Annotated in this window: 84 protein-coding genes and 3 tRNA genes (1 of these 87 running past the window's edge); 53 read left to right on the top strand and 34 right to left on the bottom strand. The window is 44.2% G+C overall.

All coding sequences use genetic code 11. The features are described from left to right. From SJY28_RS00435 to SJY28_RS00425, 3 genes are all read left to right on the top strand, one after another. A protein-coding gene (locus tag SJY28_RS00435) for an energy transducer TonB (protein ID WP_379543042.1) crosses the window boundary here: on the top strand, positions 1-857 show its 3' portion. The gene continues 103 nt to the left of window position 1, outside the view; the window shows 857 of its 960 coding nt (coding positions 104-960); its start codon lies beyond the left edge, outside the window; its stop codon occupies positions 855-857. Positions 858-965: 108 nt separating this feature from the next. Continuing rightward, positions 966-1,655, top strand: coding sequence for a MotA/TolQ/ExbB proton channel family protein (locus SJY28_RS00430; protein ID WP_379543041.1), 690 nt, complete (start codon positions 966-968; stop codon positions 1,653-1,655). A 201-nt stretch (positions 1,656-1,856) separates the two neighbouring features. Beyond that, the gene (locus SJY28_RS00425) at positions 1,857-2,258 is read left to right on the top strand and encodes a biopolymer transporter ExbD (protein WP_025651314.1); all 402 of its coding nucleotides are present in this window, start codon (positions 1,857-1,859) and stop codon (positions 2,256-2,258) included. Positions 2,259-2,483: 225 nt separating this feature from the next. On the opposite strand, the gene SJY28_RS00420 is transcribed toward SJY28_RS00425, so the two are convergent. Then, positions 2,484-3,023, bottom strand: coding sequence for a DUF2799 domain-containing protein (locus tag SJY28_RS00420; RefSeq protein WP_379543040.1), 540 nt, complete (start codon positions 3,021-3,023; stop codon positions 2,484-2,486). Positions 3,024-3,380: 357 nt separating this feature from the next. Between SJY28_RS00420 and SJY28_RS00415 the strand changes: the two genes are divergently transcribed. Together SJY28_RS00415 and topA are read left to right on the top strand one after the other, a co-directional pair. Next, entirely contained in the window at positions 3,381-3,977 is a 597-nt protein-coding gene (locus tag SJY28_RS00415) for a hypothetical protein (protein WP_179797808.1), read from the top strand. A 283-nt stretch (positions 3,978-4,260) separates the two neighbouring features. Next, the gene (gene topA / locus SJY28_RS00410; RefSeq protein ID WP_379543038.1) at positions 4,261-6,927 is read left to right on the top strand and encodes a type I DNA topoisomerase; all 2,667 of its coding nucleotides are present in this window, start codon (positions 4,261-4,263) and stop codon (positions 6,925-6,927) included. A gap of 236 nt (positions 6,928-7,163) precedes the next feature. Here topA and SJY28_RS00405 read toward each other — a convergent pair whose 3' ends face one another. After that, positions 7,164-7,721, bottom strand: coding sequence for a superoxide dismutase family protein (locus SJY28_RS00405; protein WP_379543037.1), 558 nt, complete (start codon positions 7,719-7,721; stop codon positions 7,164-7,166). A gap of 361 nt (positions 7,722-8,082) precedes the next feature. Next, positions 8,083-10,686 (bottom strand): endopeptidase La, encoded by a 2,604-nt coding sequence (gene lon, locus SJY28_RS00400; RefSeq protein ID WP_379543036.1) that lies wholly within the window; start codon positions 10,684-10,686, stop codon positions 8,083-8,085. Positions 10,687-11,120: 434 nt separating this feature from the next. Between lon and SJY28_RS00395 the strand changes: the two genes are divergently transcribed. Continuing rightward, positions 11,121-12,482 carry a Na+/H+ antiporter family protein gene (locus tag SJY28_RS00395; protein ID WP_101205176.1) on the top strand — a complete coding sequence of 454 codons (1,362 nt, stop codon included), beginning with the start codon at positions 11,121-11,123 and terminating at the stop codon, positions 12,480-12,482. Positions 12,483-12,580: 98 nt separating this feature from the next. Here SJY28_RS00395 and SJY28_RS00390 read toward each other — a convergent pair whose 3' ends face one another. After that, positions 12,581-12,835 carry a hypothetical protein gene (locus tag SJY28_RS00390; RefSeq protein ID WP_379543034.1) on the bottom strand — a complete coding sequence of 85 codons (255 nt, stop codon included), beginning with the start codon at positions 12,833-12,835 and terminating at the stop codon, positions 12,581-12,583. Continuing rightward, positions 12,835-13,560 (bottom strand): 5-formyltetrahydrofolate cyclo-ligase, encoded by a 726-nt coding sequence (locus tag SJY28_RS00385; RefSeq protein WP_379543033.1) that lies wholly within the window; start codon positions 13,558-13,560, stop codon positions 12,835-12,837. Before SJY28_RS00385 ends, SJY28_RS00390 begins: the two co-directional genes overlap by 1 nt. Positions 13,561-13,772: 212 nt before the next feature. Between SJY28_RS00385 and fumC the strand changes: the two genes are divergently transcribed. Further along, complete coding sequence (fumC, locus tag SJY28_RS00380) at positions 13,773-15,176, top strand: class II fumarate hydratase (protein WP_201615842.1); 1,404 nt, start codon at positions 13,773-13,775, stop codon at positions 15,174-15,176. Positions 15,177-15,533: 357 nt separating this feature from the next. On the opposite strand, the gene SJY28_RS00375 is transcribed toward fumC, so the two are convergent. From SJY28_RS00375 to SJY28_RS00355, 5 genes are all read right to left on the bottom strand, one after another. Then, the gene (locus SJY28_RS00375) at positions 15,534-16,751 is read right to left on the bottom strand and encodes a hypothetical protein (RefSeq protein ID WP_379543032.1); all 1,218 of its coding nucleotides are present in this window, start codon (positions 16,749-16,751) and stop codon (positions 15,534-15,536) included. Positions 16,752-16,942: 191 nt separating this feature from the next. Next, positions 16,943-17,755 carry a MipA/OmpV family protein gene (locus SJY28_RS00370; RefSeq protein WP_379543031.1) on the bottom strand — a complete coding sequence of 271 codons (813 nt, stop codon included), beginning with the start codon at positions 17,753-17,755 and terminating at the stop codon, positions 16,943-16,945. A 147-nt stretch (positions 17,756-17,902) separates the two neighbouring features. Then, complete coding sequence (locus tag SJY28_RS00365; RefSeq protein ID WP_379543030.1) at positions 17,903-18,988, bottom strand: rhomboid family intramembrane serine protease; 1,086 nt, start codon at positions 18,986-18,988, stop codon at positions 17,903-17,905. Between the two features lie 184 nt (positions 18,989-19,172). Then, on the bottom strand, positions 19,173-20,372 hold the full coding sequence (locus SJY28_RS00360) for an L-lactate dehydrogenase (protein WP_379543029.1): 1,200 nt from the start codon (positions 20,370-20,372) through the stop codon (positions 19,173-19,175). Between the two features lie 56 nt (positions 20,373-20,428). Then, entirely contained in the window at positions 20,429-20,737 is a 309-nt protein-coding gene (locus SJY28_RS00355) for a glutaredoxin family protein (RefSeq protein WP_379543028.1), read from the bottom strand. Positions 20,738-21,034: 297 nt separating this feature from the next. Here SJY28_RS00355 and mtgA point away from each other — a divergent pair, with 297 nt between their 5' ends. The 6 genes from mtgA to SJY28_RS00325 all read left to right on the top strand — a co-directional run bounded on the left by mtgA (position 21,035) and on the right by SJY28_RS00325 (position 25,729). Continuing rightward, positions 21,035-21,724 (top strand): monofunctional biosynthetic peptidoglycan transglycosylase, encoded by a 690-nt coding sequence (gene mtgA, locus SJY28_RS00350; protein ID WP_201548202.1) that lies wholly within the window; start codon positions 21,035-21,037, stop codon positions 21,722-21,724. A 321-nt stretch (positions 21,725-22,045) separates the two neighbouring features. Further along, positions 22,046-24,280 (top strand): polyphosphate kinase 1, encoded by a 2,235-nt coding sequence (gene ppk1 / locus SJY28_RS00345; protein ID WP_379544877.1) that lies wholly within the window; start codon positions 22,046-22,048, stop codon positions 24,278-24,280. 291 nt (positions 24,281-24,571) lie between these two features. Beyond that, on the top strand, positions 24,572-24,742 hold the full coding sequence (locus SJY28_RS00340; RefSeq protein WP_185156594.1) for a hypothetical protein: 171 nt from the start codon (positions 24,572-24,574) through the stop codon (positions 24,740-24,742). Positions 24,743-24,805: 63 nt separating this feature from the next. Then, the gene (locus tag SJY28_RS00335; RefSeq protein WP_379543027.1) at positions 24,806-25,063 is read left to right on the top strand and encodes a hypothetical protein; all 258 of its coding nucleotides are present in this window, start codon (positions 24,806-24,808) and stop codon (positions 25,061-25,063) included. A gap of 66 nt (positions 25,064-25,129) precedes the next feature. Continuing rightward, positions 25,130-25,456 carry a hypothetical protein gene (locus SJY28_RS00330; protein ID WP_101205163.1) on the top strand — a complete coding sequence of 109 codons (327 nt, stop codon included), beginning with the start codon at positions 25,130-25,132 and terminating at the stop codon, positions 25,454-25,456. 72 nt (positions 25,457-25,528) lie between these two features. Beyond that, complete coding sequence (locus tag SJY28_RS00325) at positions 25,529-25,729, top strand: hypothetical protein (RefSeq protein WP_290190142.1); 201 nt, start codon at positions 25,529-25,531, stop codon at positions 25,727-25,729. A gap of 179 nt (positions 25,730-25,908) precedes the next feature. Here SJY28_RS00325 and SJY28_RS00320 read toward each other — a convergent pair whose 3' ends face one another. Then, positions 25,909-26,535, bottom strand: coding sequence for a tRNA-(ms[2]io[6]A)-hydroxylase (locus tag SJY28_RS00320; protein ID WP_379544875.1), 627 nt, complete (start codon positions 26,533-26,535; stop codon positions 25,909-25,911). Between the two features lie 722 nt (positions 26,536-27,257). Here SJY28_RS00320 and SJY28_RS00315 point away from each other — a divergent pair. The 11 genes from SJY28_RS00315 to SJY28_RS00265 all read left to right on the top strand — a co-directional run bounded on the left by SJY28_RS00315 (position 27,258) and on the right by SJY28_RS00265 (position 41,425). Next, positions 27,258-29,456: a malate synthase G gene (locus SJY28_RS00315; protein ID WP_379543026.1), complete on the top strand. Its 2,199-nt coding sequence runs from the start codon at positions 27,258-27,260 to the stop codon at positions 29,454-29,456. 609 nt (positions 29,457-30,065) lie between these two features. Continuing rightward, on the top strand, positions 30,066-31,094 hold the full coding sequence (locus SJY28_RS00310; protein ID WP_379543025.1) for a porin: 1,029 nt from the start codon (positions 30,066-30,068) through the stop codon (positions 31,092-31,094). Between the two features lie 192 nt (positions 31,095-31,286). Beyond that, positions 31,287-32,921 (top strand): CTP synthase, encoded by a 1,635-nt coding sequence (locus tag SJY28_RS00305; protein ID WP_379543024.1) that lies wholly within the window; start codon positions 31,287-31,289, stop codon positions 32,919-32,921. A 215-nt stretch (positions 32,922-33,136) separates the two neighbouring features. Continuing rightward, the gene (kdsA, locus tag SJY28_RS00300) at positions 33,137-34,012 is read left to right on the top strand and encodes a 3-deoxy-8-phosphooctulonate synthase (protein ID WP_379543023.1); all 876 of its coding nucleotides are present in this window, start codon (positions 33,137-33,139) and stop codon (positions 34,010-34,012) included. A 27-nt stretch (positions 34,013-34,039) separates the two neighbouring features. Beyond that, complete coding sequence (locus SJY28_RS00295) at positions 34,040-34,297, top strand: heavy-metal-associated domain-containing protein (RefSeq protein WP_341610138.1); 258 nt, start codon at positions 34,040-34,042, stop codon at positions 34,295-34,297. Between the two features lie 254 nt (positions 34,298-34,551). Next, on the top strand, positions 34,552-34,776 hold the full coding sequence (locus tag SJY28_RS00290) for a heavy-metal-associated domain-containing protein (RefSeq protein WP_057761178.1): 225 nt from the start codon (positions 34,552-34,554) through the stop codon (positions 34,774-34,776). Between the two features lie 236 nt (positions 34,777-35,012). Continuing rightward, on the top strand, positions 35,013-37,373 hold the full coding sequence (locus tag SJY28_RS00285; protein WP_379543022.1) for a heavy metal translocating P-type ATPase: 2,361 nt from the start codon (positions 35,013-35,015) through the stop codon (positions 37,371-37,373). Positions 37,374-37,696: 323 nt separating this feature from the next. Continuing rightward, positions 37,697-39,013 carry a phosphopyruvate hydratase gene (eno, locus tag SJY28_RS00280; RefSeq protein WP_057761174.1) on the top strand — a complete coding sequence of 439 codons (1,317 nt, stop codon included), beginning with the start codon at positions 37,697-37,699 and terminating at the stop codon, positions 39,011-39,013. Between the two features lie 166 nt (positions 39,014-39,179). Next, entirely contained in the window at positions 39,180-39,488 is a 309-nt protein-coding gene (locus SJY28_RS00275) for a septum formation initiator family protein (RefSeq protein WP_057761172.1), read from the top strand. 168 nt (positions 39,489-39,656) lie between these two features. Further along, entirely contained in the window at positions 39,657-40,385 is a 729-nt protein-coding gene (gene ispD / locus SJY28_RS00270) for a 2-C-methyl-D-erythritol 4-phosphate cytidylyltransferase (protein ID WP_379543021.1), read from the top strand. Positions 40,386-40,816: 431 nt separating this feature from the next. Then, entirely contained in the window at positions 40,817-41,425 is a 609-nt protein-coding gene (locus tag SJY28_RS00265; RefSeq protein ID WP_201608401.1) for a BLUF domain-containing protein, read from the top strand. Positions 41,426-41,663: 238 nt separating this feature from the next. Here SJY28_RS00265 and SJY28_RS00260 read toward each other — a convergent pair. The 4 genes from SJY28_RS00260 to pyrC all read right to left on the bottom strand — a co-directional run bounded on the left by SJY28_RS00260 (position 41,664) and on the right by pyrC (position 44,291). Further along, positions 41,664-41,739, bottom strand: a tRNA-Glu gene (locus tag SJY28_RS00260). Positions 41,740-41,791: 52 nt separating this feature from the next. Beyond that, positions 41,792-41,989: a hypothetical protein gene (locus tag SJY28_RS00255; protein ID WP_134292217.1), complete on the bottom strand. Its 198-nt coding sequence runs from the start codon at positions 41,987-41,989 to the stop codon at positions 41,792-41,794. Between the two features lie 280 nt (positions 41,990-42,269). After that, positions 42,270-42,929, bottom strand: coding sequence for a ribonuclease T (gene rnt / locus SJY28_RS00250; protein WP_379544874.1), 660 nt, complete (start codon positions 42,927-42,929; stop codon positions 42,270-42,272). A gap of 291 nt (positions 42,930-43,220) precedes the next feature. Next, complete coding sequence (gene pyrC / locus SJY28_RS00245) at positions 43,221-44,291, bottom strand: dihydroorotase (RefSeq protein ID WP_101206305.1); 1,071 nt, start codon at positions 44,289-44,291, stop codon at positions 43,221-43,223. Between the two features lie 335 nt (positions 44,292-44,626). Between pyrC and SJY28_RS00240 the strand changes: the two genes are divergently transcribed. Beyond that, positions 44,627-45,865 (top strand): argininosuccinate synthase, encoded by a 1,239-nt coding sequence (locus SJY28_RS00240; protein WP_057761167.1) that lies wholly within the window; start codon positions 44,627-44,629, stop codon positions 45,863-45,865. A 145-nt stretch (positions 45,866-46,010) separates the two neighbouring features. Here the strand turns inward: SJY28_RS00240 and SJY28_RS00235 are convergent, their stop codons facing one another. Then, complete coding sequence (locus tag SJY28_RS00235; RefSeq protein ID WP_379543020.1) at positions 46,011-47,279, bottom strand: hypothetical protein; 1,269 nt, start codon at positions 47,277-47,279, stop codon at positions 46,011-46,013. A gap of 140 nt (positions 47,280-47,419) precedes the next feature. Between SJY28_RS00235 and SJY28_RS00230 the strand changes: the two genes are divergently transcribed. Beyond that, positions 47,420-47,935, top strand: coding sequence for a L,D-transpeptidase family protein (locus tag SJY28_RS00230; protein ID WP_379543019.1), 516 nt, complete (start codon positions 47,420-47,422; stop codon positions 47,933-47,935). A 147-nt stretch (positions 47,936-48,082) separates the two neighbouring features. Here the strand turns inward: SJY28_RS00230 and SJY28_RS00225 are convergent, their stop codons facing one another. Continuing rightward, positions 48,083-49,687, bottom strand: coding sequence for a CYTH and CHAD domain-containing protein (locus SJY28_RS00225; RefSeq protein WP_339343454.1), 1,605 nt, complete (start codon positions 49,685-49,687; stop codon positions 48,083-48,085). A gap of 153 nt (positions 49,688-49,840) precedes the next feature. Then, positions 49,841-51,427 (bottom strand): isocitrate lyase, encoded by a 1,587-nt coding sequence (locus SJY28_RS00220; protein ID WP_101206309.1) that lies wholly within the window; start codon positions 51,425-51,427, stop codon positions 49,841-49,843. A 698-nt stretch (positions 51,428-52,125) separates the two neighbouring features. Here SJY28_RS00220 and SJY28_RS00215 point away from each other — a divergent pair. Further along, positions 52,126-53,115 (top strand): LysR family transcriptional regulator, encoded by a 990-nt coding sequence (locus SJY28_RS00215; RefSeq protein WP_379544873.1) that lies wholly within the window; start codon positions 52,126-52,128, stop codon positions 53,113-53,115. Positions 53,116-53,517: 402 nt separating this feature from the next. Beyond that, a complete protein-coding gene (locus SJY28_RS00210; protein ID WP_165598107.1) occupies positions 53,518-54,891 on the top strand; it encodes an NAD-dependent succinate-semialdehyde dehydrogenase in 1,374 nt (457 codons plus the stop codon). Between the two features lie 171 nt (positions 54,892-55,062). Here the strand turns inward: SJY28_RS00210 and purN are convergent, their stop codons facing one another. Together purN and purM are read right to left on the bottom strand one after the other, a co-directional pair. Further along, on the bottom strand, positions 55,063-55,755 hold the full coding sequence (gene purN / locus SJY28_RS00205) for a phosphoribosylglycinamide formyltransferase (protein ID WP_379543018.1): 693 nt from the start codon (positions 55,753-55,755) through the stop codon (positions 55,063-55,065). Next, positions 55,755-56,816, bottom strand: a complete 1,062-nt coding sequence (gene purM / locus SJY28_RS00200) for a phosphoribosylformylglycinamidine cyclo-ligase (protein WP_379543017.1) — start codon at positions 56,814-56,816, stop codon at positions 55,755-55,757. The genes purN and purM overlap by 1 nt, the downstream gene beginning before the upstream one ends. Positions 56,817-57,318: 502 nt before the next feature. Here purM and SJY28_RS00195 point away from each other — a divergent pair. The 3 genes from SJY28_RS00195 (at position 57,319) to SJY28_RS00185 (ending at position 60,364) form a co-directional block, all read left to right on the top strand. After that, on the top strand, positions 57,319-58,425 hold the full coding sequence (locus tag SJY28_RS00195) for an AI-2E family transporter (RefSeq protein WP_160022555.1): 1,107 nt from the start codon (positions 57,319-57,321) through the stop codon (positions 58,423-58,425). A gap of 328 nt (positions 58,426-58,753) precedes the next feature. Then, the gene (gene hda / locus SJY28_RS00190; protein WP_298809424.1) at positions 58,754-59,557 is read left to right on the top strand and encodes a DnaA regulatory inactivator Hda; all 804 of its coding nucleotides are present in this window, start codon (positions 58,754-58,756) and stop codon (positions 59,555-59,557) included. Between the two features lie 102 nt (positions 59,558-59,659). Then, on the top strand, positions 59,660-60,364 hold the full coding sequence (locus tag SJY28_RS00185) for a DUF2057 family protein (RefSeq protein WP_379543016.1): 705 nt from the start codon (positions 59,660-59,662) through the stop codon (positions 60,362-60,364). Positions 60,365-60,482: 118 nt separating this feature from the next. Here SJY28_RS00185 and SJY28_RS00180 read toward each other — a convergent pair whose 3' ends face one another. Both SJY28_RS00180 and SJY28_RS00175 read right to left on the bottom strand, forming a co-directional pair. Further along, positions 60,483-60,968: a Dps family protein gene (locus tag SJY28_RS00180; protein WP_379543015.1), complete on the bottom strand. Its 486-nt coding sequence runs from the start codon at positions 60,966-60,968 to the stop codon at positions 60,483-60,485. A 266-nt stretch (positions 60,969-61,234) separates the two neighbouring features. Beyond that, positions 61,235-61,894, bottom strand: coding sequence for a YcxB family protein (locus tag SJY28_RS00175; protein WP_101206317.1), 660 nt, complete (start codon positions 61,892-61,894; stop codon positions 61,235-61,237). A 498-nt stretch (positions 61,895-62,392) separates the two neighbouring features. On the opposite strand from SJY28_RS00175, the gene serS reads away from it, so the two are divergent. The 4 genes from serS to SJY28_RS00155 all read left to right on the top strand — a co-directional run bounded on the left by serS (position 62,393) and on the right by SJY28_RS00155 (position 67,893). Further along, positions 62,393-63,679 carry a serine--tRNA ligase gene (serS, locus tag SJY28_RS00170; protein ID WP_379543014.1) on the top strand — a complete coding sequence of 429 codons (1,287 nt, stop codon included), beginning with the start codon at positions 62,393-62,395 and terminating at the stop codon, positions 63,677-63,679. A gap of 295 nt (positions 63,680-63,974) precedes the next feature. Continuing rightward, the gene (gene tkt / locus SJY28_RS00165; RefSeq protein WP_379543013.1) at positions 63,975-65,972 is read left to right on the top strand and encodes a transketolase; all 1,998 of its coding nucleotides are present in this window, start codon (positions 63,975-63,977) and stop codon (positions 65,970-65,972) included. A 271-nt stretch (positions 65,973-66,243) separates the two neighbouring features. Beyond that, positions 66,244-66,786: a hypothetical protein gene (locus tag SJY28_RS00160; RefSeq protein WP_379543012.1), complete on the top strand. Its 543-nt coding sequence runs from the start codon at positions 66,244-66,246 to the stop codon at positions 66,784-66,786. Between the two features lie 60 nt (positions 66,787-66,846). Next, the gene (locus tag SJY28_RS00155; protein ID WP_379543011.1) at positions 66,847-67,893 is read left to right on the top strand and encodes an NERD domain-containing protein; all 1,047 of its coding nucleotides are present in this window, start codon (positions 66,847-66,849) and stop codon (positions 67,891-67,893) included. Between the two features lie 12 nt (positions 67,894-67,905). Here SJY28_RS00155 and SJY28_RS00150 read toward each other — a convergent pair whose 3' ends face one another. The 9 genes from SJY28_RS00150 to SJY28_RS00110 all read right to left on the bottom strand — a co-directional run bounded on the left by SJY28_RS00150 (position 67,906) and on the right by SJY28_RS00110 (position 79,273). After that, positions 67,906-68,877, bottom strand: coding sequence for a peptide ABC transporter ATP-binding protein (locus SJY28_RS00150; RefSeq protein WP_379543010.1), 972 nt, complete (start codon positions 68,875-68,877; stop codon positions 67,906-67,908). Then, a complete protein-coding gene (locus SJY28_RS00145; RefSeq protein WP_379543009.1) occupies positions 68,874-69,941 on the bottom strand; it encodes an ABC transporter ATP-binding protein in 1,068 nt (355 codons plus the stop codon). Before SJY28_RS00145 ends, SJY28_RS00150 begins: the two co-directional genes overlap by 4 nt. Before the next feature lies 1 nt (position 69,942). Continuing rightward, positions 69,943-70,857 carry an ABC transporter permease gene (locus tag SJY28_RS00140; protein ID WP_057761128.1) on the bottom strand — a complete coding sequence of 305 codons (915 nt, stop codon included), beginning with the start codon at positions 70,855-70,857 and terminating at the stop codon, positions 69,943-69,945. Between the two features lie 141 nt (positions 70,858-70,998). Further along, positions 70,999-72,015 carry an ABC transporter permease gene (locus SJY28_RS00135; protein WP_057761126.1) on the bottom strand — a complete coding sequence of 339 codons (1,017 nt, stop codon included), beginning with the start codon at positions 72,013-72,015 and terminating at the stop codon, positions 70,999-71,001. 186 nt (positions 72,016-72,201) lie between these two features. Then, entirely contained in the window at positions 72,202-73,842 is a 1,641-nt protein-coding gene (locus SJY28_RS00130; protein WP_379543008.1) for an ABC transporter substrate-binding protein, read from the bottom strand. A 459-nt stretch (positions 73,843-74,301) separates the two neighbouring features. Beyond that, positions 74,302-75,930: a GMC family oxidoreductase gene (locus SJY28_RS00125; protein WP_379543007.1), complete on the bottom strand. Its 1,629-nt coding sequence runs from the start codon at positions 75,928-75,930 to the stop codon at positions 74,302-74,304. 190 nt (positions 75,931-76,120) lie between these two features. Further along, positions 76,121-76,447, bottom strand: coding sequence for a DUF779 domain-containing protein (locus SJY28_RS00120; RefSeq protein ID WP_379543006.1), 327 nt, complete (start codon positions 76,445-76,447; stop codon positions 76,121-76,123). Positions 76,448-76,627: 180 nt separating this feature from the next. Then, the gene (gene adhP / locus SJY28_RS00115) at positions 76,628-77,656 is read right to left on the bottom strand and encodes an alcohol dehydrogenase AdhP (protein WP_379543005.1); all 1,029 of its coding nucleotides are present in this window, start codon (positions 77,654-77,656) and stop codon (positions 76,628-76,630) included. A 90-nt stretch (positions 77,657-77,746) separates the two neighbouring features. Next, positions 77,747-79,273 (bottom strand): aldehyde dehydrogenase family protein, encoded by a 1,527-nt coding sequence (locus SJY28_RS00110; protein WP_379543004.1) that lies wholly within the window; start codon positions 79,271-79,273, stop codon positions 77,747-77,749. Between the two features lie 325 nt (positions 79,274-79,598). On the opposite strand from SJY28_RS00110, the gene SJY28_RS00105 reads away from it, so the two are divergent. The 3 genes from SJY28_RS00105 (at position 79,599) to SJY28_RS00095 (ending at position 83,030) form a co-directional block, all read left to right on the top strand. Beyond that, on the top strand, positions 79,599-81,539 hold the full coding sequence (locus SJY28_RS00105) for an AAA family ATPase (protein WP_379543003.1): 1,941 nt from the start codon (positions 79,599-79,601) through the stop codon (positions 81,537-81,539). A 159-nt stretch (positions 81,540-81,698) separates the two neighbouring features. Beyond that, a complete protein-coding gene (locus tag SJY28_RS00100; RefSeq protein ID WP_379544872.1) occupies positions 81,699-82,847 on the top strand; it encodes a type I glyceraldehyde-3-phosphate dehydrogenase in 1,149 nt (382 codons plus the stop codon). Between the two features lie 92 nt (positions 82,848-82,939). Continuing rightward, positions 82,940-83,030 (top strand) — tRNA-Ser (locus SJY28_RS00095). 111 nt (positions 83,031-83,141) lie between these two features. Here SJY28_RS00095 and SJY28_RS00090 read toward each other — a convergent pair. The 3 genes from SJY28_RS00090 to SJY28_RS00080 all read right to left on the bottom strand — a co-directional run bounded on the left by SJY28_RS00090 (position 83,142) and on the right by SJY28_RS00080 (position 84,791). Beyond that, positions 83,142-83,873: a hypothetical protein gene (locus tag SJY28_RS00090; protein ID WP_379543002.1), complete on the bottom strand. Its 732-nt coding sequence runs from the start codon at positions 83,871-83,873 to the stop codon at positions 83,142-83,144. A gap of 322 nt (positions 83,874-84,195) precedes the next feature. Then, the gene (locus SJY28_RS00085) at positions 84,196-84,525 is read right to left on the bottom strand and encodes a hypothetical protein (protein ID WP_057761113.1); all 330 of its coding nucleotides are present in this window, start codon (positions 84,523-84,525) and stop codon (positions 84,196-84,198) included. Between the two features lie 190 nt (positions 84,526-84,715). Beyond that, positions 84,716-84,791: transfer RNA gene (locus SJY28_RS00080), tRNA-Asn, on the bottom strand. Positions 84,792-85,277: 486 nt separating this feature from the next. On the opposite strand from SJY28_RS00080, the gene SJY28_RS00075 reads away from it, so the two are divergent. The 15 genes from SJY28_RS00075 to SJY28_RS00005 form a co-directional block, all read left to right on the top strand. After that, entirely contained in the window at positions 85,278-85,622 is a 345-nt protein-coding gene (locus tag SJY28_RS00075) for a multidrug efflux SMR transporter (protein ID WP_057761111.1), read from the top strand. Between the two features lies 1 nt (position 85,623). Next, positions 85,624-86,193, top strand: coding sequence for a TetR/AcrR family transcriptional regulator (locus tag SJY28_RS00070; RefSeq protein ID WP_379543001.1), 570 nt, complete (start codon positions 85,624-85,626; stop codon positions 86,191-86,193). Positions 86,194-86,356: 163 nt separating this feature from the next. Continuing rightward, positions 86,357-87,859 carry a betaine-aldehyde dehydrogenase gene (betB, locus tag SJY28_RS00065; protein ID WP_379542999.1) on the top strand — a complete coding sequence of 501 codons (1,503 nt, stop codon included), beginning with the start codon at positions 86,357-86,359 and terminating at the stop codon, positions 87,857-87,859. 118 nt (positions 87,860-87,977) lie between these two features. Then, complete coding sequence (gene betA / locus SJY28_RS00060; RefSeq protein ID WP_379542998.1) at positions 87,978-89,678, top strand: choline dehydrogenase; 1,701 nt, start codon at positions 87,978-87,980, stop codon at positions 89,676-89,678. A 292-nt stretch (positions 89,679-89,970) separates the two neighbouring features. After that, on the top strand, positions 89,971-92,016 hold the full coding sequence (gene betT / locus SJY28_RS00055; RefSeq protein WP_114700453.1) for a choline BCCT transporter BetT: 2,046 nt from the start codon (positions 89,971-89,973) through the stop codon (positions 92,014-92,016). A 223-nt stretch (positions 92,017-92,239) separates the two neighbouring features. Beyond that, on the top strand, positions 92,240-92,728 hold the full coding sequence (locus SJY28_RS00050) for a M48 family metallopeptidase (protein ID WP_379542997.1): 489 nt from the start codon (positions 92,240-92,242) through the stop codon (positions 92,726-92,728). Positions 92,729-93,052: 324 nt separating this feature from the next. Continuing rightward, positions 93,053-93,475: a tetratricopeptide repeat protein gene (locus tag SJY28_RS00045; protein WP_238051768.1), complete on the top strand. Its 423-nt coding sequence runs from the start codon at positions 93,053-93,055 to the stop codon at positions 93,473-93,475. Between the two features lie 131 nt (positions 93,476-93,606). Continuing rightward, positions 93,607-94,749 (top strand): flavin monoamine oxidase family protein, encoded by a 1,143-nt coding sequence (locus SJY28_RS00040; protein ID WP_379542996.1) that lies wholly within the window; start codon positions 93,607-93,609, stop codon positions 94,747-94,749. 78 nt (positions 94,750-94,827) lie between these two features. Further along, positions 94,828-95,775 (top strand): DMT family transporter, encoded by a 948-nt coding sequence (locus SJY28_RS00035; RefSeq protein WP_379542995.1) that lies wholly within the window; start codon positions 94,828-94,830, stop codon positions 95,773-95,775. A gap of 194 nt (positions 95,776-95,969) precedes the next feature. Next, positions 95,970-97,730: a TrkH family potassium uptake protein gene (locus SJY28_RS00030; protein WP_379542994.1), complete on the top strand. Its 1,761-nt coding sequence runs from the start codon at positions 95,970-95,972 to the stop codon at positions 97,728-97,730. A 65-nt stretch (positions 97,731-97,795) separates the two neighbouring features. Beyond that, on the top strand, positions 97,796-98,497 hold the full coding sequence (locus SJY28_RS00025) for an NAD-binding protein (protein ID WP_379542993.1): 702 nt from the start codon (positions 97,796-97,798) through the stop codon (positions 98,495-98,497). A 44-nt stretch (positions 98,498-98,541) separates the two neighbouring features. Next, positions 98,542-99,084 carry a DUF3124 domain-containing protein gene (locus SJY28_RS00020; RefSeq protein ID WP_160022207.1) on the top strand — a complete coding sequence of 181 codons (543 nt, stop codon included), beginning with the start codon at positions 98,542-98,544 and terminating at the stop codon, positions 99,082-99,084. A gap of 148 nt (positions 99,085-99,232) precedes the next feature. Next, positions 99,233-99,646, top strand: coding sequence for a PaaI family thioesterase (locus tag SJY28_RS00015; RefSeq protein WP_379542992.1), 414 nt, complete (start codon positions 99,233-99,235; stop codon positions 99,644-99,646). 774 nt (positions 99,647-100,420) lie between these two features. Then, positions 100,421-100,600: a hypothetical protein gene (locus tag SJY28_RS00010; protein WP_379542991.1), complete on the top strand. Its 180-nt coding sequence runs from the start codon at positions 100,421-100,423 to the stop codon at positions 100,598-100,600. A gap of 148 nt (positions 100,601-100,748) precedes the next feature. Next, the coding region (locus SJY28_RS00005; protein ID WP_379542990.1) for a Calx-beta domain-containing protein at positions 100,749-115,343 on the top strand (14,595 nt) is incomplete at its 3' end.

Here is a 115,343-nt window from a genome sequence, read left to right as displayed (position 1 = left end):
TAAAAACGCCTGAACTCAAACCTGAGCCAAAAAAAGAGATGTCACCACTTGAGATAAAGTTTGTGTCATTACCGGCAAAAACGGTCTCAACTGAAGTAGAAAAACAAACAGTCACAGCCAAAAAAGAAGTACAGCCTGAGGTGCAAGTTCAGCCAGCGCCGCAACCTGAACCAAAGCCTAAAGAGCCGGTTAAACAACCAACAGAGACACCAGTAAAACCAAAAGAGCCTGTTGTAAAAAATATAGAGCCGAAAGTGACGCCTGTGATAGCGTCAGAAAAGCCTCGTCCTGATACCAGTCAAAAAGTAGCTCCAAAAGAGCCACTACCGAAACCAAAGGTTGATAACTCAGCAGCTGAAGCACAGCGCAAAGCAGCTGCCCAAGCTGAATCAGAGCGACAAGCCAGAAAAGCTGAGCAAGAGGCGCAAGCTAGGGCAGAGCAAGAAGCCAAAAGAGTCGCTGATGCCAAAGCTGCCGCTCAAGCGAAGGCTGCCGCAGAGACCGCCGCTGCACAAGCAAGAGCTGAGGCGGAAGCAGCTGCTGCTTTAGCACAGAGTAATGAGCCTGTTAGCTTTACTGCTAGCTCAGCCAACTGGGCATCTGCGCCAAACTTTAGTTTCCCTGAGCGCGCCGCACGTAGGGCCCGTTCTGGTGATACGCTCAACGTTGTCTTGGTATTACGAGTCAACAAGCAAGGCGGTATTGATAACGTGCGCGTTGCTCAATCATCAGGTAATCCGCTAGTAGATAAAGAAGCCAGACGTCAAGTACGGTCTGGTAAGTTCAAACCCTTTACTAAGAATGGCGTACCCGTGGTGGGTGATGTAACCCTACCGATCAGTTACGCGGTTCCTTGATAGTTCATACTTTATAACAACGTATTTATTGATCATCTTTCATTATAAAACTAAACATGATATTTACCTCAGTATCATGTAATGGCATTACACATTAAGGAGTCTGACATGGACTTTATGCAATACTGGCAGATCAGCGACATGGTGACAAAAACGTTGTTCTTTTTGTTGCTTGCGTTATCTATTCTCTCTTGGGTGACAGGTATCGTCCGCGTATTGCAAAGCCGTAAACTGGCGACCAATGTAGCAGATGATTTGAGTCAGCAATTACAAGCCAGGCAGTCTGATTTGGCTGGTACTGATGCTGCCACTCGCCGTTTGGTAACTGAGCAGACTTTGCTCAAGCATATCGGTCGCTATCGTTTTGCTAGTGAGCGAGGTCTGCCGATTCTTGGTACGACGGCAGCGATTGCACCGTTCATCGGCTTGTTTGGTACGGTATGGGGTATTTTCCATGCACTACACAATATCGGTATGAGTGGTCAGGCTGGATTGGGGCAGGTTGCAGGGCCAGTCGGTGAAGCACTGATTATGACAGGTCTTGGTATTGCAGTAGCGATTCCAGCCGTGGTGTTTTATAACCTTGCAGTACGTATCAATCGCCGCATAATGTATCAAGCCAACGACAGAGCCCATGATTTATTGGCGCAATCAACGGGTCTTGTGGATACTACCAAGGTAACTGCGAGCCATGCTGCTAGCGCCTCTCAAGTGCACGCTGCACCAAGCATTCGTTCAACGACGAGCGAGTCTCAGCATACCAATAACTACAGTAATTCTGTACCAAAGCAACTATAGATAGTATTAATTCTACAGATACAGATACAGATACAGATACAGATACAGATACAGATACAGATACAGATACAGATACAGATACTGATTCTGTAGATGCTAGGTCTGTAAGCGATAGGTCTATAAAGGCTTAAACGACAAGTCGACAAACCGTCAAAAAACGGCTTGGCTGTGTGAAAATAACCAAAAGTATTGAGAGTAACTATGGCATTTCAATTGGGTGATGATGACGTACGAAGCATGGATGAGATGAACCTCATTCCGCTTATCGATATCATGCTGGTATTGATGATTATATTTTTATTGACAGCGACCGTGCTAAATCCGACAGTGCCTTTAGATTTGCCAGAGACTAGTGCCGCGCTCAATGAAACGCCGCCAGAAGCGATTCAAGTCAGTATTGATAAAGATGCAGGAATATTCTGGGATAGTGATCCAATCAGTATGGAAGAGTTAGAGACACGCTTGCAGCAACAAGGCGCGACTGGTAAGAATCCAGCGGTACAGTTACGTGCAGATAAAGAAGGCAAGTACGATACGGTCGCTCAAGTCTTGGCAGCGGCAAGTAATGCTGGACTGACTAAAATCGCATTTGTGAATGAGTAGTTTAGTAGCTAAATCTTTAAGAACTTAAGCATTGAATAGTTCAAGCACTGTGAGTTAGTCCTAGTAGCTCTGACTTTATATTAGAAAACTGGCTAGATAAACCAATAGCCCAACTAGCAAGACAATCAGCACCGCTATAATAAAAACAATTAAAATAATAAAATTTTCTCCAACCTCATTAACTACTTAAACCTCAAATTAAGTCGTTAGTGAGGTTTTCTTTTTTTACCAGCCATAGCCAAACGGACGATAGCCGTAACCGAAGCCTGCATGTCTGTAGCCAAATGGGTAAGGTGAGCGTAAGTAGTCGAGATCGCGCTGACGGATATAGTAGTAGCGCCCTTGGGAGTAGGCTTCTTCTAACTTCTCAATACCTTCTAACGGACAGACAGGCTGCCAGTCATAGCCTTCGCGACCGAGCTTATAAGCATTCAGCTCGGTACAGTAGCTTTTGAGACCTTGTTGACGGCCTTGTTCCCATTGGATACGGTTAGGGCTAACATTGCCGACACTGGCGCAGCTATTGGTATAGTGACCGAAGTAGGCACCTGAACGCCCTTGCGAGCCATCAGCGTAGCCCACTTCTTGCCAGTTGCTGTTTTGACATTGCTGCGGCGTTAGGCTCTGAGTCGTGGCACAGCCCGATAATGTTAGTACGACCGCGCCAAGTAGCGATAGACTCATGCCTGCTTTGCTAATAACTTTACTCATTAGCTTACGAGCGTGATAAGCGCCCGATGAGTTTGACTCAATAAGATAATTCATAATAAACCTGCGCGCGTTTAAAATTATGGTTTATCATAGCACTTTTTTGAGCTAACCACTTTTCGTATCTGGTTTTTATAGCGTACTGTGATCGGTAAGTTTGTATACGCTAAATAGTTGATTTTATAGTATAACTAGCTAAATTATCATATGCTTTAAAAGCACCTGTTGCACCGCGATTGGATGACAACGCTTGATTTTTAATGGTTCGTGCTCATTATAAGCCCTTATATATCGTTGTTTGTTATCGTGCTAACCGCAAGTCTATATGTACTATTTATAAATAACGGTTCATTAGCGATATTTACCGCTATATCTCTTAGTATCTTTTTCATTTAGTCAAAAGGTCAGACCATCATGGGAACATTGATTGGCGTTATCATTGTACTATTCGTATTAGGGAGTATGATGGCGCTCAAACCGAACGGTATCGATCAGCGTTTGGATAAGCTACGTATGACCGCGCGTCGTTTACAGCTCAACCCAAAACTCGTTTCGTGCCCTGATTGGATCAAAGGCCGTGACAATGAGTATGGCCGCGGTATGCTTGGACAGTACTGCTTAATATTTGAAGACACTAAACTGCCGCATACCCGTTATCAAGTGATCGATGGACAGTGGCGACCAGACAGCAGTTTTGTCGATACCAGTACAGACGATAAGACGCTTACTATTCCCAGTGCGATTCGATCTAGTCAAATCAGCAATAATCCGACGGTCAAAAAGACCGATTTTAGCTTGGATCAAGTGCCGTTAGAGCTGCCAGTAAGTATCGAGCCGTTTGTTAAAGGTCTATTGACCAAGGCAAATAGCATCATTATATATTGGGAAGATATTGCTTATGTACGTCCAGCATCTAACCCAACGTATCATCAAAAACGGATCGAAGCGGACTTATTAGTACTCAAAGAAAACCTTGAGAAATGGGCGCTACAGATGCAAAAACAAGCATAAACCTAGTAAAGCGTTTTTTCGTCTCCATTAAAGGGCAATATGCAAGCGGTTTGTCATATTCAAATTATTTAAAGTTGACAGTTTAACGCTTAGCAGTGTAACGTCTTTATAACTATATCTTTATTTTATGGTTATTATTTGTTTTATAACCTTTTTTATCAGCAGCGATTATTACTATAAATAGCTGAACCATGGCCAAACCATGAGTATCCGCTTCCATAAATTGCCGTGCTGCTGAATTTAACCTTACTTTTAATTTACTTATATTATGGTGTCGTCAAACATGGCAAAAACCACAACCAAAAAAAGTCCAGCACCAGCTGCTGACAGCCCAAAGGGTAAGTCTTTGGTGATTGTAGAATCACCAGCCAAGGCAAAAACGATTAATAAATACCTTGGTGATGACTTTATTGTACGCTCAAGTATCGGTCACGTCCGTGATTTGCCCGTCAGTGCGAGTAAAAGCGCAAAGAAAGCAACGACCGCTAAAAAAGATGACAGTCTGACCAAAGAAGAAAAAGCGCAGCAAGCGCTGGTACGCCGCATGGGTGTAGATCCAGAGCATGATTGGGCGGCAGTCTATGAAGTACTGCCAAACAAAACCAAAGTCATCAAAGAGCTTAAAGCATTAGCCAAAGACGCTGACAAAATCTATCTGGCAACGGATATGGATAGAGAAGGGGAAGCGATTGCTTGGCATTTAAAAGAAGTCATCGGTGGCCCTGATAGCAAGTATCAACGTGTGGTCTTCAACGAGATTACCAAGTCAGCTATCCAAAGTGCGTTTAAACAGCCTTCAAAATTAGACATTGACCGCGTGAACGCGCAGCAAGCGCGTCGGTTCTTAGACCGTGTTGTTGGCTTTATGGTATCGCCACTATTATGGCAAAAGATTGCCCGTGGATTATCTGCAGGTCGTGTACAGTCAGTTGCCATGCGCTTGGTCGTTGAGCGTGAGCATGAAATTCGCGCGTTCATTCCAGAAGAGTACTGGCAAATCCATGCGGACACGCACATTGCCAATGGTAAAGCCAAAAAAACCTCAGACGCTGAGCAAATCGGTATACGCTTAGAGGCGACCAAACAAGGTGGAAAAACCCTAAAGCTTGGTAATAAAGAGCAAACCGATAAAGTTTTAGAGGTGCTCAAAGCAAGCGACTTTATCGTTAAAGAGCGTGAAGAGAAACCAACGCAATCACGTCCAAGCGCGCCATTTATTACTTCGACCTTGCAGCAGGCTGCTAGCACGCGCTTAGGATTCTCTGTTAAGAAAACTATGATCTTAGCGCAGCGTCTATACGAGGCGGGTCATATTACTTATATGCGTACCGATTCGACATTTTTATCAGGCGACGCACTTGCTGCTGTCCGTGGTCATATCGAAGACAGCTATGGTGCAAAATACGTACCAGAAAAACCAAATTTCTATGGTAACAAGCAGGGCGCACAAGAAGCGCATGAAGCGATTCGTCCTTCTAATGTCAATATGAAATCAACACAGCTCAAAGGTGTTGAGCGTGATGCAATACGTCTATACGAGCTAATCTGGCGTCAGTTTGTGGCGTGTCAGATGTTACCTGCCAAATATCTATCAGTGAACCTGTTCGTAGGCGCAGATGATATCGAGCTAAAAGCCCGTGGCCGTACCATGGTGTTTGATGGCTACACAAGAGTCATGCCACCGGCCAAGACTGACGACACTTTACTGCCTGATGTCAAAAAAGGCGATAAGTTAAATCTAGATAAGCTAGATCCAAGTCAGCACTTCACTAAGCCTGCGCCTCGCTATACTGAAGCCAGTCTAGTAAAAGAGCTTGAGAAGAAAGGCATTGGTCGTCCATCGACTTATGCTTCAATTATCTCGACTATTCAAGATCGTGGTTATGTGAAGCTTGAAAATAAGCGTCTGTTTGCCGAAAAAATGGGTGATATCGTTACTGATAGATTGACGGCTAGCTTCCCAGATTTAATGGATTATACCTTTACCGCTGCGCTTGAAGATAAGCTCGATCATGTGGCAGAAGGTGATCAAGATTGGAAAGATGTGCTTGATAATTTCTATGGTGAGTTCAAAACCACTCTAGAGCGTGCCAAAGAAAAAGACGGTATGCGTCCAAACGATCCAACTGACGTGCCAGATGTCCATTGCGATATTTGTGATCGTCCGATGCAGTTGCGTACAGGGTCAACAGGTGTGTTTTTAGGTTGTACTGGTTATAACTTACCGCCAAAAGAGCGCTGTAAAGGCACCAAAAATCTAATGCCAGTCGAAGCATTCGCCAATCTAGATGATGCGGAAGGTGATGACGAAGCGGCAGAAGTTAAAGATTTGATGGAGAAAAAACGCTGTCCGAAATGTGGCACGGCGATGAATGGTTATATCGTAGATGGTGGCCTCAAACTACACATTTGCGGTAACAACCCTGATTGCGATGGTTATATCCTAGAAGAAGGTAAGTTTGAAGTTCCTGGCTCAGATGCACCAACCATTGACTGTAACAAGTGCGATGGGCAGATGGAGCTTAAAACAGGACGCTTTGGCCCGTACTTTGCTTGTCAAAACTGTGATAACACGCGTAAAGTACTAAAAACAGGTGAAGCTGCGCCGCCACGTATGGACCCAATCCATCTTCCAGAGCTAAAGTCGACCAAGCACGATGATTACTTCATCTTGCGTGAAGGCGCAGCTGGTATGTTCTTAGCAGCGTCTAAGTTCCCGAAAGTGCGCGAGACACGTCCGCCAAAGCTGGCTGAGCTACGAGAAATTAAAGATAAGATGGAAGATAAGTTCCAGTATCTGTTTGCAGGGCCAGATGAAGATCCTGAAGGTAACCCAACCATCTTGCGCTGGTCACGTAAGAAAAAAGAGCAGTATATCGGCTCTGAGAAAAACGGCAAGGCCACACGTTGGGGTGTTTACTGGCGTAAAGGTGAATGGGTAGAGGAGTAACTATTGTTAAATCCAATATAGGGCTTTTATAGCGCCAGACTCATTTAATGTGCTACAGGTACAATTTGCATTGGTCTTTCTTGTATTAGCTTTATATTGGCTTAAACAGACCTAAAAGTTACTTCCAATAAAAAACCCTCTTATAATTTAAGAGGGTTTTTTTTGTGCTTATAATATTTCTTTTAAGCTATTTCTACATTTGCAAACCTAGCTTAAGTTCATAGGTTTGGACAGCATTAGTTTTTTACGATGATACCGCAACCAATACGATCGCCTGCATTACCTGAAGGCTGACTGGTATAGTCGTCAACGCCAGCATGTACGATAAAGGCCAAACGATTTACGCTATATTTACCTGCTTCAGTCGCTGCGATTTTCTTGTTCACATAGTTAATAGTAGCAACACCATCTTCATTAGCAGTTAAGTTTGGCAAGTCACCAGCATGGCCATTCATATCATCTGGATTAGAGTGTGGCTTGTTGTCTGGGTTGAAGTGACCGCCTGCTGCTTTACCCATGACGTCACAGCTACCTGTCTCGTGGATATGTAATGAGACAGTTCTACCTGGCTGTAGGTTAGTGAGTTTACCGTAAACTTGGACGCCGCCATCGACTGGACGTAAGAAAACTTGACCAACTTCTTTCTTCTCACCATCTACTGTTTGTATGGTTGATTTTAGCGTTGGCTGTGCTAAAGGATTGCCTGTTTGCATTTGGCTTTCTACCGTTTGACAACCAGTCATTGCTAACGCTGAACCGCATAATAGGGTGCTTGCAAGTATTGTCTTATTCATTGTTATCTCCAATTGTTTGAGTTGTTATTTTTAATCTTCATTAAAGCCACGAATATCTATCGTTATTGTTCTATAAAAATCGGCGTCAATATTCGTTAACATCGGAGTCAGTATAGCCAAGCTAACTCTATAGTTATTCATCAAATGCGCAACAATCAGTTAATAAATGTAAGTAACGTATGGGTTTGAAAAACGAACTAAGATAAAGGATTTTCGAAATTAAATGGCTTTAAATGCGTGAGAGAACTACTAAGAAAGCTATGAACTGCAAGCAAATGAATAACAAACAGGTATAAAAAAGCCACCCATCATAGTGATGAGCGGCTTCTTAATCTATAGAACTGGATTAATAAAGGTTCAATTAATTGTGCAGTGCTTTGCCAGAAGTTTTATCAACGGTCACTTTGGCAGGCTTAATTGGTGTTGGCATACTCACCAAAGCAACCTTTAAGATTTCCTCAATCGTGGCAACTGGCTGGATGGTTAGGCCTTCTTTCACGTTATCAGGGATATCAGCCAGATCACGCTCATTAGTCGCTGGGATCAAGACGTGCTTGATGCCGCCGCGATGTGCCGCAAGTAGTTTTTCTTTGAGACCACCGATACGTAGGATCTTACCGCGTAAGGTAATCTCACCTGTCATCGCAATATCTGGACGGATAGCGATACCTGTCAACGCAGAGACTAGCGCTGTCGTCAGTGCACCACCAGCAGATGGGCCGTCTTTTGGCGTGGCTCCTTCTGGCATATGGACATGGACGTCTGTTGTTTTAAACGTCTCGTAGTCGATACCTAAGCTATCACCGCGAGCACGAACCACGCTCATAGCTGCGCGAATTGACTCTTTCATCACATCGCCTAGTGAACCGGTAAAGCTAAGCTCGCCTTTACCTTTCATACCGACCGCTTCGATAGTCAATAGTTCACCACCGACTTGAGTCCATGCAAGACCAGTAATACGACCAATCTCAGGCTCTTCTTCAGCCAGACCGTAGTCATACTGATACACACCTAAATAGTCATCGATGTTTTTGTCATCGACTGTCACTAGCTGACGTTCCGCTTTTTTCGGAGCGCGAGCACCATGAGTTTCAACCGAACCGCGAACCACTTTACGGCAGATTTTATTCACTTCACGCTCAAGGTTACGCACACCTGCTTCACGCGTATAGCTACGTACGATACTGTGCAATGCTGCTTCAACAATCTCAATTTCACCTTCTTTGAGACCGTTCTGCTTAATTGCTTTTGGCACTAGGTATTTCTGTGCGATATTAACTTTTTCTTCTTCGGTGTAACCCGGCAAGCGAATAACTTCCATACGGTCAAGCAGCGCAGGCGGAATATCCATGCTGTTGGCAGTACAGATAAACATCACTTGCGACAGATCTAAGTCCATATCTAAATAATGGTCGTTAAAGGTGTCGTTCTGTGATGGATCCAATACTTCAAGCAACGCTGATGCTGGATCACCGCGGAAGTCTTGCGCCATCTTATCGATTTCATCCAATAAGAACAGCGGGTTTTTGACTTCTACTTTTGCCAATGACTGAACAATTTTACCCGGCATCGCACCGATATAGGTACGGCGATGACCACGAATCTCTGCTTCATCACGTACGCCGCCGAGTGCCATACGCACAAACTTACGGCCAGTAGCACGGGCAATCGACTCACCCAGTGAAGTTTTACCGACACCCGGAGGACCGACAAGACATAGAATCGGACCACGAAGTTTCTTCACGCGTGATTGTACGGCGAGATATTCTAAGATGCGGTCTTTTACATCTTGTAGACCATAATGATCCTCGTCTAATACCGTTTTAGCTTTGTCTAGATTAATAGATACCTTGGTCGTCGCATTCCACGGCGTGTCCAAAATCCATTCAATATAGTTGCGTACCACTGATGACTCACTTGACGCAGGTGGCATCATTTTGAGCTTTTTGAACTCTTGCTCAGCTTTTTTACGCACGTCTTCTGGCAGGTCAGCATCTTCTAAACGCTGCTCTAACTCAGCCACATCATCTTCACCATCGAACGCGCCGTCATTCATATCTGACAGCTCATTTTTAATGGCTTTCATCTTCTCGTTCAAGAAGTATTCGCGCTGATTGTCTTCCATTTGCTGACGGACAGCATCTTGGATATCTTGTTCGATATTTTGCTCAGCACTTTGCTTGACTAGATATTCAGTCAAGGTATTGATATGCGTTTTGATATCGTCTTCTTCTAGGAAAGACTGTTTGATATCAAGGTCCATCGACACACGAGTTGAGATGAAATAAACCAACTCAAGCAAGTCGTCAATACGTTTGGCCACACGAGTCAGCTCACGTGCATTGCGAAGTCGCGCATCTGCATAGCTTTCAAATAATGTAGTTAATGCTTGAATCGTATTTTTCTGTTGACTCTCATCCATGCTGACATCAAGGTCGGCACGCTCAAATCTCGCCATCAATAAATCGTCATGGCCTTCTATGTTATCGACACGAGCGCGGTATTGACCTTCGATCAATACTTTAATGCAGTTCTCATCGCTATCGTGTGGCATAGTGCTGACGATGCGGCACACCGTACCGTACTGATACAAGTTGTCTTGATCAATATCTTCGGTCAGTGAGTCTTTTTGCGCGACTACCAATACTTTATTGCCATACTCAGCCTGTGCCAGCTCAACCGCTTTCACCGATGGCGCACGTCCCACAAACAATGCAATCTGCATATGTGGATAGACGACGACGTCACGTAACGCCAACAGTGGCAGATAGCTTTCATCTTCATTATCTTTGACAACGTTGGATGAGGCATTTAACGCATCCGTAGATGAGCTTTCTGTCTCATTGTTCGCATCAGCACTGATGTTAGCGTCAGTGTCAGTATTTGCATCAGACGTCGTGTCAGTGTTCAGGGCAGATGATACATCGATGTCGATGTTGTCTTTATCAATATTATGTTCACTCATATGTTTTTCCTCGTTCCCCAGACTTGTAAAGTCAAGTTCGTGGTTCATGTTTAGATAAATGGTGCTCACGAAAAAAATTGCAAGGCTGAATGGTGAAGTCGTCTGCTTATCTTTGTTAAATAGTTATCTGAGCGCCCAGTTATTAATGCAATTAATGTGGGTAACGATGTGTTGTCATTAGTGTGACTGGTCTGTGAAGGATAAAGACAGTCAGAAGTTATAGAAGAGGGTTTAGATGTATAGGTGGTATTTGGTTGACTGTATTGATACCTAATCGGTTCTATGCGTAGGCTTTATACCCAAAATAAGGTAAACTGGCGCGCGTCTAAAACAGGCTCTCATATTGAGACATTTTAGACAACAGGGCGATATTCATTAGTTTCAATATTCATAGGTCTCAATACGACCAAAGTATAAAGAACAAGGGGCAACACATGGCCATCAATGCGGTATTGCTAGCAGTTATTATCATGCTAGGACTGTCACTTTCGCGAGTGCACGTGGTGCTCAGTTTATTAATCGGCGCGCTGGCAGGTGGACTGCTGGCAGGGCTTGGTATTACTGATACGCTTAATGCTTTTCAAGAAGGCATCCGTAATGGCGCAGAGATTGCGCTGTCGTATGCACTCCTTGGAGCGTTTGCGGTAGCGATTGCTCATTCGGGCTTGCCGCAATCGTTGGCAGGCGCGGTCATCAAGCGTATTGATGCTGCGGGTACGAGTGGCATGATTAAGTATATGCTGTTTGCAGGCCTTATTACCATGAGCTGCTTTAGTCAAAACTTAATCCCTATTCATATTGCCTTTATTCCATTACTGGTACCGCCACTATTATTAGCATTCAATCGCATGCAGATTGATAGACGCCTGATTGCTTGTCTGATTACTTTCGGACTGGTCACCACCTATATGTTTATTCCTTATGGTTTTGGTGATATTTATCTGAATCAGATTATGCTAAAAAACGTGGGTGAAGCGGGCATTGATGTTGCCAATATTTCTGTGGTGCAAGCCATGGCGATTCCTGCATTGGGTATGCTAATTGGTTTACTGGTTGCTGTATTTATCAGCTACCGTAAGCCACGCGCATATCAGCAGATTGCGATAGATCAGCAAGCGCATGATGCCGTCGTAGAAGGTGATGCATTAAGCAAAACTGCTGCTGGTGCACAGTCGCAAAGCAAGTTGAAAACACTGGTTGCACTGGCTGCTATCGTGACTGCTTTTGTGGTGCAGCTATATACTGATTCGCTACTACTTGGCTCAATGTTTGGTTTTGGTGTGTTTATGGCGACCGGCGTGGTGAAGTGGCGTGATGCTGATGGCGTCTTTAATGACGGTATCAAGCTGATGGCGATGATTGGCTTTATTATGATTACCGCGCAAGGCTTTGCTGAAGTAATGAAAGCGACTGAGCAGATTCAGCCATTGGTCGATGGGGCAGCGTCACTGTTCGCTGGTAACAAAGCGATGGCGGCATTTATTATGCTACTAATCGGTTTGATTGTGACTATGGGCATTGGTTCTTCATTTTCGACCATTCCTATTTTGGCTGCGATTTATGTGCCGCTGTGTATCTCTTTAGGGTTCTCGCCGTTGGCTACTGTGGCGATTATCGGTACGGCTGGCGCACTTGGAGATGCAGGTTCGCCTGCGTCAGATTCGACATTAGGGCCAACCTCTGGTCTAAACATCGATGGACAGCATGACCATATCAAAGACAGTGTGATACCGACATTCTTGCATTACAACATTCCACTACTGGCATTTGGTTGGATAGCGGCGATGGTGCTTTAATAAAGCTTGAACAGTTAGGTTTGGTATAAAAGGCGAGTATAGCTATAAGCTATGCTTGCCTTTTTTAGTTTTTATCGATTACTGAATCGATGCAAGACTTAATAATCTTCATCAAAATCTTTTATCTCACCATTCAAACTACTCAAAAACGCATTGCTTTGCGCCAGTAGTTCGTTGAAGCGTTCTTCATTGACGAGCCGTGTCATCTCATCAGCGCTAAACGGTTGCTCTTGACTATAGTAGCGTTGCTCTCTAGCGTCCTCATTGCCTAATGTCTGCAAATATTCATCCACACTATCTGCACTGGAATCAGCAGCGCTAGAGTCTTTTTCAAATTGTTTATCGTCTTTCATCAAAACCACCTTATGCCGCTTGGCGTAATTAAACCATCTAACGGTACATCCCACGGTTGACGCGCTAATTGTTCAACCACTTGAAAATCATAGCACCAACCTATCTTTAACGGCCTTGAAGTCCCTGAGCAATAGCTTTTACCAAGCGTCGTATCATAGAACCCGCCACCCATGCCCATACGATTACCATTTAGATCAACCGCCACAAGTGGACAGATAATCACATTCAATTCCGACGCCCATAGCAGAGCGCGGCTGTGGTTCTGTTTCATGCCTAATTGATGAATGCGAGTGGGGATATTCACCAGTTTTGAATGATAAACAGGTACAAAGCGCAATCGTTTATCATCATTACCATTGCTAGTACGACCAAGCGAGCCAACAACTGGTAAATAAGGTAAATAGCCTAAGCGTTGACACCAGTCTAATATTAGCTGAGTAGGTAGCTCACCAAATCCATCATAGTATAGGCCAATACGCGCACGCTTTGGCAAACACTTCTGCAGCTTAGATAGATGCAAGCTTGCAGACTGAGCAAATTGTCTACGTGCGCCATCACTTAACTGACGACGCTGGCGAGTAAAGTGTCGTCTAGGCGGATTGCTGATGACAGGTTCGGATGTTTCAGTGTTGTTTGAATCCGAATTATTTAAATCAAGGTTGTTTTGCTCAGGTCGTATTGGTTTAGGATGCATAGTTTCAGAGTGCATAATTTTAGAGTGCATAGATATCTTATCCAATGAAGTATCAGATTGGTGGTGACAGACGTTTTTAGACATTCGTTCTTAGGCATCGCTCAAGGCTATTTGTGAATATTCAACACGCCTTAGTCATGCTATCATAACGCCACTTTACATCGTATTTCCGTTTATGTGCAGCAGCTGTTGCACTTTTTATCGTTCAGTTATTTAACAACAAACCAGTAAAGAGGGTAGTTATGTCGACACAGAATCAGGCAACTCGTACCGAAAAAGACACCATGGGCAACGTAGAAGTCCCAGCTGATGCTTATTGGGGCGCGCAAACACAGCGTAGTCGCGAAAACTTCAAAATCGGTGGCGAGACGTTGCCGCGTCCAATGATTGAAGCAATGGCACTGGTCAAAAAAGCCGCTGCGATTACCAATGCAAGCCTAGAGCGTATCGAAGGCGACAAGCGTGACCTTATCGTACAAGCTGCTGACGAAATCATCAATGGTGGTCTGGTCGATCAGTTCCCATTGGTTGTATGGCAGACAGGTTCTGGCACCCAGTCAAACATGAACATGAACGAAGTATTGGCTAATCGTGCCAACGAAATCGCTGGTTCTGAGCGTGGCAGCTACACGCCCATTCACCCAAATGACCATGTAAACCATGCACAGTCTACCAACGATAGCTTCCCAACGGCGATTCGTGTGGCTGCTGCGCGTCAAATCAACAGCTTGTTGATTCCAGCGGTAAAAGCACTACGCGATACACTAGCGGCAAAAGCCAAAGAATTCGATAGCATCGTAAAAATCGGTCGTACGCATTTACAAGACGCGACGCCTTTGACCTTAGGCCAAGAGTTCAGCGGCTATGTGAGCCAACTTGACCATTCATTGACTCGTATCGACAACGCGCTACAAGGCTTATATGAATTGCCACTAGGCGGTACTGCGGTTGGTACTGGTCTAAACGCCCACCCTGATTATGCGGTAAAATCAGCTGAGCAACTAGCGACTTTGACTGGCTTGCCATTCGTCACGTCACCGAACAAATTCGAAGCACTAGCCGCTCGTGATGCAGAAGTATTTGCCTCAGGCGCACTAAAAACACTAGCAGCCAGCTTAAACAAAATCGCTAACGACGTACGTTGGTTGGCATCTGGCCCTCGTTGTGGTCTGGGCGAGTTGACGATTCCTGAAAATGAGCCAGGCTCTTCTATCATGCCAGGCAAAGTAAACCCGACTCAGTCAGAAGCAATGACCATGGTTGTCGCTCAGGTCATGGGTAACGACACGACTATCAGCATGGCTGGTGCGTCAGGTAACTTTGAGCTAAACGTGTATAAGCCAGTTATCGCGTTTAACTTGTTACAATCTATCAAACTGCTTGGCGATGCTTGCAACAGCTTCAACGAAAACTGTGCAGTGGGTATCGAGCCAGTAAAAGACAAAATTGATGACTTCTTGCATAACTCATTGATGCTAGTGACGTCATTGAACCGTCATGTTGGTTATGAAAATGCAGCAAAAATCGCTAAGACGGCTTATAAAGAAAACAAAACCTTGAAGCAAGTGGCGGTTGAGCTAGAGTTACTAACTGAAGCGCAGTTTGATGAGTGGGTAATTCCTGCTGATATGGTACATCCTAAGTAAGCAGTAGACCAAATAATGAGCTGCTACGGCGTCAGACTCGCTTAATGTACGATAAGTACAATTTGCACTCGTCTTTCTGGTAGCAGCATCATATTTGTTCCACTGAGAATTTAGAAATAAAAAGACCTTGTCACTTCTTATATGAGAACGTGGCAAGGTCTTTTTTTTGTTTTAAAAATTATTAATGGAGCTAATCCTGCTTTTCGCTATTATCTTGTCTGTTCATCAGAGCTGTGACTGCAGGTTAATAGCGTTCCTGTTACCTTAGTAGTGCTTTTAGCCAAGTCATCGCAACACGGTGGTCATCCAAGGATATCCACTTCAATCAAAGCTAAAAGCCTTGTTATGGTTTGTTGCTTATGATTTTTTGATTTTCGAGATAGCTTCTATTACTTTTTCAAAATTTTCTGTTGATAAGCCTTTAAGATCTTTTGCATCTGAATGTTCAAGATTATTATGATTTCCAAAATATTTTTCTACGAGTTCACCTTTAATTTTTTGCTTAGTTTCAACCTCTAAGTCCTCAATAAATGGATTTATTGAAGCCAACTCCAGCTCCGCATTCCGATTTATTGTCTCTAGTTTTCGATGTTTAGATGATTCACGAGCTGCATAAGTTGCTGGATACGATAATGATATAGCTGCAACAATCCTTACTAGAGCTTGTTGCCAAGCTAAATTATCTACATTTAAATTCCATATAGTTATAAGTAAGATAATCGAAAATGCAGCCATAAAACCAACTGCAACCCATCTCCATAGATTTGCATCTTTCTTATGGCTATTGGCTATGTTTTGATAGTTGCCTGTTATTCCTACATTTCCTATTAAGTTGACAAGTTTTTTAGCTTCATTATGCTTAGTCTCTAATTCAATTACTAAATTCGAAGTGCCCGTATCAATATCATTTTTGAGTTCATCTATTTCCTTGCGAAATTGTTCTTTTGATTTCTCGATATCAGAACTATAAGATTTAAGAGCAGTACTAAATTGTTGGTCATGTTGCAGTTTGATATTATCAAAAGTGGTTTGAAAAGATGTATTTAAATTCTTAATCTCCGCTTCCTTACCATCAATAAGGCTAATCAACTTTTGAATTTCAGATTCTTTCGTAGATAGCTCATTAGTAATTTTATCAATATCATTTTTGAGATCATCTTTTTCTTGTTCTAATGACTTATATTTACTAGTTACTATCTTTTCAAAATTAGCAATTTTATGTGAAAAGTCAAAGTCATTTTCAAAAACTGAGATAGGAAGGTTCTTAGTTCTGCTTATGGCAGTATTGAAATGATTGACAGCATTATTCAAATGACCATCGTTATTATTTCCAATAAAAGCATTAATTTGAGATACCGCTGCATTCAACTCTTTACTTATGATGTCCATTTCTGCTGGTTGAACTAAATCAGGAATAGTTAGTTTCATGCGTCGAGTTATGAAGGAAAGAACTGTATCGAAAAATGAAAGCTTTTGAAGATCTATTTTTTCTTTAATTTCATCATTAGATAGGGTTTCCTTGAGTGCGTTTAACCTATCAAATACATTGTGATTTTCAAAATTATCTGGATTCATTTTATTAATTCTATTGAGTTTCCAGTATTATGCACGATGTTACCAACAAATGTAATAACTTACTATCTAGTGAGTAGAGTAAGTTTTATAAGAGTAGCTCACTGAAAATTAGACTACATATTCGATTGAATTAACCATAAAAAAAGCCAAGCAAAATGCTCGGCTTTTTTATATCAAACTTCTAAGCTCAACTAGAATTTATAAAGCAAACCAAGCGTCGTCGCCGCTTCAGTACGTGAGTCGACCATTGGACTATCGTATTGCTCATTTGGTACATAGCTCACGCTTTGATTGGCAAATCCTGCCCAGCGCTCATTGAAATCATAGTTGGCGCTGATATTGATATACGGATTCAAGCTAGAGTTAGATTTATAAGTGTCAATGCCCGTTTTAGCAGCTTCTTTTTCACTGACGCCATAGTAGTACTCATTGTAGTCAGCGTCATGATATTCAAAGCCAATACTTGGATAGACCGTTAGCTTGCCTTTAGTGATTCTAGAAAGATAGGTCAAGCGAGCTGTGTTACCACCACTACGATCTAGTACATCAGCACCTATCTGCGCGCGGATGCCGCCAATAGCGGTACGACGCTGATAGCTAAGACCTGCTTCTGCTGATGATTTACGCTCATCCAAACCTTGAAGTGCGCCAGTAGCGTCATCAGGTTCAAACTCAGAACCCGCAAGCTTGGCATAGGCAGATAACTGATTGACACCATCATTGATCAGATAGGCACCAGCTTGCGCACCGCGTACATAGACTTTATTGTTGTCATAAAATGCACCTGGTAGCACGCGCACTTCAGTACTGTCTTCGAGATCGTAGGCTGATTTGACGGCCATGACATTGACCCCAACGCTGAGCTCAGCATCTTTGTCAGTCGGCAAGTTGTCATTAAAAAGTGCGGCGTTAGACATGCTAGCCACACCAAATAGTGCAGTAGCGGTGAACGCGCTAAACATAGTACGTGTGGAGATATTAGGTAGCGCTGCAAGTTTTAACATAATTGGATCTCGTAAGTGAGTATAAATAACTGAGTGGTGCGATTAAGCAAAACGTGTTTAAAAGGGCAAGCTATAAAATGAATCAGTAATATAGGTCAGTATGCTGTTTTTGGAGTCTATATAGCAATGATAGATAAGTATGAGCATTTACTCAATGGCTTTTAGTACTTGCAGTAATTGCTGATGAATATCTTGCCACCACCAGACGAAGCCAATGCTAATAAGTAACATCGCAAGCCATGGTAATAGTTGCCAAATAATGGAAGGTTTTTTAAGTGCTTCGGGTTTAATACTATTATGAACAGCTTCATTACTTAACGGTGAATTGTTAGCAGTAATGCTGTCGGCACTATTGTTAGTATATATGTCTGCCGTATTCGTTTCATTGTTGGCAAACGCAGCATCTTGCTCGGTTGAATTAGCATCAATGTGAGGCGATTGTTCGATAGAAGTGGCATTATACGGACTTTGATTATCGTGTTGTTCACGATATTGGCCACTATACTGACTGTTATATGATGGGTTGTCGTGAGCACTATATGAATAGTTGGTTTGATAAGCGTTTAGCGTGCGCTGCTGCTGAATCGCCGCGTTTTGTATAGCGACAGCCAGACGCTGACGGTAGCCAATCGCAAAAGCCAATGCAATCACTAGACCCGTGATTGCGCCACCGATATGACCAGCATTATCAATTCCCGGTACGGCAAACCCATAGACGAGGTTGATGCCCATAATGAATATCAGGCTTTTTAGATTGAGCACCATGCCATTGACCGATATTTTAAACAGTGCAGCGATTAATAATGCCGCGCCAATACCCATGATACCGCCAGAGGCACCAGCTGATAGTCCAGGCTGTCCTGTGCCATCCAAAATACTTTGCCACGTCACATAGCTGTTGAGTAAGTTACCACCGATTGCCGTCAACAAAAATAACGCCAAAAATTTGGCTGATCCAAACATCGGCTCGGCAATCTGCCCAAAGAAATACATGGCAAACCCATTAAATAATAAATGCATCAAACCAATGTGCAAAAACGCACTGCTGACCAGTCGCCAAGGATCGTCACCCATGGTAAAAGGTAATGCATTGGCACCCCATTTAAGCAGTGCTTCAGTGGAAGGGTTATTGGCATCGACGCCCGTCAGTACCTGCATAATAAATAGCCCGATAAAGCTGGCTAGTAGCAGGGTAGTGACGGGCGCAGTTTTTAATAGTTGTTGAATGGTCATAAAAGCGAGATATCATCAAAATGTTGTATATATAGTATAAAGGGTATAGTCAGATAATGTTATTTATCCGCAGGACATCATGATACAAGTTTTCATAATCTTTATGACTGATAGCTTTTAAAACTAGCAAGCTCTTAGAAATCGAAAGTTCTTAGAAGTCGAAAGCTCTTAAAAATTGATAGCTCTAAAAGTGACCAACTTTAAGATTCTCATAAGTACCTTTTACCAAGATATCGTCCGTAACTTTATTGATATCGGTATGACCGCAGAACGCCATTGAGATATCACACTCTTTATAGATGATTTCAAGCGCGCGGCGTACGCCATCTTCACCATAAGCGCCCAATCCATAGAGAAAAGCGCGCCCAATCATCGTGCCTTTCGCACCCAGTGATATCGCTTTTAGCACATCTTGACCAGAGCGAATGCCACTATCTAACCATACCTCGATATCGCTATCCTCAGCATGGACAGCTTGTACGATGTCAGACAGTGCAGAAATAGAAGACAGTGCGCCATCTAACTGACGGCCACCATGGTTTGAGACGACCAGTGCATCGGCACCGCTACGGGCAGCCATGATGGCATCTTCAGGCTCCATAATGCCTTTGATAATCAGCTTACCGCCCCACATATCTTTGATACGCGCTACATCATCCCAGCTCAAACGTGGATCAAACTGCTCTTCTGTCCATGAGCTCAATGAGGACAAGTCTTCAACGCCTTTGGCATGACCGACGATATTGCCAAAGCTACGACGTTTGGTGCCTAGCATATTCATACACCACTGCGGCTTGGTCATGAGGTTTATGATGTTGGTAAGGGTCGGTTTAGGCGGTGCAGACAAGCCGTTTTTGATGTCTTTATGACGCTGACCCATGACCTGCAAGTCGGCAGTTAATATCAGTGCTGAGCAATTGGCATCTTTGGCTCGTTGAATCAAATTGGCCATATAGTCTTGATCGCGCATGACATATAACTGAAACCAAAAAGGCTTGCTGGTATGAGTGGCGATATCTTCGATAGAGCAGATGCTCATGGTCGAGAGCGAGAACGGAACGCCAAATTTTTCAGCGGCACGCGCGGCGTGAATTTCGCCATCTGCCCACATCATGCCAGTGAACCCAGTTGGGGCGATGGCGACGGGCATATTGACGGACTCGCCAATCATTTGTGTCGCTAGACTGCGATTGTCCATATCGACCAATACTCGTTGGCGTAGCTTAATACGGTCAAAGTCAGTTTCATTACTACGATACGTGGTCTCAGTCCATGAGCCTGAATCGACATAGTCATAAAACATACGCGGCACTTTACGCTCGGCGACACGGCGTAGGTCTTCAATCTCTGTTACTTTCTTTAAGACAGGTTTTAAATCTTTCATGATTTCTCACTACTTTATCATCGTAATAGGGCGTCTTTATTATAGGTATAATGCTATTAAGCGAGCAGCTGCTGCAAATCCATCACCGAAAACGGATAATTTAATCGTTTGGATGGCGTCAAAATCACAGGAATAGTGGTGGCGAACTCCATCATTAGCGCCTCATCAAAGTCTGCAATATCGACATGTTGGTAGCTAATCGGTTGTACGGCCTGAAACTGAGTGATTATTTGCTCAGCGATATCACATAAATGGCAGCCCGAAGTGCCTAGTAGCCACCATTGATTGCTATTTTCATCAATGCCGAGGCTTGGGTTTGCTGCAATAACACGCGCTCGTAATACTTCTATATTATCATCGTGCATGGGTAGTCTCTTATCTTCATACTGATTGTAAAGCGCTGATGCTCAGCACGCGCTTATTTAAAACATAAAATACTTTAACGGTCATTACATCATAAAGAAGTGGGGTAAATAATGACAGCGATTGTGAGATTAGGTAAGATGACCTGCTATTGATCGTTATTAATGACTAATGCTCAATGGTTAATGATTGGCTATAAATAGCCCGTTTACAATCATTGATTCTTAGTTGATGTCTCATAGTCATTAATAGAGTATCTATCTTATCTTATTACTTTTTTAACCACTCGGATATCGCGCATGGCAAGTTTTGGCACATTTATCAAACGTCTGTTATTGGCAATTATGCTATTGGTTGTCGCATTCCATATATTGGTCGTTGGGCTACTATTAATTTGGAAAACACAGCCAATTAATAACAGCATGTTTATGTTGACGCATCGCCTAACGGGCGGCACGGTCACTCAGACATGGGCTGAATATGATGCGATTGCCAAATCTGCCAAACAAGCGGCGATTGTGAGTGAGGACTCAACGTTTAGTCAGCACAGCGGTTTTGACTTTAAAGGTATCAAAGCCGCGCAAAAGAAAAATGAAGAGACAGGCAAAATGTCTGCTGGCGGCTCAACGATTACTCAACAATTGGCAAAGAACTTGTTCCTAACCTCGCATCGCTCCTATGTGCGTAAAGCTGAAGAGGCTGTCATCACTGTGATGATTGAGACGCTATGGGACAAGCAGCGCATCATGACCGCTTACCTAAATGTGGCGGAGTTTGGTAATGGTATCTATGGTATCGATGCAGCAGCGCATCATTATTTTGATAAGTCTGCGGCCAATCTAAACCGAGATGAGTCAGCACTTCTGATTGCGATGCTTACCAATCCAAAGTACTACGAAGACAATCAAGGCGATAAGCGTTTACGTAACAAGCAACGTATTATCAAAAAACGCATGAAAAATGCCGTATTACCGCAAGCCTCTTCATAAACATAAAGCATTAAGGTTGGGTTAGATTGTAGGATCGAATGTTGTAGGCTCGGCTATTTCGAATAAAACTAGGGCGTGTCCTCAATTCAATCGACAGTCATCTAAATGAGTTAAAAATGGCTAAATCTTGCCAGACAGCGTCAAATAGCTGACTAATATCTCGATATTATCTGCGCTATTTTCCTTGTTTGACGGCAATTTATCTCATTTTCATCACCATTTTTAAAATGAGGACACGCCCTAGGATATACCCTAATAAAGACAGAACGATAAAAGATGATGGCGTATCGATAACGCAAAAGGAGTAGTGACGTGGTAGAGATGACTAGTAATCAGGGCAGTGGTGATATTAACGATATGATTGACGTTAATAACGTCAGCGACGGCGATAACGACAATATTAATAAAGACATCAATATAGATAATAGCCAAAATAACTTGGCAGAAATCGAATGGCAACGCTCAGCAGATGGCAGCTATTCACCGAGCAGTTATATCAATCGTGATTTGTCTTTATTACAGTTTCATCTGCGAGTATTAGCGCAGGCATCTAGTTCACGTCACCCACTGCTTGAACGCTTATTTTTCTTGATTATTTTTTCATCCAATCTTGATGAATTTTTTGAGATTCGGGTCGCTGGTATCATGCAAAAGCTCAATATCGGTGATGTATCGACCAGTGCTCATGGCATGCGCCCTAGCGAAGTGCTAAACGAGATATCTATTATCACTCATGCCGCAATCAGTGAGCAGTATCGTATTCTCAATGAGGATATCCTGCCAGCACTTGCGCTCGAAGATATTCGTTACTTGAAACGTGATGAGCTAAACGCTGAGCAGTCTGCATGGATGAAGCGTTATTTTACGGAGCAAGTCGTACCCGTATTGACGCCGATTAGCATTGATCCGGCGCATCCATTTCCGCGTCTGGTAAATAAAAGCTTAAACTTTATCGCTACATTAGAAGGCAAAGACGCCTTTGGACGTGATATCAACTTGGCGATTGTGCCTGCGCCGCGCAGTCTACCGCGTGTGATTCGTCTGCCAGATGAGCTAACTGGTGGTAAAGAGCATCATGTGATGCTATCCGCTATTATTCATGAGCATATCGGTGAGCTATTCCCTGGGATGAGTGTGACAGGCTGTCATCAATTTAGGCTGACACGTAATGCCGATTTAGACTTGGCTGATGATGTTGAAGACATTGCCAAAGCACTAGAAGGCGAGCTTGAAAACCGTCGCTTTGGTGATAAGGTGCGCCTTGAGGTCACAACCGATTGCCCAACACATATCAGTGAGTATCTGCTTAATGAGTTTGAGCTGCATGACAATCAGCTATACCGTGTCAATGGCCCAGTCAACCTAACGCGTTTGTTGTTTGATTTTAATATTCCTGCGCTGCGCTATCAGCCATTTACTCATGTCGTGCCAAAGGCATTTCGCCGAGAAATGGATAAGTCAGATAAATCGACCAGTATGTTCGCTGCCATGCGTAAAAGTGATGTGTTGGTTCATCATCCTTTTCATGCGTTCTCACCAATTATTAATTTGCTTTGGCAAGCAGCCAGCGATCCCAAAGTATTGGCGATTAAACAAACGCTATATCGCTCAGGCACCAATTCAGAAATTGTCAAAGCACTTGCCGCCGCTGCTCGTAATGGCAAAGAAGTTACGGCTGTTATCGAGCTGCGTGCGCGTTTTGATGAAGCGTCTAATATCGCAGTTGCCAACTATCTACAAGAGGCAGGCGCGGTCGTGGTCTACGGTATCGTCGGTTACAAGACCCATGCCAAGCTCATGCTAATCGTACGCCGCGAGGACGATCGAATCCGTCGTTATGTCCATTTAGGCACTGGTAACTATCATGCAGCCAATGCTAAGGTTTACACAGATTATGGCCTGTTTAGCGCTGATCCTGATATCTCAGAAGATGTTCACAAAATATTCCAAGAGCTAACCGGCATGGGTAAGCCAGCCAACCTCAAAAAACTATTACATGCACCCTTTACTTTGCATGAAAAACTGATGAACTTTATCGATGATGAAATCGCTCATGCCAAAGCGGGCAAACGTACCCATATTATCATCAAAGCCAATGCGCTCACTGAGCGCCGCCTCATTGATAAATTATATGATGCCTCGCAGGCAGGCGTTAAGATTGAATTAATTCTGCGTTCTATGTGTTGTTTACGTCCACAAGTAAAAGGACTCTCTGAAAATATTACAGTACGTTCTGTTATCGGACGGTTTTTGGAGCATACGCGCGTTTATTATTTCTATAACAATGGTGATGAGCGTCTATACTGCGGTAGTGCAGACTGGATGGATCGTAACCTGTTTCACCGTGTAGAAGTGGCATTCCCTATTGAGAACAAGAAACTGTTTAAGCAGATTTATCAGGATGGCTTAATTAATTACTTACAGGATAATACGCAAGCATGGACACTTGATGGCACTGGCGTTTGGCAGCAGCTACAGCCAGCAGTAGGCGAGGAGCCACACGTCGCACAAGAGCATTTATTAAAAACGATTAATCGTGTCGAGGAATCTAGCTAATCTGCAAAAGTACTTTTAGCTGATAATCAACTATTCAACTATCTATCTAGCCAAGCACTGGTAAATACTGGTGCTTGGTTTTTTTGTGCTTACCAATCGCAAAAGTTACAAACTGACTTGTAACCTCACAATTATTCACATATTGATACGGCAGTACACTGGTGCATTACCCAAGGTCATACCTATAATTAATATCAATTCTGACGCTACTTTATAAGTATTGGTTACTCATTTGAGCGTTGGTACAAGTTCAAAACAATTTAATAAAATCATAAGAATAGGAAATAAACCATGAGTACTACTAACGATGACAATTCAGATATAAAACAAGCTGCAGAACAGGTAAATGGTCAGGAAGTTGAGAAGAACTTAGCAGAGAACAAAAAAGTCGACGCCCCTGAGTCGTTAAGTGAAGAAGAGCAAACGCCTTTTATCGACGATGATTTACGTACTGATAAGTAATCTATAACATCGAACATCGACCTAGTGATTAATAATAACCAATAATAAAGCGAGGGATACGCCATGACTATGCAAGAACCAGTAGCAACAGACATAGAAGAAAAAGTAAACGTGGATGACCCTGCTGCTAATGAACTAGAAAACCTTAAAGATAGCTACGCAGGGCGCAAGCACAAGCCTGAAATTGATGGCCCTGAGCAAGACTCACAAGAGACTGACGAAGTTTATGCTGATCCACGTAAAGAAGAAGACCTTCCAGCTGGTGGAAAGAACGCAGCAGAACTAAGTGCCTACGACTTGAGCCAAAAAGGTAATGAGTAAAGGAATATAGGTAACAGTGGGCTAACCAAATCGACAAAATTATAAATATAAAAAGAGGATATGATAATGCAAGCCAAAGACTCAGCAATAGACAAGACAAAGGTACTAGGATCTGATGATCATAGTGCAATTGAAAAAAATACTACCGAGAACAAAGGAACTGATACTTTTGATGAGTCTGTTGTCGACTCAGAACACGTAAATGATAATGACAATCCAGCGCGCCAACCAGATCGTCGTGATCAAGAAGGTAGTACCGCATTCGATGACAATATCAATGAAGATACTGTCGGTAGTGCAGCACCCAAGAGTGAGGGTATTAATGATTTAAATCGTTATGCCAACATTGATAACGCACAAACCCGTATCTTAAATCCTGATGAAAAAGATTAGATAGGTTTAAATTTCGACAGATCTATAGCGTTTCTTGGGTTAGACGAGTAATTATCATAGTAGGGAGTATTAATGAATAACTCACATAACGAAAGCGTCAATAACGATCATAGCTTAAAAGATGCAGATGATAATAATGGTATTGTTCCTGATGATGCATTACAAAAGGCAAATCCAGCTGCAGCAGAAAAGGCTACGGAAGATCATGATCCGCATAATGTCGCTAAGAGTAACAAACAGTATGACAGTCCATTGATGGAAGATGATAAGTAAGATTTTAGTACATCAATAGCTATTAGTATTCGTACATAAATATGCATTTGTACATAGATAAAAAGGCACTGTGTTTGATACGAGTTATATACTCTTACCAAACACAGTGCCTTTTTTTGTTTCCTACATTTTTACTTTCTACATTATATAGGTAGACATGTTTAGGTAAGGCATGGGCTTTAAGCAGGTGTACCACTGTGAAAACGTAGCTCAGCATCTGGGCTACTGATTAATTCAGCTTCTACTTCTTTAAAGAACGCGACTCGCTCGTCTATATTCTCATCTGATAATGATTGAGCGAGTGCAAGATAATCTTCGAAATGACGGCTCTCTGACTTGAGCAGATAACGATAATACTTCGCTAAGCGTTCATCATCAATGACTTCGGCCAACGCTGCAAAACGCTCACAAGAGCGCGCCTCAATAAATGCCCCAATTATTAATACATCAACCATCGCTGCTGGCTCGTAAGTGCGTTTGTGCTTCAACATACCTTTGGCGTAGCGTCCAGCACCTAGATATTTCCACTCTTGACCGCGCTCATTCATGATACCCAGTACTTGCTCGTAGTGCAGCATCTCTTCTCGTATCAGCTGTGCGAGTTTACGTTGCAAGTCATACGAGAACTCATAACGAAATATCAAATTCATCGCAGTACCAGCGGCCTTTTTTTCGCAGTTAGCATGATCTTGAATGATCATAGGTAGGTTTTCAATCGCAGCATTTACCCAAGCTTGCGTGGTTCGAGCACCTAAAAAGTTATAAACAGGAGATAAGTCTACCTTTATAGGAGTACGCAAATGCATAATATCGACGCTATCTTCTTCAGGCAGCTTTTCTTCGATTAGATCTGTTTCGGCACTATTATTTACAGTTTGAGAGATATTTTCTTCGACAGAATTTTTCTCAATGCCCTTGTCATCTATAGTATTTGCTGTTGATTGTAATGTCGTGAGGTCTTGTTGATTGATAGTCATAGTCTAAGGAAGCTTTATTTGTGAATGGTGATATGAGTAATTATATCGTTAGTCTGACCTAGATACGATGCTAAATAACTGACAGTCATCAATAGGTGTTTATTAATAGATAACGGTTAAGCACAATTAAAGGTATTAATGATTACTTACTGTTTATATTAATTTTGCTGCATATCGTTCCTAGATGATGATTATAGCTCCTAGAGTAGGCCACTTATACATTATCATTATTAAACAGCCTAAGTATTTACTTAGTGAATGGTGTTTCCTTGTTAATTTTATTATTTGATAGTAGGATGAGATTTTGCTATTTAAGCATCTCGTCTTACTTTTATGATTCACTCTTAGTAAAGAGTAAACCTTATATCAATAGATTGCGTTTTACTAGAACATCAAATTTGTAGATATATCCTCGTAGAACAATTAGAGAATCAAAGATTCCACAACGAATGAGATATGAACGTTTAAAACCTCACAAGTTTAAAAAATCTTAAACAGTTACTGTCACAACTCAGTATTAGTACCCCTCACGAACAGATAAGGATAACAATATGAGCCAGTCTTCTAACACCAATCGTATTCAAGAAGGCAGTCTTGCCATCGATCAGCAGTTATATGACTTTATTGAAAACGAAGTACTACCAAAAGTCGGTGTGGATTCAGACGATTATTGGTCAGGTTTCGAAAAGGTTATTAAAGAATTTACCCCGCGCAATAAAGCGTTGCTTGCGACTCGTGACAAGATTCAAGCGCAGATTGACCAGTGGCACTTAGATAATCCTGCGAAAGATGGTGAAATTGACTATCCAGCTTATAAGACATTCCTACAAGAGATTGGTTATTTGCTACCTGAAGGCGAAGCGTTTACGGTTGATACCAAAAACGTCGATGACGAAATCGCACACATCGCAGGGCCGCAGCTAGTCGTACCAGTTCGTAACGCTCGTTATGCGCTTAATGCGACCAACGCACGATGGGGTAGTTTATACGATGCGTTGTATGGCACCGATGTTATCAGTAGTGACAATGGCCAAGAAGCGGGTGGTAGCTATAATCCTACTCGCGGCGCCGCTGTTGTCGCTTACGCTAAAGCGTTTTTAGATGAGCACTTCACACTAGCATCAGGTTCTTACAATGATGTGACTGGCTTTAAAGTAGTCGATGGCAAGCTTGAAGTCGTACAAGGTGATAGCAGTACCGAGCTAAAAGATACGGCTAAGTTTGTCGGCTTTGTCGGTGACGCTGAAGCTCCTACAGGTGTACTGTTGAAGAACAACGGCTTGCATGCTGAGATTCAAATCGATAGTAGTCATCCAGTTGGTAAAGACGATCCAGCAAATATCAAGGATGTACTGCTTGAGTCGGCCATGACAGCTATTCAGGATTGTGAAGACTCAGTCGCTGCGGTAGATGCAGAAGAAAAAGTCGAAGTCTATCGTAATTGGCTTGGCTTAATGAACAGCGACCTACAAGAAACCTTTGAAAAAGGCGGCAAAACGCGTACACGTAAGCAAAACCCAGATCGTGAATATAACACGCCAGATGGTGGCAAGCTGATCTTACCAGGTCGTTCGCTATTATTGATTCGTAACGTCGGTCACTTGATGCAGAACCCTGCCATCTTAGTCGATTTGGGCGAGGGCCAAGAGCAGATATTTGAAGGCTTAATGGATGGCTTAATCACGCCACTATTATCACTTAATGATATTAAAGGCAAAAACGAGCTATCAAACTCACGTCAAGGTTCAATGTATATCGTGAAACCAAAAATGCATGGCCCTGAAGAAGTTAAAATGGCCAATGACTTATTTAATGCGTCAGAAGACCTGTTAGGTCTAGAGCGCAATACGCTCAAAATCGGCATCATGGATGAAGAGCGCCGTATGACGGTCAACTTAAAAGAAGCAATCCGCCAAGCCAAAGAGCGCGTTATATTCATTAATACGGGTTTCTTAGACCGTACTGGTGATGAGATGCATACCAGCATGAATGCAGGTCCATTTGTACCAAAAGGCGAGATGAAGTCGCAAGCATGGCAGCCTGCTTACGAGCAGTGGAACGTTGATATCGGTCTAGAGACAGGCCTACAAGGTCGTGCGCAAATCGGTAAGGGTATGTGGGCCAAGCCTGATGAAATGAAAGAGATGATGGATACTAAAGCCGCTCATCCTAAGTCTGGTGCTAGCACTGCGTGGGTACCATCACCAACGGGCGCTACCTTGCATAGCATACACTATCATCAAGTAAGCGTAGCTGATGTACAAGACACGCTAAAATCACGCGAGCGTGCTAGCTTGGATGACATCTTGACCATTCCATTAGCAAAAAATACCGACTGGACTGATGAAGAGAAGCAGCAAGAGCTTGAAAACAATGCTCAAGGTATCTTGGGTTATGTCGTACGCTGGGTAAATCAAGGCGTGGGTTGCTCCAAGGTACCTGATATCAATGATGTCGGTCTCATGGAAGATCGTGCTACTTTGCGTATCTCAAGCCAACATATTGCTAACTGGTTGCATCATGGCGTGGTGAGTGAGCAGCAAGTGATGGATACGATGAAACGCATGGCCAAGGTCGTCGATGAGCAGAATGCAGGCGATGATGACTATCAATCAATGGCAGATAACTTGGATAGCTCTTATGCATTTAAAGCGGCTTGCGATTTAGTCTTCAAAGGACGCGCACAGCCTAGTGGTTATACTGAACCATTGTTGCATCAAGCACGTTTGGATCTTAAAGCAAACGCTTAGAACAATAGACTAAATATGACAGGTATTTGAGCATACTTGATGAGCAAGTATGCCAGTCAGTCTTGCTCATTTGTAACTGATAAATTTGCTCAAATAGATTATTAACTTCTTAATTAGCGCTATTTATTTTTAGTAAATAGCGCTTTATTTTGGACTATTTTTCGATGTTTATTATAAAAATTTAAGAATATTAGTAATCATATTAACCAATATTATTCGTATCTAATTGAGTAAGCGGAAGTTTTTTAACAATCGTTCAAATAAAATGAAGGGTCTGTTATTTGATAATAGATGTATCGAAAAGGCAAAAAAATATGTTGCAAATTATGTCAAAGTTGTTATGCTTGTACTCGAAGTATGAGTTTGGTAACGGATGTTACGCAATGGAAGGATAAAAACTAAAGATTACATGGCAGTTACTTTTTTAATCCCAGTTATGTAAATCATGGTTTTTTTCATCTTACTGTAATAGAACTTCGCCACACTTGTTTCTGACTAATCTCGGTAGCCAGTTACACATTATATCTTTGAGGATTTGTGACGATACCATTATGGGCGCCAGCTAATAATAGCTTGCTCATTACTACAATTGTAAAGTGGAGATACCCCATGAAAAAACTACTTTTAGCTACAGCAATCGCAGCCCTATCTGTATCTGCAGCCAATGCAGCACCAACTCTATACGGGAAAGCTTTCTTAGCGGCTGACTATGAAAATGCTGAATTTGATGGCCCTGCTGGCAACATGTATGACGAAGATACAGTACAGATTAACTCTCATGCTTCACGTATCGGCCTTAAAGGTTCTGAAGCCATGACTGCTAATACTGATGTTATCTATCGTTTAGAGTACGGTACAAGCATCGATGGTGATAACGCTACTTTCAGTAACCGTGATACGTATCTTGGTGTTGTAAACAAGCAGTTCGGTGAGTTCCGTGTTGGTAAAAACCAATCAAGCCTAGCTCGTATTGACAACGTTGTTGTTAACCAAGGTTACTGGGATAACCTAGGCCAAACTCAAAATGAAAGTGAAGTTGTTAGTGCTTTGAACATGGCGGATAGTAACCGTATCAACAGTTCAGTTATTTGGACTGCACCAAAATACAATGGCCTACCATTACAACTGTCTGCAATGTATAGCTCTGATGATGCAAACGGTAATGACAATGCAGGCTTCGGTGTAGCAATGTTGTTTGACCAAGGTACTGGTTTTACTGCTGGTATTGCTTACGATAAAGACCAAAACATCGATGGTGATATCATCCGTGGTACAGCAACTGTTGATCTAGGTAAATACATGGCCGCTCCTGTCACTCTAGGTGCGCTATACCAAGTAGGTGATTATGATTACGGTACTAAAGATGAAAAAGGTCTAGTTGTTAGCGCTCAGATGGGTCTAAATAACTTTGCTTATCCAGCAGCTGTATATGCACAGTACAACAAAACTGACAACTTAGATGGTCTTGATAATGCTGATTCAGACCAAATCGTTGTTGGTGGTAAATACATGTATAAGGATAACATCATTGCTCATGCCTATGCTGGCGTAAACAATGCTGATAACGTTCCATACATGAGTACTAGAGGTGATGCAGACGTAGTCGTAGTTGGTACTGGTCTAGAATACTTATTCTAGTAACAACTAGAATTTGTTTTTAAAAAAACTCATCCTTCGGGGTGAGTTTTTTGTTGTGCAGCGTTTTAATAATAGAAAAATGTTTGCTACCAACACGAAAATATAAGAGTTTCAGACAGTTTGCATTTTTGCCCTATATTTTATGGCGTATTTTTAGTAAAATCCTTCTTTACCAATTACCGACAGAGTACTATGACCAAGTTTATATTCGTGACCGGTGGGGTAGTGTCCTCACTAGGAAAAGGTATCACCGCAGCTTCTCTTGCAGCGGTCTTAGAAGCACGTGGCGTGACTGTCACGATGACCAAAATGGATCCGTATATTAACGTCGATCCAGGTACAATGAGCCCGTTTCAGCATGGTGAAGTATTCGTCACTGAAGATGGCGCAGAGACCGATTTAGATTTGGGTTATTACGAGCGCTTCTTGCGTCACTCAAAAATGAGTAAGAGTAATAATTTTACCAGTGGCCGTATTTATCAGAATGTATTGAATAAAGAACGCCGTGGTGAGTATCTAGGCGGTACTGTACAGGTTATTCCGCATATTACTGATGAAATCAAAAACAAAATCCTTGCCAGTGGCGAAGGGTATGATATCGCTATTATCGAAATTGGCGGTACGGTTGGTGATATCGAATCACTTCCTTTTATGGAAGCCGTACGTCAGATGCAGGTAGAGCTTGGCCGTAATAGAGCCATGCTAATGCATCTTACTTTAGTACCGTATATTGCTAGTGCTGGTGAGACCAAAACTAAGCCAACGCAGCATTCCGTAAAAGAGCTGCGCTCTATTGGTCTACAGCCTGATATCCTAATTTGCCGCTCTGATCATCATATTTCACAAGACAACCGTCGTAAGATTGCGCTATTTACCAACGTTGAAGAGCGTGCAGTCATTATGTGTGAAGATGCACAGAGTATCTATCAGATACCGCGTACATTGCACGAGCAGGATCTTGATGATCTAATTTGTGAGCGTTTCGGTCTTGATGTGCCTGAAGCTGATTTGAGCGATTGGGACAAAGTGGTTGAAGCACAGTTGAATCCAGAAGGAACAGTGACTGTTGCGATGGTCGGCAAATATGTCGAGCTTCCAGATGCTTATAAGTCTATCAACGAAGCATTGCTACATGCAGGTATCACGCATAAAGTAGATGTGAAAATTGACTACATCGATGCTGAACGTCTAGAAGATGATGATACTTTGCTTGCGCAGCTAAACGATGCTGATGCTATCTTAGTACCAGGCGGTTTCGGTGAGCGCGGTACGATGGGTAAAATAAAAGCCATCACTTATGCTCGTGAAAACAGCGTCCCATATTTAGGTATTTGCCTTGGTATGCAGTTGGCTGTGATTGAGTATGCACGTAATGTACTTAATATTAACGCCAACTCTTCTGAGTTTGATCGTAAGACCGCTGAGCCTATTATTGGTCTGATCACTGAGTGGTTAGATGAGCGCGGCGAGTTACAGATTCGTAGTGATGATTCAGACCTTGGTGGCACGATGCGTCTAGGCGCACAGCAAGCAGAGCTAGTTTCTGGTAGTAAGCTAAGCCAAATTTATGGTGCAAGCAATATCACTGAGCGTCATCGCCATCGCTATGAGATGAACAACCGTTATATTGAGCCGCTAGAGCAAGCAGGTATGACCATCTCTGGTTATTCTGCCAAGCAGCATTTGGTAGAGTCGGTAGAGATCTCTGAGCATCCATGGTTTGTTGCTGTACAGTTCCATCCTGAGTTCACTAGCTCACCGCGCGGTGGTCATCCACTGTTTAACAGCTTTGTAAAAGCGGCTAAGAACCACAACGAAGCAAAATAGCTCTCAAAATGTAATGTATATTGAAAGCGTTTATTATAAAAAAGACTGATCTTCGGATTGGTCTTTTTTTTGCTTAATTCAAACTGCTAGACATTATTAAAGAGTCAACATCTTCATTAATAGAGTCTAATTACGCTTGCATACTTTTTTTAATCAGCCTATCGGTTACAATATGGGATAGAGATATTAATAACAAAATAAGAGGTAGTGGCTTCATGGAAAACTTATTGACCGCACAATCACATATCACGCTCAACACTCCTAATAACGATACGATTAAAATTGGTAACGACCAGCCTTTTGTATTGTTCGGTGGTATGAATGTTTTAGAGTCTAAAGAATTGGCATTTGAGATTGCTGAGCAGTATGTTGATATTTGCCAGCGCTTGGGTATCGGCTATGTTTTTAAAGCGAGCTTTGATAAAGCCAACCGCTCAAGTCTGCATTCGTATCGTGGGCCTGGTTTAGAGCAAGGTATCGATTGGCTAGGTCAGATCAAAGAAAAATTCCAAGTACCGATTATCACTGATGTGCATGAGCCACATCAAGCAGCATCAGTCGCTGAAGTGGCTGATATTATTCAGCTACCTGCATTTTTGTCACGTCAGACAGATCTAGTGCATGCGATGGCAAAAACAGATGCCATTATTAATATCAAAAAGGCGCAGTTTTTGGCCCCTCACGAGATGCGTCATATCGTTAATAAGTGCCTAGAAGGTGGTAATGATAAATTGATACTTTGTGAGCGTGGTAGTGCCTTTGGCTATAATAATTTAGTCGTGGATATGCTTGGTTTTGATACCATGAAGCAGATGGATATACCGGTATTCTTTGACGTGACGCATAGCTTACAACAGCCAGGTGCACGTAGTGATAGTGCTGGTGGACGTCGTGAGCAGATTACAACACTTGCCCGTGCAGGTATGGCTACAGGGTTGGCAGGGTTATTTTTAGAAGCGCATCCAAACCCAGAAACTGCAAAATGTGATGGTCCATGTGCGCTGCGTATGAATCAACTAGAGCCTTTCTTACGTCAGCTTAAGCAAATTGATGATTTGGTCAAAGGTTTTGAAGTATTGGATACTCATTGATACGGTACGTTATAAGAGGGCTATACAATGGCAATTCAAATGGCGCAAGTAAGCATCGAAAATATCGATGATGCAGAGGGCTTAGATAGCGTAATGACTGTGCTTAAGAATATCTCAGGCGTGACGGCTATTAATTTGGATCCTAAGCATAATGTCGCAACGGTAAGCTATGATGATACAGATACTAGTATCCATGCCTTAACAGCAGCGATTAGTATGGTGGACTATGTGACTCAGCCATTTCCGATTGATTCACCGCAGAACCCGCACCATAACGATTTATAATTACAAATAGCTATTGCTATAAATTTGTCGACGCGCTCTTTTATGTTTTTATTGATAAGTTACTGTTTCGTTAATAGCATCTCGTTAATAAAGCAACAACCAAACGGTCTTGTTGTCGAGGATAATAGGGCTTATGCTTATTTAATGTAGCTTTGATAGTTGCTCTTCCTTTGATAACTTAAAAAACATCAAAGTAAGCATTAACAGAATCACTATTAGAGTTGCTCATTACTAATAAAAATAAGGAGCCCAATATGGCAGATCAAACACGTATTATTAAAATTGACGGTATGACTTGTGGCGGATGCGTAGCAAGCGTACATACGGCAACAGCTGATATTGATGGATTAGAAACTATTACCGTTGACCTCGCTGATAACCTAGCGACGATAACCTTTGATGATAGCAAAACCAGTGCAGAGGCTATTGCTTCAGCTATTGACGATGCGGGATTTGAGGCGACAGTTGCTAACTCATAAATTCCATCACTTATTTACAGAACCAGCTAACATGTTATTACAAGCATGATAGCTGGTTTTTTAATGATTAACGATTATGAGTATTTAGCATTGATACTTTGATACATGGCTACTTTGTCTAAAATGCTCATACTGAATACGATATAACCTAATTGCTTTATTTGAATTTTTTGCCTACCCACTGATATTTTATCGTGGTTCCTACGAATTTATAGGCACCATGACGAGTTTTATTTATGAACGATACCACCCGTACTACCAAAGATGAGTCTTATGATGTCGAAACTGATGTTGAGTCCGACACGCCACTGACACCGCAACGCGCGCATTTGCAATTGGCGATTGACGGCATGACTTGTCAGGCCTGCGCCTCAAGAATTGAGAAGGTGCTTAACAAGAAGCCTTCAGTGTACGAGGTAAGTGTGAGTTTTGCTGGCGAGACTGCCAATGTTGATTATGATCCGACCCAGACGACGCCCGAACAGGTGACAGAGTGGGTGAGTAAAACAGGCTTTGTGGCTAATGTACAGGCAGCCGATAGCTTATTTGCTCAGACTGACGAAGATACCGCCACTCAATACCCATGGCGTTTGATTGGATTATGGGTTTGTTTGGTGCCATTTTTGGTGGGTATGGCAGGTATGTTGGCGGGTTTTGGTATGGCGTGGATGCCGCCAGTCTGGGTGCAATTTATTTTAGCGACTGTAGTACAGTTTGGTTTGGCGCTACCGTTTTATAAGAGCGCATGGGCATCTATAAAAGGTGGCCTTGCCAATATGGATGTACTGGTGGTCATCGGTACAGTGACGATATGGGCATATTCGACTTACCTTTGGCTCACGCACGGCGATGGTACTTTAAACAGTCTATTGCAAAATGGACATTTGGGTGGACATGGCATTAGTAACAGCCCAGCCGTATATTTTGAAGCAGGGGTGATGGTCATTGCCTTTGTGCGTACAGGTAAATATCTTGAGGAACGTACCAAGAAGCACAGCCTAAACAGTATTGATTTATTATTGTCATTGACACCTGATGAAGTAGAGCAGCGACAGCCAAATGGTGAATTTCATAGGATTGCGTTGTCTGATGTACAAGTAGGTGACGTCTTACGTGCAAAGCAAGGCAGCCGCGTCGCTACAGATGGTACCGTCATAGAAGGCAGCGGCTGGTGCGTGGAGAGTCATTTAACTGGCGAGTCGGTAGCTCTCAAAAAAGAACAAGGTGATGGATTGCTGGCAGGCGCTTTGGTAGAGAATGGCAGTCTGCTATACCGTGTCAGTGCGAAGGGCAGCGACACGAAACTCGGCGATATGGTACAAGCGTTGAGTGATGCACAAGGCTCAAAAGCCAATCTAGCGCGTCTCGCGGATCGAGTAACGGCTATTTTTGTACCTGTAGTGGTAACGATTGCGTTGGTTACTTTTGGGGTCACATGGTGGCTAACAGGTATGGTTGATACTGCTTTAATGCACGCAGTATCGGTATTGGTCATTGCTTGTCCTTGTGCACTTGGTTTGGCCACGCCAGCGGCAATTATGGCGGGTATGGGCGTTGCTGCGCGTCATGGTGTGTGGTTCAAGGATGCGCAAAGTCTTGAGGCAGCAGGTAATATAGATACGGTAGTGCTCGATAAAACGGGCACATTGACTATTGGTAAACCTACTATCGTCGATCATGTCATGGTGGATAAGTCGCTTGCTGTGGACGATGTATTGCAGATTGCCGCCAGTGTCGAGGCGCATGCCAGTCATCCACTAGCAACTGCCCTCGTCAATACGGCTAAAGAACGACAACTGTCTCTATTTGATGTGACTGATATCAGTGTGATAAAAGGCGCTGGTATACAAGCAAATATCGAAGGGCTTGGATTAATAAAAGTGGGTACGGCAGAGTTTGCGAACTTGACGTTGCCAAGATTCATGCCAAAAGTATGGCAAATTGCTAGTACTGTTGCGATTAGTATCAATGATGAGCCATTAGGCGCGTTTGCCTTAGCTGATGACTTAAAGGCAGATACGCCGCAAGCAATCGCTGCACTACAAGATGCGGGTATCAATGTCATTTTGATGAGTGGTGATAAGCAGTCCGTTGTCGATCATGTAGCAGGGCAGTTGGGTATTGATAAGGCTTATGGCAAAATGAGCCCGCGTGACAAGGCCAGTCAAATTGCACTATTGCAAACTGCTGGTCATAAGGTAGCGATGGCAGGAGACGGCGTCAATGATGCGCCAGCGATGGCTACTGCTGATGCCAGCTTTGCGATGTTTGAGGGGACTGATGTCGCGCAGCATAGTGCCTCTGCACGTTTAATGGGTGAGTCGCTCATGCATATCGATGCGGCACAAAAAATTGCTCAAGCAACGCTACGCAATATTAAACAAAATCTATTTTTCGCCTTCATTTATAACTGTCTCGGTATTCCACTTGCTGCATTTGGGTTTTTGAATCCGATGATTGCCGCCGCTGCTATGGCACTTAGCTCCATCTCAGTACTTATGAATGCACTACGATTGACACGGTTTAAGACAGAGGTTGAGCTAGATAATACGATATCTACCTCTCATACGGATAAAAAGCATTTAGCAAAAGGATAGCTATCATATTTGCTAAATGCTTCTATAAATATAAAACAGATAGCCATCGCATATATGTATCTCTAAGATTTTTTTTATGACGGCAAGTCGGTGTAAGATAAGGGAAGTTTGGTAAAATATATGCTATGATGCCAAGCACTATAGCCGACTATTAATCTGCTTTATATCCTTCTAATTGCTAGGTAACGATAGCCACAAGATAGAAAGGTATAAAGGGTTTTTAGGACTATGCGCTATATGATATTTTGCTTTATCTTTTTTGTATGCTAGCTGCCGTTACTTATCTCACAAACTTGGCATGACCAAAGGAATTAACAGACATTATGTACGCTGAAGAAACCAACAACGTCACCGCAATTAAAGACATTCGCGCTCGTGAAATTTTAGACTCGCGCGGCAACCCAACTATCGAAGCTGATGTTATCTTAGCTGACGGTACTGTCGGCCGTGCTGCTGCTCCAAGTGGCGCATCAACAGGCTCACGTGAAGCGCTTGAGCTACGTGATGGCGACAAGACCCGCTTTATGGGTAAAGGCGTCAAAAAAGCCGTTTCTAATGTCAACAGTCAAATTCGCAGTGCCTTGATTGACAAAGATGTGACTGAGCAACAGGCCATTGATGATGCCATGATTGCGCTAGATGGTACAGAAAACAAAGAAAGCTTGGGTGCTAATGCTATGCTAGCTGTGTCACTTGCGACAGCCAAAGCGGCAGCCAAGTCACAGAATCTACCATTACATCAGTACATTGCCAATCTACGTAATCAAACGTCGTTGACCATGCCTGTGCCGATGATGAACATCTTGAACGGTGGTGAGCACGCGGACAACACAGTTGATATCCAAGAGTTTATGATTGAGCCTGTGGGCTTCACAAGCTTCTCAGAAGCGCTGCGTGCTGGTACAGAAATTTTCCATAGCTTAAAGTCTGTGTTGAAATCGCAAGGCTTAAATACTGCCGTTGGTGATGAAGGTGGTTTTGCACCGAACCTACGTAGTAACGAAGAAGCCATCACGGTTATTATGCAAGCGATTGAACAAGTCGGCTACAAAGCTGGTGAAGATATTCATCTTGCGCTAGATTGTGCGGCTAGTGAGTTTTACAAAAATGGTCAATACGTTTTGGCAGGCGAAGGCAATAAAGCCTTTGATAGCCAAGGGTTCTCAGACTATCTAGTTGGGCTGGCACGTCAGTATCCGATTATCTCTATCGAAGACGGTCTTGATGAGTCGGATTGGGATGGCTGGAAGTATTTGACCGAGCAGATTGGCGATAAAGTCCAATTGGTTGGTGATGATTTGTTTGTGACCAATCCTGCGATCTTGCAAGAAGGTATTGATAAGCATATTGCCAATGCTATTTTGATTAAATTTAACCAAATTGGCACTTTGTCAGAAACGCTAGATGCGATTTATATGGCTAAGAAAAATGGCTATGCAACTATCATTTCACATCGTTCAGGTGAAACTGAAGACAGCACCATTGCAGATTTGGCAGTTGGTACAGCGGCAGGTCAGATCAAAACTGGCTCACTATGCCGTTCAGACCGCGTAGCGAAGTACAACCAATTGCTACGTATTGAGCAGCAAGTACGTGCAAGCTATCGTGGCCGTGAAGAGTTTATCGGTCTACGTGGCTAAGCGTCTGACTGGCTCTTTGGCGCGTAATATGCGTTAAGTAATGTACGCTAAAAAGCCTAGACTCATCAGCTGAAGTCAATACTTAGGCGATATATAATCATTTGTATATCGCCTAATCAGCTTAAACTTTACTATCCTCTTTTATACCGTTTGGCGTTATCACCTTATGAAATATTTTAGCCAATTTATACTACTTGCTTTAGCCGTTGCAGTGCTTTTAGGATTGCAATATCAGTATTGGTTGGGTGAAAATGGCCGTTTTGAACATAACAAGTTGACAGCTCAAATTGAAGAGCAACAACGTTTGAATGACAATCAAGTTGCAGCAAACAACTTACTACGCACCGATGTTCAAGATTTAAAAACGGGACTTGAGGCCGTAGAAGAGCATGCTCGCTTAGATTTAGGTTTAATCAAACCCAATGAGACTTTTGTCCAAGTATCCACCGCACCAACCACGCACAGCAACTATTAGCTATTACGAATATACTGGCTCTTACAAATAGACTATTTTTCACGGCATGACTTAATTTTCATGACGTAGCATTATAATGTTGTTACCTGACACCATTCATTATACTTAACACCTGCTTTATTCCTCTTTACATATACTGTCATGGGCTCAAACCATGAGTACACTACTATGAATACAACCCCTAATATACATGCCATGATTGTCGCAGCTGGTCGCGGCAGCCGTTTTGGTGCGTCTATCGCCAAGCAATATACAATGCTAGAAGGTCAGACGCTGTTGCAGCAAAGCGTGGCACGACTTGCTTGTAGCGATTACATCGATAAGTGTCTATTGGTCATATCAGCCAATGACAGCACGGCTCAACAATTAGAGTTTGCACTTCCTGTACGCTATGCAGTTGGCGGAGCAGAGCGTTGGCAGTCAGTACAAGCAGGCGTTGAAGCAATTAGTCAGACAGGCGCTGATGATTCAGATTTGGTGCTTATTCACGATGCAGCACGTCCCGCTGTACCGAATGTAGATATCGATCAAGTGATTGAAGCAGCGATGCTGGAGCCTTACGGCGCTATTCTAGCGACACCAGTGGCCGATACGTTAAAAGCTTCCTATCAGCAAGCTACAAATACAGAAGAGAGTCGTCCACATTCTTATACCAAATCTACTATTGATCGTAGCAATATGTGGCAAGCACAAACCCCGCAAGTATTCCGCTTAGGTCAATTAAAAAAAGTCCTAAATCATGTGTTTGAACATCAGCTAAGCATCACAGATGAAGCCAGTGCTTTTGAACAACTAGGTTTTCCAATACGCTTAGTCTCTGGTAGTCGCCAGAATATGAAACTGACCTATCCTGATGATGCGGTACTGTTAACAGCGATTATGGCGCTTCAGTCTTAGTTTCAACTCTGCTTCCGCTAACGAGCATCAGTTTTACTCCTTTTATACTTAATGGTGGCCATGATAAGAATTATGGCTTCAGTAGCCACTATATCCTCGTTAGACTTCTCTGTACTATTCTTAAAAATTAATGAATTCAGAAATAATCTATTACTAAAACCTATACCGAGAATATATATAATCTACTTTGGAATATAATATGGTTATTACATATGTTTTTTGTTTCTGAGCGGGCCTATGTCCAGTAATAGGTTGCTTTAATGACCAAACTAACCTATGATGTAACTAACTTAATACAATTAATATAAAAACTTATAAAATCAATAATATATCAGACCGATTCATTACGCTTAGTTATGTTGTCTCTATATTTTTTCTGAAGTTAGTATGATTGTTTTAGCGACATTTACCTGATAATAGGGAGAAGCTGATTGTCAACAATCAACGATTCAACAAATCCAGTAACGACAGATCTCTGCCAGCTTGTATATATAAGCCGGATTACCTCTACTGGTCTTTCAAGTCCTAGCACGCTTAATGATATCTCAGAGACCGCGGTTGAACGCAATCAAATAGATAATGTCACGGGTATTCTTTGCTATGGCAATGGCTACTTTTTGCAGTGTGTCGAAGGCTCAGAGCAGGCACTAACCAATCTAAAAAATCGTTTGTTGGTAGATGATCGACATAAAGAATTAAAGATTTTAGATTTTTCTGAAATTACCAAACGTCGTTTTGCCAGTTGGTCATTACGTTCGATTACCCTTGAGCGTTGGATGACTAAAGAGCCTGAGCTTAAAAAGTTAATGCCATTCAAGCCGTATGAGTGGGATTCTAATGAGTGGCAGAAGTTCTTGGACGTGTTGCAGGGCTACTATGAAGAGCAAACGAGAACAGGTAACGTTGATACGCCTCCTGTCAAATATAGTACGCTAGGGGTGACTTTAAGTAAAGTTGTAGGGCAGCATCAAGCGTTCTTTTTAATCCAGACGATATTAGGATTGATGATAGTGGCTACGTTGCTATGGTTACTGCTGTAATCGATAGATATGAATAAAGTACCCATTGAGCCAAGCTATATTTATAATTAATAAGACAACTAAATAAAAAAGCCAGCATTCAATTGATGCTGGCTTTTTTATTCAAAAGAATAAGTTGGCTTTTAATGAGAGACATAAAAAAACCCAGTTCATAATAAATTATGAACTGGGTTTTGGTGGTACGCTTGTTAGTCTAATCTAATGCTAAGCAATAGTGCTAACAAGTGACGCCAAATAGTGGCGTCCCCAGGGGGATTCGAACCCCCGTTACCGCCGTGAAAGGGCGGTGTCCTAGGCCTCTAGACGATGGGGACTAGTAACAACACTTCAACTGCTTTCACCATTTATGCTGAAGTGGTGCGTATTTTAATAGCGTCGGCGCTTCCTGTCAAGCCTTTTTCTACGTCTTTTTAAAATTAAATATCTTTTTTTAATTGCGCGACGAGGATGTAGGTCATTTCGCTTTAAATGATAGCGAATCCATAAAGAAGTACAGGCGCTAATCGTCAATGCAAGCAGCATATAACCGAGAATGGTGCCCCATAACTTGAGCTGTGGATCCATAATAAAGTCCCTCCTATTAATCTTGATAATACCTACTATCAAGACAGTGTGAGCAACTTGAACCATCTATAGGATATAACTACATCGTTTAAGAGTGATATTTTATCATCAGACCGTTATTTATATCGAATAAAACAACCACATCTGTAATCAATAAATAGTTCCGTCTATTTATTATGATATCAATCATATCCCTATTGATTGCCAAATCAAGATGTCAAAGTCATCAAGTATTACAAATAGCACTATTATGTATGATTGGCAATATAGGATATGTGACTTATTGACTGTCGCTATCAGCTGACTCTTCTTTCGCGTCTTCATTATGCAGCGCATTGGCTAACATAGGGTAGTTATTCAGTATATGACAGAATAGTTCAGCAGTCTTTTGAGTGTCATACAGAGCTGAGTGAGCATTCTTACCATCAAACTCTAACCCTGCTGCTTTACAAGCACGTGCTAAGACAGTTTGACCAAATGCCAATGCTGATAAGGTGACGGTATCAAATACTGAAAAGTTATGAAATGGATTGTGGTTTTTACTATTGGTTCGTAGCACAGCTGCATTTAAAAAAGCCAAGTCAAAATGGGCATTGTGCCCAATTAAGACACATTGACGGCATTCTTCGTCACGGCGTACGTCTTTTAACCCTTTAAATATGCGGCGCAATGCTGTTTTTTCATCTTCAGCAATGGCTTTGCGCATTGGGTTTTTAGGATCAATACCCGTAAAGGCAAGCGCACTTGGCTCTAAGTTTGCGCCTTCAAAAGGCTCGATATGAGCGTTGAAAGCTTCACCTGGATAAAATATACCTTGCTCATTCAGTAAGACAGGGATACAGGCAATTTCTAACAGTGCATCGGTCTGGGCGTTGAAACCTGCTGTTTCCACGTCGACGACAACAGGCAAGAACTTGCGAAAGCGGTCTTTTAAGGCCATAGGCGCTTGCTCATCTGTCACTGAAGCTGCACCTTCAGCAGAAGTGCTTAGAGTAGCATCAGGACTAGCAGATTTAGGGTTTGATAAGTCTTCGTCAGGCAAGGTCGCTATGTTTTGATTAATCATATAAAGTTAAATCACTTTTATCAGTCGTACTAATATATTGAATAAGAAATAAGCATCCTATGATACTAACTGCACCTTTAATACAAAGAAATCTACTACAAAGGTATCATTAGTATCATAGGATAAAATAATAGGTCATTTATTGAATGCTAAGCTTTGCGGGCGTTAAGCCTTAATCGACCAAGGTAGCGTCTCACCTGCCATCAAGGGCGTCAATGATGCACCATCAAAATAAGGATAGTCAGTCGGTACTTGCATAGGCGTGTTGACAAGCGTGATAGTGCTTTCATTTAGAGGTAAACCGTAGAACTGAGCGCCAAAACGACTAGCGAAACCTTCAAGCTTATCTATTTTTCCAACACTATCAAAGGCGGTCGCATACAAAGGCAGCGCCGTGGCTGCACTATAGCAACCGGCACAGCCACAAGCGGCTTCTTTTTTGTCTGTCGCATGCGGTGCAGAGTCGGTACCCAAGAAGAACTTTGGATTACCACTAGTGGCCACATCTAATAGCACTTTTTGGTGGCTCTCACGCTTTAAAATAGGTAGGCAATAAAAGTGCGGTTTGATGCCACCAACCAATAAATGATTGCGGTTAAACATCAAATGCTGCGGCGTAATAGTGGCAGCAACATGGTTACCTTGTGACAATACAAAATCTGCCGCATCGCTGGTAGTGATGTGCTCTACTACTATTTTCAACGTAGGGAATTTCACGATAATTTGAGCCAATACTTCATCTAAGAAACGTTTTTCACGATCAAAGATATCTATATGGTCTTGGGTCACTTCACCATGAATTAGCAATGGCAAATTGTACTTCTCTAATGCTTCAAAGACATCGACGCAGGCATTAATATTGGTGACGCCATCTGCGGAGTTGGTAGTCGCTCCAGCAGGGTAGAGTTTGACAGCTTGTACGATACCTGACTGCGCTGCCAACTCGATATCTTGGGCAGTGGTATTATCCGTTAAATATAGAGTCATACGCGGATCAAAAGCTGACTTGCGCTCAAGACTTAAATCACTTGCTGCTAATTGCTCCATGATACGTGCGCGGTAAGCAATAGCATCCTGCGCATTTTTGACTGGAGGCACAAGGTTTGGCATACAGATGACACGGTTGAAGCTGCTTGCTGCATGAGGTACGGTCGTGCTCAAAGCGAGATCGTCACGCAAATGAATATGCCAGTCATCTGGCTGAAGGATGGTCAATTCTCTAATCGAATCAGTCATAGTGTCAAAGCGCTCTATATCGTCAAATAAAGGAAACAAAAGGGAGTAATACTGTGGGTCTATCATAACAGATTTGCCCACTTGACTAAATATAAGGCTAGATATCTGTACATAATTCATTGAGCTAAGATTAATATCTTGTCGTTAAATGATGTTTAAATTTTGGTGGCAAAAATGAGGTTGACTAGAATTTAAGTCAAAAGCGTACGCCTTATGGCAGTTAGACTTTTGCCCATAGTAAATATGATGTACACTGAGCAGGTAATTATCGTTCGACTTGCTTTCGATTTGATCGTCGCCTTTTCTAAAACTATATTTCATAATGGGAGTTATTCATGGCTCAACTTGATCCAAAAAATATCAATAAAATCGTCTTGGCTTATTCAGGTGGTCTTGATACCTCAATCATCGCTAAATGGCTACAAGAAACTTATGATGCGGAAGTAATTACCTTTACCGCTGATATCGGTCAAGGCGAAGAAGTTGAGCCAGCACGAGCCAAAGCTCAAGCAATGGGTATCAAGCATATCCATATCGAAGATTTGCGCGAAGAGTTCGCTCGTGATTATGTATTCCCTATGTTCCGTGCTAATGCCATTTACGAAGGTGAGTACTTATTAGGTACGTCTATTGCTCGTCCATTGATTGCCAAGCGTTTGGTTGAGATTGCTAAAGAGCACAACGCCGATGCTATCAGTCATGGTGCGACTGGTAAAGGCAATGACCAAGTTCGTTTTGAGCTAGGTGCTGTCGCTTTGTCACCAGACGTAGTGACTATTGCCCCTTGGCGTGAGTGGGATCTATCAAGCCGCGAAAGCTTGATGAAATATGCTGAAGAGCATGATATCGCAATCGATTATGCGGGCAATAAGAAAAAATCTCCTTACTCAATGGATGCTAACTTACTACACATCTCTTATGAAGGCGGTGTTCTAGAAGAACCGTATACTGAAGCAGAAGATGACATGTGGCGCTGGTCTGTCAGCCCAGAAGAAGCACCTGATGAAGCACAGTATCTAGAACTAGAATACGAAAAAGGCGACATCGTTGCTATCGATGGCGAAGCGCTTAAGCCTTATGAAGTCATGATTAAGCTGAATGAAATCGGCGGCAAACATGGCATCGGCCGTTTAGATATCGTTGAAAACCGTTACGTCGGCATGAAGTCACGTGGTTGCTACGAGACGCCAGCGGGCACGATTATGCTAAAAGCACATCGCGGTATCGAATCACTAACGCTTGATCGTGAAGCTGCCCATCTAAAAGATGAGCTAATGCCACGCTACGCAAAAATCATCTACAATGGCTATTGGTTCAGCCCTGAGCGTATGATGCTACAAGCATTGATTGACAAATCACAAGAATACGTCAACGGTACTGTACGTGTAAAACTGTATAAAGGTAGCGTGAGCGTTGTTGGTCGTAAATCTGACGATTCATTATTTGATGAAAAAATCGCCACTTTCGAAGATGATGCGGGCGCTTATGATCAAAAAGACGCAGAAGGCTTTATCCGTCTAAATGGTCTACGTTTAGCTATCGAAGCTAGCCGTGGTCGCGATTTATCTAAGTAATTTTTTAGGCTACTTATAGCCAATCCGTAACTTAGATCGCACAACAAAAAAGAGGCTCTATTAATGTAGAGCCTCTTTTTTTATGGCTAATAACTTACTAATAAAACCATTACTTTGAGAGTGGCTGTCTTAACAGTAAATCTTTTTATTCAGCTTTTTCTGTCTCTACAACGTCAGATTCATCTTCGTCTACCATTACAATGGCCACATCTTGCTGTTGCCGCTCATCAATAGCATCTTGTTCTAATACTTCTTCAGTTGCCAGGATCGCACCGTCAGATTTTTGCGATTGGTACTTTAAGGTAGCGAGCGCACCAAGGACACCGACGACAAGTATGATGATAAGAATGACAGGATTTTTCCATAGCGGTGTGGAAGCCTCATATTCGATGGGCTTTTCACTAGTGGTGGTCGGTGTATTGTCGTTATTGCCGCCGATTAACCCCAAACTTACTAAAGGCGGTTTAGGCGGATTGGCTGGTTCAGAGTTAACGCGCAGTCGATTTCGGCTAAGATAGATATCTGAGATTTTGGCTAATTGTAGCAGCCAGCGTTGATGTGGTAAGGCAACGGCATGCATCTCGGTAAATACTAGCATATCGTTGTGACGACCTTGCTGTAGATTGTCTGGTGAGCGTCCAATGGCTTTTAGGTAATTGCCTGTCGCCATTTGCATGTCTTGCACAGGTTCATAATTTTCAGGCTTGAATCCGGTCAGCTCATACCAGTAAGGATCAAAAGAAGGTGGAGTGCTTGATAGCTGTTCAGCATTTAATAACGTACGCTCCGCATTATTCTCTGAGTTGTTTTCTATCGCTTCAACAGCTTCAGTAGTTGATTGGGGCAGGTCACTATTGCTTTCTGTCTCAGAAGATGAGGTATGCGCATGCTCTGGGCTAAATCGGGCCGCTGATAAAAACTGTGGTTGTAGTGCAAACCATTTATTGATCTCATCACTGTCTAGTTGACTGTATTCTGTCAGGATAGCCAATTCACGCAGCACAATCACGCATAAAGAGGTGAGTAGAGTTTGAGCCTGCTGCGTCGTTGCATCAATCTTCTCAGCGATATGTTCGCTTGCCTTTATGACACGAGCGTTATCACTAAATACGGCATCTGCCGCATCGTGACGATGGTAGAGTGTGGCGCTAATGGTTGCAAAGTTCATTGAGTTATACTGTCGTAACTCTTTGACAGCACCACGACCAAACAGCTTTTTGCTGACTGCCTGTCCCTGATGACGCTGCTGATAGGCGAGCAGCGCACTTACGATGGCTTGTAGACTGGCATCCATTCCTAAGCGAGCTTGCGGTAGAGAGAGCTGTGCCGCATCGGCCAAAAGTGACAGCATAGGCTGGGTATCATGATATAAAAAATCATACATCGACACACGTGTCGGTGAAATAGTCGTCATAATCTGCTAGCATCAAAAAGTGTGCCCCTATATTACGGTGCCAAATGTCTTGATACAATCCCTTGATAATAGAAATTTTCAATCATTTTACTAATAACCTTGATAGTAATCTGATGAATGACAGATAGTCGGAAGCATTTATGACCAATAATAAGACGCTTGATAAACAACTCGTGATTAATATCGCTGAGCAAACATTAACGCTGTACCAGCAGCAAACTGAGGTTGCACAATATGTAGTCTCCACTGCAAAAAATGGTATTGGTAGTCAGCAGGATAGTGGTTGCACGCCGCTCGGTAGGCATGTCATTGAACAAAAAATAGGTGGTAGCGAGCCTATGAATGCGGTATTTGTCGGGCGTGTGCCGACAGGTGAGATATATGATGCCAATCTTGGTGAGCTACATCCCAAGCGTGACTGGATATTGAGCCGTATTCTTTGGTTAAGCGGTCTTGAAGAAGGGTTAAACAAAGGTAGCAATGGCCAAGGTGGCTGCGATACTTATGAGCGCTATATCTATATTCACGGCACACCAGATACTGAACCAATGAGTATTCCGCTATCACATGGCTGTATCCGTATGCGTAATGAAGATATTGTAGAATTGTTTGAGCAAGTAGAAGAGGGTATACCTGTTACTATTATTGCTAATTAGGACATGTTGTACATTTAGCCATGGCGCTGACAGAGACTATTTCAACGCAATAAAAAAAGACAGTCTGCTATATAACAAGCTGTCTTTTTTATGGGGCAGTTTTACTTTATGAAAGCAGTATCCGTCATAAACATAATATTCCAACTTCTACCAAAACGTTGAGCTGTCCGCAAATTTTGCTAAACGTGCATCAATATGACTCTGGTCATCAGTCAGTATGGCCGTAAACCAACCCGCACCATATAAAGCATTAGCGTCTGTCTTTGATTTCAATTCATAAAACTGCTGATATTGATTATCATCGTTCAGTTGTTCTAACGCTTTTTGCGCTTTTATCAGCCTTTTTAGCCAACGTTTGGTTTTCTTTTTAGCTTTTTTCTTACTTAGTAAAGGCGTAGAAAATTCACTGATGTAACGCAAATCTCTTAACTGATTGAGCAGCTCGCTTTCAGGTTGGTCATTATCAGCAATGTCTGTGTTTACATCTAGATCTATGTCATCGCTCACAAGCTCAGCAACACTTACTTCATCACTTATTTTGTCAGCTTTTTTATTGGTTTTAAGGCATTTTTTATATTGTTTAGAGAGGACTTTCGTTAGCTTATCGCAGGCAAGCTGATCAGTCTGAGGTTCAATGCTGGGGTCGCTCATGGTAAAGGCAATCAGCTCTAGCAAGGTTATCTGAAAGTCATTGGCTTGTAGCGTATTGATGGGCGTGATTTTGATATTTTCAATATCTGCTGTCCAGTCGACGGCAGGCGCGCCACATGCTTGTAGCTCAGGTTCGATCTGTGCATTGATATAAGCAAGTTGATAGTAATCGCTAAGCAAGGTTGCAGTTTGCTTTAGTATTGGCAGCCATTCAGGGTTAATCTCATCAGAGAAGTCAGCAAATGCTTTCAACGCAGTACGCAAGCGATCAATACCAATCCGCAACTGTAGAATATGATCGTCATCTATACTGCCAGCGACGATAGCACTGCTGTTTGGTAATATCTGCAATAAGCAATTATGTACGACCGCACGTATAAAGGCAGGTGCACTGCTGTCTTTGTCTATTTGCAATTGACTTAGGTTTGCGTTGACCGCTGGACTGTGTTTTTGTCCGTTAATAAGTAAGCTACCGTTTTCAGCTTTGGTAACGGTGGATAGACACAGCTTATAGCGCTTGCACCATGTTTTGGCAGTCGTAAATAGAAAATCTAAATCTCCTGACACCAGTTCAAACTCTATCTCTTGAATGGCTTTGCGTAGCGAGTCATCAGTACCATGAATAATCTCTCCCTTATCGTAAGCCATTTCGATACAGTTATCGGTTTCATCTTCATTACTTTCTGTTAGCAACCGCGTAGTGCGCTCGACGTCAGTAACATAAAGTCGTGTTAGATTTTTCGCTAACTTTTTGAGTTTAAAGTCAGCCAATGCTGCAGCGATTGGAGTGTCTTTATATATTGTCAAATCAGGTATCAGCTCATTATTATCGAGCATCGCTTGTACTTGCTCATTATCGAGTACAGCATTGTGCTCCAAGCGTGCCGCGATACCATCACCACCAGCTTTAATGGTTTGTACCCATGTATCGCCTTCTTTGCGAATACGCAGACCGATACCTGCCTGTGCAAGCTGTTGGTCAGGCGTATCGTAATAATGTGCAGCCAGTTGTGTCACTTGTGAAGATTTAACGTGCGTTTGACGCATTAAACCCTTTAGCCGTGACTCTGGTACCAAAAACTTCAGCTCTATCTCTTGCATATTAGCTCCTAATAATTCTGACTGATGGCTCTGATCGGTGGTTGTGATAAACAATTATTAGTCTACCATTCTCTGATTATTTAAACCGCAATAAAAAACCGCCCTACATGATGTAGGGCGGTTTTTTGATAAATACTGCTAATGTGTCGGTTATTAGAACTGGTTCATTGTGTTCTTGCCGCCGCCAGCTTTAAGTGCGTTATCGCCAGAGAAGATTTCTTTGTGGTCATCGCCAAGGTCAGAACCAGCCATTGCTTGGTGCTTAACACAAGAGATGCCTTCGCGGATTTCTTTACGCTGTACGCCAGCTGCATAAGCAAGCATACCTTCTTCACCGAAGTAGCCTTTAGCAAGTTCATGAACGCTAAGAGCAGTCGTGTGGTAAGTCGGTAGCGTGATTAAGTGATGGAATACACCAGCTTCACGTGACGCATCACGTTGGAAGTTCTTAGCGGCTACGTCAGCGGCAGCATCAAGCTCAGTACCGTCATAATCAGCACTCATTAAGTCATCTTTATTGTATGCAGAGATGTCTTTGCCTTCTTCTTCCCACTGTGCGATAACTTGCTTACGGAAGTTAAGCGTCCAGTTGAATGATGGGCTGTTGTTGTATACAAGCTTGGCTTTAGGCTGTTGCTCTTTAATACGGTCAACCATCATTTTGATGTGCTCTACGTCTGGAGTCGGTGTTTCGATCCATAGTAGGTCAGCGCCGTTTTCTAGAGCAGTTACACAGTCAAGTACAACACGGTCAATGTTAGTCTCTTCACGGAACTGATATAGACCGTTAGGTAGACGAACTGGGCGTACTAGTTTGCCGTTATGCTTAAGTAGGCTGTCGTTTTCTTGAGCATTTTCTAGCGTTACTTCTTCCATTTCGATGAAATCGATGTATTTAGAAGCAAGATCGCCTGGCTCATTTGATACTGGAATTTTTTGCGTTAGTGATGCGCCTTCAGAGTCAGTACGAGCAACGATAACGCCGTCTTCAACACCAAGCTCTAGGAATGCATAACGGATAGCGTTTAGCTTAGAGATGAAGTCTTCATGCGGTACAGTTACTTTACCAGCCTGGTGACCACATTGCTTAGCGTCAGATACTTGGTTTTCAACCTGAATGGCACAAGCACCAGCTTCGATCATTTGCTTAGTCAATAGGTAAGTAGCTTCTTCGTTACCGAAACCTGCATCGATATCAGCGATGATTGGCACAACATGTGAATCAAAGTTTTCGATTTTTTCTAGGATAGCAGAAGTATCTTGGCCAGCTTCTTCAGCAGCGTTTAGCTCACGGAAGTAGTCGTTCAACACTTTAGCATCTGCTTGACGCAAGAAGGTGTAGATTTCTTCGATTAGCTTAGGTACTGATGTTTTTTCGTGCATAGATTGGTCAGGTAGTGGACCAAACTCAGAGCGTAGGGCAGCTACCATCCAACCTGAAAGGTAGATATAAGTTTTAGAAGTCGTACCGAAATATTTTTTCTTAGCGTACATAGTTTGTTGTGCAACAAAACCATGCCATGCACCTAAAGACTGCGTGTACTGAGACGTATCATTGTCATAATCTTCCATGTCTTGACGCATGATTTTTGCAGTATATTTTGCGATATCCAAACCCGTTTTGAAACGGTTTTGTGACATCATACGTGCAGCATCAACTTCGCTAATGTTCTGCCAGTTGCCGTGCTTTTGCTTTAATTCACGTACTAAGTCGATCGCTGATTTATATGCAGTTGACATCTATAGTCTCCTTGGTGGGGTGTAAAAACAAATAAGTTAATTGTTAAAATAATGGGTCTGTCGTTTTACTAAAATCCGCTTTACTAAAACCTTTGTACTAAAAAGTAATATTCAAAATTGGGTCTATCATTTATCTATCGAAGCTCTATTTACCCTAAACAAACCGCTACGCTATTACAAGAAATTTGCTGAACTCAACAGTTGAAAATAATTGCTAATTTATAAATATTTATCGATTCTCAGTATATGTCTAAAAGGTGTCTGAATACTTAATAGCCAGTGATGTCATAATTGGTAGCAAGAGATGTTACAATAATCAGGTCAATTAACCGTATTTAACGACTGATAAAAACCATTAATATATTACTTAGCGACAATATTTAATTGGATGAAAACAGCTTATGAACCTAAAGTTCGTCCTCTATGCTGCAAATCCTTTATAGAACTCACTATAACCACCTTACCAAGATTTATCTAATTTATGATAGTTATCTTTGGTATTTCTGTATGATATAATGTTTATATAACAGGGTCTTACGATAGGTTGGATGAGTTATAATGCGTATCTATCAGAAAAAACTAGAACCAAATTAGTAAAAAATAATGAAATTATGCTGTTACAGCGCACAAATCACCGTAGCAGCACTACAAATGCCAGCCTTAATATGGCGTTTACTCAAAAGCCAAGAGAACCAAATATGAATTTGCAGCGGGTTGATTTAAATTTATTAGTCCATCTAGATGTGTTGCTACGAGAAAAAAACGTTACTCGCGCAGCCGAGCAGCTTGGGATTACTCAGCCTGCTATGAGTAATATCTTGCGCCGTTTGCGTAAGCTGTTTAATGATCCATTATTGGTACGCTCATCCGAAGGTATGACCCCGACTGAACGCGCCCTTGAGCTACAGCCGCGTATCCGCGAGATACTCGCTGACTTGACTCAAGTATTGGAGCCGCGTACCGAATTCCGTCCTTATAGTACCTCTCGTGTGTTTCGTATTATGACATCGGATTATGCCGAAGCGACCCTAGTACCTAAGCTGGTAAAAGCACTACGTTCTGAAGCGCCTAATGTAATTTTGGACTTTTTGACTCCATCAGACGTCTCTTATCGAGATATGGAGCAGGGACGAGTTGATTTAGCGATTAATCGTTTTAACGAGATACCTCAAAGTTTCCATCAGGTTCTGGTATGGCGTGATACTTTTAGCTGCCTATTATCTTCTGACAGTCCTTATGCTAATCGTTTTAATTTAAAGAACTATCTAAAAGCACAGCACGTTTGGGTATCTAAAACTGGTATGGGCGTGGGTTTTGGGGTCAATCCAGAGAAATCTGGTGGACTAGGATCTATCGATCAAGCCCTGCAGCGCCTTGGGCAAAAACGCCAAATTAGTGTCTTTACTCGACATTATCAAATGCCTGCCATGCTTGCAGCAAATAAAGATTTGATAGCGACTTTGCCCACGCGTGTGGCAAGAATGCAGGCAAATAACGACAGTATTATGATGGAAGATCCGCCGTTTTTTATTCCTGAGTTTGAGCTTACGATGGCATGGTCTCCTCTGTTGCAGCATCACCCAGCCCATCGCTGGTTACGTCAATTAATTATGCATGTGGCACGACAAGTCGTTGCTGAAGAAGAAAATTCGCCGCAAGAGATACCGGTTATTAATCATTTGTTTTGATTGGTTTGTGTGAGTTGAATCTATCTTTTATTAGAGCGGAATATTCCTGATTATCTGAATTTTTAATAAAAGTATTTTTCTTTAGCTCCCACTCTACATAGTTATTAGACCAGCCGTTAGGCTGGTTTTTTATTTTCTAGAGATTAATAGTTGATATTTTACATTTAGATAGACTTAATAAGTCAGTCACACTATTAACATCTTCAACACACTTCACAATATATTGTAAAACTCTTCATCAAATAGCTTGTTAAGATAACGGCAGATAGAAAACGAGCTACCAATAGATTGTGCTATCGACGTAAATTTAATAATTAAAACTGTCACAGCAAAACAACTACAAGTGGCAATAAACCCGATTATAAATCCCAAATATAAATTCGAATAATAAGGACAGTAACTATGTCAGACATTACTACTATTAACCCAACCACGGGCGAAGAAATCAGTAACTATAATTATATGAGCAACGACGAAGTCAACAAGATTGTCGATGCTTCACATAACGCATTTTTAGAATGGCGTACAGTAAGTCACGAAGAGCGCGGTCGTGTCATCAAATCTATCGGTGATAAGCTGATGGAATACAAAGAAGAGCTGGCTAAGCTGATGACTGAAGAGCGCGGTAAGTTATATAGCCAAAGCATACAAGAGATTGATCTTTGCAAAGCTATCTGTGATTACACTGCTGAAAACGGCGTTGCTTCTTTGGCTGATGATGTACGTGATATCGAAAGCATGAAAAAAGGACTAGTGACGTATCAACCTATCGGTATCATCTACGGCATGCAGCCTTGGAACTTCCCAGCGTATCAGGTATTCCGTTATACCATTGCAAACTTGATGGCGGGTAACAGTGTTCTGCTAAAACACGCATCTAACGTCACAGGTTCTGGTCTATTAATTGAAAAAATTCTTCACGAGTCTGAATTACCAAGTGATTTGTTCCGTACGATTATCATTGATCATGACCAGTCAGAAGCATTGATTGGCAACGACAAAGTACGCGGCGTGACATTAACAGGTAGTGACAAAGCAGGTGTAATCGTTGGACAGCAAGCAGCTAAGGCGATTAAGAAAGCTGTATTAGAGCTAGGTTCAAACGATGCATTTATCGTATTAGAAGATGCTGACATCGAAACTGCTGTAGAGACTTGTACTCAAGCACGTCTAATCAATAACGGTGAAACTTGTGTAGCAGCCAAACGCTTTATCGTAGTCGATAGCGTATATGATGAATTCCGCAAGCGTATTGTTGAGAAATTTGAAGGTACTAAAGCGGGTGATCCAATGGATGACAGCTCAGATATCGGTCCATTAGCACGTGCAGATTTGCGTGAGCAGCTACATGAGCAAGTAGAGCAAAGTGTGGCTAAAGGTGCAACTATCGCGGTTGGCGGTAAAGTACCTGAAGGTAAAGGTAGCTTCTATCCAGCAACTATCCTAGAGAACGTTGAAAAAGGTCAGCCTGCATATGATGACGAACTATTTGGCCCTGTCGCTTCATTGATTCGTGCAAAAGATGAAGACGATGCAATGCGCATCGCTAACGACAGTCGTTATGGTTTAGGTGGCGCGATTTTCTCAAAAGACGAAGAGAAAGCTGTTCGTTTAGCACGTGAGCAATTCGATACAGGTATGGTCTATATCAATGGTTATGGTCTTGCCAATCCTGCACTACCATTTGGTGGCGTGAAAAACTCAGGCTATGGTCGTGAGCATGGCGGCTTCGGTATTAAAGAGTTTGTAAATATCAAAGCAGTTCATGTATTTTAAGAGTGAACTAATTAGACGAATTAGCTAAATAAATAACTATTTACGATTTTACATGATAGTAAATAATAAATAGTTATCAAATAAAAAAGCCCAGTTGCTCGTAATGAGTAGCTGGGCTTTTTATTGAGCTATATAAATTGATATTAAAATCAACTTAATAAGCTGAGACTTTTATCCGTCTATAAGCAATTGCAGAGGCAACTTAGGCAAGTAAGTTTCCGTTTCCGATGATGTATTATTTGCTTCAAGTGACAATACATTTTTTGCTAGTAGTAGGATTGTCCAAGGTAATAGCTGATGCTCAAGCTTCTGTACCCGTGACTGTAAGCTCTTTACGGTGTCGTTGATATCGACATTCAATACTGCTTGAGTCAATACCTGACCTGCATCAAGCTCCGCGGTCACTTTATGAATACTACATCCGTGAAGACGTTCACCCGCTTGTATAACTCGTTTGTGAGTATCTAAACCCTTATAAACCGGAAGTAGAGAGGGGTGAAGATTAATCATGGGCGCTGGTACATTATCGATAAATGAGCCACTTAGTACACGCATAAACCCAGCCAAGACGATTAAATCAGGTTGCCACGCTATTAGCTGCTTATTGGCATGGGTTTCAAATGTCTTGATACCCATACGTTTACCACTAGCAACGTGTGACAATACCGCAACTGGAATATTGGCATCTTTAGCACGTGTCAATGCATAAGCATCTTCACGGTTACTAATGACACCAACGATTTCAATCGGTAGCGCCCCTGCTTGCATGGCATTGATTAATACTTGCAGGTTGCTACCACTTCCTGAGACTAGAACAGCAATGCGTAATGGTTTGATAGGCTGGCTCGCATTATCAATTGGCATTAACGGTACACCACTGCATCCGCCTGGTCATCAGTGCTGCGTTTGACCATTTCACCTATTTGCCAAGCTGTTTCACCCGCATCAGTCAAGATCTGGATAGCGGCATCTGCTTTGTCTTTTGGCATAACGATGACAAAACCAACGCCGCAGTTAAAGGTACGGTACATTTCGCTCTGTGCGATATTACCTTGGGTCTGTAGCCAAGAGAATAGCTCTGAGAACTGCCAGCTATTGGTATCGATGCTAGCCGCTAGATTATCAGGTAGTACACGTGGCAAGTTATCCGTTAGACCACCACCTGTGATGTGTGACATCGCATGTAAGGCTGAGCTACCAAGCGTGTCTTGTAATGTTTTGATTGCTTTTACATAGATACGGGTAGGAGCCATTAAAGCGTCTTGAATAGGCTGACCGTCTAGTTGCTCGTCGCTACTCGTAACATCCACACCGCTAACTTCGATGACTTTACGAACCAATGAGTAGCCGTTTGAGTGCGCGCCACTTGAGGCAAGTGCAATCAGTACATCGCCTTCTGCGACATTTTCACCAGTGACGACTTCTGCTTCTTCAACCACGCCTACACAGAATCCAGCTAGATCGTAATCGTCGTCTTGATACATGCCTGGCATTTCAGCAGTTTCACCACCGATAAGCGCACAGTTAGCTAGTTTACAACCATCACCAATACCAGTCACGACAGTCGCCGCTACATCAACATCCAGCTTGCCAGTTGCATAGTAGTCTAAGAAGAATAGTGGCTCTGCGCCGCAAACCAATAGGTCATTGACGCACATTGCGACCAAATCAATGCCAATCGTGTCATGACGGTTCAGCTGTAGCGCCAGTTTTAGTTTGGTGCCGACACCATCAGTGCCAGAAACCAATAATGGTGAGGTATAACCTGTTGGGATGCGGCATAACGCACCAAAACCGCCAAGTCCACCCACGACTTCAGGACGAGTAGTGGCTTTTGCAACGGACTTGATTCGCTGAACCAAAGCATCGCCTGCATCGATATCAACACCGGCATCTTTGTAGCTTAAAGAAGGCTTGTCACTCATAGTCATCTCACAGTTGGGGATAGATAATTGGGATTAGAAGGTAAAGTAATTGAGCACGCAAAAAACAGCGTTATAAAGTTCAAAAGAAAAATTTAAAGACAGTGCGCGCATTATACCCAAAAACAGACCGTACTCGCAAAGCAACTTACCAATATTTGACTAAGATTTGCATTAAGTGGCAAATAAGCGGTTAAGAAACAAAAAATGACTGATTTTTTGTTGTACTCTGCGATAATAGAACGCTAAATTTGTTGTCAATAATGGCCTTAATACAAGTTCAAATGTGATTGATAGAATAAAAAATACTAAACAAAAGTTTATCAAAAATAAGATTTTTTTTGGGACTTTGATACGTCTCAGTTTAGCTAGCTAAAACTAATGAGAAAAAAGCAATTCGCCTAGTGACACATCGTGATGACTGCATTTATTTTTTTAGAAAATACTATTACTCACTGACTCACTGTCACTTTTTTAACCTCGTCCAACTATAGGATTACTTGCCATGATGAACCAACCAATAGACCCTTTTTTTCGGCGTTTATTTATTGTCGTGGCGTTAGTTGTGGCTGTGTTTCTCTTATATTTGATGATGCCCGTCATCGTGCCTTTTGTTTTTGCCTTTATGCTAGCTTATCTATTTAATCCTCTAGTCAAGCGCCTATCAAAATATATCAAGCGCTGGGTCGCGATTATTATTGTTTACTCGACGATTACTTTGGGGATGGCGTTATTATTATGGTGGTTGGTACCGACACTATGGCATCAGTTGCAAGCGGCTTGGGATTATTTGCCAAAGATATTTAATTGGTACAACCAAGTAGTAAGAGAGTGGTTCAATAGTAATACTCGTATCAAACTGCCTCAATTAGAATCTAAAGAGTTTTCCGATACCCTCGTCGATTATATGCAAACGAACTATAAGTTCGCTGATGCTAGCACCATGATGAGCCAAATACTGACCTCAAGTATGAACTTCATCAATAATGCTGGCCTTATTGTATTGGTACCTATTTTGACCTTTTATTTCCTATTTAATTGGGATCAGCGTTTGCATAACTGGAAGATGGCGATACCAGGTGCTTACTGTCAAAAAGTGACTGAAATAGCTAAGGAATGTGATCTGGCATTGATGGCATTTATCAAAGGTCAATTACTGGTGATGGTGTTGCTAGGCGCTATTTATGCCGTACAGTTACAGCTCATTGGATTGGAGCTTGGGCTTATCATTGGTATGGTAGCAGGCATTGCCAGTTTTGTGCCTTACTTAGGATTCGGTATTGGTTTTATCGCGGCTATTATCGCGTGCTTATTTCAGTTCGGATTGGACTGGACGTATTTATCATTGGTCGTAGGTGCGTTCTTGATTGGACAAGCTGCAGAAGGTTATATCCTACAACCATTGCTGTTAGGTGATAAGATTGGTCTATCGCCATTGTGGGTCATATTCGCTGTATTGGCAGGTGCAAGTCTATTAGGTTTTGTCGGTATGCTTATTGCCTTACCAGTGTCCGCTGTCTTAAATGTGTTGTTCCGCCATTTATACAGCTATTATCGAACGACTGACTTTTATAAAGGCCGTAAACAACTGGCACTGTTTGAAAAAAGATAATTATCTTATTATTGAACATGCTAGATAAATATTGATATGCAATACTAGGATATGAACGCAATGATTGATAAGGCTTAATGGGTAAAAGACTTGTCAGTCATTTTGTAAATATGTTATATATAGGCGCAGTGTTAATAGTATCAACCGTTTTGGTACCAGCTTTCCTAAATTTGTTTTCGATAAAGCGACTGACCGATTTTTGCAAAGGCTATAGGGCCACTAATTACAGTTGTATCGGCTAGTATTGATAGTAATGAATACAGCTCAAAGTAACCTATCTTTTTTATTGTATTTTTCCATTGCACTACGCAACACGAGTTGATGATTCATGGCAGAAGCACAGCTAAGTCTCAATCTGGACATTAAGCATGATGCAAGTCTCAGCGACTTTGCCGGTCCCGGTTGGATGTCGATTATTGATGCAGTACGGCAGTTACATGTCGGCCTGATCGGTCAACTATATCTGTTTGGTAGCCCTGCTACAGGTAAGTCCCATTTGCTGTCTGCTATTTGCGAGTCATTTATCGAAATGGACAAGTCGGCTATCTGTTTGTCCCTCAATGAGCTGATTCATACAGATGTCCACGTACTATCATCGTTAGAAAACTTTGATTTGATTGCTATTGATGATTTGGAAGTGCTTGAGCAAAGCAGTCAGTGGCAAGAAGCTTTATTTCACCTGATCAATCGTAGCCGAGAAGGACAGCGCCAGTTATTGTTTGCCGCCAATAAACCAGCCGACGACTTACCATTTCAGTTAAGAGATTTAATGACGCGTTTGGCACAAGCACCGTCCTTCAAAGTGCCTACTGGTCATGATTTGGCAGATAGACAAGCATTATTACAGTCTATTTTGCGTCGGCGTGGATGGCAGTTTGACGATCGAATTATTGACCACTTACTGACCGATGGACCGCATCGTATTGGTGCGATGATGGAAGTACTTAATTATATTCAACCAATGTTTTCTAACCTTGGTCGCAGTAATATCTCAAAAGCAGTCATAAGTGATGCTTTGCGTACCATTGATGAGCAGACGCTTGCCGCGGAGCTGGCGGATATCGCTCAAGAGACGCAAGTAGATAACGACACGCCTGATCAAGACCAACATACGATGCCACTTGATTTTTAGCAGCAAGACTCTTAGCAGTAAGACTTTTAGCAGCAAAAAATGAACAATTGTAAGAATACAAATACTTTGTCCAACTCGCTTTTACTATTAATGGAATAACTTATGAAATCGAATACTTTTTTGCTAAAGAAATTAACGATAGGCACGTTGTTGGTGGGGGCTGCCTCGGTTTCTATGTTGTCACAGGCAGCGGTTACTCTACAGGTTGATGACCATATCAAAGTAACTGCTATTAATGGGCAGGAAATTCAGCAGAGCGCTTTTCAGCCGCTACAAAAAACATTTACGTTACAGCCTGGACAACATGCTATTACTGCTAAGTATGACCGTTTATATAACTTGCGTCGTGATGAGCATGATTATTTGCGTTCAGGTAATGTCAGTGTGACGGCACAATTAGCCGACAATCAAACATATCGTTTGACTATGCCTAATCAACCAGAAGATTATGAAGCTGCTAGAGAATATGCCAAGCAGCCTACGCTCGCTGTGCAACAAAACAATACTGTCATTGCTAGCCAGCAAAGTATGGCCGGTAACCAAGGTGGTCTATTTTCAGGCCTTGGTAAAGCGCTAGGCGGCGTGTTCGGCGGTGCAGGTGATGCAGAGTTACAGAACCAACGTGCTATCGCTTCTTTAGATCAACCAGTAGTAAATTCTACTAGCAACGTCAACACTGGCACGACCACTGTTAAGCAAGCATCTAGCGTAAATACTTCTACTAGTACGTTAGATACGTTTATGCAAGTATGGCTACAAGCTACGCCTGCTGAACGTGAAAAAATGCGTCAATGGATCCAAAAATAAAACAGTCTTTTCTAAAAGATAGACAATAAAAAAGCACCTAATTAGGTGCTTTTTTATTATTTAGAATTTGATAATCATTAGGCTTATTAAAATTTAGCCTAGTAAAATCTAACGACTATTAACCCAAAAACGCGTTATACATCCATACCAGTTTCTCTTGCTCTTGTACGTAAGCATCAACTAGGTCAGCTGAACCTTGGTCTTCGCTCTCTTCTGCTAGGGCTGATACTTGACGCTGTTCTGTAATTAACGCTTGCAAGCCAGTGACTACGCCTTTGACACAGCTTGTGCCATCTTTAACATTTTTATCTTCACTGATGCTAGTATGCTGTGTAAAATCGCTATAAGCGTGAAGTGGTGTACCACCCAACGTTAAAATGCGCTCAGCAATTTCATCGATTTGGACCTGTAGTGACGTATACAGTTCTTCAAATTGTGGATGTAAAGTAAAGAAATGCTCACCCTTTACATTCCAATGATAGCCACGTACGTTTAAATAAAACACGTGATATGTTGATAGTAGATTGTTTAACTTGGCGATGACTTCGCTCATGTCTGCTTTTTCTAGACCGATCTGGTTAGTAGCATTATTAGAATTACTCATAGTATTGTCCTTATAGTGTGAGTGTAGTTATACAATAATAAATAAAGAAGAATAAAGACTCTAATAAATTAAAATACAGAGAAAGATAATTCAGTTTTCATCTGTACCTATCAATATAGACTCCATCTCTTCCTTTGATGCTTATAATAATAGCAAACTATCATTAATAAGTTAAGTTTAATAAATACAATTCTACGATTGATTTTATAAAACTAAAATTAAGTCTCTCTACTATTTCTCTAAACGATAGAGAGACCTCATTACATTTACGCTGGTGGCTGCAAGTTTTCAGGGTTTAAGCCTTTTACAGGAACCACTTCTTGTAAGTGTTGACGTATCGTATCGATAGGAAACTTCTGTGCTTGCAAGCGTTTTGGTACGATTTGGCTACCTTGTTGACCTTTTAGCTCAAACATCATAAAGATATAGTCGTCAGTCTCGTCCCAGCTCTTGATAGAGGTCCAAGGAATAACCGCTTGTTGAGTAGCGCCTGCACGCATCTGCATACCGCGCATTTGCGAGTTTTTCATCATATCAGGCTGGTTGCTTGGCATCGCCATGACTAGACCATGCTTTTGCACACCTAACTTCATCTGGCGCATTTCATCTGGCATCTCTTGGTCAGCCACTTGTTTGTCAAACTCTCTTTTTACGTACCATTTAAAACCTAAAGTACGTGCCAATAGATAAATCACCACACCAACCAGCATTAACCAAAATATAATGGTTGAATAGCCTGTGACAAAGATAAGTCCTGCAATAGCGAGTACCACAACCACGGCCATGATGATCCACTCTTTGGTCTTAAAGCTTGATAAACCAAAAGACGGGCTGGCACTGGCAAACAGTTCATACTGTGCTTGGTGAAATTCAGCCTCAGTTAGGTTTAAGGCGACAGGTTGGAGCGTGTAGGGGTACAGGGCCATAAAGGTTTCTCAAATACTTATATTAAAAGCGTTGGATTAAAACTGCCAAAGCGAAGCAGCAATGCTGTACTTGGCTAGAAGTGAATAAAGGTATGCGCTTATCTTACCGAAAAGTACTCCTAAATGAAACATATAAGCAAGACTGTTCACGGATAGATGTCATATTAATGACGTAGTTCAAGCTCTATACTCAGTTTATTCAGACTAGACGAAAGCAAAAGTGAGAAATTAAAAACAGAATAACTTGCTATAAGCGATTAGCATAATGAACAAAAGCTAGTGAGAATCAGTTAAAAACAGCGAAAAGCAGTCAAAGATATCCAAAACATGGTCAAATCTGCCTTGTCTTGGTATTATAGCGACTACAAGATATGTTGATATAAAACATAACGTCATAGCCAGTTATCACAAAGACCGTGATAGCGATACGCTAGGCAATTACCCTATTAATAATACTTTTAAACCTTTTACTCACCTTTAGTGTTACAGGCAACTACTATGATTGATCCGAAACTCTTACGCGGCGATTTAAGCGACCTACAGCAGCAGCTAGCCACCCGTGGTTATGAGCTTGATATGGAGTTCTGGCAGACGATTGAAAACGAGCGTAAGTCTCTACAAGTCAAAACCGAAGAGTTGCAATCGCGCCGTAATGCTGGTGCTAAGCAAGTAGGTGCCCTAAAAAAATCAGGCGAAGATGCCAGTGAGCTATTGGCTGAGATGCAAAGCGTTAGCGGTGAGATTAAAGCTGCGGAAGACGAGTTACGTACGCTACAAGAGCGTATCACTCAAGCGGCTTTGCAAATTCCGAATATTCCGGCGGCGGATGTACCAGTCGGTACGTCAGAAGACGATAACGTAGAAGTGCGTAAGTGGGGCACGCCGCGTACGTTTGATTTTGAAATTCAAGATCATACGCATATCGGTGAGACGCTTGGTATGTTGGACTTTGAGGCAGCGACTAAGTTGACTGGTAGCCGTTTTAACGTGCTAAAAGGGCAATTGGCACAATTGCATCGCGCGTTGATTCAATTCATGTTGAACACGCATACGATGAAGTACGGTTATCTTGAGACCTATGTGCCTTATATCGTTAATAGCGATAGTCTAAAGGGTACGGGTCAGTTGCCTAAGTTTGAAGATGATTTGTTTAAATTAAGCAATCACACGAATAACGATGAGATGGATTTTTACCTTATTCCAACCGCTGAAGTGCCAATGACCAACTTGGTACGCGGCGAGCGTTTGGATATTAAAGAGCTACCGCTAAAATTCACCGCGCATACGCCATGTTTCCGCAGTGAAGCGGGCTCACACGGGCGTGATACCCGTGGCTTGATTCGTCAGCATCAGTTTGAAAAAGTTGAAATGGTCAATGTCGGTACTAGCGATCAGTCCGATGAGTTACTAGAAGCGATGACAGGGCAGGCCGAATATATCTTGCAGCAGCTTGAGTTGCCATACCGTACTGTACAGCTATGTACGGGCGATATGGGTTTTGCTGCACAAAAGACTTATGACATCGAAGTATGGCTACCGAGCCAAGATACCTATCGTGAAATCTCTAGCTGCTCTAACTGTGGTGATTTCCAAGCGCGCCGTATGGGTACGCGTGTCAAAGATGGCAAACAAACCAGCTTGGCTCATACTTTAAATGGTTCAGGTTTGGCCGTTGGTCGTACGTTACTGGCAGTGATGGAAAATCACCAAAACGCTGATGGCAGCATCACGATTCCAGAAGTATTACGTCCATTTATGGGCGGTGCTGAGACTATTTCAGTTTAATAAACTGACTATCAGTAATGAGCTGCTTGTCACTTAGGTCACTCGCAGCTTGTTATTTATAACTTAAATCAAAGTCCGTCATTGCTCATCGTTTAACAAAACTGATGTGAGTCATTGCTAAATATAAACGGTCTTGTCACCGCATTTTTGGCTAGGCTCATAGCAAATATGTTAATATTGCATTTTTATTTTATAGCCTATCCATTGAGGACGCCTGTCGCGTTTTCGATGGATTATCCTCTGAGTAAACTCTCCTCTTATCTTTATACTACTCATTCGAATATTAGGACACTCTATGCCAGCTCCAATTAGCGAACGTAAACTAGCCAATGCCATCCGTGTACTGTCGTTTGACGCGGTTCAAAAAGCCAACTCTGGACATCCGGGTGCGCCAATGGGTATGGCTGATATTGCCGAAGTTTTGTGGCGCAAATTTTTGAAGCACAATCCAGCAGATCCTAATTGGCACAACCGTGATCGCTTTGTACTGTCAAACGGTCATGGCTCGATGCTTATTTATTCATTGCTACATTTATCAGGTTATGATGTGAGCGTTGATGACCTTAAAGGTTTCCGTCAGCTGCATTCAAAAACTCCAGGGCATCCTGAACTTGGTTACACACCTGGTGTAGAAACGACTACTGGTCCACTAGGACAAGGTATTGCTAATGCCGTTGGTTTTGCAATCGCAGAAAAAACTTTAGCCGCACAGTTCAACCGCGACGGTCATAACGTCGTCGATCATCATACTTATGCGTTCTTGGGCGATGGCTGCTTGATGGAAGGTATTAGTCATGAAGTTTGCTCATTGGCTGGCACGTTGGCGCTTGGAAAATTGGTATTCTTCTATGATGATAATGGCATCTCAATCGACGGTAATGTCGAAGGCTGGTTCACTGATGATACCGAAGCGCGTTTTGAGTCTTACGGCTGGCAAGTTATCAAAGTTGACGGTCATGATACTGATGCAATCACGCAAGCGACTGAGCAAGCCATTGCAGAGACTGCTAAGCCAAGTCTAATTATTTGCAAAACCACGATCGGTGCTGGTAGCCCTAACAAACAAGGTCTAGCGGCTAGTCATGGTGCTCCACTTGGTGATGACGAAATCGCCTTGACCCGTGATGCGCTATCTTGGAAGCATGCCCCATTTGAATTAGACGACGAAATCTATGAAGCATGGGATGCTAAAGCCAAAGGCGACGTCCAGCAAAAGAACTGGGATGCGGACTTTGAAGCATACAAAAAAGCCTATCCAGAGCTTGCAGCAGAACTATCACGTCGTCTAAATGGCGAGTTGCCTGCTGACTTTGCTAGCCAAGCGCAAGCCTATATTCAGCAAACTCAAGAAGCGGGTGGGGATGTTGCTAGTCGTAAAGCCAGTCAAAATGCTATCAACAGCTTGCAGCCACTATTGCCAGAACTATTGGGCGGTTCAGCCGACCTAGCTGGCTCAAACTTGACGCTATTTAAAGGCGCTAAAGGCATCGAAAAAGACGCTGACGGCAACTATATCTATTACGGTGTACGCGAGTTTGGTATGACCGCGATTGCCAATGGTATCGCATTGCATGGCGGTTTTATCCCTTACGTAGCGACGTTCCTGATGTTTATGGAATACGCACGTAACGCAGTACGCATGGGCGCACTGATGAAGCAGCGCGTCATCCATGTCTATACGCATGACTCTATCGGTCTGGGTGAAGATGGCCCAACGCATCAGCCAGTTGAGCAATTGACTAGCCTACGTACCACGCCAAACCTACGTACATGGCGTCCTTGTGATGCGACCGAATCTGCAAGCGCTTGGGTAGAAGCAATCAAATCAGAAAACAACCCATCAGCATTGATCTTTAGCCGTCAGAGCTTGCCACATCAAGCACGTGATAGCGAGCAAGTAGCGAACATCACAAAGGGCGGCTATGTACTGGCGAAAGAGCAAGGCGAGCTACAAGCCATTATCATCGCGACAGGTTCAGAAGTTGGCCTAGCGATGCAAGCGTACGAAACATTGAGCGCAAATGGTGTTGGCGTCCGTGTGGTCTCTATGCCATGTGCTGAGATTTTCGTTGAGCAAGATGCAAGCTATCGCGAAGCGGTATTACCTGCCAATATTCGTGCTCGCGTCGCAGTAGAAGCCGCGCATGTAGATTACTGGTATAAGTTCGTTGGTCTAGATGGCAAAGTCATCGGTATGACCACTTATGGCGAATCTGCTCCTGCAAGTGACTTGTATAAAGAGTTTGGTATTACGACTGATGCTGTGGTCGAAGCGGTAAATAGTTTGGTGTAATAAACCTAACTTAGTTAGTATTTAAAAAAAGAGCTACTAGAGAAATCTAGTGGCTTTTTTTATGGCTTACTCTTTGGCTTTTCTTTTGGTCTGCTTTCATCAATATGGCTATCGGTAAAGTAACTGCTGCAATCAATACTAAATTCTGTGCCTCAACATGATGATTTAGTGGTAAATTAGAATAGGTTGATTGCTCACAAAGCTATATTTTACTTCTTGTGCAGCTCTCATATAAAAATAAATTATATGACTATAGAACTGGAAAAATTAGATGGATAGTATCGAACTGGCAAATGCTATTACATGGCTAAAACAGATTGAACTAAGTGAAGGCTTGATAGCAGCCTGCATAATCGGAATATTTGGACTATGCGGTATGCTCATTACTCAGAGAGCTGAACGCAAGAAGGAGTATGAAGCCTTTTTGAGAATAAAGTTTGAGGAAGTGGTTTTTAGACTGGTTGATTTTGCAGCCATTATTCAGGAAGTTCAATCCAAAAGTTTTTCAAGCAATTGCGATGAAGCTTTAGACGTTGATGAATTTTATAGAGAAGGTGGCAAGATAGAAATATTAATAGCTTTATATTTTCCAGAGCTTGAGAAAAAATATGAGTTGTTTTTAAATGCAGGGGGAAACCTGATAAATGCACAGCATGAACATGAAGTTAATCCTAGCGATAGTACTTTAGATGTACTTAAACAGCTTGATGAAGAATATGATCGGGTTTATAAGAGTTTTTATAAACATATCAAATCATGTTCTTCTGCTTATGCCAAGCCTTTAAAGCATCGTAAGAGAGTGCTGATTAATTAAATTTAAAGAGTTTTGGTATTACGCTTAGCACATTCTATAACCATTCTAAAGATCGCTATTATGTCCCTAAAATCCAGCTTTAAAGGTTTCCTCGGTGAAGCCGTCATCAACGTCGCCATGTGGTTAAAGCTTGAAAAAGATGTTTATCACCGATTAAACGGTATTACCTTACCGCGAGCTAATGGCGGCAGTACCCAAATTGACCATATTATCGTCTCCGTATACGGCATATTCGTCATCGAAACCAAAAACTATAAAGGCTGGATATATGGTAGCGAGAACCAAAGACAGTGGACACAAGTTTTCCAAAATGGAAGTAAGTTTAAATTTCAGAACCCATTGCGCCAAAACTACTTGCACATTAAGACGCTCGCAGATTTATTGGGCTTGGAGCTGAGCTATTTTCATTCGATGATTGCTTTCATCGGTGAGTGTGAGCTAAAAACCCGCGATGAGTTGCCCGAGTATGTATTGACGAGTGGTATGGTCTCGTATGTGAAGAAAAAACAAGAAAAAATACTCACTGAAGATGAGGTTGCATCTATCGTTGAGCAGATTAATAGCAATAGATTTAGCAAGTCTTGGCGTACCAATAGAGAGCACAAAGCCTATCTAAAAGACAAGCATAGCAATCCAAGCCAAAATACAAATAAGCAGTCTAGCGGTAACGCTATTGATAAACCAGTTGCTAAAGTGGCTAATGAGTCTATACCAGAGCCGATAGTAAAAGAGACCGCTAAACGAGCTATTCTAAAAAGTAGAGAAGTGCATCGATGGTCTGGTCAGACTGAAATTGAATCTAGCGAGTTACCAATTGATAGTATGGACAATCAGCGGGCAATCACTCAGCATACAATTACATCGCACGATATTGCTGATAAGGTTTTTCTTACGCCGTTTGAGGTTGTAGAGTCTGAGCCAAAAGTTAATGAACCTGCGATAATTGAAGCGACAGACAATGCCGCTAATCTTGTCCAAATACCAACCTGTCCAAGGTGTAACGGTGAGATGATTAAGAGAGTAGCAAAAAAAGGCCTGAATCAAGGTCAGACCTTTTTTGGTTGTAGCCAGTTTCCTAAATGTTGGGGTGTGGTGAATATTGATTAATCGTTAATCACCTTAACCATATATCTCTTCTAAACGTAAACAAGCAACCAATCGACCGTCCCATTCGCGCAGTTGTGGCTCTACTTCGCTGCATTGCTGCTTGGCATAGGGGCAGCGTTTATGTAGGGCGCAGCCACTTGGTGGGTTGAGCGGACTTGGTAGCTCACCTTGTAGGGTCAAATCATTTTTATGACCGTTTACCGTTGGTGCCGCAGCCAATAATGCAATGGTATACGGATGCTTTGGCGCATTATAAATCGCTTCTTTGGGGCCGTGTTCGACGGCCTGACCCAAGTACATCACCATCACATCATCAGCGACGTGGCGCACGACGGATAAATTGTGCGAGATAAAGACGTAAGCGGTGCGATACTCATCCTGCAAATCCATAAATAGATTTAGAACCTGCGCCTGAATGGAGACATCGAGGGCGGAAGTTGGCTCATCAGCGACGACAATTTTAGGATTGAGCATCATGGCGCGGGCGAGGGCAATACGTTGGCGCTGACCCCCTGAAAACATATGTGGAAAACGCCCAGCGTGTTCGGGACGTAGACCGACATGTCTCATCATCTCGTTGATTTTGTCGCGCTTTTCCTCTTTGGACAATTTGGTATGGATATCTAATGGTTCTGTCAATTGATAACCAATGGTATGACGCGGATTTAAGCTACCATAAGGATTTTGAAAGACCATTTGAATTTCAGTACGCAACTCTTTTAGCGCTTTTCTGCTATAGCCTGTGGTGCCTTCATCGTTGATAAATAGCTCACCATGTGTAGGCGCTTCGATCAGTGTCAACTGGCGGGCAAGCGTGGATTTGCCGCAGCCTGACTCACCAACGACGGCCAGTGTCTTGCCAGCTTCAAGCTCGAATGAGACACCATTGAGCGCTTTCACGTAGGCTTTTGCTTTGCCCAGACCTTGTGATACTGGATAGTGCTTGTGTAGATTGTCTGCTTTTAGGACCACTTTGTTACTCATACTTGTGACTCCAAGGTAGCAGCGTGAGAGGGGCGAGAGGTAATATCAGAATCAATACAGCGCACCTTGCCATTGGGTGTATCTAAAATAGGTGGCGGTACTTCGCAAGCGGGCTCCTTATATGGGCAACGCGGAGACAGCAAGCAACCAGCTGGCCGGTCATATTGACTTGGTACGACCCCTGGTAAACTGTTTAGCCTATCTTGACCGATGGCTAATTCAGGGATGGCTTGTAGCAATGCTTCAGTATAAGGATGTGCAGGCTTTTGAAAAATCTCTGGCACGGTACTGGTTTCGACCACTTGTCCAGCATACATAACCGCGACATCACGCGAGTTCTGTGCAACCAGACCCAAATCGTGGGTGATCAATACCATCGCCATTTGTTTTTCGCGTTGTAATCGGCTCAGCAAATCCATGATCTGCGCTTGTACCGTGACATCGAGCGCAGTGGTTGGCTCATCTGCGATAAGCAGTTTTGGCTCGCAAGCAATCGCCATCGCAATCATAACCCGTTGACTCATACCACCTGATAGTTGATGCGGATAGACCTTGAGACGATTCTTTGCATCGGGCATTTCGACCAACTCTAGGAGCTCTAAGATGCGTGTTTGTACTGCTGCGCCTCGTAAACCAAGGTGTTTGCGTAGTACTTCACCTAGCTGCATTTCAACAGTAAAGCTTGGGTTTAGGCAAGACATCGCATTTTGAAAAATCATAGAGATGTCTTTGCCAATGATGCCGCGTCTCTCTTTGGCTGACATACTGAGCATGTCTTTATTATCAAAGACCACTCGCTGTGCACGTACGGTCGCGGAAGGTGGCAATAGCCCCATCAGCGCCATCATAGTGACTGATTTACCTGAGCCGGATTCACCCACGACAGCGATGACCTCCCCTTGGGTAATCTTTAATGACACATCGTCAACGGCACGAAAGGCACGCACTCCTTGTCCGAAGGTAACAGACAGGTTTTCAATATCTAGCAGCAATGGTGAGTCTTTTGTTGATGCACCATTCATAGACGTATGAGTGATAGGCGTATTAATTAATGGTTCAGTCATCTTAGGTCACCTGCTTTAATTTAGGATCTAGCGCATCGCGTAAGCCATCACCAGTCAGGTTAATCGATAGTGCTGCTAAGAAAATAGCGACACCTGGCCAGATTGCTAGCCAAACATTACTTTGAATATATTGACGCGCCGTACCTAGCATCGCGCCCCATTCGGCATCAGGTGGCTGTACGCCAAAACCTAGGAAACCAATCGCACCCGCTTCTAAAATAGCAGATGAGAAAATCATCGTTGCCTGTACGATAAGCGGTGCCATACAGTTGGGCAAAATGGTGATAAACAACAAACGCAGTACGCCAGCGCCCATCACTTGTGAAGCAATAAAGTATTCACGTTGTAGCTCTACCATCGCAGTAGCACGAGTCAGCCGAATAAAAGGCGGCGTACAGACCAGTGCGATTGTAATAATCGTATTGGTCATAGAAGGCCCTAAGATAGCGGCAATGATAATCGCCAATAGCAAGCTCGGATATGACATCAGGATATCATTGACCAACATGACCGCTTTGCCCCAGACCTTTGGCCAAAACGCTGCACTTAGACCTAAAGAAATACCAACCAACATTGCCAAAGTCGTTGCGCTCAGACCGATAAATAATGAATAACGCGCGCCATACATCACTCGAGACAATGTATCTCGGCCCGCATCATCAGTGCCTAGCCAAAACATCGCATTGCCGCCATCTAAAAAGGCAGGTGGCAATTGCTCTTGACCGGTGAACAGCTCGTAAGGATCGTGAGGCGCAATAGCAGGCGCAAGTATGGCCACTAGGACCATCAATGCCAGTACGATAAAACCAATCACTGCGCCTTTGTTTCGGCAGAACGTCGATAAAAATAGCTGCCAAGATGACGGCGGTGTGGCTGCCATCAGATTGACATCAGAGGGGAGAACAGAAGGCTTCATGAGCATTTCCTATAGTGGCTAGCGCATTGAGTTCGTTTGGGCTTCCTTTCCTGACAATCATTATAAATTTGCCAAAAACCTTTATAACCATGCAAGCGCTAATCATCACTATTTATAATGTGAGTATTTATCAATGTTGAATTAAGAAGTATGGCGAATACGTGGATTGATCAGACCATACAAAATATCAATAAATAAACTAACCAAAATCAGAGCGGTGGCGACCAATAAAATACCATTTTGTACAATAGGGTAGTCACGAGTGAAAAACCCATCGAGTAGCCAATTACCAACGCCTGGCCAGCTAAAGATGGTCTCGGTAATAATGGCACCTGCGAGCAATGTCGCCATCTGTAGGCCAACGACTGTAACCACCGTAATCAAGGCATTACGCATTACGTGGACTAGTATCACTCGGCGTGGAGATAAGCCTTTGGCTCGCGCTGTACGCACATAATCCTCATCCAATACCTCTAGCATCGCAGAGCGTGTCATCCGCGCAATCATCGCTAATGGAATGGTCGATAAGGCAATAGAGGGTAGGATAAAGTGTTTGACCACATTCCAAAACGCGCCAGGCTCTCCAGAGCTTAGTGAGCCGAGTAACCATGAGCCATACAGTGGCTGCACATCCAAAAACTGTGCGACGGATATCACCCCAGCGACGGGTAAAAGACCTAAATAATGAGCGAAGATACCAGTCAGGATAGGGCCCAATAAATAGATGGGCATAGAGTATCCTGCCAACGCACCTGACATGAGGGTGTAATCAATCCATGTACCACGGCGTAGGGCAGCAAAGATGCCTAAGCTGACACCAATGACACTAGCGATAACAATAGCGCATAACGCCAATTCTAGAGTAGGAACAAAGTGGGCAAAGAAGTCTTGTAATACGGGCGTACGAGTACGAAAGGACTGACCAAAATCACCCGTTAAGATACCAGTCAAATAATCCCAATACTGGGCGACGAGCGGTTTGTCTAATCCTAGCCTTTCTAAGGCACGAGCATGTAGCTCGGGATCGACCATACGCTCGCCCATCATAATCTCGACCGCATCTCCAGGTACGAGACGAATCAGAGTAAAAGTCGATAGCGTTAGGCCAAGATAGACGGGTATTAAAATGGCAATACGACGCAGAATATAAAGTAGCATGGGCTGCTCAATAGTTGTGGTTCAATGATTAGAGTATTAGCGATGATGAAGAGATCCGCGACAAAGCGCTTAATTCATATTGTTCATATAAGTGCGGCTGGAGCAGAGTATCTGACCCAGCCGCACTTATATGAATGAATAAAATGAATAAATTGCTTACGTCGTAACGGAATTAATCAGTCAAGGTTATTCAACTTTTACACCATCGAAGCGTATTGAGCCAAGCGGACTGATTTTATAATCGACCACGTTTGGTGCGGTGAATACGGTCACTACCGAATGCGCCATTGTCGTCCAAGGAAGCTGCTCTTTGAATATCTGCTGAGCTTGCTCGTATTCACTGACACGCTCATCTTGATTGTTAATCTGACGGGCATTGGTCACCAAATTGTCGAAGTCTTTATTACACCAGCGCGAGTAGTTGTTACCACCGACTGCGTCACAAGACAGTAACGAACCAAGCCAGTTGTCTGGATCACCATTGTCGCCAGTCCAGCCGGCTAGAATGACATCAGGCTCGCCTTTAGCAGCGCGTTTTAGGTACTCGCCCCACTCATAAGTCACAAGCTTGGTATCGACGCCAATCTTCGCCCAATCTGCTTGTAGCATTTCAGCCATTAGCTTGGCATTTGGGTTGTATGGACGCTGAACTGGCATATACCATAGATTGATAGAAAGGTTATCCGCGCCAGCTTCTTTGATCAGTGCTTTTGCTTTTTCGACATCGTAAGGCGCGTCTTTAAGTGACTCATCATAGCCCCACTGCGTTGGCGGCATTGGGTTGGTCGCTTTGAGGCCTTCGCTCTGATAAACCGCGTTGATAATAGCGTCTTTATTGATCGCCATATCTAATGCTTGACGCACTTTAAGATCACTCAGTCGAGGTTTTTCTACGTTGTAACCAACATAGCCAACGTTGAAGCCAGGCTGATCGAGAACAGTGGCTTTACCTGATTTTTTAACAGATTCGATTTCGGCAGGTTTTGGATAAGCGGACACATGACATTCGCCAGCTTGCACTTTTTGGGCACGGACTGCCGAGTCTTTAGTGATGACAAACACTAGGTTGTCGATATATATGTCGTCTTTATTCCAATAATCTGGGTTTTTGGTATAACGAATTTGCGCATCTTTTTGGTACGAGGTAAAGACGAAAGGTCCAGTACCGACGGGCTTAGTATTGATATCAGCAGCATTGCCAGAGGCTAGCAATTGATCTGCGTATTCAGCAGAACCAATATAAGCAAAAGGCATCGCTAAGTTCTGTAGGAACGGCGCATTGGTTTCGCTAAGGGTAATTTTTACCGTATAGTCGTCAACCTTTTCGATATTAGAGATGATATCAGGTAGTCCCATGCCGACCGAATATGGGAATTCAGCAGGATAAGCTTTATTAAATTCAAAGTCTGGGTCAGTGATACGTTCTAGCGTAAAGACAATGTCATCCGCGTTGAAATCGCGATTCGGAGTAAAGTAATCAGTTGTACCGAATTTAACCCCTTTACGTAGATTAAAGGTATAAGTCTTGCCGTCTTCGCTAATATCCCAGCTCTCCGCAAGTCCTGGTTGAATCTCAGTTTCCGCTCTTTTGAATTCTACCAAGCCATTATAAATAGGGAAGGCACTCGCATCAAAATCCGTACCTGAAGTGTATTGCGCTGGATCAAATCCGGCAGGGCTACCTTCTGAGCAATAGAGCAATGTTTTGGCGGCTTTGGCGTCTGAGCTAGCGGCAGAGTCATCCGTAGTTTTGTTGTCTCCACTACAGGCGCTGATACCTAAGACAAACGTCGCCAACATCGTAAGTTTGAAGAGTGATTTTTGCATTATTACATCCTATGTAATGGTAGGTAGGTACTCATGTATCCATATGTTCGTACTCGATCATGAATACGATGAGAAAGCGTTTAGTGACCTCTAAAGTATCTATCTATGCAGTATTTTATATATACAAAATAAAACATATTAAAGGTTGTTATAACTTTAAATTATATAGATGGAAACTAAAAATATAAACAAGTCGTTCGAATATACTCTCTTAATCTGTGGTAATGCAAGCTATAAATAGACTAATTTCGATAAAAAGTGCACGGTTTTGCCGTATTTAGCATCAATAAGATATTAAATACTAAATTCTATGGCTTTATGTTTATTCGCTCTAAGTAGCAAAGAGACACACTTCTAGATTACTAATCAGTTACAATTTTACTAGGTGTAAATAATTAGAAATAATAAAGTTATGTCTCTTTGAGGTACTCAACTATGAGCTCTTTGCCTAACGCATTATTAAATAGGGCTATGATTTGCCTTAATGAGGTCGGCTATTTTTTCGGCAATCATAATAGTTGGCGCATTGGTATTGGCACTAATAAGCGTTGGCATCACTGATGCGTCGATAACTCGTAGTCCTTTTACGCCGCGTACCTTCAACTCCAAATCGACCACAGAGCTATCATCTGAGCCCATGCGGCAAGTGCCTACCGGATGATAGATGGTATCTGACTTATTTCGGATATAGCCGAGCATGCCGTCTTTTTCGAGGTAAGGGGCAGGATAGTCTTCAGTGATGTACTTAGCGAGTGCGGACTCTTGCATGATGGCGCGAGTACGCTCGGCACCGGCAATCATATACTCTATGTCTTTTGGATGGGATAGATAGTTTGGATCGATTAAGACAGCATCGGATGGGTCGGCTGAGTCCAATCTGACAGTACCTCGACTTTCAGGTCGTAAGTAGCAACTGTGACAAGAGACAGCGAAGCCGCGTCTGAGATCGCGGCCATGCTCGATCACGCGCGAGATGACAAAGTGCAGCTGTGTATTTGGCCACTCTTTTGGGTCATCACCGACGCTAAAGAACGCACCTGCTTCTGCATAGTTGGTAGACAGCAGCCCTGTACCGTCTTTTCTCCACTGCCGAATACTTTTGGTCAATGTCGAAATCGATGCCATGCCAATACCGATGACATCAGTAGTATTGACCTCGTAATCAAAGACAACATCTAAATGATCCTGTAAATTGCCACCGACTTCGGGTGCATCTACCACCACATCGATACCATGAGACTGCAAATGCTCTGCAGGGCCAATACCTGAGAGCATCAGAACTTTGGGTGAACCAAACGCACCACCTGATAGTAGGACTTCATGACGCGCCGTGACAGTATGTTCGACACCGTCTTTTTCGTAGACGACGCCTGTCGCTTGATTGTCTTCGATAATGACGCGGTTAGCCTGCGCATGAGTGATAACAGTTAGGTTGGGGCGGTTTTGTACAGGATGTAGATAGGCGGCTGCGGCAGAGCAACGTTGACCTTGTTTTTCACCATGGAAATGAGTGACTTGATACAACCCTGTACCGTCTTGCTTTTCGCTATTAAAATCGGTGTTATGATCTAGGCCATTGGCAATCGCAGCTTCTACGAATGCCTTAGAGATGTCTCGCGGACTGAGTAGGTCGCTAACATGCAGCGGCCCGCTATCGCCATGTAGGTCATCGCTACCACGAACGTTGTTTTCAGCTTTGATAAAATAGGGAAGTACATCGTCAAACCCCCAGCCAGTACATCCTTGCTCCACCCAGCGCTCATAATCTAGCTTACTACCGCGCGTATAGATCATGGCATTGATCGCTGATGATCCGCCCAGACATTGTCCACGCGGCTGAAAACCTTTACGGTTATTAAGGTGCTCTTGAGGGGTGGTGTGAAAGCACCAATTATTCAATTTAAGCGGTTTGCCAGGAACCATCAGAATCAGTCCAGCAGGCACACGTACCGCTAGATCTTTGCCATCACCGCCGTATTCTAATAAACAAACATTGATATTTGGGTTTTCAGTGAGACGGCTGGCGAGCACGCAACCCGCCGAACCACCACCGACGATGACATAGTCAAATGTTGTGTCAAATTTCATTTCATATTCCTTATAGCATCCATGCTAATTAAAATAGGGTACGCTTTACAGTAACTATTATTTTGCTGAAATAATAAAATAAAAATGACTCTGCGGTATCTGTTTGCGTCAATATCGTAGGACAAGCGAAGACTGTTATATTCGGTACATTATGTAAAATTAATGCTACTTAATTTTGCATCGAAAGACCTTATATCGCACAGATTTCTGAGCGTACGATAAAGCGTTTGCCTTCAGGGATTTCTAACGAAAAACTCGCACCGCGACCATTGACGACATCAATAGTGAGATCGGTATGCTGCCATAAATTGTACTGTGCCTTGCCCATATAAAATGGACAGCCAGCAAGCTCACCAACCAACACATCCTGACCACCTACTTTGAACTCTCCTAATGGATAGCACATGGGCGAGCTACCATCGCAGCAGCCACCTGATTGATGAAACATTAGTTCACCGTGCTTGGATTTCAATAGCTCAATTAACACTTTACAAGACTCTGTTGCCGTAATTTGCATAATGATTTCCTTATCTTTAGAGAATCTTAATGTAATCCACAGTTTTATTGAGTAAGAATGCAAAAGTCGCATCTTTTTCTTTCACATCATTTATAGCATGTGATTGAAATCGATACGACCTGTCGTTCACGATTATACCTGCGAATCATTAAAGCAGTATTAAAATGTCAAAAGACATGTCTACATACTATAGTCAATCACAATCCGTCCCTCGATTTTACCGTCACGCATACGCTGAAAAATATCATTGATGTTCTCAAGTGGCTCAGCGGCAACAGTCGCTTTTACTTTACCTGCTGCTGCCATCTCTAGCGACTCTTGTAAATCCAGACGGGTACCAACGATTGAACCACGAATGGTGATACCATTCAAAACGGTATCAAAGATTGATACAGGGAAATCACCAGTTGGTAGACCATTACAGACTAAAGTACCACCGCGTCGTAACATACTTAATGCTTGATCAAATGCTTTGGTGGATACGGCTGTCACTAGTACACCATGAGCACCACCGATCTCTTGTTGTAGGAATGCACCCGGATCAGTGTTTTTTGCATTGATAGTGACTTTTGCGCCCAGTTTTTTGGCAAATTCGAGCTTCTCGTCGTCAATATCAACAGCAGCAACATTGATTCCCATGGCAATGGCATACTGTACAGCCATGTGACCAAGGCCGCCTATACCTGAAATGACAACCCAGTCGCCTGGCTTGGTGTCGGTCATTTTAAGACCTTTGTATACCGTGACGCCCGCACATAAAACAGGGGCAATCTCAATAGAGTCGACACTCTCAGGGATAATGCCAACATAGTTTGCATCTGCTAGTACATATTCTGCAAAACTACCATTTACGGAGTAACCAGAATTTTCTTGCTTTTCACACAAGGTTTCCCAGCCACCCAAGCAGTGCGTGCAGTGTCCACAAGCAGAGTAGAGCCAAGGCACACCAACGCGGTCACCTTCTTTAACGTGATGTACATTGTCACCAACGGCAGTTATAAGCCCGACGCCCTCATGTCCCGGAATAAAAGGTGGACTGGGTTTGACAGGCCAGTCTCCCTCAACCGCATGTAAGTCAGTGTGACAGACACCTGATGCCTGCATCTTAACGACGATTTGACCAGCGCCTGGCGTTGGTATATCTACTTCTTCAATTTCTAAGGGTTGCCCAAACTCATGTAGCACAGCCGCTTTCATTTTTTGACTCATATGGCGCTCTCTTATGGATTAATTTTATATGCATAGCACAATACCTCTGTGCTATGACGTTATCTATAAATCGTCGCGTTAAATCAAATCTTAAAAGAAACCCATTTTTTTAGGGCTGTACGAAACCAGCATGTTTTTGGTTTGCTGATAATGATCGAGCATCATCAGATGGTTTTCGCGGCCGATACCTGATTGCTTATAGCCACCGAATGCAGCATGTGATGGATAGAGATGATAGCAGTTGGTCCATACGCGGCCTGCTTGAATACCACGTCCGAAACGATAGGCCTTATGCACGCTACGTGTCCAAACGCCAGCGCCTAGACCATATAGGGTGTCGTTGGCAATTTGCATGGCTTCTTCGTCGTCTTTAAAAGTAGTGACAGCGAGCACAGGTCCAAAGATTTCTTCTTGGAACACGCGCATGTCATTGGTACCTTCAAAGATAGTTGGCTTAACATAGTAGCCGTCTGCTAGGTCGCCATCGTGTTTGGCTTGATCGCCACCGACTAGGACTTTTGCGCCTTCTTTTTTACCGATATCAAGATAAGATAGAATCTTCTCTAACTGATCTGAGCTGGCTTGCGCACCAATCATAGTTTCAGTATCTAGTGGATTGCCCATTTTGATCGCTTCGACACGAGCGATACAGCGTTTGATAAATTCGTCATAGATGCTTTCGTGAACGAGTGCACGTGATGGACAAGTACAGACTTCACCTTGGTTTAGGGCAAACATGACTAGGCCTTCGACCGCTTTGTCCAAGAAGTCATCGTCTTCGTCCATGACATCAGCAAAGAAGATATTTGGGCTTTTGCCGCCAAGCTCTAGCGTCACTGGAATGATGTTTTCGCTGGCGTACTGCATGATGAGGCGACCTGTTGTGGTCTCACCAGTGAAGGCAACTTTGTTGATACGAGGGTTAGAGGCAAGTGGTTTACCAGCTTCGACACCAAAGCCATTGACAATGTTTAACACGCCTTTAGGCAAGATGTCAGCGATACCGATCGCTTCTAACATATATAGTATCGATGCAGGCGTTTGCTCAGCAGGCTTCATGACGATACAGTTACCAGCGGCTAGAGCCGGGGCAATTTTCCATACTGCCATTAGAATAGGGAAGTTCCATGGGATAATCTGCCCGACAACGCCTAGCGGCTCATGGAAATGGTAAGCAACGGTGTCTTCATCAATCTGGCTGATACCGCCTTCTTGGGCGCGGATGGCACTGGCAAAATAACGGAATTGATCGATGGCTAGCGGAATATCTGCCATCAAGGTTTCGCGTACAGGCTTGCCGTTTTCGTAGCATTCAGCAATAGCGATCGCTTCTAGATTGGCTTCCATGCTATCTGCAATTTTTAATAACAAGTTTGCTCGTTCAGCAACGCTGGTTTTGCCCCAAGCGTCTTTGGCAGCATGCGCGGCATCTAGGGCCTTTTCGATGTCTGCTTCTTTTGAACGGGCAACTTGGCAAATAGTTTTACCATCGATAGGGCTTGGGTTGTCAAAGTACTCGCCATCGACAGGAGGGATCCACTCACCATTAATAAAGTTATCGTATTTTTCGCGGAATTGGACGGGACTGTTTTCAGTATTGGGATAAGCGTATAACATTAACCACTCCTTGTTGTGTATTATGGTTATTTAAAATATGGTTACTTACGTATGACCATTTAAAAATACATTCTTGGTCTTCCTAACCAAGTTATCATCCTATCGTACTGAGCTTTTTAGCAGAACGATAATGACTTTTTATAATGATATATTTTGTATCGTATAACTTTAAGTTATGTGATATGAGTCGGTTAAAATGGTTCGCAAACGGTATGCAGCTGTTATAATTGTGAGCGTCTAATTTGGCTGGCTATGGTTACTTGATTAATCATGGCGGCTTTCTTTTTGTACTATTTCTTTTCATAATATTGGTTGGTTTGGATCTATGCGTCAATCTTCTGCTCTTGATATCTTAAAAACAGGTCAAAACGTCTTTTTGACTGGCTCGGCAGGCTCAGGTAAGACTTATACCCTCAATCAATACATCGATTATCTACGCGCTCGCCGTGTGCCGGTGGCAGTGACGGCCAGTACTGGTATTGCCGCCACACATATGAATGGCACGACGATTCACAGTTGGTCAGGCATCGGTATCAAAGATGAGCTGAGCGATCGAGATTTGACTAATTTGTCACGCAAACAGTTCTTGGCAGACAGATTAAAAGACACGGCTGTGTTGGTCATTGATGAGATATCGATGCTACATGCCAAGCAGCTCAACTTGGTCAGCCAAGTGCTCAAGCATATTCGCAAAAACGACAAAGCCTTTGGCGGCATCCAAGTCGTGGTCGCAGGAGATTTTTTTCAGTTACCGCCGATTGGTAGTAAAGGGGAGACCAATCGTGAAAAGTTCGCCTTTATGTCTGAGGCGTGGCTCGATGCCAAGTTCCATATTTGCTATTTATCAGAGCAACATAGACAAGTCAGTGAAGCGGCAAATGGCGGGCTTGATTTGGATGATATTCTTAACCAAATCCGTCGTCAGGAAGTGACCTTTGAGGCGATTGCCGCCTTAGAAAACACGTACGATCAAAGCGTCGATATCAAACGCACTCGTCTCTATACACACAATCTCAATGTCAATAAAATCAATGATAAAGAGTTGGCATTGCTAGACGGTGAGATGATGCGCTTTGAGGCGACCACCACTGGTGACAGTAAGCTGGTTGAGACCTTAAAAAAGACCGTACGTACCCAAGACGAGCTGATTCTCAAAGTGGGTGCAAAGGTCATGTTTATCAAAAACAATGCCGAGCTTGGGGTGTCGAATGGAACGATGGGTGAGCTGATTGGGTTTGCTGCGGTCAAGATAGATGACAGTAAAGACAGTAGTGATGCATTAATCGAAGATGATAGTGACAGTGAAGATACAGACGAAGCCACTGATAAAAAGACGACCAAGAGTAAAAAAAGTGCTGCCAAAAAAGAAGCCGAGCAGTCAAAAGCAAAGAAAGCGGCGACACAAAAAATGCCTGTGGTCAGGCTAAACTCAGGACGTGAAGTTATTGCTGAGCCTGAAGAATGGATCATCGAAGATGAGACGGGTGATGTGCTGGCAAGTTATTTACAAGTACCACTCTGTCTAGCATGGGCGATTACGATTCATAAATCGCAAGGCATGACCCTTGATGCTGCTGAAATCGACTTGTCGCGTACCTTTGAGCTGGGGCAAGGCTACGTGGCATTATCGCGCCTCAAATCGCTATCAGGTCTACAGCTGCTGGGTATGAACGACATGAGCTTGCAACTTGATCCATTGGCTCGCGGCGCAGACAAGCGGTTTCTAGTACTGTCTGAAGAAGCGGATGCCAACTATGCGATGCTAGATGAAGAAAGCATGCAGCAGGCACATGAAAAATTCGTCCTGAAGTCAGGTGGGACATTAAGCAAGTCGGTAATCGATGCTTACGCCACGCTACAAAAGAAGCGCCGCGAACAACAGCAAGCGAAAATCGATAAAAAACAGAAATTAGGCAATCAGGTCACTGACAAATCAGACAGTACTCTACTTGCGACCAGAGTGTTGTTAGAAGAGAGTTTGACCATTGCGGAGATATCACAAGCGCGTCAGTTGTCACAGTCGACTATCATGCGTCATATTGCTGACCTAAAATCGCAAGACCCAAGTCTTGCCTGCGATCATCTGCGTCCAGATGATGAGGTAATGACAGCCGTTGGCAATGCCTATGTCGCTATTAAAGTCGCCAATAATCCAAATGACTTTAATGATGACGGTAGCATCAAACTGCGTCCGATATTTGATCATCTTAAGCAAAGCATTGACTACAATACCATTCGCCTCGCATTGATTTTTATCACCCCGTAGTTTTACTGCCTATAATTTTATTGCCTATAACTTCGTTACCTTTATTTTTATAGGCTTTAATTCTACTATTTTTTAGTATTTAGCAATCATTAGCGCACTCAACGTGATAACGCTCAGTTTTTACACCCATTTATAGCGATACCCTTTATGTCCGATATTATGCCTGATTTTTCGAGCGCTACTTATCAATTAACCTATGCTCCGATAGCGGCGACGTTCCGTACTACTGGTGAGCATACACAGCCACTGAGAGTCGCTATCAATGGTTTTGGTCGTATAGGGCGCAATGTTCTTCGTGCTTTGCTAGAGCGCTTTGAAGTATTAGGCCGTGCGATTCATGTGGTGGCAATTAATGACTTAGCGCCAGCGGATATATTGCTGCATTTACTCAAGTTTGATAGCACACATGGCCGTCTCAGTCGATTAGGCGTAAATGCTGAGATTGTAGAGAGTGAGTCAGGTGATACAAGCAAGACTGAGCTCTGTCTGACTAAAAACAATCTGACTTACTGCATCAATATGCTATCAGAGCCTGATCCTAAAAATTTACCTTGGCAGGCGCTGGGTGTCGATGTGGTTTTAGAATGTACTGGGCACTTTCGCTCGTATGAGCAGGCGACGCTACATATCGATGCTGGCGCGCAGCAAGTAATTATCGGTGCCGCGCCATTTGACGATGTGGATGCCTGTATCGTGATGGGCGTGAATACCGATGCGCTCACGCTTGAGCTACCGATTATCTCTAGTGTTTCTTGTACCACGCAGGCATTGGTGCCGTTGATTGATACGCTAGATAAGGCATTTGGTGTGCAGTCCGCCATGATGACAGAGATTCATGCAGTCACTGCTGATCAGACGGTGCTCGATCAAGCACATCGAGACCCAAGACGGGCGCGTGCTTCTGGCTATAATATTATCCCAACGACGTCCAGTAGTATCGCTGCGACAGAACGTGTGCTACCAGCCATGGTCGGCAAGATAAATGGGCATTCGATACGAGTGCCCACTATCGACGTGGCTGCGATTGATGTCACCTTTGTGTTTGATACGCCAGATGTCGATGTCGAGACAGTACGAGAGGTACTTAAATCTGCCAGTCAGGCGCATTTGCATGACATCATGGCTTATACCGATGAGCCATTGGTATCTAGTGACTTTATTCATCAGACTGAGTCGCTAATCATTGATGGTCAGCAACTTATGCAAGTAGGTGGTCAGTATAAGGTTTTTGCATGGTATGATAATGAATGGGGCTATGCCAATAGGTTGCTCGATATGTGCTTACATCTGGCCTCAAGCAAGCGATAATGCACCAATTTACAAGTATTCGAAAATTAATTGAATTTTTTTAGTTTAGGGGCTTGCATTATAAAATGATATCTATATAATGATGCACCAATGGAGACGTGGCAGAGCGGTTGAATGCACCGGTCTTGAAAACCGACAAGGGTTAATAGCCCTTCGAGAGTTCGAATCTCTCCGTCTCCGCCAAATTCGAAAAAGCCCCAATCAGCAATGATTGGGGCTTTTTTTTATGGTATGGATAAAAGTATTAAACAATACCTTCTACTTCTATAAAGTCCTTAATAGTAGGTAGTACAGCTACTTCACCAGTGAGTTTTCAAATTCGATTGTCTGATCGTCTACTAAGGTAAGCGTGCCTTTATTAATCTCGATAGTGATGCCACCAGCATTTTTGATAGCGCGCATGACATTGATATCCTCAATGCTGCTTTCAATAATGATCTTGCCAGACTGTTCTGGTGCGATAGGTGGATCAAACGTTGTCAAAGGCACATTAAAGTTTTTGCCCTTTGTAAGATTGGCATCTTTCATGGTCAGCGTCCCTTTAAAGCTTTTTATCGCGCTTTTGCCATGATTGGATAGCATAAACTGCATTTTGACTTGATTTAAGCTATCGCTATCACTGGTTTTCACAGGTAGTAGGGCGACAGGATACATCTGTGCGGTAGCATTAGCTGCCTGACCTTTGACAATAGGGCTTTTCTTGCCCGTTGGGTTGTTTGGATGCAGACGCTCGTATTCACGCTGTTGTATCAGCGCTTGCTTAATAGTGGTACGCGGCATCGCTCCTGATTCATAAGCATCGCTCAATTTCATTCGCAGCATATATCGGCTGAGTACTTGTTGATCAGAATCAGACAACTGCTCAAAAGTTTGTCCTAGCTTTTTTTGCCATTGGTCAGAATCTGTCGGTATGGTTGTTTTACTTGGATCAGTCTGCGGCGATGAGCAGCCAGTCGCAATCACTAGCATTGCTACCGTCATGGTTGAAAACAAAGTTTTGTTGAAACGCTGATGTAAGCCCGTCATCGTACCCCTCCTTGCAGATCTTTATTATGTTGAAACCTTATAAATAGTCGCGACTATATGCTTAATATACCTTGTTTAAACATCTGTTGTGTTTAGTTATGGCTAACTAAAACCGCAAATATCGCAGAGTATTTAAAAAAATATGTACTGAGAACTAGATGGAAGCAGGGCGTAATAAGAGGAGAGTTAGAGAAATATCAGTAATGCTTAGACTTTTATAACAGCCACAAAAAAGACCAAGCTCGCTTTAGCAAACTTGGTCTTTTTATTTTAATATTATCTAGCAGCGATACTATTAATTAGCAACGATATTATTAATTGTTTAATCGTTGTCTTGTAACTCAGATAGCGGATGAGTGATGTTGTTATTATGCGTCACTACAATCGCTTCATCAATAATATGCTGGCTAACGCCGCGCTTACGTAGCGTTTCGATGAATACTTCATCATGGGCAAGCGTATAATCCTGATGGTCACGATCCAAGCCCTGACGAATATAAAGACGAATAAGCCCTTGAATGCGCTTAAAGCCCAAGTCTGATGACGTCGTTTCTAATAGACCAATCATTTCTTCAGACAAACGAATACTAATCGGGCGCATGATTTTTTGCGGATGATCAGAAAACTTATTTTTTATACGTACAGGTATCATAATAAACCATTACTTTTAGTGAGTAAGAGCGAAGCACTCAAACAAAAACGAACCCAATCAAAACTAATCTTACCATACAACAAAAATGTCTAAAAGAACACCACAGCCGTGCTAATATTATTAGAAGTAAATATAAAGGACACAGCAATAAAAAAACCTCCATCAAATTATGATGAAGGTTTTTAGTATATGGCTCTCCAACCTGGGCTCGAACCAGGGACACACGGATTAACAGTCCGTTGCTCTACCAACTGAGCTATTGGAGAATAGTTGGTCATAACAGCAAGTAATTGACGCTTTATATTAAAGCAGTTAATTAGCTTGTTTGCGTTATGTGGGGCACATTTTAGCCAAGTCACTACAGGCTGTCAACCTTATTATGCGTTTAATTATAAATATTATCGCAATTATTGAAAATTAACGCCAATCCCTTATCAGATAGGCTGTTTCAAGGCAGAACTTAGTAGAAAATGACTATAAATAGGCTTTAGAAATAAAAGTTATTTTCAGAAAATTTTATATGGCACATAGGATAAACGATAAAAGTATCGAAATAGATAGCAATTCGGCAAAGTAAAACTGAATTTGGTGCTTTGTATTTTTGAATATAACGGTGGTGCAACACCGTTTGACACAATAAAGTTGCAAGACAGCCCTTCACATTGACAGTAGAATTCTATAAAATACCGACCATGTGGTTTCTTTGCTATGTTTTTCATAGCATGCGTTGAACAAAAGCGGGTGTTCTAAAGATGAGTCCTACTACGATTGCTTACGGTTATCTGACTATTGCCATTATATGCGAAGTGGTGGGTACGACTTTTTTAGTAAAGTCAGAACAGTTCACCCGTTTGGTACCAACTTTGATGATGGGTGCGCTCTATGCGGTTTCATTTTATCTGTTGGCTCAGACGCTCAAAACCATACCGCTAGGTATTGCGTACGCACTGTGGGGCGGGCTTGGGATTGTGCTGACATCACTCGCTGGTGTGGTGCTATTCAAGCAAAATCTTGATACAGCAGCAGTGGTTGGCATCGCGATGATCGTCGGCGGTGTTGTTGTGATGAACTTATTGTCTAATTCTGTGGTGCATTGATATGGAAAATGCTTATAAGCGTAAAAAACAGCCAGAAGTTATTCGTCGTGCGTTGTTAGATCAGGCAGCACGTATCACGTTGGAGCAAGGTCTATCTAAAGTGACGTTTCAGGCAGTCGCTGACGCGGTTGGGGTGACAAAGGGTGGTGTGATGCATCATTTTTCTACCAAAAACGCACTCGTGCTAGAAGTCTTCAATGATGCAATGGCTAAGTTTGAGGCAGAAGTAAACGCAGCAATGGCTGAAGACCCTGTTAAGTACGGTTCATTTACCCGCGCTTATATAGATGCCACTATCAGCCTCGGCGAGCAAGGACAGGAAGAATACGATAACCAAGCGACCTTATATGTATTGATGCTAGGTGATAGTGAGCTGCGTGAGTTATGGGCTAAGTGGGCGAATGGACAACTCAAAAAACATGCTGCAACGGATAATACCGAGACATTATGTATGGTTCGCCTCGTCGCGGACGGTATTTGGCTCTCAGACTTTTCAGGTATCGATATCGCAGACAAACAATCATTGCGCGATCGCTTGATAAAAATGACGCAACAAGACTTTGATTTGTAAAACGTTGCTGATTCATAAAATAATTTTTATTTTACTATTTAAAGACTAAATTTCTTAAAAACTAGATTTCGAAACTTAACTAACGACGACACTATTCGGCTTCAGTACTTTTACATAGTTACTTTTACATAGTTACTTTTGCCAATCGTCCTAAGGAGAATTTATGACTGATATTAATAATTTGACAGATATTATCGATTTAGACCAAGTACAAACAGCCTATATCAACGGTCGCTATTTAGCGGTTGATGAGTCGCTAACGACTTTTGAAGATATCAATCCAGCCACTGGTGAAGTATTGGCAACGATTCAGCAAACCAGCAATGAGCAGATTGATGAAGCCGTAAAAGCCGCACATAAAGGTCAAAAAGTTTGGGCCGCGATGACAGCGGTTGAGCGTGGTCGCATCTTATCAAAGGCTGTTGAGATATTGCGCGATCGTAATGATGTACTGGCATTACTTGAGACCAAAGACACAGGTAAAGCCTACTCTGAGACGAAGTACGTCGATATCGTCACTGGTGCTGATGTCGTTGAATACTATGCAGGTCTGGCACCGATGATTGAGGGTCGTCAGATTCCATTACGTGATACTAGTTTTGTCTATACTCGCCGCGAACCACTTGGCGTGGTCGCAGGTATTGGCGCATGGAACTATCCGATTCAAATCGCGATGTGGAAAGCAGCACCAGCATTGGCTGCCGGTAATGCGATGATTTTTAAACCATCAGAAGTGACACCATTGACGGCATTGAAACTGGCAGAGATATTGACAGAAGCTGGATTGCCAGATGGTGTATTTAACGTCGTACAAGGTAATTATGAAGTGGGTCAGGCGCTAACCGATCACCCAGATATCGCAAAAGTATCGTTCACGGGTGGCGTACCAACTGGTAAAAAAGTCATGTCGAGCGCGGCAAGCTCATCTTTAAAAGACGTAACTTTAGAGCTTGGTGGTAAATCACCTTTGATCATATTTGATGACGCAGATATCGATACCGCTGCTGACATCGCGATGATGGCCAACTTTTACAGTACTGGTCAGGTATGTACCAACGGTACGCGCGTATTTGTCCCTAAAGCGTTACAAGCTAAGTTTGAGCAAGCTATCTTAACCCGTGTTGAGCGTATTAAATTGGGTGATCCGATGGATGAAAACATCAACATGGGCCCACTAGTCAGCTTTCCGCATATGGAAAGAGTGCTTGGCTATATCGAGCAAGGTAAAGCCAGCGGTGCACGCTTGCTAACAGGTGGCGAGCGTGTGACGACAGGCGAATTGGCAAATGGCGCATTCGTTGCCCCGACGGTATTCACTGACTGTACTGATGAGATGACTATCGTACGCGAAGAAATATTTGGTCCAGTGATGTCGATATTGACGTACGAGACCGAAGAAGAAGTTATTCGCCGTGCCAATGATACCGATTATGGCTTGGCCGCTGGGGTTGTGACTGCAGATCTAAAACGCGCGCATCGAGTCATCGCTCAGATTGAAGCTGGCATCTGCTGGTTGAACACGTGGGGCGAGTCGGCAGCACAAATGCCAGTAGGCGGCTATAAGCATTCTGGTATCGGCCGCGAAAACGGTATCGAAGCGCTCGAACACTATACTCAGACCAAATCTATCCAAGTAGAGTTAGGTGCGTTTGAATCTGTCTTTTAATCAATCTTATTGAGAAAAACGAAGCCAGTAAGGTTGCTTATTAGCTTTCATTTAGCCTTTTTAGGACACCTTACTGACCATAAACGATTTATGTTTTTTCAATATCATGGAGTATGTTATGACATCAACCACACCTGAGTATGACTATATTATTGTCGGAGCAGGCTCAGCAGGAAATGTGCTGGCCACACGTCTGACCGAAGATGCTAATATCAAGGTACTGCTGTTAGAAGCAGGTCGTCCAGACTATCGTTTTGACTTCCGTACCCAAATGCCAGCTGCGCTTGCCATGCCATTGCAAGGGACGACTTATAACTGGGGTTATAAGACAGATCCTGAGCCATATATGAATAACCGTGTCATGGACTGTGGCCGCGGCAAAGGGCTAGGTGGCTCATCACTGATTAACGGTATGTGCTATATCCGTGGTAATGCGCTAGATTTTGATGACTGGTCTAAGATAAAAGGTCTATCAGACTGGACGTATTCGGATTGCCTGCCTTATTTTAAAAAGCTAGAAAACTGTGACGCTGGCGAGAATGACTATCACGGCGTGGGCGGTCCTGTTGAAATGACAACCTCAAAGCCAGGAGTCAATCCACTGTTCCAAGCTATGATTGAAGCGGGCGTACAAGCAGGCTATCCACGTACCGAAGATCTAAACGGCTATCAGCAAGAAGGTTTTGGTCCAATGGATCGATTTGTGACGCCTAACGGTCGCCGTGCATCAACGGCTCGCGGCTATCTTGACCGTGCCAAACCGCGTAGCAATATTACGATTTTGACAGGTGCATTGACTGACGTAATTTTATTTGACGGCAAGCGTGCTGTCGGTGTCAAAGTCGAACACGAAGGCCAGACCAAAAATTTCCATGCCGCTCGCGAAGTGATTGTCTCATCTGGTGCGATTGCCTCACCGCAACTACTGCAGCGTTCAGGTATCGGTCCTGGTCAGTGGTTAAAAGATGCTGGCGTGACTGAAATACTGGATCTGCCAGGTGTCGGTAATAATTTACAAGACCATCTAGAGCTATATATGCAGTATGAATGTAAACTGCCAGTGTCAATCGCGCCTGCTAATAAATGGTGGAATAAGCCTGCGATTGGTGCAGAATGGTTATTCAATGGCACAGGTCTTGGTGCGTCGAATCAATTCGAAGGTGGCGGTTTTATCCGTACCGATGAGAAGTTTACCCACCCAAATATTCAGTACCATTTTTTGCCACTAGCTGTACGCTACGATGGCCGTAGTGCTGTGAAATCGCATAGCTTCCAAGCACACGTCGGCTCACTGCGCTCACCAAGCCGTGGCCGCGTCAAGCTAAAATCACGTGATCCGAAAGCACATCCAAGTATCTTGTTTAACTACATGTCACATGATCAAGACTGGCAAGAGTTCCGTGCTGCGATGCGTATCACGCGTGAAATCATGCATCAGCCAGCACTGGACCCTTATCGTGGTCGTGCGATTGCACCGACCGATGATCTGGTCACTGACGCCCAGCTAGATGAATACGTACGTAATCATAGTGAGACGGCTTATCATCCATCTTGTACCTGTGCGATGGGCGAAGATAACGATTCGGTAGTGAATGGCGAAGGGTTGGTACATGGTATTGATGGCTTGCGAGTCGTCGATGCGTCTATCATGCCAAACATTATTAGTGGTAATCTCAATGCTACAACTATCATGTTGGCAGAAAAAATCGTCGACAAGATGAGAGGCGTACAGTTGCCACGTTCAACGGCAGATTATTATGTGGCCAATGGTGCACCGCTACGCTCAGAGCCAATGCGCGATTATCTCTCGTCGGTGTAGGCTGCGATATAAGCCTGCATACAGGATACTGAATAAATAACGATATGAGAAAATTTTAACCAAAAGGCCTTTCCAAGTAGAGGCCTTTTCTATCAGCGCTAACGTATTAGAATAATGAATACCGTTCAGGTTGAATTTGTTTATAATTTTATTAGCTTTTTATTTATTGGTACTGCTTTGTCCGTCATGCGGTTGGTTCCACGTTATACGGTTATAGATCATCAGTCTACTATTAGACGATGCCGGACAAAGCAATATCGGACCCTGTTTAATTTACCTATTGAGGTCTTTTATGTACAGTTCGCCATCACAAGATGTGACGAAACCTCTGACCCTAAACAAAACGGTGTTTTTGGGCTCAGCTATTATTTCTATTTTATTGATAATCTGGACCATCGCTTTTCCAGATTATAGTGAGGCCTTGTTGAGCGCGAGCATGACTTGGGTATCAGACAAGTTTGGCTGGTATTACATGTTGGTGGTTGCCGCTTATAGTATCTTTGCGTTGTTTGTTGGTTTTTCTAAGTATGGCGATATAAAGCTTGGTCAAGACCACGAAAAAGCACAATTTCCGTTTTTAGCGTGGGCGGCCATGCTGTTCTCAGCGGGTATCGGTATTGACCTGTTGTTCTTTGGTGCTTCTGAGCCTTTAATGCATTATTTGACCCCACATACAGGCCTAGAGCCTGCTAGTGCTGAGGCCATGCGCGAAGCACTTGCTCAGACTTTCTTGCACTGGGGTCTGCATGGTTGGGGTATTTATGCGCTGATCGGTATGGCGCTGGCTTACTTTGCTTATCGCAAAAACATGCCGCTCGCACTACGCTCGCCGCTGACACCGATATTTGGTGAACGCTTAATCAAAGGTTGGTTAGGCGATGGTATTGATACCTTCGGCGTCGTCTGTACGTTGATGGGTATTGCGACCAGTTTAGGTATTGGGGTATTGCAGGCCAATGCTGGCTTGACCCATGTGTTCGGTATCGAATCTAGCAAAACGGTTCAGGCGCTCATCATCGTCGGCGTTGTCGCTGCTGCTGCTATCTCTGCGATGACAGGTGTCGAAAAAGGCGTTCGTCGTCTATCTGAATTCAACATGCTGTCGTCAATACTGTTGTTGCTTGCCATATTGGTAATGGGCAATACGGTGTATCTATTAAATACCTTTACTCAAAATATCGGTCAATATTTTCAAACCATCATTTATAAAACCTTTGACGTTTATGCTTATGACGGTGCTGCTGGTGCCGAGTGGAAATCTTGGTGGACGATATTTTTCTGGGCATGGTGGGTTGCTTGGGCACCATTTGTAGGTCTATTTATTGCACGTATTAGCCGTGGCCGTACGTTGCGCGAGTTTGTATTTGGCGTGATGTTTATTCCGCTTGGTTTTATCTTCGCATGGTTCTCTATCTTTGGTAATTCAGCGATAGACTTGGTTGCCAATGGCGCAACAGAGCTGGGCGAAATCGCGGTCAATGATGCGGCAATGGGCATGTTTGCGCTGTTTGAGTACTTCCCTTACAGTGAAGTATTGTCATTTGCTGGTGTGGTTATTGGTCTTATTTTCTTTGTGACTTCTGCTGACTCAGGCGCGTTAGTATTAGCGAACTTGAGCTCAAGAGGTATGACCAATGATACCGATGCTCCTGTTTGGTTACGTCTGTTTTGGGCAGCAGCGACTGGTCTTATTACGTTAGGATTACTATTTGCAGGTGGTTTTTCTTCACTACAGTCTGTCTCTGTCATTGCAGGTTTACCATTCTCTATTATTCTTGTGCTTTATATGATGTCTATGTGGAAGTCGCTAAAAGAAGAAGGCAATAAGCGTAAAGCCAGTACAATCGGCACAGCAAATGTGTTGGACAGCGGGAAGAGCTGGAAAGCACGCTTGCAACGTATTGTGAGCTTCCCAGGCCATGCACAGGTTGAAAAATTCTTGCATACGGTCGTGATGCCAGCGATGTCTGAGGTCGAAAAAGAGTTTAAAGCAGGTGGTCTCAAAACCTCGTTAGATACCAAAAACCTTGCTAGTATCGGTGAAGGTATCGATGCAGGCATGGATCAAGACAGTGGTCAGGTAGATGGTCTAAAACTGCGTGTCGGTCATGGCGATGAAGATGACTTTATTTATGAGGTCAATCTGATTAAAGCTCATCGTCCTAACTTTACATTGAGCACATCTACCAAGCACGCAGAGTACTACTACCGTGCGGAAGTGTTCTTAAGTGAAGGCTCGCAAGAGTATGACTTGGTTGGCTACTCAAAAGAGCAGGTATTGGTTGATATCTTAAATCAGTACGAACGTCATTTGCAGTATCTACATTTAGAGCGTTAATCAGACACACTTTTTAAGTAAAATTATCAGTAAGAATGCCCCCATAAGTTGAACGCAGCTTATGGGGTTTCTTTTTATGAATAACTATTTATAAATAACTGTCGTTTAAGTTGAGGATATATCCCAAATAAGTGGCAAACAAGCACCGCAAATATAAGGTAAAATTCCCTAAGATTAAATTGATCGACTGATACGCATCTACGTATTAGCAAAGGATACACTTGTGACCAAATTAAAGTACATAGCTCATTACTCAGAGCAGGTTCAAACTCAAGCTGCTCAGCTTATAACTGATGGTAGGTTGGGCGAGTATCTGGAAAAAAAGTACCCGACTCAGCATCAAATCCAAAGCGACAAAGCGCTCTATCAGTATATAAATGAGATAAAAACCCAATACATGCGTAAGATTGGTCAGCTGTCAAATGTCAGCTATAGCAGTAAGCTCAAGGTTTTAAAACATGCCCTAGGTATCCATACGACGCAATCGCGCGTACAGGGGAGTAAGCTTAAATCGCACAATAGCATCACGGTAGCTAGCCTATTTAAAGACGCGCCGCCAGAGTTTTTGCGCATGATAGTGGTGCACGAACTTGCCCATTTCAAAGAGCATGAGCATAACAAAGCTTTTTATCAATTATGCTGCCATATGGAGCCTGAGTATCATCAATTTGAGCTAGATACACGCCTGTGGTTACACTGGCGCGAGTTGTAACCCTAATATAGTCAACAACCTTAACAAGGTTCATAATAATGTTAATAACAGCCACATAAATATCGTGTTCTTCTCTGTAGCAATCATCTGAGCCGCTAGGGCGTGTCCTCAATTCAATTGATCATATCTAAACGGGCTAAAAATGGCTAAATTTTGCCAAACATCGTTAAATAGCTGGTTAATATCCCGATATTATCTGCGCTACTTTCCTTGTTTGACTGCAATTTATCTCATTTTTATCACCATTTTTAAAATGAGGACACGCCCTAGAATTACGTTATAATCCTAACCACACACGATATAGTCAATAAAAGGTTGTAAACAATGATTAATACCAAAATATATAAAGCCATTTACACCTTAGCCGAAGAATTGTTAGAAGCGGATCGCAGAGGCAATCAAGAAAAATTTGATTCGTTATATGCTGAACTAAACGCCATTTGTACCGATAATGAAGGCACTGACAAAGACCACCCAGAACAATGGGAAACGCTTGCTGATTTCACAGAAGATTTGGACGCAGCACTAGTGATTTATGACAAAGCATTGGCCAAGGCTACTGCCATTAACTCAAAAGATCATATGTCATCGATTGCTTTTTCTATGGCGGTGCTACAGCTTGAGACAGGCGAAAAAGAAGCTGCTATCCAAAGTCTGCAAAATGCCAAAATCACAGCCAATAAAATTGAAGACAAAGAGTTCAAGGTTGAGATTGATGAGATGCTTACTAAGCTATTGGCAGAGTAGTTTGATTTATAGTCAATCCTCTATAAATTGAGTACGGTGTCAGTCTCGCTTAGCTTGCTACTTGTAGTACTTTCACTCGGCTTCCTTATATTCAAATGATATTGAACCGTCTATAAATAGGGTAATCCGATATGCAAGACATACCTGTGGTAATCGTTGGTGGTGGGTTAAGTGGATTATATGCTGCCTTCTTATTAGAGCAAAAGGGGATAGCGTATAGACTGCTAGAGGCGCGTGTTACCTTGGGTGGTCGCATTGCAGTTGCTAAATATTCAGATGCACATGCTAATAATAACAGTACTGATATCGATCAAGCAGAATCAAGCGCCGCGTTCGACTTGGGACCATCTTGGTTTTGGCCTGATTATCAAACGCAGTTAAGTACGCTTATTGAGTCGTTAAATTTATCACGTTTTACGCAGTTCGAAGAAGGCGATATGATGGATGAGCGCGCTGCCAATCAGCCACCTGTACGTATGCAAGGTTATAAAAGCGCACCACCTTCTATGCGGCTAGTCGGTGGTATGGCCGCGTTGACTGATACGCTATATGCTCGTTTAGATGCCAGTTGTATTATGACCAGTCAAACGGTAAGGCAGTTGAACAAGACGTCTCAACATATCGAAGTACAGAGCGAAGATACTTCTGGACATGTGACGACGTTCCGAGCGCAGAATGTGCTACTGGCGTTACCGCCTCGATTGGTAGAAGGCAGAATAGGGTTCCAGCCAACGCTACCGCAAGACTTAAGTGGACAGTGGCGCGAGACAGCTACTTGGATGGCTCCCCATGCCAAATACGTCGCTGTTTATGAATCACCATTTTGGCGAGATGCTGGTCTCTCGGGTGCTGCGCGCAGTGCGATAGGGCCGCTTACTGAGATACATGATACCTCTACGCTAGAGGGCGATGGGGCATTGTTTGGTTTCTTTGACGTTCCTGCTCAAGTACGTCAGAGCGTTTCTGATACGGTGCTAAAAGAACATTGCCGTGCGCAGTTAGTGCGACTATTTGGTGATCAGGCAAGTACTCCAAAAGCTGAATATTTCAAAGACTGGGCACAGGATCCATTAATAGCGATGCCTGCTGATGCTAGCGGCAACGGTCAGCATGCAGTAGCCCCGCCATCCAAACCAAAAACAGGCGTGTGGCAAGACTGTCTAACAGGTTGTGGTAGTGAGTGGTCGGCGCAGTTCCCTGGTTATGTCGCTGGGGCAGTTGATGCAGCAACCGTCGCTGTACAAAGCCTACCTACTGACATTTTGCGCCAGTAGCTATTAGGGTGCCATTGTAAGCTATTATAAAAGCCATCCAACATGACTAAGAAAATTCGTCATCCAATAGGATAGTCGATGAATGACTCGCTCAAACAAACCAGTATTCACAAAACCACTTGGCTGTTGCCTTTCGTTTGTCTACTGGCAGGTGGCGCACTCACTGGTATCTCGACCAATGTGGCAAAGTACGCTATCGATGTCGGTCTCACCCCATTAGGGTTTTTGTTTTGGTCGATTACTGGCGCTGCTGTTATTTTATTTATAACAGCGCTCATCAGAAAAGAACTCCCTCCTCTTAATGCGCGCAGCTTAGAGTATTACTTTGTCGCGGCGCTTGTCAGTGTCGCGGCCGCCAACTTACTATTATTTTCTGCTATTCCTCATGTGGGCGCAGGTTTCGTTGCCCTAATCCTCTCATTACCGCCACTGCTAACTTATCTTGGCGCGCTGATACTACGTATAGAGCAATTTTATATTGTCCGTGCGCTTGGAGTCATCGCAGCACTCATCGGGGCAGGAGCATTAGCCGTGCATAAATTATCTGCGCCAAATTCTAGTGTGTTTTGGATTTTAATCACACTTTGTGGGCCAGTGCTACTCGCTATTGGCAATATATATCGGACATTACGCTGGCCCGATAATGCGTCTTCTAGCGCACTCGCTCCAGGTATGTTGATTGCGGCAGCGCTGCTGCTAGGGTTATTTAGTATGATGTTAGATTTCTCTGTTGCTGTACCTTTGGATTTAGAGAATTGGCTACCGCTAAGCATGATAGCTATACAAGCATGCGTATTTGCTGGACAGTTTTTACTGTTATTTTTATTGCAAAAGACAGGTGGACCCGTGTTACTAAGTTTGTTAGGTGCAGTAGGAGCCATTGTTGGCGTGCCTGTCGCTATTTTTTTGCAAGGGGAGAGTCCTCCAGAAGGTTTATTTTTAGGTGCGACTTTAATTGCTATTGGCGTGGCATTAGTCACATGGGGCGGCGTAAAAATATCAAAAGTAAAAGAAGAAGTCTCATAAATGTGTATAGGTGATAGCACTAAACTATAGAGTTGTTAAAGCCGTTACTTCCTAGTGAACATTTATTACCTCGCTAGGATTATCAATACCTGCTATGACTCAATAATTGGTTACGATTAACTTAAATCACTTTTTGTGGATACGACAAAAAAGGAGTATAAGTATCGGGGTTATCGTTGTCATGGACTCAGGCTATGAATGCAGCCACGCGTTATCGATTATTAAATAATTTTACGATTCTCATTAGTGTCATCGGGGTAGCGATTGCCTTGTTAGATAGTGGTTTTACACTACCGACGTGGCTCCAACAAGTATTCCATATTTTCTATTTGGTCATCATCTTTCTCAGCTTTATGGTGACCGCTGGTCGTTACATCTATACCAAAAAGCCATTAACCTTCAATAAAGTCGCCGTCTTTGACACACTGACCAGCATCGCGATTATCATTCTATTGACCGCACATTTCACAGACCTAGTGCGCTCGGGATTGTCCGCCGCCGTTGATGGCTTTGTCGCGATAAAGATAGCGGTGTTTGTCACCTTCGTCCGCGAACTCTCCGATCATAATTTTAATCTCAATCGTACCTTTCTACATCCTGCCCAGTTTTTTATTCTAAGCTTTTTAGTCGTGGTGCTGGTTGGTGCATTGCTATTGATGATGCCCAATGCGACAACGCAGCCATTATCTTTTATTGATGCACTCTTTACCGCGACCAGTGCGGTTTGTGTGACGGGGCTTATCGTCGTGGATACTGCCACCTATTTTACGACTTTTGGCCAAGTCATTATTATGGGGCTGATACAAATTGGTGGCTTAGGTATTTTGACCTTTGTGACCTATTTTAGTTATTTCTTTAAGGGCGGTGTCAGCTATGAGACGCAAGCAAGCATCAGCGAGATGTCTTATATGCGCGGTATGGGTGATGTGGTGTCGACACTTAAGTCTATCTTATACGTCACATTTGCGGTCGAGGCGGTAGCGGCTGCACTGATCTATATCAGTATTTATGACATACCCAATATGGATTGGTCTGAGCAGTTATTTTTTTCAGTCTTTCATGCGATTTCTGCTTTTTGTAATGCTGGGTTCTCTACCTTTAGTGCTGGCTTGTACGATGATTCGCTACGTTTTAATTATTCGCTACAGCTGATTCTGGCGATGACATTTATCTTCGGTGGTATGGGGTTTACCATCGTGGTCAATGTGCTTAGGTATTTACGTTATCGTGCTCAGCGGCTGATAAATCGTCACGACCAACGCTACATCTATCAGCCTTGGTTACTTAATATCAATAGCCGTATTACTTTGATTACTACAGGTGCATTACTGCTGGTCGGTCTTATTGGGGTGATGATCTTTGAATACAATAATGTGCTCGCTGACCATACCAGTTTTCTTGGGAAGCTGGTAACAGGGTTTTTTACTGCGGCTACCCCGCGTACGGCAGGGTTTAATGTGATTGATATGGGTGAGCTTACGTTTCCAACGGTGATGCTGACGATATTTTTGATGTGGATCGGTGCTTCGCCAAACTCTACAGGTGGGGGTATCAAGACCAGTACCTTTGCGATTGCGCTATTGAATACATTAAGCCTAGCTCGTGGTCAGACCAAGATAGAGGTGTTTAAACGAGAGATTGCGGAGATTTCCGTTCGCCGCGCATTTTCTATTATGTGGCTGTCGCTACTGGTCATCGGTACGGGCGTGACTCTCATCAGCTATGATCAGCCAGAGCTTGATTTGATTAAAGTGGTGTTTGAGTGCTTCTCAGCGTATAGCACGGTGGGCCTAAGCTTAAACCTGACAGCAGACTTATCAGATTTTAGTAAAATAGTGGTTTCGGTCATTATGTTCGTTGGCCGCGTCAGTATGCTGACGATATTTATCGCACTGCTTAAAAATATGCGGCAACGTAATTATCGTTATCCTACGGAAGAGATTACGATTAACTAATTCGTAAAAAATAGACCGTTTCTTTCTTGAAGATAGCGAAAAATATTAAAAAGGTTGTTTAAGTTATGAAGTACATCATCGTAGGGCTAGGAAATTTTGGGGCATCATTGGGGTCGGCATTGACCAGTCAAGGGCATGAAGTGATTGCTATTGATAGTAGTATGCAACGGGTGGAAGCGTATAAAGAAGTGATTTCGCATACGCTGTGTATGGATGCCACGGACGAGTATACGGTTAGCGGTCTACCAATCGTTGATACCGATATTGTCATCGTGGCGATTGGTGAAGATCAAGGTGCCAATGTCATGGCAACAGCGCTATTTAAGACGTTAAAAGCAAAGCGTCTGATCAGCCGTAGTATCAATCCGCTACACGAAAAAGTCCTACAAGCCATCGGCGTGGATGATTTGATTCACCCTGAAAAAGAGGCGGCCAATCGCTGGGCCAAGCGTCTGTCACTACGTTATTTTGTCGATTCGTTTGAATTGAGCGATAACTTCAGCATGGTAGAGATTAAGATTCCAAATGTGTTGATCGGTAAGACTGTTGACGACTTACAGTTAGAGCAAAAGTTCAATATCCGATTGCTTAGTACGTTGCGCTATGAGTATTATGAAGACAGTTTTGGTCGTACGCAGAGCAAGCCTAGCATTCAAGGTTTGGCGACGCCTGAGCAAGCATTGCAAGAGCGCGATGTACTAGTGATTTATGGCGCCAACAAACATATCAATCAGTTCCTACGTAGTGTGGGTGTGAAAATCAAATAGCAGCTTGTCATCGCAGTGATACCGGAAGGTATAGGGAAATGATTATGAATAAGCGAAGTATATCTGTCCTACTGATCGCTATAATGGCACTACTGTCAGGTTGTGATCAATCAGCGCAAGACCCGAACGTTCTTTTGTCTGAGCATCAAAAAGACCCGATTAAAGAATTGGCAATTACCTCAGATGTGGATCACAGTCAGTTTGGTTACAAGCAAACCTTTTATGTACCGATTTATTCTGATATCTATACCGATAGAGACGCTCGCAAAGTGCTGCTATCGGCCACGCTGAGTGTACGTAACACTACGCTCAAAAAGTCACTGTATATCAATAAAATTGATTATTATGATACAGATGGAGCATTGGTCAAATCATATCTAGATAAGCCTATCGAGCTACCAGCGATGGCGACGCTCAACTATATCGTCGAAAAAGAAGAGGATAAAGGCGGTTCTGGTGCCAACTTTATCATCGAAGTAGAGGGTGTGGATGAAACGGTTAAACCAGTTATCGAGGCGGTCATGATCGGTAACTTTAGCAATAAAGGATTTGCCTTTAGTACAGAAGGCACGCCCGTAATACATTGAGATATGTATCGTCATTACGTAGGTTAGAGCATTAAAAGAGCACTGTAGTATAGGCGGAAGTAGTTTCTACTTTTACTTTGCTATCTAGCGATGCTCGTATACATGTATTAAGCGAATCAACATGGACAGTTCAATTCAAGGAAGAGTTATGTCTGCAACCAAAGAAGAAATCAGCGCCTTTATGGCATTGGAGTTTCCCCAAACCAAATGTGTCGTCGAGACGGTCAACGAAAATGGCGCGACCTTATCGCACGAGATTGGCATAAATGAGCTGCGTCCCGGTGGCACAGTCTCGGGACCTGTCATGATGGCCGTCGCTGATGTCGCTATCTATGTGGCGATACTCGGAAGAATCGGTATTGTCCCGTTAACGGTGACGACGAGTTTGACCATCAACTTCTTGCGTAAGCCATCAGCAAATGCGCGTATTATCGCCGAATGTACCTTGATGAAAGTAGGGCGCACGTTGATAGTAGGCGAGGTATCTCTTTATTCAGAAGGCTCTGATGACATCGTGGCTCACGTAGTTGGCACGTATTCGGTGCCGCCTAAAGACCCCTAGATATTGTATAACGTCGTTGAGTAAAAACGTTGCTAATACTATCTATATGTCATAGATACTTTTTCATATAGCTGAAAATTCAAAGGGCAGTCAATAATGAGCAAGTTGTTTGTGATACAGGGCTGCCGTATTGTCGCTATTAGATTTAATTGTTTTATGGCTTTATGAAACAAGATACTAGCCCAATACGAAAAATATAGCATATAAGTATTTCTTGAATATGGATATTAACTAATAAGATCAATAATTTGAGAATACTTTAGGAAAAAATAGATGAACGGTTGATAACATGGTTCCGTCTTACTAGTGTCCATGCTCAAAAACAGGTAGCATGAAGTATATATAACATCATAGTTAATTTAGATGAGTGTTATTTAGCAAGCTAGTATGGCAATGCCAAACACGAAAGCCATCAATGTATAAATAGCCTTTTATAGAATGGCTAAATCATCGAAGAATTTTGCTGATACTGACAGTAGATTATAGAAAATATACATTTCAGCTTTTTGAAAAAACACCATTCAATGTTATTACGGCATTAAATCAGTGAAGTAAAAAAGTAGGCCAGCAATTTGAACGACGAGTTGTAGTAGCAAATAAAATACGACCATAATATTAATAAATGAGCACTATGCTATTTTAATCTCTCTTCTCTCTCAAAAGATACTCCATACATACATCGCTTTTTGGCATATAAACCTGCCTAATACAAACATATCTAAATCTATACTATTCAAATTGAAAAATAGACGATAAGAAATAAAAGGTAAGAATATGAACACTATCATGATTAAAACCAATAATGCGACTCAAACCGTAGCCGAAGTGGCAGTTGTCACTAAAGATGGAAAACCAACCATCATCCAAGCTATGGAGAAAGTCAATTACGAGTTCCATGATATGGTGATCGGTTCGAGCGCCCAATCATATTATTACCAAACGCATCAAAAATGATCTGCACGTCTCATTTGAAGAAAACGGCAAAGACAGTGACTTAATTATAGAAGGTTTTTATGACAGCGCAGACAGTGCCTTAGTCGGTATTGCAGAAGATGGCGACTATTACTACTACATTCCAGATACGGGTGAAACCTACGATTATGTGACCCAACTGGAAGTCGGTGATGTAGAAGGACAGGCGTTAGGCGGTGAAGAATATGTGGCGGCGGCAATACCTTGGTGGGTACCTGTTGCTGCAGGACTTGGATTGGCAGGTTTGATTGCGGGTATCAGTGGCAGTGGTAGTGATGATCGTCCTGAACCTGCGCCCATCGTCAGTCTCAGTGGTGTTAAAAGTTTAAGTGAAGCTACGGCAACGAATGACGCAAACACTGCGATATATAGCGTTACCCTAGATAAAGCCAGCGATGTTGATACCAGTGTGACAGTCACCATTACGCCTGGTTCTGCCAATGGCGGTGACTATACGGCACCAACGACGCAAACCATCACGATTCCAGCAGGGCAAACCTCTGTTAATTTTAGCATACCAATTGTAAATGATAACGTCTACGAAGGCGCTCAAAGCTTTATGGTTGCTATAACCAGCGTCAGTGCGGGTAAGGCCACTATCGACCCTGTTAAAAACGTTGTTACTACAACTGTTTATGATGATGGCACCATTGACGGAACAACACCAGTTGACCCTAATGACCCAACAGTGGGTGATGACACGCCAATTGTAAGCATCAAAGGTACAGTAAACCTAAGCGAAACAGCTGCTGATGGTAGTGTTAATAGCGCAACGTATACTGTGAGCTTAAGCAATCCAAGCGCAGTTGATACGACTATCAGCTATATTATTAGCGATGGCAGTACAGAAGGTAGCGATGACTACGTCGCACCAACTATAAAGACTGTCACGATTCCTGCTGGGCAGACCTCTGTTGATTTCAGCTTACCAATGGTAGATGACAGTATTTACGAAGGTGCCGAGGACTTTACGGTCACTATCACTGGTACCACTGCTGGTACAGCTAACATTAGTGCGGATAATGACAGTGTCACCACGACTATTTATGACAATGGAACCACTGATGGCACCACACCGGTTAATCCTGCTGACCCAACAGTAGGGAATGATATCCCCGTGGTCAGCATTGCGGCAACCGACGCGCAAGCGATTGAAGGGGTAGACAACACCCTCATCTTTAGCGTGACTCAGACCAACCTTAGCAACCTTGATACTACTGTTAACGTGAGCTTAGGGGCGGCCAACACCGTCGAAGCTGCTGACATTGCTAGCATCAGCTATACCAATGCCACAGGGGTGGTGGTCAGCTTAACCACCGCTACTCAGATTCAAGACTTCTTAGCCAACGGCGCGAGCGTCACCATCCCAGCTGGAGAAACGGCTGCGCCAGTGATTACTGTGACCATCGCCGACGATGTGGTGTATGAGCAATCAGAAGATCTTGTGCTTGAGATTGGCAGCCCAGTGAATGCCACCATTGGCACGAATAGTGCGACTGGTGTCATCCTTGATGAATCAAACGACCCTGCCAATCCAGGTAGCAACACGGAGGGTGACAAACCCGTCGTCAGCGTCTCTGATGCCACTACTGACGAAGGTGGTGATTTGGTTCACACCGTGACCTTGTCAAACCCAACCGAGGTAGCGGTCAGCTATCCTTTTGCCATCACCGATGGTAGTGCAACGACAGCAACTGGCGACTATAGTAATGCCCCAGTCTTTAGTGATGGGGTTGTTTTAAACACGGATGGCAGTATCACTATCCCAGCAGGAGTGACCAACTTTACCGTCAGCTATCCGGCCTTAAATGATGACTTAGATGAGCTGAATGAGACCACCACATTAACCATCGGTACCGGCGTCGGCACAGGTACGATTACAGACACGGATGTGGCGCCTATCATCAGTATCAGCGCGACCGATGCCACCGGCATTGAAGGCGTCACGGATGACACCATCGTCTTTAGTATCGATCAAGCCGGTCTGAGTGACCGTGCCACCAGTGTGATTGCTACCCTGAACTTGACCGACGCAGAAGCGGCGGACATTGACAGCATCTTGCTGACCAATGCTGATGGCAGCACCCAAACCATTAGTGTGGCGGATGCGATTGCAGGGGTCACCGTGTCCATTCCAGCAGGCACCTTGCTTGCTGACATGCCAAGCTTTAGCATCACCCCCGCGCAAGATGCGATATACGAGATATCAGAAACCATTGGCATGAGCCTATCGAGCCCAGTCAATGCCGCTCTTGGCACCGCCACGGCGAGCGCTGAGATCTTAGATGAAGACGGTGGCGCCATTGACGCCCCCGTGGTCAGCATTGCGGCAACCGACGCGCAAGCGATTGAAGGGGTAGACAACACCCTCATCTTTAGCGTGACTCAGACCAACCTTAGCAACCTTGATACTACTGTTAACGTGAGCTTAGGGGCGGCCAACACCGTCGAAGCTGCTGACATTGCTAGCATCAGCTATACCAATGCCACAGGGGTGGTGGTCAGCTTAACCACCGCTACTCAGATTCAAGACTTCTTAGCCAACGGCGCGAGCGTCACCATCCCAGCTGGAGAAACGGCTGCGCCAGTGATTACTGTGACCATCGCCGACGATGTGGTGTATGAGCAATCAGAAGATCTTGTGCTTGAGATTGGCAGCCCAGTGAATGCCACCATTGGCACGAATAGTGCGACTGGTGTCATCCTTGATGAATCAAACGACCCTGCCAATCCAGGTAGCAACACGGAGGGTGACAAACCCGTCGTCAGCGTCTCTGATGCCACTACTGACGAAGGTGGTGATTTGGTTCACACCGTGACCTTGTCAAACCCAACCGAGGTAGCGGTCAGCTATCCTTTTGCCATCACCGATGGTAGTGCAACGACAGCAACTGGCGACTATAGTAATGCCCCAGTCTTTAGTGATGGGGTTGTTTTAAACACGGATGGCAGTATCACTATCCCAGCAGGAGTGACCAACTTTACCGTCAGCTATCCGGCCTTAAATGATGACTTAGATGAGCTGAATGAGACCACCACATTAACCATCGGTACCGGCGTCGGCACAGGTACGATTACAGACACGGATGTGGCGCCTATCATCAGTATCAGCGCGACCGATGCCACCGGCATTGAAGGCGTCACGGATGACACCATCGTCTTTAGTATCGATCAAGCCGGTCTGAGTGACCGTGCCACCAGTGTGATTGCTACCCTGAACTTGACCGACGCAGAAGCGGCGGACATTGACAGCATCTTGCTGACCAATGCTGATGGCAGCACCCAAACCATTAGTGTGGCGGATGCGATTGCAGGGGTCACCGTGTCCATTCCAGCAGGCACCTTGCTTGCTGACATGCCAAGCTTTAGCATCACCCCCGCGCAAGATGCGATATACGAGATATCAGAAACCATTGGCATGAGCCTATCGAGCCCAGTCAATGCCGCTCTTGGCACCGCCACGGCGAGCGCTGAGATCTTAGATGAAGACGGTGGCGCCATTGACGCCCCCGTGGTCAGCATTGCGGCAACCGACGCGCAAGCGATTGAAGGGGTAGACAACACCCTCATCTTTAGCGTGACTCAGACCAACCTTAGCAACCTTGATACTACTGTTAACGTGAGCTTAGGGGCGGCCAACACCGTCGAAGCTGCTGACATTGCTAGCATCAGCTATACCAATGCCACAGGGGTGGTGGTCACGTTGGATAACCTGACTGACATCCAAGCCTTCCTGACAAATGGTGCCACGGTCACCATACCTGCAGGCAGCACGAGTGCACCTGCGATTACGGTCACTGTGATTGATGATGTGGTGTATGAGCGCTCAGAAGACTTGGTTCTTAATATTGCCATACCGACAAGCAGCCCAACGGCCGCCACGGTTGGTACAGGCAGTACCACCGGCGTCATACTAGATGAAGACCAACGCGTCAACACCAACAACCTGAATAACCCAGATGATGTTACTGATGAAGTCGATGGTGACAAACCCGTCGTCAGCGTCTCTGATGCCACTACTGACGAAGGTGGTGATTTGGTTCACACCGTGACCTTGTCAAACCCAACCGAGGTAGCGGTCAGCTATCCTTTTGCCATCACCGATGGTAGTGCAACGACAGCAACTGGCGACTATAGCAATGCCCCAGTCTTTAGTGATGGGGTTGTTTTAAACACGGATGGCAGTATCACTATCCCAGCAGGAGTGACCAACTTTACCGTCAGCTATCCGGCCTTAAATGATGACTTAGATGAGCTGAATGAGACCACCACATTAACCATCGGTACCGGCGTCGGCACAGGTACGATTACAGACACGGATGTGGCGCCTATCATCAGTATCAGCGCGACCGATGCCACCGGCATTGAAGGCGTCACGGATGACACCATCGTCTTTAGTATCGATCAAGCCGGTCTGAGTGACCGTGCCACCAGTGTGATTGCTACCCTGAACTTGACCGACGCAGAAGCGGCGGACATTGACAGCATCTTGCTGACCAATGCTGATGGCAGCACCCAAACCATTAGTGTGGCGGATGCGATTGCAGGGGTCACCGTGTCCATTCCAGCAGGCACCTTGCTTGCTGACATGCCAAGCTTTAGCATCACCCCCGCGCAAGATGCGATATACGAGATATCAGAAACCATTGGCATGAGCCTATCGAGCCCAGTCAATGCCGCTCTTGGCACCGCCACGGCGAGCGCTGAGATCTTAGATGAAGACGGTGGCGCCATTGACGCCCCCGTGGTCAGCATTGCGGCAACCGACGCGCAAGCGATTGAAGGGGTAGACAACACCCTCATCTTTAGCGTGACTCAGACCAACCTTAGCAACCTTGATACTACTGTTAACGTGAGCTTAGGGGCGGCCAACACCGTCGAAGCTGCTGACATTGCTAGCATCAGCTATACCAATGCCACAGGGGTGGTGGTCAGCTTAACCACCGCTACTCAGATTCAAGACTTCTTAGCCAACGGCGCGAGCGTCACCATCCCAGCTGGAGAAACGGCTGCGCCAGTGATTACTGTGACCATCGCCGACGATGTGGTGTATGAGCAATCAGAAGATCTTGTGCTTGAGATTGGCAGCCCAGTGAATGCCACCATTGGCACGAATAGTGCGACTGGTGTCATCCTTGATGAATCAAACGACCCTGCCAATCCAGGTAGCAACACGGAGGGTGACAAACCCGTCGTCAGCGTCTCTGATGCCACTACTGACGAAGGTGGTGATTTGGTTCACACCGTGACCTTGTCAAACCCAACCGAGGTAGCGGTCAGCTATCCTTTTGCCATCACCGATGGTAGTGCAACGACAGCAACTGGCGACTATAGCAATGCCCCAGTCTTTAGTGATGGGGTTGTTTTAAACACGGATGGCAGTATCACTATCCCAGCAGGAGTGACCAACTTTACCGTCAGCTATCCGGCCTTAAATGATGACTTAGATGAGCTGAATGAGACCACCACATTAACCATCGGTACCGGCGTCGGCACAGGTACGATTACAGACACGGATGTGGCGCCTATCATCAGTATCAGCGCGACCGATGCCACCGGCATTGAAGGCGTCACGGATGACACCATCGTCTTTAGTATCGATCAAGCCGGTCTGAGTGACCGTGCCACCAGTGTGATTGCTACCCTGAACTTGACCGACGCAGAAGCGGCGGACATTGACAGCATCTTGCTGACCAATGCTGATGGCAGCACCCAAACCATTAGTGTGGCGGATGCGATTGCAGGGGTCACCGTGTCCATTCCAGCAGGCACCTTGCTTGCTGACATGCCAAGCTTTAGCATCACCCCCGCGCAAGATGCGATATACGAGATATCAGAAACCATTGGCATGAGCCTATCGAGCCCAGTCAATGCCGCTCTTGGCACCGCCACGGCGAGCGCTGAGATCTTAGATGAAGACGGTGGCGCCATTGACGCCCCCGTGGTCAGCATTGCGGCAACCGACGCGCAAGCGATTGAAGGGGTAGACAACACCCTCATCTTTAGCGTGACTCAGACCAACCTTAGCAACCTTGATACTACTGTTAACGTGAGCTTAGGGGCGGCCAACACCGTCGAAGCTGCTGACATTGCTAGCATCAGCTATACCAATGCCACAGGGGTGGTGGTCACGTTGGATAACCTGACTGACATCCAAGCCTTCCTGACAAATGGTGCCACGGTCACCATACCTGCAGGCAGCACGAGTGCACCTGCGATTACGGTCACTGTGATTGATGATGTGGTGTATGAGCGCTCAGAAGACTTGGTTCTTAATATTGCCATACCGACAAGCAGCCCAACGGCCGCCACGGTTGGTACAGGCAGTACCACCGGCGTCATACTAGATGAAGACCAACGCGTCAACACCAACAACCTGAATAACCCAGATGATGTTACTGATGAAGTCGATGGTGACAAACCCGTCGTCAGCGTCTCTGATGCCACTACTGACGAAGGTGGTGATTTGGTTCACACCGTGACCTTGTCAAACCCAACCGAGGTAGCGGTCAGCTATCCTTTTGCCATCACCGATGGTAGTGCAACGACAGCAACTGGCGACTATAGCAATGCCCCAGTCTTTAGTGATGGGGTTGTTTTAAACACGGATGGCAGTATCACTATCCCAGCAGGAGTGACCAACTTTACCGTCAGCTATCCGGCCTTAAATGATGACTTAGATGAGCTGAATGAGACCACCACATTAACCATCGGTACCGGCGTCGGCACAGGTACGATTACAGACACGGATGTGGCGCCTATCATCAGTATCAGCGCGACCGATGCCACCGGCATTGAAGGCGTCACGGATGACACCATCGTCTTTAGTATCGATCAAGCCGGTCTGAGTGACCGTGCCACCAGTGTGATTGCTACCCTGAACTTGACCGACGCAGAAGCGGCGGACATTGACAGCATCTTGCTGACCAATGCTGATGGCAGCACCCAAACCATTAGTGTGGCGGATGCGATTGCAGGGGTCACCGTGTCCATTCCAGCAGGCACCTTGCTTGCTGACATGCCAAGCTTTAGCATCACCCCCGCGCAAGATGCGATATACGAGATATCAGAAACCATTGGCATGAGCCTATCGAGCCCAGTCAATGCCGCTCTTGGCACCGCCACGGCGAGCGCTGAGATCTTAGATGAAGACGGTGGCGCCATTGACGCCCCCGTGGTCAGCATTGCGGCAACCGACGCGCAAGCGATTGAAGGGGTAGACAACACCCTCATCTTTAGCGTGACTCAGACCAACCTTAGCAACCTTGATACTACTGTTAACGTGAGCTTAGGGGCGGCCAACACCGTCGAAGCTGCTGACATTGCTAGCATCAGCTATACCAATGCCACAGGGGTGGTGGTCACGTTGGATAACCTGACTGACATCCAAGCCTTCCTGACAAATGGTGCCACGGTCACCATACCTGCAGGCAGCACGAGTGCACCTGCGATTACGGTCACTGTGATTGATGATGTGGTGTATGAGCGCTCAGAAGACTTGGTTCTTAATATTGCCATACCGACAAGCAGCCCAACGGCCGCCACGGTTGGTACAGGCAGTGCCACCGGCGTCATACTAGATGAAGACCAACGCGTCAACACCAACAACCTGAATAACCCAGATGATGTTACTGATGAAGTCGATGGTGACAAACCCGTCGTCAGCGTCTCTGATGCCACTACTGACGAAGGTGGTGATTTGGTTCACACCGTGACCTTGTCAAACCCAACCGAGGTAGCGGTCAGCTATCCTTTTGCCATCACCGATGGTAGTGCAACGACAGCAACTGGCGACTATAGCAATGCCCCAGTCTTTAGTGATGGGGTTGTTTTAAACACGGATGGCAGTATCACTATCCCAGCAGGAGTGACCAACTTTACCGTCAGCTATCCGGCCTTAAATGATGACTTAGATGAGCTGAATGAGACCACCACATTAACCATCGGTACCGGCGTCGGCACAGGTACGATTACAGACACGGATGTGGCGCCTATCATCAGTATCAGCGCGACCGATGCCACCGGCATTGAAGGCGTCACGGATGACACCATCGTCTTTAGTATCGATCAAGCCGGTCTGAGTGACCGTGCCACCAGTGTGATTGCTACCCTGAACTTGACCGACGCAGAAGCGGCGGACATTGACAGCATCTTGCTGACCAATGCTGATGGCAGCACCCAAACCATTAGTGTGGCGGATGCGATTGCAGGGGTCACCGTGTCCATTCCAGCAGGCACCTTGCTTGCTGACATGCCAAGCTTTAGCATCACCCCCGCGCAAGATGCGATATACGAGATATCAGAAACCATTGGCATGAGCCTATCGAGCCCAGTCAATGCCGCTCTTGGCACCGCCACGGCGAGCGCTGAGATCTTAGATGAAGACGGTGGCGCCATTGACGCCCCCGTGGTCAGCATTGCGGCAACCGACGCGCAAGCGATTGAAGGGGTAGACAACACCCTCATCTTTAGCGTGACTCAGACCAACCTTAGCAACCTTGATACTACTGTTAACGTGAGCTTAGGGGCGGCCAACACCGTCGAAGCTGCTGACATTGCTAGCATCAGCTATACCAATGCCACAGGGGTGGTGGTCACGTTGGATAACCTGACTGACATCCAAGCCTTCCTGACAAATGGTGCCACGGTCACCATACCTGCAGGCAGCACGAGTGCACCTGCGATTACGGTCACTGTGATTGATGATGTGGTGTATGAGCGCTCAGAAGACTTGGTTCTGAATATTGCCATACCGACAAGCAGCCCAACGGCCGCCACGGTTGGCACAGGCAGTGCCACCGGCGTCATACTAGATGAAGACCAACGCGTCAACACCAACAACCTGAATAACCCAGATGATGTTACTGATGAAGTCGATGGTGACAAACCCGTCGTCAGCGTCTCTGATGCCACTACTGACGAAGGTGGTGATTTGGTTCACACCGTGACCTTGTCAAACCCAACCGAGGTAGCGGTCAGCTATCCTTTTGCCATCACCGATGGTAGTGCAACGACAGCAACTGGCGACTATAGCAATGCCCCAGTCTTTAGTGATGGGGTTGTTTTAAACACGGATGGCAGTATCACTATCCCAGCAGGAGTGACCAACTTTACCGTCAGCTATCCGGCCTTAAATGATGACTTAGATGAGCTGAATGAGACCACCACATTAACCATCGGTACCGGCGTCGGCACAGGTACGATTACAGACACGGATGTGGCGCCTATCATCAGTATCAGCGCGACCGATGCCACCGGCATTGAAGGCGTCACGGATGACACCATCGTCTTTAGTATCGATCAAGCCGGTCTGAGTGACCGTGCCACCAGTGTGATTGCTACCCTGAACTTGACCGACGCAGAAGCGGCGGACATTGACAGCATCTTGCTGACCAATGCTGATGGCAGCACCCAAACCATTAGTGTGGCGGATGCGATTGCAGGGGTCACCGTGTCCATTCCAGCAGGCACCTTGCTTGCTGACATGCCAAGCTTTAGCATCACCCCCGCGCAAGATGCGATATACGAGATATCAGAAACCATTGGCATGAGCCTATCGAGCCCAGTCAATGCCGCTCTTGGCACCGCCACGGCGAGCGCTGAGATCTTAGATGAAGACGGTGGCGCCATTGACGCCCCCGTGGTCAGCATTGCGGCAACCGACGCGCAAGCGATTGAAGGGGTAGACAACACCCTCATCTTTAGCGTGACTCAGACCAACCTTAGCAACCTTGATACTACTGTTAACGTGAGCTTAGGGGCGGCCAACACCGTCGAAGCTGCTGACATTGCTAGCATCAGCTATACCAATGCCACAGGGGTGGTGGTCAGCTTAACCACCGCTACTCAGATTCAAGACTTCTTAGCCAACGGCGCGAGCGTCACCATCCCAGCTGGAGAAACGGCTGCGCCAGTGATTACTGTGACCATCGCCGACGATGTGGTGTATGAGCAATCAGAAGATCTTGTGCTTGAGATTGGCAGCCCAGTGAATGCCACCATTGGCACGAATAGTGCGACTGGTGTCATCCTTGATGAATCAAACGACCCTGCCAATCCAGGTAGCAACACGGAGGGTGACAAACCCGTCGTCAGCGTCTCTGATGCCACTACTGACGAAGGTGGTGATTTGGTTCACACCGTGACCTTGTCAAACCCAACCGAGGTAGCGGTCAGCTATCCTTTTGCCATCACCGATGGTAGTGCAACGACAGCAACTGGCGACTATAGCAATGCCCCAGTCTTTAGTGATGGGGTTGTTTTAAACACGGATGGCAGTATCACTATCCCAGCAGGAGTGACCAACTTTACCGTCAGCTATCCGGCCTTAAATGATGACTTAGATGAGCTGAATGAGACCACCACATTAACCATCGGTACCGGCGTCGGCACAGGTACGATTACAGACACGGATGTGGCGCCTATCATCAGTATCAGCGCGACCGATGCCACCGGCATTGAAGGCGTCACGGATGACACCATCGTCTTTAGTATCGATCAAGCCGGTCTGAGTGACCGTGCCACCAGTGTGATTGCTACCCTGAACTTGACCGACGCAGAAGCGGCGGACATTGACAGCATCTTGCTGACCAATGCTGATGGCAGCACCCAAACCATTAGTGTGGCGGATGCGATTGCAGGGGTCACCGTGTCCATTCCAGCAGGCACCTTGCTTGCTGACATGCCAAGCTTTAGCATCACCCCCGCGCAAGATGCGATATACGAGATATCAGAAACCATTGGCATGAGCCTATCGAGCCCAGTCAATGCCGCTCTTGGCACCGCCACGGCGAGCGCTGAGATCTTAGATGAAGACGGTGGCGCCATTGACGCCCCCGTGGTCAGCATTGCGGCAACCGACGCGCAAGCGATTGAAGGGGTAGACAACACCCTCATCTTTAGCGTGACTCAGACCAACCTTAGCAACCTTGATACTACTGTTAACGTGAGCTTAGGGGCGGCCAACACCGTCGAAGCTGCTGACATTGCTAGCATCAGCTATACCAATGCCACAGGGGTGGTGGTCACGTTGGATAACCTGACTGACATCCAAGCCTTCCTGACAAATGGTGCCACGGTCACCATACCTGCAGGCAGCACGAGTGCACCTGCGATTACGGTCACTGTGATTGATGATGTGGTGTATGAGCGCTCAGAAGACTTGGTTCTTAATATTGCCATACCGACAAGCAGCCCAACGGCCGCCACGGTTGGTACAGGCAGTACCACCGGCGTCATACTAGATGAAGACCAACGCGTCAACACCAACAACCTGAATAACCCAGATGATGTTACTGATGAAGTCGATGGTGACAAACCCGTCGTCAGCGTCTCTGATGCCACTACTGACGAAGGTGGTGATTTGGTTCACACCGTGACCTTGTCAAACCCAACCGAGGTAGCGGTCAGCTATCCTTTTGCCATCACCGATGGTAGTGCAACGACAGCAACTGGCGACTATAGCAATGCCCCAGTCTTTAGTGATGGGGTTGTTTTAAACACGGATGGCAGTATCACTATCCCAGCAGGAGTGACCAACTTTACCGTCAGCTATCCGGCCTTAAATGATGACTTAGATGAGCTGAATGAGACCACCACATTAACCATCGGTACCGGCGTCGGCACAGGTACGATTACAGACACGGATGTGGCGCCTATCATCAGTATCAGCGCGACCGATGCCACCGGCATTGAAGGCGTCACGGATGACACCATCGTCTTTAGTATCGATCAAGCCGGTCTGAGTGACCGTGCCACCAGTGTGATTGCTACCCTGAACTTGACCGACGCAGAAGCGGCGGACATTGACAGCATCTTGCTGACCAATGCTGATGGCAGCACCCAAACCATTAGTGTGGCGGATGCGATTGCAGGGGTCACCGTGTCCATTCCAGCAGGCACCTTGCTTGCTGACATGCCAAGCTTTAGCATCACCCCCGCGCAAGATGCGATATACGAGATATCAGAAACCATTGGCATGAGCCTATCGAGCCCAGTCAATGCCGCTCTTGGCACCGCCACGGCGAGCGCTGAGATCTTAGATGAAGACGGTGGCGCCATTGACGCCCCCGTGGTCAGCATTGCGGCAACCGACGCGCAAGCGATTGAAGGGGTAGACAACACCCTCATCTTTAGCGTGACTCAGACCAACCTTAGCAACCTTGATACTACTGTTAACGTGAGCTTAGGGGCGGCCAACACCGTCGAAGCTGCTGACATTGCTAGCATCAGCTATACCAATGCCACAGGGGTGGTGGTCACGTTGGATAACCTGACTGACATCCAAGCCTTCCTGACAAATGGTGCCACGGTCACCATACCTGCAGGCAGCACGAGTGCACCTGCGATTACGGTCACTGTGATTGATGATGTGGTGTATGAGCGCTCAGAAGACTTGGTTCTTAATATTGCCATACCGACAAGCAGCCCAACGGCCGCCACGGTTGGTACAGGCAGTACCACCGGCGTCATACTAGATGAAGACCAACGCGTCAACACCAACAACCTGAATAACCCAGATGATGTTACTGATGAAGTCGATGGTGACAAACCCGTCGTCAGCGTCTCTGATGCCACTACTGACGAAGGTGGTGATTTGGTTCACACCGTGACCTTGTCAAACCCAACCGAGGTAGCGGTCAGCTATCCTTTTGCCATCACCGATGGTAGTGCAACGACAGCAACTGGCGACTATAGCAATGCCCCAGTCTTTAGTGATGGGGTTGTTTTAAACACGGATGGCAGTATCACTATCCCAGCAGGAGTGACCAACTTTACCGTCAGCTATCCGGCCTTAAATGATGACTTAGATGAGCTGAATGAGACCACCACATTAACCATCGGTACCGGCGTCGGCACAGGTACGATTACAGACACGGATGTGGCGCCTATCATCAGTATCAGCGCGACCGATGCCACCGGCATTGAAGGCGTCACGGATGACACCATCGTCTTTAGTATCGATCAAGCCGGTCTGAGTGACCGTGCCACCAGTGTGATTGCTACCCTGAACTTGACCGACGCAGAAGCGGCGGACATTGACAGCATCTTGCTGACCAATGCTGATGGCAGCACCCAAACCATTAGTGTGGCGGATGCGATTGCAGGGGTCACCGTGTCCATTCCAGCAGGCACCTTGCTTGCTGACATGCCAAGCTTTAGCATCACCCCCGCGCAAGATGCGATATACGAGATATCAGAAACCATTGGCATGAGCCTATCGAGCCCAGTCAATGCCGCTCTTGGCACCGCCACGGCGAGCGCTGAGATCTTAGATGAAGACGGTGGCGCCATTGACGCCCCCGTGGTCAGCATTGCGGCAACCGACGCGCAAGCGATTGAAGGGGTAGACAACACCCTCATCTTTAGCGTGACTCAGACCAACCTTAGCAACCTTGATACTACTGTTAACGTGAGCTTAGGGGCGGCCAACACCGTCGAAGCTGCTGACATTGCTAGCATCAGCTATACCAATGCCACAGGGGTGGTGGTCACGTTGGATAACCTGACTGACATCCAAGCCTTCCTGACAAATGGTGCCACGGTCACCATACCTGCAGGCAGCACGAGTGCACCTGCGATTACGGTCACTGTGATTGATGATGTGGTGTATGAGCGCTCAGAAGACTTGGTTCTTAATATTGCCATACCGACAAGCAGCCCAACGGCCGCCACGGTTGGTACAGGCAGTGCCACCGGCGTCATACTAGATGAAGACCAACGCGTCAACACCAACAACCTGAATAACCCAGATGATGTTACTGATGAAGTCGATGGTGACAAACCCGTCGTCAGCGTCTCTGATGCCACTACTGACGAAGGTGGTGATTTGGTTCACACCGTGACCTTGTCAAACCCAACCGAGGTAGCGGTCAGCTATCCTTTTGCCATCACCGATGGTAGTGCAACGACAGCAACTGGCGACTATAGCAATGCCCCAGTCTTTAGTGATGGGGTTGTTTTAAACACGGATGGCAGTATCACTATCCCAGCAGGAGTGACCAACTTTACCGTCAGCTATCCGGCCTTAAATGATGACTTAGATGAGCTGAATGAGACCACCACATTAACCATCGGTACCGGCGTCGGCACAGGTACGATTACAGACACGGATGTGGCGCCTATCATCAGTATCAGCGCGACCGATGCCACCGGCATTGAAGGCGTCACGGATGACACCATCGTCTTTAGTATCGATCAAGCCGGTCTGAGTGACCGTGCCACCAGTGTGATTGCTACCCTGAACTTGACCGACGCAGAAGCGGCGGACATTGACAGCATCTTGCTGACCAATGCTGATGGCAGCACCCAAACCATTAGTGTGGCGGATGCGATTGCAGGGGTCACCGTGTCCATTCCAGCAGGCACCTTGCTTGCTGACATGCCAAGCTTTAGCATCACCCCCGCGCAAGATGCGATATACGAGATATCAGAAACCATTGGCATGAGCCTATCGAGCCCAGTCAATGCCGCTCTTGGCACCGCCACGGCGAGCGCTGAGATCTTAGATGAAGACGGTGGCGCCATTGACGCCCCCGTGGTCAGCATTGCGGCAACCGACGCGCAAGCGATTGAAGGGGTAGACAACACCCTCATCTTTAGCGTGACTCAGACCAACCTTAGCAACCTTGATACTACTGTTAACGTGAGCTTAGGGGCGGCCAACACCGTCGAAGCTGCTGACATTGCTAGCATCAGCTATACCAATGCCACAGGGGTGGTGGTC

It is taken from the genome of Psychrobacter sp. R86515 (genome assembly GCF_042466315.1).
Taxonomy (GTDB): Bacteria; Pseudomonadota; Gammaproteobacteria; order Pseudomonadales; family Moraxellaceae; genus Psychrobacter.
This window is presented reverse-complemented; position numbering and strand designations above follow the sequence as displayed.

Excerpts from the sequence above, each read along its gene's own strand:
- SJY28_RS00430 (WP_379543041.1), top strand. The coding sequence starts at position 966 with ATGGACTTTATGCAATACTGGCAGATCAGCGACATGGTGACAAAAACG.
- SJY28_RS00425 (WP_025651314.1), top strand. The coding sequence starts at position 1,857 with ATGGCATTTCAATTGGGTGATGATGACGTACGAAGCATGGATGAGATG.
- SJY28_RS00420 (WP_379543040.1), bottom strand. The coding sequence starts at position 3,023 with ATGAATTATCTTATTGAGTCAAACTCATCGGGCGCTTATCACGCTCGT.
- SJY28_RS00415 (WP_179797808.1), top strand. The coding sequence starts at position 3,381 with ATGGGAACATTGATTGGCGTTATCATTGTACTATTCGTATTAGGGAGT.
- topA (WP_379543038.1), top strand. The coding sequence starts at position 4,261 with ATGGCAAAAACCACAACCAAAAAAAGTCCAGCACCAGCTGCTGACAGC.
- SJY28_RS00405 (WP_379543037.1), bottom strand. The coding sequence starts at position 7,721 with ATGAATAAGACAATACTTGCAAGCACCCTATTATGCGGTTCAGCGTTA.
- lon (WP_379543036.1), bottom strand. The coding sequence starts at position 10,686 with ATGAGTGAACATAATATTGATAAAGACAACATCGACATCGATGTATCA.
- SJY28_RS00395 (WP_101205176.1), top strand. The coding sequence starts at position 11,121 with ATGGCCATCAATGCGGTATTGCTAGCAGTTATTATCATGCTAGGACTG.
- SJY28_RS00390 (WP_379543034.1), bottom strand. The coding sequence starts at position 12,835 with ATGAAAGACGATAAACAATTTGAAAAAGACTCTAGCGCTGCTGATTCC.
- SJY28_RS00385 (WP_379543033.1), bottom strand. The coding sequence starts at position 13,560 with ATGCACTCTAAAATTATGCACTCTGAAACTATGCATCCTAAACCAATA.
- fumC (WP_201615842.1), top strand. The coding sequence starts at position 13,773 with ATGTCGACACAGAATCAGGCAACTCGTACCGAAAAAGACACCATGGGC.
- SJY28_RS00375 (WP_379543032.1), bottom strand. The coding sequence starts at position 16,751 with ATGAATCCAGATAATTTTGAAAATCACAATGTATTTGATAGGTTAAAC.
- SJY28_RS00370 (WP_379543031.1), bottom strand. The coding sequence starts at position 17,755 with ATGTTAAAACTTGCAGCGCTACCTAATATCTCCACACGTACTATGTTT.
- SJY28_RS00365 (WP_379543030.1), bottom strand. The coding sequence starts at position 18,988 with ATGACCATTCAACAACTATTAAAAACTGCGCCCGTCACTACCCTGCTA.
- SJY28_RS00360 (WP_379543029.1), bottom strand. The coding sequence starts at position 20,372 with ATGAAAGATTTAAAACCTGTCTTAAAGAAAGTAACAGAGATTGAAGAC.
- SJY28_RS00355 (WP_379543028.1), bottom strand. The coding sequence starts at position 20,737 with ATGCACGATGATAATATAGAAGTATTACGAGCGCGTGTTATTGCAGCA.
- mtgA (WP_201548202.1), top strand. The coding sequence starts at position 21,035 with ATGGCAAGTTTTGGCACATTTATCAAACGTCTGTTATTGGCAATTATG.
- ppk1 (WP_379544877.1), top strand. The coding sequence starts at position 22,046 with ATGACTAGTAATCAGGGCAGTGGTGATATTAACGATATGATTGACGTT.
- SJY28_RS00340 (WP_185156594.1), top strand. The coding sequence starts at position 24,572 with ATGAGTACTACTAACGATGACAATTCAGATATAAAACAAGCTGCAGAA.
- SJY28_RS00335 (WP_379543027.1), top strand. The coding sequence starts at position 24,806 with ATGACTATGCAAGAACCAGTAGCAACAGACATAGAAGAAAAAGTAAAC.
- SJY28_RS00330 (WP_101205163.1), top strand. The coding sequence starts at position 25,130 with ATGCAAGCCAAAGACTCAGCAATAGACAAGACAAAGGTACTAGGATCT.
- SJY28_RS00325 (WP_290190142.1), top strand. The coding sequence starts at position 25,529 with ATGAATAACTCACATAACGAAAGCGTCAATAACGATCATAGCTTAAAA.
- SJY28_RS00320 (WP_379544875.1), bottom strand. The coding sequence starts at position 26,535 with ATGCATTTGCGTACTCCTATAAAGGTAGACTTATCTCCTGTTTATAAC.
- SJY28_RS00315 (WP_379543026.1), top strand. The coding sequence starts at position 27,258 with ATGAGCCAGTCTTCTAACACCAATCGTATTCAAGAAGGCAGTCTTGCC.
- SJY28_RS00310 (WP_379543025.1), top strand. The coding sequence starts at position 30,066 with ATGAAAAAACTACTTTTAGCTACAGCAATCGCAGCCCTATCTGTATCT.
- SJY28_RS00305 (WP_379543024.1), top strand. The coding sequence starts at position 31,287 with ATGACCAAGTTTATATTCGTGACCGGTGGGGTAGTGTCCTCACTAGGA.
- kdsA (WP_379543023.1), top strand. The coding sequence starts at position 33,137 with ATGGAAAACTTATTGACCGCACAATCACATATCACGCTCAACACTCCT.
- SJY28_RS00295 (WP_341610138.1), top strand. The coding sequence starts at position 34,040 with ATGGCAATTCAAATGGCGCAAGTAAGCATCGAAAATATCGATGATGCA.
- SJY28_RS00290 (WP_057761178.1), top strand. The coding sequence starts at position 34,552 with ATGGCAGATCAAACACGTATTATTAAAATTGACGGTATGACTTGTGGC.
- SJY28_RS00285 (WP_379543022.1), top strand. The coding sequence starts at position 35,013 with ATGAACGATACCACCCGTACTACCAAAGATGAGTCTTATGATGTCGAA.
- eno (WP_057761174.1), top strand. The coding sequence starts at position 37,697 with ATGTACGCTGAAGAAACCAACAACGTCACCGCAATTAAAGACATTCGC.
- SJY28_RS00275 (WP_057761172.1), top strand. The coding sequence starts at position 39,180 with ATGAAATATTTTAGCCAATTTATACTACTTGCTTTAGCCGTTGCAGTG.
- ispD (WP_379543021.1), top strand. The coding sequence starts at position 39,657 with ATGAATACAACCCCTAATATACATGCCATGATTGTCGCAGCTGGTCGC.
- SJY28_RS00255 (WP_134292217.1), bottom strand. The coding sequence starts at position 41,989 with ATGGATCCACAGCTCAAGTTATGGGGCACCATTCTCGGTTATATGCTG.
- rnt (WP_379544874.1), bottom strand. The coding sequence starts at position 42,929 with ATGGCCTTAAAAGACCGCTTTCGCAAGTTCTTGCCTGTTGTCGTCGAC.
- pyrC (WP_101206305.1), bottom strand. The coding sequence starts at position 44,291 with ATGACTGATTCGATTAGAGAATTGACCATCCTTCAGCCAGATGACTGG.
- SJY28_RS00240 (WP_057761167.1), top strand. The coding sequence starts at position 44,627 with ATGGCTCAACTTGATCCAAAAAATATCAATAAAATCGTCTTGGCTTAT.
- SJY28_RS00235 (WP_379543020.1), bottom strand. The coding sequence starts at position 47,279 with ATGACGACTATTTCACCGACACGTGTGTCGATGTATGATTTTTTATAT.
- SJY28_RS00230 (WP_379543019.1), top strand. The coding sequence starts at position 47,420 with ATGACCAATAATAAGACGCTTGATAAACAACTCGTGATTAATATCGCT.
- SJY28_RS00225 (WP_339343454.1), bottom strand. The coding sequence starts at position 49,687 with ATGCAAGAGATAGAGCTGAAGTTTTTGGTACCAGAGTCACGGCTAAAG.
- SJY28_RS00220 (WP_101206309.1), bottom strand. The coding sequence starts at position 51,427 with ATGTCAACTGCATATAAATCAGCGATCGACTTAGTACGTGAATTAAAG.
- SJY28_RS00215 (WP_379544873.1), top strand. The coding sequence starts at position 52,126 with ATGAATTTGCAGCGGGTTGATTTAAATTTATTAGTCCATCTAGATGTG.
- SJY28_RS00210 (WP_165598107.1), top strand. The coding sequence starts at position 53,518 with ATGTCAGACATTACTACTATTAACCCAACCACGGGCGAAGAAATCAGT.
- purN (WP_379543018.1), bottom strand. The coding sequence starts at position 55,755 with ATGCCAATTGATAATGCGAGCCAGCCTATCAAACCATTACGCATTGCT.
- purM (WP_379543017.1), bottom strand. The coding sequence starts at position 56,816 with ATGAGTGACAAGCCTTCTTTAAGCTACAAAGATGCCGGTGTTGATATC.
- SJY28_RS00195 (WP_160022555.1), top strand. The coding sequence starts at position 57,319 with ATGATGAACCAACCAATAGACCCTTTTTTTCGGCGTTTATTTATTGTC.
- hda (WP_298809424.1), top strand. The coding sequence starts at position 58,754 with ATGGCAGAAGCACAGCTAAGTCTCAATCTGGACATTAAGCATGATGCA.
- SJY28_RS00185 (WP_379543016.1), top strand. The coding sequence starts at position 59,660 with ATGAAATCGAATACTTTTTTGCTAAAGAAATTAACGATAGGCACGTTG.
- SJY28_RS00180 (WP_379543015.1), bottom strand. The coding sequence starts at position 60,968 with ATGAGTAATTCTAATAATGCTACTAACCAGATCGGTCTAGAAAAAGCA.
- SJY28_RS00175 (WP_101206317.1), bottom strand. The coding sequence starts at position 61,894 with ATGGCCCTGTACCCCTACACGCTCCAACCTGTCGCCTTAAACCTAACT.
- serS (WP_379543014.1), top strand. The coding sequence starts at position 62,393 with ATGATTGATCCGAAACTCTTACGCGGCGATTTAAGCGACCTACAGCAG.
- tkt (WP_379543013.1), top strand. The coding sequence starts at position 63,975 with ATGCCAGCTCCAATTAGCGAACGTAAACTAGCCAATGCCATCCGTGTA.
- SJY28_RS00160 (WP_379543012.1), top strand. The coding sequence starts at position 66,244 with ATGGATAGTATCGAACTGGCAAATGCTATTACATGGCTAAAACAGATT.
- SJY28_RS00155 (WP_379543011.1), top strand. The coding sequence starts at position 66,847 with ATGTCCCTAAAATCCAGCTTTAAAGGTTTCCTCGGTGAAGCCGTCATC.
- SJY28_RS00150 (WP_379543010.1), bottom strand. The coding sequence starts at position 68,877 with ATGAGTAACAAAGTGGTCCTAAAAGCAGACAATCTACACAAGCACTAT.
- SJY28_RS00145 (WP_379543009.1), bottom strand. The coding sequence starts at position 69,941 with ATGACTGAACCATTAATTAATACGCCTATCACTCATACGTCTATGAAT.
- SJY28_RS00140 (WP_057761128.1), bottom strand. The coding sequence starts at position 70,857 with ATGAAGCCTTCTGTTCTCCCCTCTGATGTCAATCTGATGGCAGCCACA.
- SJY28_RS00135 (WP_057761126.1), bottom strand. The coding sequence starts at position 72,015 with ATGCTACTTTATATTCTGCGTCGTATTGCCATTTTAATACCCGTCTAT.
- SJY28_RS00130 (WP_379543008.1), bottom strand. The coding sequence starts at position 73,842 with ATGCAAAAATCACTCTTCAAACTTACGATGTTGGCGACGTTTGTCTTA.
- SJY28_RS00125 (WP_379543007.1), bottom strand. The coding sequence starts at position 75,930 with ATGAAATTTGACACAACATTTGACTATGTCATCGTCGGTGGTGGTTCG.
- SJY28_RS00120 (WP_379543006.1), bottom strand. The coding sequence starts at position 76,447 with ATGCAAATTACGGCAACAGAGTCTTGTAAAGTGTTAATTGAGCTATTG.
- adhP (WP_379543005.1), bottom strand. The coding sequence starts at position 77,656 with ATGAGTCAAAAAATGAAAGCGGCTGTGCTACATGAGTTTGGGCAACCC.
- SJY28_RS00110 (WP_379543004.1), bottom strand. The coding sequence starts at position 79,273 with ATGTTATACGCTTATCCCAATACTGAAAACAGTCCCGTCCAATTCCGC.
- SJY28_RS00105 (WP_379543003.1), top strand. The coding sequence starts at position 79,599 with ATGCGTCAATCTTCTGCTCTTGATATCTTAAAAACAGGTCAAAACGTC.
- SJY28_RS00100 (WP_379544872.1), top strand. The coding sequence starts at position 81,699 with ATGCCTGATTTTTCGAGCGCTACTTATCAATTAACCTATGCTCCGATA.
- SJY28_RS00090 (WP_379543002.1), bottom strand. The coding sequence starts at position 83,873 with ATGACGGGCTTACATCAGCGTTTCAACAAAACTTTGTTTTCAACCATG.
- SJY28_RS00085 (WP_057761113.1), bottom strand. The coding sequence starts at position 84,525 with ATGATACCTGTACGTATAAAAAATAAGTTTTCTGATCATCCGCAAAAA.
- SJY28_RS00075 (WP_057761111.1), top strand. The coding sequence starts at position 85,278 with ATGAGTCCTACTACGATTGCTTACGGTTATCTGACTATTGCCATTATA.
- SJY28_RS00070 (WP_379543001.1), top strand. The coding sequence starts at position 85,624 with ATGGAAAATGCTTATAAGCGTAAAAAACAGCCAGAAGTTATTCGTCGT.
- betB (WP_379542999.1), top strand. The coding sequence starts at position 86,357 with ATGACTGATATTAATAATTTGACAGATATTATCGATTTAGACCAAGTA.
- betA (WP_379542998.1), top strand. The coding sequence starts at position 87,978 with ATGACATCAACCACACCTGAGTATGACTATATTATTGTCGGAGCAGGC.
- betT (WP_114700453.1), top strand. The coding sequence starts at position 89,971 with ATGTACAGTTCGCCATCACAAGATGTGACGAAACCTCTGACCCTAAAC.
- SJY28_RS00045 (WP_238051768.1), top strand. The coding sequence starts at position 93,053 with ATGATTAATACCAAAATATATAAAGCCATTTACACCTTAGCCGAAGAA.
- SJY28_RS00040 (WP_379542996.1), top strand. The coding sequence starts at position 93,607 with ATGCAAGACATACCTGTGGTAATCGTTGGTGGTGGGTTAAGTGGATTA.
- SJY28_RS00035 (WP_379542995.1), top strand. The coding sequence starts at position 94,828 with ATGAATGACTCGCTCAAACAAACCAGTATTCACAAAACCACTTGGCTG.
- SJY28_RS00030 (WP_379542994.1), top strand. The coding sequence starts at position 95,970 with ATGAATGCAGCCACGCGTTATCGATTATTAAATAATTTTACGATTCTC.
- SJY28_RS00025 (WP_379542993.1), top strand. The coding sequence starts at position 97,796 with ATGAAGTACATCATCGTAGGGCTAGGAAATTTTGGGGCATCATTGGGG.
- SJY28_RS00020 (WP_160022207.1), top strand. The coding sequence starts at position 98,542 with ATGAATAAGCGAAGTATATCTGTCCTACTGATCGCTATAATGGCACTA.
- SJY28_RS00015 (WP_379542992.1), top strand. The coding sequence starts at position 99,233 with ATGTCTGCAACCAAAGAAGAAATCAGCGCCTTTATGGCATTGGAGTTT.
- SJY28_RS00010 (WP_379542991.1), top strand. The coding sequence starts at position 100,421 with ATGAACACTATCATGATTAAAACCAATAATGCGACTCAAACCGTAGCC.